Genomic DNA, 113,610 nt, shown 5'->3' on the forward strand with positions numbered 1-113,610 from the left:
GCACGTCCTGCTGCCGGCCGGCACGGTACTCACCGTCGACGCCGCCGCACGGAAGGTTTTTGTCGACCTGACCAAGGACCAGATCAAGAATTCCCCCGAATTCGACAAGGATAAGCACGTCGGCGATGCCGGGTACCACGAGCAGGTCGGCGGCTATTACCACAGTCACCGCCGCATTTGATCCCACCGCATCCCGCCACCCCGGCGCGACAGGGGGAAGGGGCCGCCCGGAGAATCCGGCCGGCCCCTTCCCATTTCTCCGTTCTCCGTTCCCCCTCTTCTCCGTCGAGTTCAGGTCGAGTCGAGTTCGGACGTTCACCCTCGGGACGCTTTCTTTCCAGGTGCGGGAGAAGACCCTTCGGACGTCCCCGTAACCGTCCAATGCGGCATCGACGTGGAATTTGGTCCCGCTGTGGAAAAGTACTTCTCACATGTCCGAGACGCTGTAGGCCAGTTCCGTCCGGCTGCCGCCCGGAGCGGCCGAGGCATGCCAAGAAGCCCCCGCCCTGCGAACAGGGCGGGGGCTTCTTGGCGTCCGCTTACTTCTTCTTGCCCTGGTTCTTCACGGCCTCGATGGCCGCCTTCGCCGCATCCGGGTCGAGGTAGGTGCCGCCCGGCTTCAACGGGCGGAAGTTCTCGTCCAGTTCGTACGCGAGCGGGATGCCGGTCGGGATGTTCAGGCCCGCGATGTCGGCGTCCGAGACACCGTCGAGGTGCTTGACCAGGGCCCGGAGGCTGTTGCCGTGCGCGGCGACCAGGACCGTCTTGCCGTCGAGCAGGTCCGGGACGATGCCGTCGTACCAGTACGGCAGCATGCGGTCGACGACGTCCTTCAGGCACTCCGTGCGCGGGCGCAGCTCCGGCGGGATCGTCGCGTAGCGCGGGTCGTCGCTCTGCGAGAACTCGGTGCCGTCCTCGAGGGCGGGCGGCGGGGTGTCGTACGAGCGGCGCCAGAGCATGAACTGCTCCTCGCCGAACTCGGCGAGCGTCTGCGCCTTGTCCTTGCCCTGCAGGGCGCCGTAGTGGCGCTCGTTCAGCCGCCAGGAGCGGTGTACGGGGATCCAGTGGCGGTCCGCGGACTCCAGCGCGAGCTGGGCCGTGCGGATGGCGCGCTTCTGGAGCGAGGTGTGCAGTACATCGGGGAGCAGGCCGGCGTCCTTGAGCAGCTCACCGCCGCGGACCGCCTCCTTCTCGCCCTTCTCGGTGAGGTTGACGTCCACCCATCCGGTGAACAGGTTCTTCGCGTTCCAGTCGCTCTCGCCGTGGCGGAGGAGGATCAGCTTGTACGGTGCTTCGGCCATGGGTCCGAGCGTAATCGAACCCGTACGGGCCGCGCGCGCCCGGCCACAGGGCGGACAGGGCAGTGGGCGCGCCAGGGGCGGGGCGGTGCCGATTGACGGCTGCCGTCAATTGAGTGGCAGGGCCGAACGCAGGATTCGTAATGTTCGGACTGTCGGCGGACCTCTTACCGCCGTATTCGAATCCGTACGTCCCGGGGGGAACCCGCATGTCTGTCGCCGGTCTCAGACGGGCCACCCGTGAAACGGTGTCCGGTCTCCCCAGGGAGTTCTGGTGGCTGTGGACCAGCACCCTGGTCAACCGCCTCGGAGCGTTCGTCGCCACTTTCATGGCCCTGTACCTGACCCTGGACCGCGGCTACTCCGCCTCGTACGCCGGTCTGGTCGCCGCGCTGCACGGGCTCGGCGGGGTCGTCTCCTCGCTCGGGGCCGGGGTGATGACGGACCGTTTCGGCCGGCGGCCCACGATGCTGATCGCGCAGCTCTCGACCGCCGTGTCGGTGGCCGTGCTCGGATTCATGGTCGATCCGGTGGCGATCGCCGCCGTCGCCTTCGTCGTCGGCATGGCCAGCAACGCCTCCCGGCCCGCGGTCCAGGCGATGATCGCCGACATCGTCCCCGCCAAGGACCGGGTGCGGGCGTTCTCGCTCAACTACTGGGCGATCAACCTCGGGTTCGCGGTCTCGTCCGCCGGGGCCGGGTTCATCGCCGAGTACAGCTATCTCGCGGGCTTCGTGGGCGAGGCGGTGATGACCCTGTTCTGTGCGGTCGTCGTCTTCATGAAGGTGCCCGAGTCGCGGCCCGGGAAGGCCGTGTCCGCGGTCCCGGATGCCGCCTCCGCCGCCGACGACGTGCGGCTCGGCACCGTGCTGCGCGACGGACGGTTCATGGGCGTCGTCGGCCTGTCGTTCGTGATCGCCCTGATCTTCCAGCAGGGGTACGTGGGGCTGCCGGTGGCCATGGGGGCGGACGGGTTCAGCAGCTCCGACTTCGGTACGGCGGTCGCCGTCAACGGCGTCCTCATCGTGGTGCTCCAGATCCCGGTCACCCGGTTCATCCAGAGCCGTGACCCGCGCCGGCTGCTCATCGTGTCGTCGCTGCTCGCCGGGTACGGCTTCGGGCTGACGGCCTTCGCCGGCTCGGTCGCGGTCTACGCGCTGACCATCTGCGTCTGGACCGTCGCCGAGATCGTCAACGCGCCCGTGCAGAACGGCCTGGTCGTCCAGCTCTCACCGGCCCACGGGCGGGGCCGCTACCAGGGCATGTACACCCTGTCCTGGTCGGCCGCGGCGCTCGTCGCCCCGCTGATGTCCGGTGTGGTGATCGACCACTTCGGGGCCGGCTGGCTGTGGGGGACGTGCGCGGTCCTGGGCACCGCGGCGGCGTTCGGGTACTGGCTGCTGATGCGGAGCCTGCCGCAGGCCGGCGTGGCGACGGCCCCCGCGGTCATGGGGAGCGGACCGGCGGGCGCCGAGGAGGGCGCCGTGGCCGGGGCCGGCCCGGAGCCCGCGGTGGAGCGGATGGGCTGACGAAGGCACGGAGCGCCCCGCGCGGACTGTTCCGCGCGGGGCGCCCTTCGTCGTCCGGCGCCCGTCAGCCGGAGCAGCCGCCGCACTGGCACGGTGCGCCGGACTGGCAGCCGCACCCGCAGCCCGATCCGCATCCGCAGGCGCCGAGGACGCCTCGGTGTGCCACATCGGCGGGTGTCTCCTGCTGGGGTTCGGTCGTGGGGGAATCGGCCATGGTTCCTCCTCAAGGTGTACGACAGGGCCGCACGCCCGCACGGGGCCCACGGCCGGGGCGTACGGACAAGTCGTGCCGCCCCACCCCATTGCATGCCCAGGCGGGCGGGCGCATCAACGGCGCACACGCGCAGGAACACGTGTGCGCATCCATGTGCCGGCCGGGCTTACGCGCCCTCCACCGGCGTCGCCTGCTGCAGCTCGTCCGCGTGCTCGCCCGTCACCAGGTAGACGACGCGCTTGGCCACCGAGACGGCGTGGTCCGCGAACCGCTCGTAGTAGCGGCCGAGCAGCGTCACGTCGACGGCCGTCTCGATGCCGTGCTTCCAGCGGTCGTCCATCAGATGCTGGAACAGCGTGCGGTGCAGCAGGTCCATCTCGTCGTCGTCCTGCTCCAGCTGGAGCGCCAGGTCGACATCCTTGGTGATGATCACCTCGGCGGCCTTGGCCATCAGGCGCTGCGCCAGCTGTCCCATCTCCAGGATGGTGGCGTGCAGGTCGTGCGGGACCGCCGACTGCGGGAAGCGCAGCCGGGTCAGCTTGGCCACGTGCTGGGCGAGGTCGCCCGAGCGCTCCAGATCGGCGCTCATCCGCAGCGAGGTGACCACGATCCGCAGATCGGTCGCCACCGGCTGCTGGCGGGCCAGGAGCGCGATGGCCCTGGCCTCCAGGTCGTGCTGGAGGTCGTCGACCTTCTGGTCCGCGGCGATCACCGTCTCCGCGAGCTTGAGATCGGCGTCCAGCATGGACGTCGTCGCCCGGCCGATCGCCGATCCGACGAGGCGGGCCATCTCGACCAGCCCCTCGCCGATCGAGTCGAGTTCCTCGTGGTACGCGTCACGCATGGGATGTCCCTCTCCAGTCCTGAACCGAGGCCGGGGCCAGCTCTGCACCCCACGCTGCCACCGTGACGGGCGTACGCGTCGGGTTCCGACCGGCCAAGTGAACCGGTGCTTGCCCCATGGTGAACTCTGGGCGACGAGTGTTCGGATAGGCACTCGGACGGCTGGGAGAGTGTCCGTCGGGCCGCATAACCTGGAGGCATGGACGTGAACGCGGCGGTCGCCGCAGCTGCAGCGATCGCCGGGGTGTGTACCGGTGTGATCGCCATGCTGGCGTTCCGCTGGAGCGAGCGCGACCAGAAGAAACCCACGCGTACGTCCCTGCGGCCCGACAGCGGTGCCCCCCTGCCCCCCGGAGTCGACACGGTCCTGTCCGTGCTCAGCTCCTCCGCGGTCGTCCTCGACGAGAGCGACAGCGTCGTCAAGGCCAGCTCCGCCGCGTATGCGCTGGGGCTGGTCAGGGGAGGGCGCCTGGCCGTCGAGCCGATGCTGAACATGGCCAGGGACACCCGCCGCGACGGGGAGATACGACAGGTCGAACTGGACCTGCCCCGGCGCGGCACGGGCCGGGGCGAGGCCCTCGCGGTCTCCGCCCGGGTCGCCCCGCTGGGCTCCCGGCTGGTGCTGCTGCTGGTCGAGGACCTCACCGAGGCCCGCCGCATCGAAGCGGTCCGGCGCGACTTCGTCGCCAACGTCAGCCATGAGCTCAAGACCCCGACCGGTGCGCTGTCCCTGCTCTCGGAGGCCGTCATGGACGCCTCCGACGACCCGGAGGCGGTGGAGCGGTTCGCCGGCCGGATGCAGATAGAAGCGACCCGGCTCACCAACCTCGTGCAGGAGCTCATCGACCTCTCCCGGGTGCAGAACGACGACCCGCTGGAGGATGCCGAACCGGTCCGGGTGGACGAGCTGGTCGCCGAGGCCATCGACCGCTGCCGGCAGCAGGCCGGCTCCAAGCAGATCACCATGGCCGCGGGCGGCACCGCCGAGCTCCGCATATGGGGCAACCGCGGCCAGCTCGCCGCCGCGCTCGGCAACCTCGTCGAGAACGCCGTCAACTACAGCCCCGCCCGCACCCGCGTCGGCATCGCCGTCCGCCGGGTGGTCGTACCTGGCGGGGACGAGATCGAGATCGCCGTGACCGACCAGGGCTTCGGTATCTCGGAGAAGGACCGGGAACGGGTCTTCGAACGCTTCTACCGCGTCGACCCGGCCCGCTCACGCGCCACCGGTGGCACCGGCCTCGGCCTCGCCATCGTCAAGCACGTGGCCGCCTCGCACGGCGGGGAGGTCACCGTCTGGAGCTCGGAGGGACAGGGCTCCACCTTCACCCTGCGGCTGCCCGAAGCGGGCTCCGTACGGGAACGGGACCGCACATCACGCGGACCGCTCATCGTCAACGGCGACGAGGCGTCCTACCAGGACGCCGCACCCGACACTTTTGATTCATTCCCTGCCCCGGAGGCTCTTCCGTGACCCGAGTGCTTGTCGTCGAGGATGAGGAATCCTTCAGCGACGTCCTGTCCTACATGCTCCGCAAGGAAGGCTTCGAGGTCGCCATCGCGGCCACCGGACCCGACGGCCTGGACGAGTTCGAGCGCAACGGCGCCGACCTCGTGCTCCTCGACCTGATGCTGCCCGGTCTGCCCGGCACGGAGGTCTGCCGCCAGCTCCGCAGCAAGTCCAATGTCCCCGTGATCATGGTCACGGCCAAGGACAGCGAGATCGACAAGGTCGTCGGCCTGGAGATAGGGGCCGACGACTATGTGACCAAGCCCTTCTCCTCGCGCGAGCTCGTCGCCCGCATCCGTGCGGTGCTGCGGCGCCGCGGGGAGCCGGAGGAGGTCACTCCGGCCGCCCTGGAGGCGGGCCCGGTGCGGATGGACGTGGACCGTCACGTCGTCACGGTCTCCGGCGGCAAGGTCGACCTGCCGCTGAAGGAGTTCGACCTGCTGGAGATGCTGCTGCGCAACGCAGGCCGGGTGCTGACCCGGATGCAGCTGATCGACCGGGTCTGGGGCGCGGACTACGTGGGCGACACCAAGACGCTCGACGTCCACGTGAAGCGTCTGCGCGCCAAGATCGAGCCCGACCCGGGCGCCCCGCGGTTCCTCGTGACGGTGCGGGGCCTCGGGTACAAGTTCGAGCCGTAAGCCGGCCCTGGGCGATACGACAGCAGGTGTGGCTGAGGCGCCTCCCGGACCGGGAGGCGCCTCAGCCACACCTGCTGTCGTCGTGCGTCGTGCGGGGTGCGGTCAGCCCGGCTGCTGCGAGTCGGATGCCGCGTCGCTCGGGGTGGTGGTGTCGCTCTCCGAGGCAGCCGGGCCGGAGGGGGTGCCGGACGGGGCACCCGGGGTCTCGGACGCGGAACCGGACGGCGACGCCTCGGGCGACTCCTCCGGCTTCCTCGGGAGCTCCGGCAGCGAGCTGGGGCCGAAGCCCTTGAAGTAGCTGTTGGAGGGCACGACGGACGCGCCGAGCGTGATGCTGCCGGTCTTGCTGAGCTTGAAGACCAGCGGCTGCACGTTGCCGTTCTGCGTGGCCTCGTGGCCGTTCTCGATCACGGCGGCGGCATTGCCCGCGCCGCCGAGGATCACCCGGCCGCCGGCCGGTACGACGACCGGTCCCGACCCCTTGGCGGCGTGCAGCTCCACGGAGCCGCTGCTGCCCGGCAGGGTGATGGCGTCGAGGGTCTCCGCCGTGGTGCCGTTGTTGAACAGCGTGGCGGTGACCACGGCCGGGCCGTTGGCGCCGCGCACCGGCTGGGTGACGACGTTCGCGTTCTGGATCTTGATGTCGCCGGACGACGTGGCGGCGTTGTCAGGCCTGACTTTGAGCGTCTGCGCGTTCTTGCCGGCTCCGCATGCGGAGAGCGCGGCGATCGAGAACACGATGGCAGTGGCGGCGAGGGCGCCGTGTCGAAGGCTGCGGCTCACGGCGGCGGCAACTCCTTGAACGAGCGGACGTACGGACGGGGTCGGGCGACGTGGTGTAAAGCCGCCCTAAGGGTGTGTCAGCGGCCAGGTTACCGAGCCGCCGTCCCGGCCCCGCACCCGACCCGCCCCTGACGGTCCCGGGGATCGCGGGCCGTCGTACGCGAGATCATTCGCACGCCGTTCACATAACACGCTTGATCAATTCCGCCATGCGTTCGCCCTGTGTTCCCCCGCGTTCCGCCCGCGCTTCGCATCGCCGTTCAAGCGGCCGCGGCACATTCATTGCACATAATCCCCACGGTGCCCGGCGTTGATCAATTTCATTGGCCACCGGCACCGAGAGGGTCCGGCAATTGGGGGCGGCGCCGCGGGGCCGGCCACGCCCATCTGCGGCGTTGTCGTCAATCAACAACACTCCGCCCGCCTCAATCCTCCGCCTTGCGGCTGCACGCACCCGGCTCCGTCCCTTCACCGCCCCCAATTGCCGGACCCTCTTACCGCCGTACGGATGATCGATCTCCGAACGGAGTACGGAATGTTCATCATCCGGAACCAGGCAAAACGGGACGTTCGGTCACTTCTGAGGGGGTTGCGGTAGGTGTAACGTCCGCGTTTCTCCTCGCCCGCGCAGCCGCTCCGACCTGCGAATACCGTCCTCCGCGAGCCTTCCGCAGCACGTCCCTGTTGCAGTTGTCAAGCCCCGAGATATGCCCTGACCTGCGAAAACGCCATTCAGGAGAAGCTGTTCTCGTGTTACTCTTGATAGCCACGGAAGGGGTACCTGTCACATGACGTTCAAGGTTGGCGACACCGTGGTCTATCCCCATCACGGGGCCGCGCTGATCGAGGCTATCGAAACTCGCCAGATCAAAGGCGTGGACAAGACCTACTTGGTGCTCAAGGTCGCTCAGGGCGACTTGACGGTGCGTGTGCCGGCGGACAATGCGGAGTTCGTGGGCGTGCGTGACGTGGTCGGGCAGGAAGGGCTGGACCGGGTCTTCGAGGTGCTGCGCGCGCCGTATGCCGAGGAGCCGACGAACTGGTCCCGACGCTACAAGGCAAATCTCGAGAAGCTCGCATCCGGTGATGTCATCAAGGTCGCGGAAGTAGTTCGTGACCTGTGGCGTCGTGAGCGCGAGCGTGGACTCTCCGCAGGTGAGAAGCGCATGCTCGCCAAGGCTCGCCAGATCCTGGTGAGCGAGCTCGCTCTCGCGGAGAACACGAACGAGGACAAGGCCGAGGCTCTCCTCGACGAGGTCCTCGCGTCCTGAACCGGATCGCACCGGTCCTAAATAATGTGCCGCGGTGCCCGCTGACCAGCCGTTTACACGGTGTGTCGTCGGGCGCTGCGGCATGTCCGGCTGCGTACGTCGAGCGTACGTCGATACGCGCCATCCGGGCCGGGTGCCCGGGGCTGGGTACGCGGATCCGGGCAGGGGGCCTCAGTGCGCGGACGCCTGCGGACGGCGTGGCCCGACGAACCCGGCTGTTCTCCCCGATGCGCCGATGCGTTGGCCTCATCGACGATCCCCCGGTACTTTGCTCGCGATCTTGTGAAGTCGACGTGTGAGGCCGATCCCGAGCGGCCGGGGCGGTACCCGTCTCGCCCGGGGTCACGGAAAGGGTCCCGGTCGAGTCATGGCGTAGCGCCCGGCTCGCTTGTGGCCATACCCACGTCGGCCCTGGAGACAAACATGCCGATGCTTCGGAGTGCAACCGATGTCTGATCAATCGCGTCCTTACCGCACCGCCGCCGTGATTCCCGCGGCCGGCCGCGGCGTACGGCTCGGCCCGGGCGCCCCCAAAGCGCTCCGCGCGCTGGGCGGGACGCCCATGCTCATCCACGCCGTACGGGCCATGGCGGCCTCCCGTCACGTGTCCGTGGTCGTGGTCGTCGCACCGCCGGACGGCGCACCCGAGGTGAGGAACCTGCTCGACGAGCACGCCCTGCCGGAGCGCACCGACTTCCTCGTCGTGCCCGGCGGCGAGACCCGGCAGGAGTCGGTGAAGCTCGGACTCGACGCGCTGCCCGCCGATGTCTGCGCCGTCCTCGTCCACGACGCGGCCCGTCCGCTCGTCCCCGTCGACACGGTGGACGCGGTGATCGAGGCCGTGCGGGACGGGGCACCCGCCGTCGTCCCCGCGCTGCCGCTCGCCGACACCGTCAAGGAGGTCGAGCCCGGTGCTCCGGGGGAGCCCGAACCGGTGCTCTCCACTCCGGTGCGGGCCAGGCTACGGGCCGTACAGACCCCGCAGGGCTTCGACCGCGACACTCTGGTGCGTGCCCATGAGCAGGTCGCCGTCAGCGGGGAGGGTGCGACCGACGATGCGGGCATGGTCGAGCAGCTCGGGGCGCCCGTCGTGGTCGTCCCCGGGCACGAGGAGGCGTTCAAGGTGACCAGGCCGCTGGATCTGGTCCTGGCCGAGGCGGTTCTCGCACGCAGGAGGGCGAACGATGGCTTCTGAGGTATCAGAGGTGTCCGAGGGTTCCGGGGCTGCTGAGGGTTCCGGGCGGCGCACCGCGCCCGTGATCCCGCTCGTCGGCATCGGCACCGACATCCACGCCTTCGAGGAGGGCCGCGAGCTGTGGTGCGCGGGTCTGCTGTGGGAGGGCGAGGGTCCCGGCCTGGCCGGCCACTCCGACGCCGACGTCGTCGCGCACGCCGCGTGCAACGCGCTCTTCTCGGCCGCCGGTCTCGGCGACCTCGGGCAGCACTTCGGCACCGGCCGCCCCGAGTGGTCCGGCGCCGCGGGCGTCACGCTGCTGACCGAGGCGGCCAGGATCGTCCGTGCCGAGGGCTTCGAGATCGGCAACGTGGCCGTCCAGGTCGTCGGCGTACGGCCGAAGATCGGCAAGCGGCGTGACGAGGCGCAGAAGGTCCTCTCCGCCGCCGTGGGCGCACCCGTCTCGCTCTCCGCCGCCACCTCCGACGGGCTCGGCTTCACCGGCCGCGGCGAAGGCATCGCGGGCATCGCGACGGCCCTGGTCTACCGCGCGGGCTGAACCGCCCGCGGGCCCGCCGCCGGTCGGTGCGGGGTGCGTCGCCGACGCGCCGGCGGGCCCGCGACCCGTCACCTTGTTGCACATGACTCGCAGGTACGCTTGTGCGGCAATGGCATGTGCGGCAAGGGACGGTGAAGCTCCGGGATGAGCACGACGACGATCGCTCCGGCAGGGGCCGACGCCGACGGATACGTCCTGCGCACCGCCGGTCCGCAGGACATCGGCGGGGCGCGGGCCGTGATGCTCGACACCGTCTACCGCGATCTGCGGTCCGGTTACGTGCCGCGCTGGCACGCCGACATCATCGATCCCGAGGCCGCCTATCTGCGCCCCGGGCGCTGCACTCTGCTGGTGGCCGAGCGGGACGGCGAGATCGTCGCGACGGGCGCCGTGCGGGACCGGGGTCCTCAGGCGCCGCCCAACCCGCAGTGGGTCGCGGACCGTTTCCCGTCCGGCACCACCGCCCAGCTCTGCCGGATCTATGTCGCACCGGAGCACCGCAGGCACGGACTCGCGCGCCGGATGGTGCGCGAGCTCTGCGACTTCGTGGCGCGGGCCGGCGGCTACGAAGCGGTCTATCTGCACACCGACCCCGCCGTGCCGGGCGCCGAGCCGTTCTGGCGGTCGCTGGCCCAGGAGGTGTGCGACGAGCGCGCGCTGCCGGGCGGAGGTCAGGGCATCGTCCACTTCGAACTGCCGCTGCCGCTTTCCCTGCCGGGGTCCGGGGCGTACGCAGGCGCCGCAGTCACCCCCACTGCTTAAATGACAATCGTTTTCATATAAGGTCGTTCCATGCCCACGCCCCGAAGCCGTCGCTCCGCGCTGCCGCTGACCCTGTCCGCGACCGCTCTCCTCGTCCCGCTCGCCACCGCCTGCTCCGGCGGCGCGTCCGACGGGGCCGCGGACGGCGGACAACGCCTCCGGGTCGTCATGGCCTTCCCGCCCGCCCAGGCGATGTCCCCCTACGGCGACGACGCCGTCACCCTCAGCCGCCTCGCGGTCATCGAGGGCCTCACCAGCCTCGGCAGCGACGGGGCGGCGAAGCCCGCACTCGCCGCCTCCTGGAAGCGCGACAGCGCCAAGGAGTGGACCTTCACCCTGCGCAAGGCCACCTTCCAGGACGGCACGAAGGTCGACCCGGCCGCCGTCGTACGGTCGCTGACCGCCGCCGAGAAGGCGTCGCCGAAGCCCCGCGTCCTGTCCGACACCGGCATCACCGCCAAGGCCCAGGGCGCCGACACCGTACGGATCGTCACCGACGAGGCAGACCCACTGCTGCCCCAGCGCCTCGCCAACCCCTCCCTCACGATCCTGTCCGCCGCCGCCTACACCGGCGGGAGGGCAGACCCGGCCGGACACGCCACCGGCCCCTTCACCCTCGCCGCCGTCAAGGGCGCCGTCAGCGCCACCCTGGAGCGCAACGACACCTACTGGGGCGACAAGGCCAAGGCCCCCGGCGCCGACGTCACCTTCGTCGCCGACGGCACCGCCCGCGCCAACGCACTGCGCACCGAGGCCGTCGACGTCGCCGAGTACGTACCGATCTCCCAGGCCTCCCTCCTCGGCGACGGGCTCGTCCACGAGTTCCCCTCCGCCCGCACCAACGGCCTCTCGCTCAACACCGAACGCGGCGTCTTCGCCGACCCGGCGATGCGCGCCGCCGCCCGTGAGGCCATCGACTCCAAGGCCCTCGTCAAGGCCGTCCACGAAGGCCGGGCCGACACCGCGCAAGGCCTCCTCGGCCCCGGCGTCCCCTGGGCCGCCGCAGCCCGCACCGCCCCCGTCGGCCGGGCGAAGGCCGCGGACAAGGCACAGGTGGCGAAGACGGAGGAGATCGTCCTCGCCACCTACACCAACCGGCCCGAACTCCCCGAGGTCGCCACCGTCGTCCAACAGCAGCTCACCGAGCGCGGTTTCACCGTCAAGCAGGTCGTCCGCGACTACGCCCAGCTGGAGGCCGACGCCCTCGCCGGGAAGTACGACGCCTTCATCCAGGCCCGCAACACCCTCCTGGACACCGCCGACCCGGTCTCCTACCTCGCCTCCGACTTCACCTGCGACGGCAGCTTCAACATCTCCCAGCTCTGCGACGAGCGCGTCGACGCCGACGTGAACAAGGCCGCAGGCACCGCCGGGACCGAGGCCCGCCACGCCGCGGCAGCGGCCGCCGAAGCCGACGTCCTCGGCACCGACGCCCTCGTACCGCTGCTCCATGAGCGCTTCGTCCAGGGGTACGACGACAGCCGCGTCCAGGGCGTCTCGCTCGACCCGATGGAACGCACCCTCATCACCGCAGACACCCACGTCGGATGACCGGGTGAAGCACCTCGCCGGCCGGCTCGCCGCGCTCCTCGCGGTCGTCGCCGTCATCGGACTGCTGCCCCGGCTGACCCGCACCGACCCCGCCCTCACGATCCTGCACGCCCGCTACGCCGACCGGCCGCCCACCGCCGAGACCCTCGACGCCATCCGCGCCGAGACCGGCCTCGACGGCGGGCCCCTCCACGTCCTCGGCGACTGGCTCGGCGGACTCCTGCGCGCCGACCTCGGCACCTCCTGGGTCTCCGGGCAGCCCGTCGCCCCCGACGCGATATCCGCCCTCGGGGTCTCCCTGACCCTCATGGGCGTCTCGCTCGTCGTCGCCCTCCTGGTCGCCGCTGCCCTCGTCGCACGCACCCTGCGACGTGGGGCGCGCAGCCGGATCGTCACCGCCGGGGCGGGCACCGGCGCCGCCGTCCTCGCCGCCCTCCCCGAGTTCCTGATCGCCGCCGTCCTCGCCGCGGTCGTCGCCGTCCGGCTGGACTGGCTGCCCGCACTCGGCTGGGGCGCCCCCGAGCAGACCGTGCTGCCCGCGCTCGCCATGGGCATCCCCGCCGGCGCGCTCCTCGGCCGTCTCCTGGACGACGCACTGCCCGCCGCGTTCGCCGAACCCTGGGCCCGCGCAGCCACCGCGGCCGGCATGCCCGGACACCGCACCGCCCGGCACGCCCTGCGCCGCACCCTGCCCGGCCTGCTGCCCCAGCTCGGCCTGATCGTCGTCGGCCTCACCGGCGGAGCCGTCGCGGTAGAGACCCTGTACGCCATCCCCGGTCTCGGGGGCACCGCCCTGTCCGCCGCGCTCGCCCAGGACCTCCCCGTCCTCCAGGCCTGCGTCCTGATCCTGCTGCTCCTCGGCACCGCCGCGGGACTGGCCGCCCGCCTCGGCTCCCGAACCCTGCTCGGCCCCGCCCTCGACGACGGCGCCCTGCCCGCACTCGTCCCGCCCACCGTCCGCGCGCGCCCCGCCCTCCTCACCGGCGCCCTCCTCCTCGCCGCCCTGTTCGCCGCCGTGACCGTCGCCGGACTCCTGCGCGACCCGCTCCACGTCGACGCGGCCGCCCGCCTCGCCGGGCCCTCCACCGCCCACCCCTTCGGCACGGACTCCCTCGGCCGCGACATCCTCGCCCGCCTCGGACACGGAGCCGCCCGCACCGTCCTGACCGCAGTCGCCGTGTCCGCCGCCACCCTGCTGCTCGGCCTCGCCCTCGGAGCCGTACGCGCCGGAGCGCTCACCGAGACCGCCAACGCCCTGCCCGCGATCCTCACCGGCCTCGTCGTCGCCGGCATCGCGGGCCCCGGCCCCTGGAACGCCGCAGCCGCCGTCACCGCCGTCGCCTGGGCGCCCCTCGCCGCCCACACCGCCGCCCTGTACGCCCAGGAACGCGCCGCCCCGCACCTCGCCGCCGCCCGCGTACTCGGCGCCGGACGACTCCACCTGATGCGCCGCCACCTCCTGCCCGGCGTCCTGCCCCCCGTCGTCCGCCACGCCGCCCTGCGCATCCCCGCCATCGCCCTGGCCCTCGCCTCCCTCGGCTTCCTCGGCCTCGGCACCGAACCCCCCTCACCCGAATGGGGGCGCATGCTCTCCGAAAACCTCCCCTACGCCGAACGCGCCCCGTGGTCCGTCCTCGCCCCCGCCACCGCCCTCGCCGTCCTCGGCGCCCTGGCCGCCCTCACCACAGCGGCCCTACGCGGCAGGCGCCCCCGGAAAACCCGCGCATGACCGCCACCACCCCCTACCTCCGCCTCCTCACCACCACCCAGTTCGCCTTCAACACCGGCTTCTACGCAGTCCTGCCCTACCTCGCCACCCACCTCGGGACCGGCCTCGGCATGACCGGCTGGCTCGTCGGACTCGTCCTCGGCCTCCGTACCTTCAGCCAACAGGGCCTCTTCGTCATCGGCGGCGCCCTCACCGACCGCTACGGACCCCGGCCCGTCGTCCTCGCCGGCTGCGCCCTGCGCATCGCGGGCTTCGGTTGGCTGGCCTTCGCCGATTCCACCGCCACCGTCATCGGCGCCGTCCTGCTCACCGGATTCGCCGCCGCGCTCTTCTCACCCGCCGTGGAGTCCGAGACCGCCCGCGAGGCCGTCCGGCACGAACAGCGCACCGGCACCCCGCGCGCCCAGGTCCTCGCCGCCTTCTCCGCCGCCGGACAGGCCGGCGCCTTCCTCGGCCCCCTCCTCGGCTCCCTGCTCCTCCTCCTCCTCGACGCCGGCTTCCGGGCCGCCTGCCTCGCCGGCGCTCTCGTCTTCGTCGGCGTCCTTGCCGGACACGCCCGGCTCATGCCGCACCGCGCCCCCGTCACCCGAACGGGCGGACGCCGACGCCCGATGCGGCGGATCCTCACCAACCGCCCGTTCCTGCTGCTCTGCCTCGCCTACAGCAGCTACCTCGTCGCCTACAACCAGCTCTACCTCTCCCTGCCCGCCGAGGTGCAGCGCGCCACCGGATCCCAGGCCGCCCTCGGCTGGCTCTTCGCCCTCTCCTCGCTGCTCGTCGTCTGCGCACAGCTGCCCCTGACCCGCTGGTCCGCCCACCGGCTCGCGCCGCGCACCGCCCTCGTCACCGGCCTCACCACCGTCGCCGCCGCGTTCGCCGCCGTACCCCTGACCCCCGCGGGCCCCGCCGGACTGCTGCCCCCGGCCGCCCTCGTGCTCCTCCTCACCCTCGGCCAGATGCTCCTGGTGCCCGCCGCCCGCGGCCTCGTACCCGACCTCGTCGACGACCGGCACCTGGGCCTCGCCACCGGGGCGCTCTCCTCCGTCTCCGGCCTCGCCGTGCTCGGTGGCAGCGCCGCCACCGGCGCCCTGCTCGACGCCCCCGCCGCCGTCCGGTGGGCCGCACTCGCCGCCGTGCCTCTCGCCGGAGCCGCCCTGGCACTGACCCTTCCGGTGAGCATGGACGGGAAGCGGGCCGCGGGAGGCGGGATTGGGGTAGGTGTAGAGGTACCACCGACCCGTTCAGGAGGACGTACGCCATGACCGCCGCACTCTCCGATGGACTCAAGGCGCTGCTCGACACCCCGGTCTTCGTCACCGTGGCCACCATCCAGCCCGACGGGAGCCCCCAGGTGTCCCCGGTCTGGGTGAAGCGGGACGGCGACGACGTACTGATCTCCACCACCACCGGCCGCCGCAAGGAGCAGAACCTCGCCCGCGACCCCCGCGTCTCCGTCGTCGTCCAGCCCTTCGACGCCCCGTACACCTACGCCGAGATCCGCGGCACCGCCACCCTCACCACCGAGGGCGGCCAGGAACTCATAGACGAACTGTCCCTGAAGTACACCGGCAAGAAGTACGCCGACTTCAACCCCGCATCCGCCGACGACGACCCGCGCGTCGTCGTCCGGATCACGCCGCGCAAGGTCGTCGGACGCCTCTGAACACCCCCGGACGATCACCGGTCACGGCTCCGGCCCGCCCGGAGCCGTAACAACTGTCCAAGCAATCCCCCAACGGGTCGCGGGGCACTGGTGCGCGCCCACTACCCTTGAGACGTGACTATTCGCCTGTACGACACCAGCGCCCGGCAGATCCGTGACTTCGTCCCGCTCACAGCGGGCTGCGTCTCGATCTACCTCTGTGGCGCTACTGTCCAGGCCGCCCCGCACATCGGGCACATCAGGTCCGGACTGAACTTCGACATCATGCGCCGCTGGTTCGCCCACCGCGGCTACGACGTGACGTTCGTCCGGAACGTCACCGACATCGACGACAAGATCATCAGGAAGTCGGCCGAACAGGGCCGTCCCTGGTGGGCCATCGGCTACGAGAACGAGCGCGTCTTCAACGACGGCTACGACGCCCTCGGCTGCCTGCCGCCCACCTACGAGCCCCGCGCCACCGGTCACATCACCGAGATGATCGAGATGATGCGCGGCCTCATCGAGCGCGGGCACGCCTACGCGGCCGACGGCAACGTCTACTTCGACGTCCGCTCGTTCCCCGGCTACCTGGAGCTGTCCAACCAGGACCTCGACGACCTGCGCCAGCCCTCCGGCGAAGGCGAGACCGGCAAGCGCGACCAGCGCGACTTCGCCATGTGGAAGGCGTCCAGGCCCGGCGAGCCCAGCTGGGAGACCCCCTGGGGCCGCGGCCGCCCCGGCTGGCACATCGAATGCTCCGCCATGGCGCACAAGTACCTCGGCACCGCCTTCGACATCCACGGCGGCGGCATCGACCTGATCTTCCCGCACCACGAGAACGAGATCGCCCAGGCCAAGGGCTACGGCGACGACTTCGCGAAGTACTGGGTGCACAACGGCTGGGTCACCATGTCCGGCGAGAAGATGTCCAAGTCGCTCGGCAACTCCGTCCTCGTCAGCGAGATGGTCAAGGCCTGGCGTCCCATCGTGCTGCGCTACTACCTCGGCGCCCCGCACTACCGGTCGATGATCGAGTACAGCGAGGAGGCCCTGCGCGAGGCCGAATCCGCGTTCGCGCGCATCGAGGGCTTCGTCCAGCGCGTCACCGAGAAGGCCGGCGAGACCGTCGCCCCCGCCGCCGAGGTGCCGCCCGCCTTCGCCGAGGCGATGGACGACGACCTGGGCGTCCCGCAGGCCCTCGCGATCGTCCACACCACGGTCCGCCAGGGCAACTCCGCCCTCGCCGCCGACGACAAGGAAGCCGCGGTCGCACGCCTCGCCGAGGTCCGTGCCATGCTCGGTGTCCTCGGCCTCGATCCGCTCGACGACCACTGGGCCGGCGGCGAGAGCGACCGCGGCGACGACCTCCACGGCGTCGTCGACACTCTCGTACGCCTCGTCCTCGACCAGCGCCAGTCCGCACGCGACCGCAAGGACTGGGCTTCGGCCGACGCCATTCGCGACCAGCTCAACCAGTCCGGGCTCGTCATCGAGGACAGCCCCACCGGACCAAGGTGGACACTCGGCCCGCGCCAGTAGTCCTCCCATGTGCCGCCCGGCCCGCCGGGCGGCACACTTTCACTTATACGTACGCACGTCTGAAGCAACGAAACAGGTAGGTCATGGCCGGGAACAGCCAGCGCAAGAACCGCCGCACGTCCAACAAGAAGGGCATGCAGGTCGGCAGCGGTGGCCAGCGTCGCCGTGGTCTCGAAGGCAAGGGACCGACGCCGCCCGCCGAAGCGCGCAAGAAGCACAAGAAGAACCGCATCGCGACCGCCAAGGCCAAGCAGGCCGCCAACCGCCGCCCCGCGCCCCGTCGCGGCGGCGTCAAGGGCACCTCCGAAATGGTCGTCGGCCGCAACCCGGTCTTCGAGGCCCTGCGCGACGGCGTGCCCGCCACCACCCTGTACGTCCAGCAGTACATCGACAACGACGAGCGCGTCCGCGAGGCCCTCCAGCTCGCCGGCGAACGCGGCAACATCAACCTGATGGAAGCTCCGCGCCCCGAGCTCGACCGCATGACGAACGGCCTCAACCACCAGGGCCTCGTCCTCCAGGTCCCGCCCTACGAGTACGCGGACCCGCAGGACCTCACCGCCGCCGCCTACGACAACGGCGAGGACCCCCTCATCGTCGCCCTCGACGGCGTCACCGACCCCCGCAACCTCGGCGCCATCGTCCGCTCCGTCTCCGCCTTCGGCGGCCACGGCGTCGTCGTGCCCGAGCGCCGCGCCGCCGGCATGACCGCCGGAGCCTGGAAGTCCTCCGCCGGCACCGCCGCCCGCACGCCCGTCTCCCGCGTCACCAACCTGACCCGTGCGCTGGAGGCGTACAAGAAGGAAGGCATCGCGATCGTCGGCCTCGCCGCCGACGGCGAGCACACCGTCGAGGACCTCGAAGCACTCGGCGGCCCCGTCGTCATCGTCATCGGCAGCGAGGGCAAGGGCCTCGGCCGCCTCGTCGGCGAGACCTGCGACTACCGCGTCCGCATCTCCATGCCGGGCGGCGCCGAGTCCCTCAACGCCGGCGTCGCCGCCGGCATCGTGATGTACGAGGTCGCGCGCCGCCGCGCCTGATCCGCACCGGCCCACGGCCCCGCGCCCGGCCCGAAGGACCACCCGCACGGGCGGCGGCCGACGGAGGACACCTCCGCCGGACGCCGCCCCGGCACGACCCCACCCGGGGGCGCATCCGGGCACACGCACGCCCCGGCGCACCCCGCCACCACCTGTTGACGGGCCTCGGACACTTCGACACCGTCAAGGCAGTGTCCTAAACACACATCACTCGGTTAGATGAGTGTGGACACCAGAACGCCTCGGTTCGACGAACAACCCGCCCTGAGCATGACCAAGGTGGACTGCGACCCTGCGCAGGTCATCGTCAACCACGCCAGCTTCCGGGTGCAGCTCGCCCCCGGCCAGCGCGCACGGCTCCGCGGCGTGGCCCCGGCCGGAGCGCCCAGGATCCCCGCCATGAGCGGCAGCGGAGCCGGACGCGGCCGACGCGCCCCCGTCGTGTGGAGCGGCAAGTCCGCCCCCGGCGACCCCGGCGCCAGCGGACTCCTCCAGGCCGTACGGAACTCCACCGCGGGCCGGCCCGGCACCGCCTACGACCCGTACGAGCCCTATGCGGCCTACGAGTTCGACGGCGGACGCGGCGGCTCCGGCACCCAGGTCGTCCCGCGCCTCGAAGAGACCCAGCCCAACCCCGTCATCACCGCACCGCACCAGCCCCGCCGCCCCGGCGGCCCGCTGCTGCCACCCATGCGCCAGGCCGTCGGCGCCTACGACCCCGTCGAGCCAGGCCCGTACGACACGGACGGACACGACCGGGACGGATACGGCCGGGACGGATACGGCCGGGACACCTACGACGCCGACGACGTCACCGACTCCCGCGACCGGCGCCAGGGCGCCGACAGCGTCCGGCACGCGTACTACCCCGGCCGCCGCATGAACCTCGGCGTCGTCCTGCTCCCCATGCGCGTCTTCCTCGGCTTCATCTCCATCTACGCCGGCATGGGCAAACTCTGCGACCCCGTCTACTTCGACGGCGGCGACCGCGGCTCCATGGTCAAGTGGCTGAACTCGCTCCACCCCTGGGCACTCGCGGAACCCCTCCGCGACTTCGCGCTCTCCCACCCCGTCGGCGCCGGACTCACCATCGCCTTCCTCCAGGTCGTCGTCGGCGTCCTCACCGTCCTCGGCCTCTGGCAGCGCGTCGCCGCCTCCTTCGGCGCCCTCCTGTCCGCCGCCCTCCTGGTCACCGTCAGCTGGCGCACCGTCGCCGCCTACGACGCACCCGACATCATCTACCTCGCCGCCTGGAGCCCCCTGGTCATCGCGGGTGCCCCCGTCTACTCCGTCGACGGACGCCTCGCCGGCGAAGCCTGGCGCAAGCTCGGACCCCGCTCCGAGATCTGGGACCTCCGCCGCCGGGTCCTGCGCCGAGGCGCCGTCGTCGCCACCGTCGTCGTCGGCCTCACCCTCCTCATCGGATCCGTGCTCGGCGGCGCCGTCCGCTCCACCGAGGTCGTCACCGTCCCCGGCCCCAACGGCGTCCCGACCAACCAGCTCCCCGGCTCCCCGCTCCCCGACAAGTCCCGCAGCGGCAAGGCCTCCCACACCCCCACCGGACAGAGCCCCACCCCCTCCCGCAGCACCGCTCCCCGCACCCCGTCCGCCCAGCCCTCCACCCCCACCGCCGACAGCGTCCGCGAGTCCGGCCAGGCGGCCGGAGCCGGACAGCCCAGCCAGACCCAGGGCACCGGCCGCAGCACCCCGCAGCAGACCGCCCCGCAACAGCCCCCGGCCGGCAGCAGCTCCGGCCCCAGCTCCTCCGGCCCCACCGGCGGCTCCGCCACCGGCGGCTCCACCACCGGCGGCACGGACCCCGGCACCGGCTCCACGGGCGGCACCACCGGCGGTGGCGGCGGCCGCAACCCCATCGGCGGCCTCCTCGGCTGACACCCACCACGCCAAGCCCTGGCACGCCGAAGGGGCGGGCACCGGAAACGAATCCGGTGCCCGCCCCTTCGGCGTGGCGCGGTGACTTCGGCCTGGCGCGGTGACGCGTACGAACGGGGGAGGGGACCTACTGCCCGTCCAGCTCCTTCGCCGCCTCCGTCAGGTCCTTCGCCGTGTCGATGGCCCGCCAGTACGCCCCGTGAGGCAACGGATAACCGGCCAGCCTGCGCTCGCGCGCCAGCCTCGGGAACGTCGTCCGCTCATGGTCGCCCCGGTCCGGCAGCATCCCCGTGAACGCCGGAGAGAACACGTACACCCCCGCGTTGATCAGATACGGGGACGGGGGAGACTCGATGAAGTCCGTGATGTGCCCGAACGCATCGGTCTCCACCGCACCCCACGGAATGCGCGGACGAGCCAGCGCCAGCGTCGCGGTCGCATCACGCTCCGCATGGAACGCGGCCATCTCACGCAACGAGAAACGGGTCCAGATATCGCCGTTGGTCGCGTACCAGGGCTGCTCCGGACCGGGCAGCCGGGCCGCCGCGTACTTCAGCCCGCCACCGCGGCCCAGCGGCTCGGACTCCACCACCGTCGTGACCCGCAACGGCAGCACCGCAGCGTCCAGCCACTCCTGCAGCACCTCGGCGAGATGCCCGCACGACACCACGGCATCGGTCACGCCCTCGGCGGCCAGCCAGGCAAGCTGATGGCCGATGATCGGCGTCCCGGTGCCCGGGATCTCGACCATCGGCTTGGGGCGGTCATCGGTGTACGGGCGCAGCCGCGACCCCTGGCCACCCGCCAGGATCACGGCCTGCGTCGGAAACGTATGCATGTCAGGCACGATATGCCGTGCCCGGACGGGAGCGGTCAGCTGAACTGCGCGACACCCGAGGCGAAGGACGTGTCGCAGACGGGCCGCGAGAAACGGTGCGCACGGGTCGGGCCGTAGTGCTCGACTGCGGCCTTGCCCAGCGCCTTCGCGATCGACATGCAGTGCCGCGCGAGCGACGGACGCCCCTCGACGGCCCGCTGGAGATCCGTCAACGCGACACCGGGGTCCTTCTCCTGGAGTTCCAGCAGGAGCTTGTCGCGCAGGATGTCCTGCGGGGCACGCGCCTTGGTGCGCTTGGAGACGGTCTGGGCCGACGCGGTGAGCATCGTCGAGTCGGAGTTGTGAGCTGCCCACGGCACGGCGGTGACCGCGAGGGTCCCGGACAGGACCATGACGACAGGCAGTACGAAAGCGAGAGTTCGGCCGATACGGCGCGCGGTGTGGGTCACGCAGCGAGCGTAGCGGCCAGTGATGATTCGGCGACATTACGTCACTCGGGCGAGGGATGGTTCGAGTGTGCTTTTCGAATCCCGTGTTGACGGCGCGGAGCGAAATGACCGTTGTGCCGGGGAATTTTCCACCGCCCGACCAAACCTCGGAACGCGTTCCCGGGTCGCGTTCCCGGAACGCGCGACGGCCCCGCACGGAGAACGTGCGGGGCCGTCGTACAGCGTGTGCGGGATCAGCCGGTGAGGCGCTCACCGGTCGACGTCGCGAAGACGTGCAGCTCGTCCGGGCGCGGCACGACGTGGAGCTTGGTGCCCTTCTCCGGGACGGCACGGCCGCCGACGCGGACGACCAGGTCCTTGTGCTCGCCACCGACCTCGGCAGCGCCGTAGACGAAGCCGTCGGCGCCGAGCTCCTCGACGACGTTGACCGAGACGGCCAGGCCGGCCGGGGCGTCGGCGGAGTCCTTGGTGAGGGACTTCGCGGCGGCGCCGCCGTGCTCGACGATGTCGAAGTGCTCGGGACGGATGCCGACCGTGACGGTGCGGTCACCGCGGTCCGCGGCGGCGGTGAGCGCCTCGCGGGAGACCGGGACGACGCTGTTGCCGAACTTCACGCCACCGTCGGTGATCGGGACCTCGACCAGGTTCATGGCCGGGGAGCCGATGAAGCCGGCCACGAAGAGGTTCGCCGGGCGGTCGTACATGTTGCGCGGCGAGTCGACCTGCTGGAGGAGACCGTCCTTGAGGACCGCGACACGGTCACCCATGGTCAGGGCCTCGACCTGGTCGTGCGTGACGTACACGGTCGTGATGCCCAGACGGCGCTGGAGCGAGGCGATCTGCGTACGGGTGGAGACGCGGAGCTTGGCGTCGAGGTTCGACAGCGGCTCGTCCATGAGGAAGACCTGCGGCTCACGCACGATCGCGCGGCCCATCGCCACACGCTGACGCTGACCACCGGAGAGCGCCTTGGGCTTGCGGTCCAGGTAGTCGGTGAGGTCCAGCATCTTGGCGGCCTCTTCGACCTTCGCGCGGATCTCGGTCTTGTTGATACCGGCGATCTTCAGCGCGAAGCCCATGTTGTCCGCGACGGACATGTGCGGGTAGAGCGCGTAGTTCTGGAACACCATCGCGATGTCCCGGTCCTTCGGCGGCAGGTGCGTGACGTCGCGGTCACCGATGCGGATGGCGCCGCCGTTGACGTCCTCGAGACCCGCGAGCATGCGCAGGGAGGTCGACTTGCCACAACCGGAGGGGCCGACGAGGACGAGGAACTCACCGTCCGCGATGTCGATCTCGAGCTGGTCGACGGCCGGCTTCGTGGAGCCGGGGTAGACGCGGGACGCCTTGTCGAACGTGACACTGGCCATGCTGAATCTTCTCCTCAACCGGCAGGAACGTGCCGGACGATCCGTTGTAAAGGGAGTGGTCTGGTCCACCTGGGTGAACCATCAGCGACGCTACCTGGCGATTTCGGATCTGTCAGTAGTTCTCTGGGGAGGAATATCTCCTGGTGGGGCCTGGCTGGGCCGGGTGCGGCCGGGAAGCGGTCCCAGGCGCAGGGCCGGTGCGGGCAGGGCGAAAAAGCTCGTGGATGGGTGAGTGGAGCGCTGTGTAGAGTGAGGACTCGCGCGCGTGGGTCGGGTTCGGCCGGCGTGCGCGCTGCCTCCTTAGCTCAGCTGGCCAGAGCAACGCACTTGTAATGCGTAGGTCATCGGTTCGAATCCGATAGGGGGCTCAACTCCCAGGTCGGCGCACTGCCGGCCTGGGGTTTTTGGTTGACGACGTGATCGCCTGTACGGGGCGCAGCAGGCTGCGCCCCGTCGGCGGGAGCGCCGCTAGCGCAGTACGGGCGTCTCGCCGGAGACGGCGACGCCTGCCTCGTGGAAGTCGAGCAGGGTCGACGCCGTGGTGTCAGGGGCGACGCCGACCGAGTAGTCCAGGAGCACCCGGGCGCGGAACCCGGCCTTGACGGCGTCCAGAGCGGTCGCGCGCACGCAGTGGTCGGTGGCGATGCCCACCACGTCGACGTCTTCCACCCCACGGGCGCGCAGCCAGTCCGCCAGGGGTGTGCCCTGTTCGTCGGCGCCTTCGAAGCCGCTCTTGGAGGCGCTGTGGGCGCCCTTGAAGAAGACGGCGTCCACCTTGCCGCCGGTGGCGGTGGGGGCGAAGTGCGGGTGGAATTCGCCGCCCTCGTTTCCTGCCACGCAGTGGACGGGGAAGCTGTTCTTGTAGTCGGGGTTCTCGGAGAAGTGGCTTCCGGGGTCGACGTGGTGGTCCCGGGTCGCGACGACGTGCTGGTAGTCGCCACCCGCGGTTCGCTCCACCAGCTCCGCGATGGCGGTGGCGATCTGTGCGCCGCCCGCGACGGGGACGCTGCCTCCCTCACAGAAGTCGTTCTGCACGTCCACGACGATCAAGCCTCGGCTCATCTCGAACACCCTTCAGCGGTACGGAACAGACAGGAACAGCGTCCGTTCCGGGGTGCCGAGCCGTCGGGCGCCGGCACTCCGGGACGGGGATCAAGTGCCGGGCGGGGTGCGGGAGGCGATGCCGTCCTCGCCGGCCCGTCGGCGTCCTGATCACCCCCGCGTTGTACCGGCCGCCTCGTCGCCGACGGGTACCCGACGGCGCTCACTCACCCGCACGGACCTCGACATTCATTCGCGCGGCGCCGGTGTCGGGCGGTCAGTGCCTCCCCGACAGCCGGTCCGCCATCTTCGCGATCGGGTCCGTGCCGGGGCGCGGAGAGGTGAGTTCGCGGCGGTCGGCGGCGCGGTAGGCGGCGTACATGCCGTGGACGCCGAGCCAGCGGAGGGGTTCCGGCTCCCAGCGGCGGACGCGGTGGTTGACCCAGGGGAGGGCGGTGAGTTCGGTGGGGCCGGACTGGCCGGAGTCCTGCTGGATGAGGTCGCGCAGGGTGCGGGCTGCGAGGTTGGTGGTGGCGACGCCTGAGCCGACGTAGCCGCCGGCCCAGCCGAGGCCGGTGGAGCGGTCGAGGGTCACGGTGGCGCACCAGTCGCGGGGGACGCCGAGGACGCCGGACCAGGCGTGGGCGATGCGGGTGCCGGCGGTGGTGGGGAAGAGGCGGATCAGGAGTTCGCGCAGGGCCTCGATGGTGGCGGGCTGGGTGCGTCCGTCATTGTCGGTGGCGGAGCCGTAGCGGTACGGGACGCCGCGGCCGCCGAGTGCGATGCGGTCGTCGGCGGTGCGCTGGGCGTACATGTAGGCGTGGGCCATGTCGCCGAGGGTTTCTCGGCCGTTCCAGCCGATGGTGTCCCAGACGGAGGCGGGCAGGGGCTCGGTGACGATCATCGAGGAGTTCATCGGGAGCCAGGTGCGCTTCTGGCCCTTGAGGCCGGCGGTGAAGCCCTCGGTGCAGCGCAGGACGTAGGGGGCGCGGACGGTGCCGTAGGGGGTGACGGCGTGCTTGGGCCTGATCTCGGTGACGGGGGTCGACTCGTGGATCGTGACACCGAGCGCCTCCACGGCGTCGGCGAGGCCGGTGACCAGTTTCGCGGGGTGCAGGCGGGCGCCGTGCGGGGTCCAGGTGGAGCCGACGGCGCCGTTGACGCGGATGCGTTCGGCGGTCTCGCGGGCGCCGTGCAGGGTGCGGTCGGTCTCGCCGAAGGCGATCTCGACGGTGTGGAAGTCCTTGAGGCGGGCGAGCTGGGCCGGGGTGTAGGCCACTTCGAGGACGCCGCCCCGGTGGATGTCGGCGTCGATCTTCTCCTCGGCGGCGACGCGGATGACCTCGTCGACGGTGTCGTTCATCGCCTGCTGGAGGCGGACGGCGGCGTCGTGGCCGTGGAGTCTCGCGTAGCGGTCGCGGCCGGCGATGCCGTTGTAGAGCCAGCCGCCGTTGCGTCCGGAGGCGCCGTATCCGCAGAACTTCGCTTCGAGGACGGTGATGTTGAGGAAGGGGACGGCCTTCTTGAGGTAGTACGCCGTCCAGAGCCCGGTGTATCCGCCGCCGACGATGCAGACGTCGGCGGTGCTGTCGCCGGGCAGGGGTTCGCGGGGGATCGGGGTGCCCTGGTTCGCGTACCAGAAGGATATGCCGCCGTTGACGGTGTTCATGTTGCCCCTGCTTGTCCGGGTGGCTGCGTGGCTGTTGTGGCGGGACGTTACTGGGAGGGGGTGGGTTTCGTCTCGTCGTGGGTGCGTGTCAGCGGGTAGCAGGCGAGGCCGATGAGTGCGGCGGTGAAGTGGCCGACGTCGGTGAAGGTGGCGCCGGTGACGAGGGGGACGCCGTAGATGACGAGGACGGCGAAGAGGTAGACGTACCGCCAGGGGCGGGCGACGTAGTAGGTGAGGACGGCGACGACGCCGGCGAGGGCGTAACTGACGCCCACGTCCAGGGTGTTGGCGGCGGTTTCGGGTGCGTGGCCGTGCTGGATGGCCCAGGCCAGGACGCCTTCGCTGACGAGGGTGGCGAGGACGTGGGCGGTGGCGGCGACGGTGAGCCAGCGCAGGGTGCCGAGGCGGCGTTCGGCGGGGGCGTGGAAGACGGTGTAGAGGACGGCGTAGGGGAGCCATTTTCCGCTGTCGATCCAGAAGGCGCTGCTGATGAGGACGCGGACGGGGTTCTGGGAGAGTTCGTGGATGTTGGTGGAGCGCTGGCGGAGGAAGTCCTCTTCGAATGCGGGTGACATCTGGTGGACGATGACCGTGGTGACGAAGAGGACGGTCAGCCAGATGTAGGTGCCGGGGGCGCTGCGGACCCATGAGCCGGCGCTGCGGATCCACGTGGCGGGCGCGGGGCGGGGCCGCGTGGGCGGGGCGGGGTGGCTCGGGGTCATAGCCGATTGACGCACGCTCCTAGGATCGACGGCGTGATTGACATTCCGGATGCGCTGATCGCCACACAGTCCAGGTACAACGGTGAGGCGGGGCGGGCGTTTGTCGCGGCGCTGCCGGGGATGGCGGCGGACTTTCTGGAGCGGTGGGGGCTGCGGCGTGACGGCGACGCCCTGTACGGGGTGTGTGCGCTGGTTCTTCCGGTGGTGCGGGAGGCGGATGGGTGCCGGGCGGTGCTGAAGTTGCAGCCGGTGGACGAGGAGACGGTGGGGGAGCCGGTCGCGCTGCGGCTGTGGGGTGGGGCGTCGGCGGGTGCGGTGGAGCTGCTGGAGCACGACGCGGCGACGGGAGCGATGCTGCTGGAGCGGCTGGACGGGCATCGTGCGTTGTCCGGGGTGGCGGATGTGTGGGAGGCGGTGCGGGTCGTCGCGGAGCTGTTGGCGGGGCTGACGGCGGTGCGGGTTCCGCAGGGGTGCGGTCTGCGGGGGCTGGGGGACGTGGCGGCGAGGATGGTGGGGGCGGCGCCCGGGGCGGCGGGGTCGTTGGCGGACGAGGGCGAGCGGCGGCTGGTGCTGGACTGTGCGGCGGCGGTGCGGGAGGTGGCGGGGGAGCCGGGGGACCGGTTGCTGCACTGGGATCTGCACTTCGGGAATGTGCTGGCCGGGCGGGGTGGGCAGTGGGTGGCGATCGATCCGAAGCCGTTGGCCGGTGATCCGGGGTTCGAGTTGTTGCCTGCGCTGGTGGACCGGTTCGATGCGGCCGGGGTGGGGCGGCGGTTCGATCTGCTGACGGACGTGCTGGGGCTGGACCGGGGGCGGGCGCGGGCGTGGACGCTGGGGCGGGTGCTGCAGAACGCGTGCTGGGGTGTCGCGAGTGGTGAGCGGCGGCTGGCGCCGGAGCAGGCCGAGGTTGCGCGGCGGTTGCTGGGACGGGGGTAGAGGGGCGCGGCGGTTGCTGGGGCGGGGGCAGGGGGGCGGGGCGGTGCTGTTTACGCTGCCCTCATGATTCGTACCGCTACCGCTGCCGACGTGCCCGCCATCCACGCGATGGTCCGTGAACTGGCCGATTACGAGAAGGCGCTGGACGAGGCGAGGGCCACTGAGGAGCAGCTGCACGAGGCGCTGTTCGGTGATCGTCCTGCCGCTTACGCACACATCGCCGAGTCGGACGAGGACGGTGGGATCGTCGGTTTCGCGCTGTGGTTCCTGAACTTCTCGACGTGGCGCGGGGTGCACGGGATCTACCTGGAGGATCTGTACGTGCGTCCTGAACGGCGCGGTGGCGGGCACGGGAAGGCGCTGCTCACGGAGCTGGCGCGGATCTGTGTGGAGCGTGGTTACGAGCGTCTGGAGTGGTCGGTGCTGGACTGGAACGCCCCGTCCATCGCCTTCTACGAGTCGCTGGGTGCGCGGCCGCAGGACGAGTGGACGGTGTACCGGCTGACGGACGGGGCGTTGGCGGAGCTGGGCCACTGACGTCCGGGGGTCAGGGGATGAGGACGACCTTGCCGGTCGTGCCTCGGGTTTCCATGGCGCGGTGGGCGGTGGCCGCTTCGGCGAGTGGGTAGCGCTGGACGGCGGGGCGCAGCCGTCCGGCCGCTGCTTCGGCGAGTGCGCGGGTTTCGAGGGTGCGCAGGCCGCCGCCCCGTTGGATCATGGCCGGGCCGAGGACGCTCTCGGACGTGATGGCGCGTGCGGCGAGTTCGTCGGCGGTGAAGGTGAGGGGGCCGCCGTCCTGGAGTCCGCTGCCGGACCAGCCGTAGACGACGTGGTGGCCGCCCTTGCCGAGGAGGTCGACGGCGGCGCGGGCGGTGGTGGAGCCGACGGAGTCGTACACGACGGTGGCGCGCCGGCCGAGGGTGTCGAGGTGCAGGCGGACGTGGCGCGGCCAGTCGGGGAGGGTGTAGTCGACGGCGAGATCGGCTCCGTTGGCGTGGACGAGGGCGACCTTGGCGGGGCCGCCGGCGAGGCCGATGACGGTGGCCCCGGCGTTCTTGGCGTACTGCACGAGCAGGGTGCCGATGCCTCCGGCGGCCGCGGTGACGAGGACGACGGAGTCCGGGCCGAGCGGGGTGAAGCCGAGGATGCCGAGGGTGGTGCGGCCGGTGCCGATCATGGCGACGGCTTCGGCGTCGTCGAGGCCTTCGGGTACGGGGTGGAGCTTGTCGGCTTCGGTGACGGTGAGTTCGGCGTAGCCGCCGGGGGCGTTGCCGATGTGGGCGACGACGTGCCGGCCGAGCCAGGCGGGGTCGGTGCCTTCGCCGAGTGACTCGACGGTGCCGGCGACTTCGCGGCCGGGGACGGTCGGCAGGGTGACGGGGGCGGGGTACGGCCCGGTCATGCCTTCGCGCAGGGCGGTGTCGAGGAGGTGGACGCCGGCGGCGCGTACGGCGATGCGGACCTGGCCGGGGCCGGGGACGGGGTCGTCGGTGCGTTCGTAGGTGAGGTTCTCTGCGGGGCCGAAGGTGTGGAGGCGGACGGCGTGCATGGCGGGCTCCCCGGGCTTGGGTCTCGGTGACCCTGCCACCCTCCTTCCTCAAGCGCCCTTGAGGTCAAGGGGAGTGGTGGACGGGGTGGGGTGGGTGGTGGTGCCGAGGGCGAGCAGGGCCGCTTCGATGCCGCTGTTGAAGGACACCTCGCTGAGGAGGCCGGGGGCGGCGACCTGGTCTCCGGCGAGGTAGATGCCGTTGCCGCGGTCGATGGCGGGGCGGTCGCGCCAGGTGGTGCCGGGGTGGTCGACGGCGCCGGTGCGGCCGGAGGCGAGGGCGTCGCGGCGCCATACGGTGCGCTCGCGCCAGCCGGGGAAGCCCAGGTCGAGGAGGTCCTCGGCGCGGGTGGTGCCGGTGGCCCGGGTCTCGTCGGGGGCGACGGGGAACTGGCCTTGGAGGAGTTGTTCGCCGGTGGGGGCGAGGGTGCGGTCCTGGGCCGTGAAGCGTTCGATCCAGCCGGGGGCGTCGAGGTCGGAGACGGCGAACGCGTCGCCGCGGCGGGTGCGCAGGGCGAGGTCGACGAGGGCCGTGCGGCCGGAGGCCCAGGTCAGTGCGGGGTCGCCGAGGAGGATGCGGGCGGCGTCGAGGGAGGTGGCGACGATGACGGGGCCGGTGCGGGCGAGGGTGTCGAGGGCGGCTGCGTCGATACGGGACGCGGTCTCGATGCGGACGCTGAGGTTCCAGGCGCGGGATGCCATCCGGTCGATGATCCGGTCCCAGCCGCCGACGGGGTAGCGGGCCTCCGGCGGCAGGGCGCCTGCGCGGCGGAGCCGTTCCTGGACGAAGGCGGCGGAGAGGCTGCCGGGGTCGTGGTGGTAGAGCGCGACGGCGGCGTAGTGCGCGGCGGCGCGGGCGCCCTCCTCGCCCACCTGCGCGGTGGCCCAGGTGCGGAAGTCGGTGTCGACCGGTGCGTGGGCGGCGTCGCGGCGGCTGAGGCGCAGGACGGCGAGCGGCGGGGTGCGGCGCAGGGTGCCGTGGTGGCGGAAGCGGAGCCGGGTGGCTTCGAGGGGTGGCAGGGTGGCGGTGGGGCCGAGGAGGTTGCGCCGGTCGAGCCATGTCCAGTGGGGGCCGTGGCGGTAGAGGGCGTGGGGGCCGTCGTTGGTGCGGTAGGGGCCATCGGCGGTCCTGGCCCGGCCGCCGAGGGTGTGGTGGGCCTCGTGGACGGTTACCAGGGCGCCGGATTCGGCTGCGGTGATGGCTGCGGTGAATCCGGCGAGGCCGCCGCCGACGACGTGGATGCGCTGCATGGTCCCGGTCTCCTTCGTCTTCGTTGGAGGTGTGTCTGCTTGTGCGACGGACGGCGGGGCCCGGGTGTGACATCGGCGGCGGGCATTGTCAGTGGTGTGCGTCACGATGGGGGCATGGTGCGCAGCGGCGGTAGTGGTGGCGGTTCGGGCAGGGGCGGCAAGGGCGGTGTCTCCGGGGCGCGGCGGCCGGAGGTGCGGCTGCCGCCGTTGGTGGCGTACGAGGGCGGCGGGCTGGAGCCGGACGGGGACTACGACAGCGTGCGGTTCGACTCCGTCGACCTGGCGGACGAGTCCGGTCCGGGTGCGCGTTTCATGGACTGCGCTCTCGACGGCTGCGCGCTGGACCGTACGGAGTTGGTCAGGGCCCGGTTCATCGACTCGGTGCTGACGGGGGTACGGGGCGTGGGCACCGATCTCGCGGGGGTGTCGTTGCGGGACGTGGAGATCGTGGACGCGCGCCTCGGCGGGGTGCAGATGCACGGTTCGGTGCTGGAGCGGGTCCTGATCAGGGGCGGGAAGATCGACTACCTGAATCTGCGGAAGGCCCGGCTGAAGGACGTGGTGTTCGAGGGGTGCGTGCTGTCGGAGCCGGATTTCGGGGATGCGCAGCTGACCCGGGTGGAGTTCCGGGACTGTGTGCTCAAGCGGGCCGATTTCAGCGCGGCGCGGATGGAGTCGGTGGATCTGCGGACGGTCGCCGAGCTGGACATCGCGCGGGGCGTGGAGCGGCTGGCCGGTGCGGTGATCAGCCCGGTGCAGCTGATGGAGCTGGCTCCGGCGTTCGCGGCGCAGATCGGGGTGCGGGTGGAGGCGTGACGGGGTGTGCCGGGGGCGGGGCGAACGGCCGGGCGCCGGGGGCGGACCCGGTCAGAGGCGGGGGAAGCGGGCCTGGAGGTCCCAGATCGCGGGGTTGTCGGCGAGCCCCTCGTGCATGTCGGCGAGGTCGGCGATCAGGTCGTGCAGGAAGTCGCGGGCCTCGCGGCGCAGCAGGGAGTGGCTGAAGGTGAGCGGCGCCTCCTCGGCGGGCATCCAGTCGGCCTCGACGTCGACCCAGCCGAAGCGGCGCTCGAAGAGCATGCGGTCGGAGGACTCGGTGAAGTCGAGTTCGGCGAACTGGCGGCGGTGCGAGCGGTTGCCGCGCGGGTCCTGGTCGATCTGTTCGACGATGTCGCACAGCGCCCAGGCGAAGTCGAGCACCGGCACCCATCCCCAGGCTGTGGATACTTCGCGGTCCTCCTTGGTGTCCGCGAGGTAGACGTCCCCGGAGAACAGATCGTGGCGCAGGGCGTGGACGTCCGCTCGGCGGTAGTCGGTCTGCGGGGGATCGGGGAAGCGTCGGGAGAGGGAGTAGCCGATGTCGAGCACGGTTCGATGGTGTCATGCCCGGCGTGCCGGTCCCGCACCAGCGGATGCGGGGGCCGGCGGGCGCAGGGTTCTCAGGGCAGGAGCCGTTGCTCCTTGGCGACGGAGACGGCGCCTGCGCGGGTGTCGACGCCGAGTTTGTCGTAGATGCGGCCCAGGTGGGTCTTGACGGTGGCCTCGCTGATGAACAGGGCGCGGGCGATGTCGCGGTTGCCGAGGCCCTGGGAGAGCTGGCCCAGGATGTCGCGTTCGCGGTCGGTGAGGGTGGGCTGCGGGGTGCGCATGCGGGCCATGACACGGCTGGCGACGGGCGGGGACAGGGTGGTGCGGCCCTCGGCGGCGGAGCGGATCGCGGCGAAGAGCTCCTCGGGGCGTTCGGCCTTCAGCAGGTAGCCGGTGGCGCCCGCCTCGATGGCACGGGTGATGTCGGCGTCGGTGTCGTACGTGGTGAGGACGAGGACGTGGGCGCCGGCGGTGCCGGCCACGATGCGGCGGGTCGCCTCGACGCCGTCGATGCCCTCGCCCAGCTGGAGGTCCATCAGGACGACGCCTGGGGTCAGCCTGGCGGCCAGGGCGACGGCTTCCTCACCGCTGCCGGCCTCGCCGACGACCTCGATGTCGGGTTCGCTGCCGAGGAGGGCGAGGAGTCCGGCGCGTACGACCGCGTGGTCGTCGCACAGCAGGATCCGGACGGGCGGGCGCGCGGCGGTCATGCGGGGTCCTGTGGGGTGAGGGGGCCGGGGGGCCCGCCGGGGAGGCCGGGTGCGTCGGTGAGGGGCACGGCGGCGGTCACCACGGTGCCCTCGCCGGGTGCGGACTCGATGGTCAGGGTGCCGCCGAGCTGCTGGAGCCGGGCGCGCATCGCGGGCAGTCCGTGGCCGCGTACGCCGCCCGGCGGTCCGGTGCCGGTGGCGGGGGTGAAGCCGTGGCCGTTGTCGGCGATGTCGAGGACGGTCCGGTCGTCGAGGTGGGTGAGGGTCAGGGCGGCCTCGGTGGCGCCGGCGTGCTCGGTGATGTTGGCCAGGGCGCCCTGGGCGATCCGCAGCAGCGCGGACTGCACGCGGTCGGGCAGGGCGGAGTGCGGTGTGCCCTCGACATGGCAGCGGACGGTGAACCGGCCCTGGGCCTGCGCGGTCTCGCGGGCGGCGAGGGCGTGCAGCGCCGCCTCCAGGCCGCCGCCCTCGGCGAGGTCGGCGGGGGCCAGGTCGTGGACGAAGCGGCGGGCCTCGGCGAGGTTGCGCTCGGCGATGCCGGTGGCGGTACGGACATGGCGGCGGGCCGTCGCCGGGTCGGCGTCCCAGGTGCGGTCGGCGGCCTGGAGCAGCATCTGCTGGCTGGACAGGCCCTGGGCCAGGGTGTCGTGGATCTCCATCGAGAGCCGTTGGCGTTCGGCGAGGGTGCCTTCGCGCCGTTCGGTGGCGGCCAGCTCGCGGCGGGTGCGGAGCAGGTCGTCGATGAGTTCGGCCTGGCGTTCCGCCTGGCGCTGCATGTGGACGAAGACGGCGGTCGCGACGGCGGCGACGGCAGGCGGGGCGAGGATCAGGTTCGGGTCGAAGCCGTCGGCCAGCCGCAGCTGCGCGGCGACGACGAACAGCGTCAGCAGCGCGACGAGCGCGAGCGCGGCACGCGGCGGCAGGATGCGCAGCCCGGTGTAGAAGAGCGGGACCGCGCACCAGGCGAAGCTCGGCGCGAGGACGACCAGCACCATCCACACGGCGACCAGCGCCCCGAGCCAGACGAGGCTCCGCGGTGTCGGCCGGGAGCCGAGGACCGGGCCGAGCACGTACAGAGCGGCCAGGGCGACGGACAGGCCGATGATCCACGGGGTGCGCGTCTCGCCCGGGTGCCGCAGCAGGAACCGGGTCAGCGAGGCGCCCAGCAGCAGGAAGAACGCCGCGTGCATGAGCAGGGCCAGAGCGCGGGTGCCGGGGGCGTCGGCCAGGCCGGCGCCCGGTACCGACGAGGTTCGCTGCTCCACCCTCGTACCCCTGCTCCTCACCGAAGGCCCCGTCCGTGGGGACCGCTGCTGACCTGCGCGGACATTTCATCGTCACCCCGAACGGCCACCCCCGCATCAACCGATCGGCCGATGGGGCCGTCAGCCGTCCCGCGCGCGGTGTCGAGCCGGTACGACGACCGTGCGGCCCCGGGACCGGTCCAAGGATGGAACACAGAACGCAGGAACCACGCACTGCCACCGCTGAGGAGCTCACCATGAAGAAGATGTCGCTGCGCACCCGTGTCCTGACCGGTGCCGTCGCCGCCGCCGCTCTCGGAGCCGGCACCTTCGGTGCCATGTCCGCGAACGCCGCCTCCCCGGCCGCCTCGCCCGCCACCACCGTCAAGGCGGACACCGCGAACCGGAACCTCCAGCAGTCCACGCACCTGACCGTGGACGCCGCCACGAAGGCCGCGCAGGCCGCCCTCGACGCCGCGGCGAAGGAGAACCAGCGCGTCGCCGTCTCCGTCGTCGACCGCAACGGCAACACCATCCTGACGCTGCGCGGCGACGGCTCCGGCCCGCAGGCGTACGAGTCGGCCGAGAAGAAGGCGTACACCGCCGTGTCGTGGAACGCCCCCACCTCCGAGCTGGCCGGGCGGCTCGCCCAGGCGCCGAACCTGAAGGACATCCCTGGCACCCTGTTCCTCGCGGGCGGCGCCCCGGTGCAGGTCAAGGGTGCTCCGGTGGCGGGCATCGGCGTGGCCGGCGCGCCCAGCGGCGACCTCGACGAGAAGTTCGCCCGGGCCGGCGTCGCCGCCCTCGCGAAGTAGCCGAGTAGTCGTAACCACCCACGGGAGACGGACATGAACGCCCTCGATCAGCAGCTGCTCGACGCCGCACGCACCGGCGACACCGATTCCGTGCGGTCCGCGGTCGTGGGCGGCGCCCGGGTGGACGTCCGCGACGAGGAGCTGCGCACCCCGCTGCTCCTGGCCGTCCACGGCGGCCATGCGGAGGCCGCGCGGCTGCTCGTCGGGGCGGGCGCGGACCCGGACGCGCAGGACAGCCGCGAGGAGAGCCCCTGGCTGGCCACGGGCGTCACCGGCAGCGTCGAGATGCTCCATGTCCTGCTGCCCGCCGGGCCGGACCTGAAGCTCCGCAACCGGTTCGGCGGCATCGCGCTGATCCCGGCGAGCGAGCGGGGGCACGTCGCCTATGTACGGGAGCTGCTCCGGGTCACCGACATCGACGTCGACCACGTCAACCGGCTGGGCTGGACGGCCCTGCTGGAAGCGGTGATCCTCGGCGACGGCGGCCGGGCACACCAGGAGATCGTCGAACTGCTGCTGGCAGCCGGGGCGACGCCCGGGCTGCCGGACGGTGACGGAGTCACGGCCCTGGCGCACGCGGAACGCCGCGGGTTCGCCGAGATCGCGGCACTGCTGCGGGCCGCCCCGGAAACCCGGGACACCCGGTGACCGCCCGCCGCACGGTGGCGGCGCTCGCCGCCGCGGTGGCGAGAGGTACGGGGGCGGACGTGTTCGCCCCCCGCGCCCCGACATTCCGCACATAGGATCACCCGTGTGGATCAGCGACCTCCGGCACGTACACCCCGCAGGGCGGCCGGGGCCGCCGCCCTGCTGCTCGCCCTCGCCCTCCTCGCCCCCGCCTGCACCGCCGGGACCGGCGGGGTGGAGGGCAGGCCGGGGGCCTCCGGTGTGCGTGACCCGTACTTCCCGAAGCTCGGCAACGGCGGCTACGACGTCACGCACTACGACCTCACGCTCGACGTCGATCCGGACGAGCAGACGCTGCGCGGGACCGCCGAGATCACCGCGCGGGCCACTCAGGACCTGAGCTCGTTCAACCTCGACCTCGCCGGTCTGACCGTGGACTCGGCGACGGTGGAGGGGCGTCCGGCCGCCGTCAACCGGGCGGGCAACGAGCTGACGCTGCGTACGGACGCGGAGGTCGAGGACCGGCTCCACAAGGGCGAGACGTTCCGGGTCGTCGTCCGCTACTCCGGCTCCCCGCGGACCATCACGGATGCGGACGACTCAGAGGAGGGCTGGCTGCCGACCGACGACGGCGCGGTCGCCCTCGGTGAGCCGACGGGCTCGATGGCCTGGTTCCCGGGCAGTCACCACCCGAGCGACAAGGCTTCGTACGACCTGAAGGTGACCGTCCCCAAGGGGCTGACGGCGGTCTCCAACGGGGTGCCTGCCGGACCGCCGACGACGGCGGGGGACCGCACCACCTACCGCTGGCACACCGCCGAACCGATGGCGAGCTACCTCGCGACCCTGGCCGTCGGCCGCTTCACGACCAGGACGTCCACGATGGCGGGCGGCATCACGGTGTTCACCGCCGTGGACCCGGAGTCGGCGAAGGCGAGTGCGCGGACGCTGGCCCGGGTCCCCGAGGTGGTGAAGTGGGAGGCCGCGCACTTCGGTCCGTATCCGTTCTCCGCCACCGGCGCGATCGTCGACCGCGACGGGGACTCGGGCTACGCGCTGGAGACGCAGAACCGGCCGTTCTTCCCCGGCCCGCCGAGTATCGGGCTGCTCGTCCACGAGATGGCGCACCAGTGGTTCGGCGACTCGGTCACGCCCGCGACCTGGCGTGACATGTGGCTCAACGAGGGCATGGCGACGTACGCGGAGTGGCTGTGGGAGGAGGAGAAGGAGGACACCCCGGCCCAGGACTCCTTCGACGAGGCCTACGAGGACGAGGACAACTGGGCGTTCCCGCCCGCCGATCCGCCGAGCGCCGCGGACATCTCGGAGCAGCCGGTGTACGGGCGCGGGGCCATGGTGATCCACAAGATCCGCGAGGTGGTCGACGACGACGAGGAGTTCTTCGCGCTGCTCGCCGGCTGGGCGAAGGCCCATCGGCACGGCAACGCCTCGACGGCGGACTTCACCGCCTACGTGGAGGAGGCGACCGGGGAGGATCTGTCGGAGCTGTGGAAGGACTGGCTGTACGGCAGGAGCCGGCCCGCCGCGGACGGCTGACCGGCTCCTGGGGCAACGCGGTGGGTGTGAACCCGACCGGCTCTACTTCACGTTGACGCCGGTCCAGGCGGCGCTGACCGAGGCCAGCTCGGCGCTGTCCGCCCCGTACAGGTCGGTCGCCGCCTTCTCGGTCGCGACGCGGGCGGCCGCGTAGTCGGTGGTCGACGTCATGTACTCGGAGAGGGCCTTGTACCAGATCTGGACGGCCTTGTCCCGGCCGATGCCGGTGACGGTGGAGCCGTCGGAGGTCGGGGAGTCGTAGTCGACGCCGTTGATGGTCTTCGCGCCGCTGCCCTCGGCCAGCAGGTAGAAGAAGTGGTTGGCGACACCGGACGAGTAGTGCACGTCCTGGTCGCCGACGCTGCTGTCCCAGTAGTCGGCCGAGCCGCCGTCCTTGCTGGGCTTGTCCATGTAACGCAGCGGGGTGCCGTCACCGTTGATGTCGATCTTCTCGCCGATGAGGTAGTCGCCGACGTCGGTGGCGTTGTCGGCGAAGAACTCCACGGAGGTGCCGAAGATGTCGCTGGTCGCCTCGTTGAGGCCGCCGGACTCTCCGGCGTAGTCGAGGTTGGCGGTGGCGGCGGTCAGGCCGTGGCTCATCTCGTGGCCGGCGACGTCGAGGCCGGTGAGGGCGCTCTTGTTGTCGGCGCCGTCGCCGTAGGTCATGCAGAAGCAGCTGTCGTCCCAGAAGGCGTTGACGTAGGCGTCGCCGTAGTGGACCCGGGAGTAGGCGGCCTTGCCGTCACCGGCGATGCCGTCGCGGCCGAGGGCCGACTTGTAGAAGTCCCAGGTCATCGCGGCGCCGTAGTGGGCGTCGACCGCGGCGGTCTGGCGGTCGTCGCCGGTGCCGTCGCCCCAGGTGTCGTCGTCGTCGGTGACGAGGTCGCCGGTGCCGCTCTCGCCCTGGTTGAGGTCGTACGTCTTGTGGCCGCCGCGGTCGCCGTCGGTCAGCTCGAAGCCCGAACCGGAGGCGGTGGTGGAGAGGTCGACCTTGCCGCTGTACTGGCTGTTGCCGACGCCGGCCGTCTCGATGGCCTCGTAGCTGTGCAGCTGCTTGCCGGTGGTGGCGTCCGTGATGATGTGCAGCCGGCTCGGGGTGCCGTCCTTCTGCACGCCGGTCTTCACGGTCTCGAAGGCGAGGACGGGCTTGGAGCCGCGCGCCCAGATCACCTTGCGGGCGCTCGCCACCGTCTTGATCTTCGGCGTCGTGGACGGCACGGATATCTTCGCCGTGGTCGCCTTGGTGACGCTCTTGAGCTTGCCGTTGCTCGCGGTGTGGGTGACGAGGTCGCCGCCGAGGACGGGCAGTCCGGCGTAGGTGCGCTCGTAGCGGGTGTGGACCGTGCCGTTGGCGTCCTTGATCACGTCACGGGCGATCAGTTTCTCCTGGGCGCCGAGTCCCAGCGAGCCGGCGGCCGAAGAGGCTTCGGTCTGGGCCGACTTGATGGCGCTCGTGCGTGCGGAGGCGCTGTTGAAGGCGGGTGCGGTGGTGCGGGGAGAAGCGGAGGGACCGTCACCGGAGGTGTTCGGGTCGGCGTTCGCCGCACCGGTCTGCACTCCGACGACGACCATCGCGGCCACGGCGGCCAGGGCTGCGGCGCGACGGGTGTTCATGTGGGGGGTCATGCGTTCTCCGTTGCTCGTTCCGTGGGGGGTTACGAGCGGAGAGCGTGCCACCGAATGACCAGCTTTGACGGTGTACCAACAATTACCTCACAATTCTTTGACCAGTTCTTGTCCGACTGGGATGCGTTCGTGTTCGTTATCCGGCGGACTTCCATCAGTTGGACAACGCCGCGTGTCGGTCCCGCTGTTGAGTGCGTTCAGTGGTATGCGGACATGCGGGAGCCCCCGGCCGCAGGACGTTCGGCCGGGGGCTCCCGTGAAGCGGGTGGAGCGGAGCGTCAGAGGTTGACGCCGAAGTCCTGCGCGATGCCGCGCAGACCCGAGGCGTAACCCTGGCCCACGGCGCGGAACTTCCACTCCGCGCCGTTGCGGTACAGCTCGCCGAAGACCATGGCGGTCTCGGTGGCGGCGTCCTCGCTCAGGTCGTAACGCGCGATCTCGGCGCCGCCGGCCTGGTTGAGGATGCGGATGTAGGCGTTGCGCACCTGGCCGAAGTTCTGGCTGCGGGTCTCGGCGTCGTAGATCGACACCGGGAAGACGATCTTGTCGATGTCGGCCGGCAGGCCCGCCAGGTTGACGTTGATCTGCTCGTCGTCGCCCTCGCCCTCACCCGTGACGTTGTCACCGGTGTGCACGATGGTCTGGTCCGGCGTCGCCTTGTTGTTGAAGAAGACGAAGTGCCCGTCGGAGAAGACCTTCCCCGCGGCGTTGACCGCGATCGCGGAGGCGTCGAGGTCGAAGTCGGTACCGGTGGTGGTACGGACGTCCCAGCCGAGGCCGACCGTGACGGCGGTGAGGCCGGGGGCCTCCTTGGTGAGGGAGACGTTGCCGCCCTTGGACAGGCTTACTGCCATGGGAAGTCCCTTTCATCTGTCGTGTGCGGGCTTCGTGCCATCACGAAGCTACCGTCACAGTCCATAACGCAGGCAGGGCACCGCGAGGTTCCTTCCGCCTTTACTTTCTTTACCGAACTGATGACGCGGCGCGGCAGACGGATGAAGGCGTGCGCCAAAAGGAGGTGACGAACCCCCCGCGGGACGGGGAACATGGGTGTCATGTCCGGGCCCTATTTCATCCGCGGTGCGGTCTCCCTGCCGGAGGCCGAGCTCATGTGGCGTTTCTCGCGGTCCTCCGGGCCCGGCGGGCAGCACGTCAACACCAGCGACTCCCAGGTGGAGCTGCGCTTCGACCTCGCGGCGACCGAGTCGCTGCCCGAGGTGTGGAAGGAGCGCGCGCTGGAACGGCTGGCGAACCGGCTGGTCAACGGCGTCGTATCGGTCCGCTCCTCGGAGCACCGCTCGCAGTGGCGCAACCGTGAGACGGCAGTCGTGCGGCTCACCGCCCTGCTGGCCGAGGCCACGGCGCCGCCCCCCAAGCCGCGCGTGAAGCGCAAGATCCCGCGCGGGATCAACGAACGCCGGCTGCGCGAGAAGAAGCAGCGCGGCGACACCAAGCGAGGCCGCTCGGGCCGCGACTGGTAGCCACGGCCCGGACGAGTCGTCTCCCTTGCCCGCCGTCAGCCCAGCTGCCGGTAACGGCCGCGGAAGTACGTCAGCGGGCTGCCGTCCCCGCTCGGCAGCTGCGCCCCGAGCACCCGGCCGATCACCAGCGTGTGGTCACCGGCCGTGATCCGCTGCTCCGTGCGGCACTCCAGCGTCGCGAGTGCGCCCCCGACCAGGGGCGCGCCGGTGACCTCCCCCCGTACATAGGGGATGTCCTCGAAGAGCAGCCGGTCGCTGATCCGGCCCTTCATGGCGAACCGCCCGGCGATGTGCCGCTGGCTCTCCGCCAGCACGGAGACGGCCCACAGCGGCTGTTCCGCCAGCAGGTCGTCCATCCGGGAGTCGTTGCGCAGGCTCACCATGACCAGTGGCGGGTCGAGCGACACCGACATGAAGGCGGTCGCGGTCATGCCCACGTCCTCGCCGCGGCCGTGCTCGTCGAGCGGGGGCTCCTGTGCGGTGATCAGGACCACTCCGGCTGCCAGTCGGGTGAGGGCGCCGCGGAACTCGTCGTTGCTCACCCCCTCAGCATGGGGGACGGCTTCGGTACGCGGGGCGGGAGGCTTCGTCTGCAACACACCGGGAACGCTAGCCGCGTACGGTGGTCCCCCGCATCGGGCCAGGGGACCAGTCAGGTCCTAGGACCTGCCCGTCCAGGGCCCGCGGTGGCGGGGGTTTGCGTTTTGCGTTCAAGAAGAGGACGGACCACTGAGAGGTGGCATTCGGGACCCTTCACCATCTGTTGTGACTTGAGTCACAGAGAGCAATATTTGTTGACCCTGTGTACCGGGTGCACAGCTCACTGTGATTCAGTGGCCGTGACACTGCAGTAAGTGCGTCTAGTGCGTCGATATGAAATCTGGAGTGCTGTCGAGGTCTCGGGGAGTGCGAGCGATGGAGGCCGAGTCGGAGCCGTACGTCCGTCTTGCGACGATGCGGCAGCTGCACCAGGCCGTGGCCGATCTCAACACGGCGCGGAGCCTGGCCGACACGCTGCAGACCGTCGCCGATGGAATCGTCGCCGGTCTCGGCTACGAGCTTGCCTGCGTCAACCTCGTCCGTCCCGACGGTGATCTCGTCGTCGCGGCCTTCGCGGGCAACAACGCCGCCGAGGCCCTGATCACCGGCCGCGTCGGCTCCCGCATCTCCTGGGAGCGCCGGCTGGCCATGGGTGAGGCGTGGGACGAACTCCGCTTCATACCCCATACCGACGGCTGGGTCCTCCTCGACGACGACGTCCCCCAGTGGCACACCGAGGGCCCCGAGCCCCGCTTCGAGGACGAGTGGCACCCGCAGGACCGGCTCTACGCCCCGATGTACGCCTCGGGCGGAGGTCTGGACCTCCTCGGCGTGATATCCGTCGACCGCCCCCGCAACGGCCGCCGGCCCGGCGCCTGGGGCCGCGAGGCGCTCCAGATGTACGCATCCCAGTCGGCCATTGCGATCAGCAACGCCAGGCTCCGAGCAAACATGCAGCGCGCCCTGGTCCGCCTGGAGCGTGAGCAGCAGGCGCTGCGGGCCAGTGAGGAATCCTTCCGCCAGGCCTTCGAGTACGCGCCCAGCGGCATGGCCATCGCGGAGATGGGCGGCGACCAGCACGGCAGGCTGCTGCGCACCAACGACGCCCTGTGCCGGCTCCTGGGCCGTCCCGCCTCGGTGCTGCGCCGCTACTCCTTCGCCGATCTGGTCCACCCCGAGGACATCGGCACCCTGCTTCGCACCTCGGCCGAGGGTGGCCGTGCCGAGCTGCGGCTGGGCCGCCGGGACGGCACCTATCTGTGGGTCTCGCTGCGCAACTCCGTCGTCGCGGACACGGCGGACGGTCCGCGCTTCCTCCTCACGCACGTCGAGGACATAGAGGAGCGCAAGCGGCACGAGCTGAATCTCGCGCACCGCGCCTCGCACGACGCCCTGACCGGGCTGCCCAACAGTGCGGAGCTGCGGGCCCGGCTCAGTGCCCGGCTGTGCGAGCGCCCGCACTCGGTGGTGTCCACCGACGTGGAGGCGCTGGACGCGGCGTACGGGGACGTCGACGAGGCGCGGGCGCACGGCTTCCCCACCGACGGGTTCGACACCGGCCGGGGGGCCGGCCCGTACGACCACCATGTGCATTCCGTCGCACCGGACACGGTGAAGGACGACGGGTCGAAGGGGCTCGCGGTCCTCTTCTGCGACCTGGACGGCTTCAAGTCGATCAACGACCGTTTCGGCCACCACACGGGTGACGCGGTTCTCATCGAGGTCGCCCGGCGGCTCACCACGTGTGTCCGCGACGGGGACACGGTCGCCCGGCTCGGGGGTGACGAATTCGTCGTTCTCGCCGACGGTCTGGGGGCCGCAGACGCCGCGGACCTGGCCGTACGTCTGCGGAACGCCATTATTCCGCCCATTCGGGTCGACGGCCGGGCGGTGCGGGTCGGGGCGAGTTTCGGCATCGGCTGGGCCGCGTGCGGCATGACGGCCGAAGAGGTGCTGCGCTCCGCCGACCAGCGGATGTACGTCGAGAAGCGGTCACGTTCGAAGGTCCACCGCCGAGCCGGCTGACGTTCGCCGACGTGTGGTCCCGGGGGTACGTCGCTTACCCCACCCCGGTTCCTGCCGCACCTCCGGCAATTCTTGGCGCGGTCGCGTTCGGGGTAGGCTCGGCCGGTCGGCGACGGCTGGCGAGATTCGGCGACGGCTGGCGACATGGTGAGGAGTGACCCAGGGATGGCCGGGAACAACGGCGCGAGCACACCCGAGGACGACGATCCGTTCGGCTACCTCTACGAGGACGGGCGGGCAGCCGGCGCGCAGCCGCCGGGACAGGGCGGCTACGGCTACCCGGGTCCCGCCGCGCAGCCGGGCGTGCCCCGGACCTCGTACAACCAGGTGCGGACCGTCGGTGAGCGCCAGTACGGGCAGGTGCCGCCGCAGCAGGCGTACGGGCAGCCCCAGGCGCCCTACGGCCAGCAGAACGCGCAGTACGGCCAGCCGAACGCGCAGTATGCGGCCCCGGAGACGTACCCCGGTGGTGCCGCCACCGCGCAGGTGCCGCACCAGGGTGGCCGCGGCAGTGGCGGCGGCTCCGGCAGGGGCGGTCCGAACACCAAGGGCCTGCTGATCGGGGCGCTCGCGGTGGTCGCGGTCGTGCTCATCGGCATCGGGGTCGCGCTGATGACGGACGACAACGACAAGGACAAGAAGAAGGACGAGGCCACGTCCTCCTCCGGTCCGGCCGGCGAGGTCGAGCAGTCGCCGACGCCGGAGCAGTCCAAGAGTTCCGAGGCCCCGGTAGAGCTGCCGAAGCAGGACGCGGCGTCGCTGAAGCTCGGCGGCGACGCGGGGCTCGACAACACCGTCAAGGGTGCCAAGAGCGGCAACGGGCAGTACATCAACCTCAACGCGGTCGGCAGGTCCGCGACCTGGTCCGTCGAGGTGCCGGAGGCCGGCGAGTACACGCTGTTCGTGACGTACGGCGTGCCGGGCAAGGACGCCAAGACGTCTCTCACGGTCAACGCCGAGGCCCCGCGGTCCATCAACATGACGAACTTCGCCAAGGCCCCCGAGGGTGATCTGGAGAAGGGGTGGACGACGACGTACGCCTACGTCAACCTCACCAAGGGCCCGAACACCCTGATGATCTCCTGCAACGAAGGCGACCAGTGCGATGCCAACCTGGACCAGCTGTCGCTGAAGGCCGGTCACCAGACGCGCTGATCCGCCCGGCTCACGGCTGAGCGTCGCGGCCCCCCTCGCCTTCGGGCGAGGGGGGCCGGTCGCGTTCTCCGGGGGTGCTCCGGACTCAGCCCATCAGGGCCAGGAAGCCGGCCACCGTCGCGGCCATCGCGTCGCGGCCCGGGGCGATGTACTTGCGCGGGTCCACGCCCGTGGCGTTCGCGGCCAGGTGGGCGCGTACGGCCCCGGTGAACGCCGTGTTCAGCGCCGTACCCACGTTGATCTTGACCATGCCGGAGGCCGCGACGGCCTGGCGGATCTCGTCGTCGGGGACGCCGCTGGAGCCGTGCAGCACCAGCGGGACGGGGACGGCGTCGCGCAGCCGGCCGATCAGCTCGTGGTCCAGGGCGGCGGTGCGCTCGGTCATGGCGTGCGAGGAGCCGACGGCCACGGCCAGGGCGTCGACGCCGGTGGCGCGGACGTACGCGGCCGCCTCGGCGGGGTCGGTGCGGACGCCGGGTGCGTGGGCGTCGAGCGGTGCCTCGCCCTCCTTGCCGCCGACCTTGCCGAGCTCGGCCTCGATCCAGATGCCGCGCTCGTGGCCCCAGCCGACCGCTTCGGCGGTGGCCCGCACGTTCTCCTCGTAACTCAGCTTGGAGGCGTCGAACATCACCGAGCCGAAGCCCGCGTCGTGCGCCTGGTGCAGCAGCTCCACGGACTCGACGTGGTCGAGGTGGAGGGCGAGGGGGGCGCCGGAGGTGCGGGCGACGGCCGCGGCGGCGGCGGCGATCGGGGCGAGCCGGCCGCCGTGGAACTTCACGGCGTTCTCGGAGATCTGGAGGATGGCGGGGGCACCGGCCTGCTCCGCACCGGCGGCGATCGCCTCGGCGTGCTCCAGGGTGATGACGTTGAAGGCGGCGATCCCGCGTCCCCGGGCCTGGGCGGCGGAGACGAGTTCACCGGTGCTGACGAGCGGCATGCTGACCTCTGTTGTTTTTCCCCGGGCCCGTCACAGGGCCCGGTGGGGACGCGGCGCTCAGGCCGCCGGTGCGTGTTCCTCGATACCGACGCGCGGCAGCAGTTCCTCGTACGCCGCGCGGTCGAAGTCGCCGGCCGTGGGGGAGAGCACGGTCGCCGTCGACAGTGCCACCGCCCGGCGCAGCCGGTCCGGCCAGTCCAGGCCCTCCACGAGTCCGGACAGGAGTCCGGCCACCGCGGAGTCGCCGGCCCCGGTCGGATTGCCCTTCACGGGTGCGGGCGGGGACGCCTGCCAGTTGCCGTCGGGCGTGACCGCCAGCATGCCGTCGGGCCCCAGTGAGGCGATCACCCCGTGCGCGCCCCGGCGGCGGGCGTCGCGGGCGCCGCGCAGGGGTTCGCGGGCGCCGGTGAGCTGGGCGAGCTCGTCGGCGTTCGGCTTGATCAGGTCGGGGCGGGCGGCGATACCGCGGCGCAGCGGTTCGCCGCTGGTGTCCAGGAGGACGGGGACGCCGGCGGTGCGGGCGAGGCGGACCAGTTCGGCGTAGGCGCCGACGTGGATGCCGGGCGGCAGGCTGCCGCACAGGGCGACGGCGTCGGCCGCGCCGAGCAGTTCCGCGTACGAGCCGAGGAAGGCGGTCCACTCGTCGGCGGTGACGTGCGGGCCGGGCTCGTTGAACTGGGTGGTGTCCCCGGTGGCGCGGTCGACGACGGCCAGCGTGCGGCGGGTGTTGCCGGCCACGGGCACCAGCGCGTCGGTGACGGTCGCGGGGCCGGAGGGGAGGGCGGCGAGCAGCTCGCGCAGCACGGCTCCGGTGGTGCCCCCGGCGAAGCCGGTGACGACGCTGTCGTGGCCGAGGTCGGCGAGGACCCGGGCGACGTTGAGTCCCTTGCCGCCCGGGCGCTCGGAGAGGTCGGTGACGCGGTGGCTGGAGTGCGGTACGAGTGCCGGCACGCCGTACGTCAGGTCGAGTGCCGTGTTCAGCGTGACCGTGAGGATCACTTCGGCCGCCCCCGATCTGTGTGTAGCGCGGATCCTTTGCCAGAACGCGCTTTCCCTGCTGGTTTCCCAGGCGATCATGCCAAAGAGACGGAGGTCGGCCCAGACGTCGGGACCAACCGCCGTCTCTTCGTTACGTAGCCGGCTTCCGGCCGGCCTGTGCGGCTGTCAGCCGGCCTGCGGCTGAATGATCCACTCGCCCTTGCGCATGACGCCCTTGAGCCGGAAGTCCTCGTCCAGGACGACGAGGTCGGCGTCCTTGCCGGGCTCCAGCGAGCCGACCCGGTCGTAGACCCCGAGGAGCCGGGCCGGCGTGGCGGAGATGGACTGCACCACGTCGCCGACCGGGATCCGGTCGATGGTGACGGCCCGGTGGAAAGCGGTGTCCAGGGTGAGGGTGGAGCCTGCGATGGAGCCGCCCTCGACGAGCCGGGCGACGCCGTCCTTGACCTCGACGGCGAGCGGGCCGAGCTGGTACTGGCCGTCGCCGAAACCGGCCGCGTCCATCGCGTCGGTGATCAGCGCGACGCGGTGGGCGCCCGCGTGGTGGTAGGCGAGCTCCAGGGCGGCCGGGTGCAGATGCGTACCGTCGTTGATGAGCTCGACGGTGATCCGCTCGTCCTCCAGGAGGGCGGCGATGGGGCCGGGTGCGCGGTGGCCGATGCCCGGCATCGCGTTGTAGAGGTGCGTGGCGACGGTGGCACCGGCGTCGATCGCCTCGACGGTCTGCTCGTACGTCGCGTCGGTGTGGCCGATCGCGGCGATGACGCCGTGCTCGGCGAGCAGCCGTACGGAGTCGATGCCGCCGGGCAGTTCGGTGGCGAGCGTGAACATCTTCGCGGTGCCGCGTGCCGCGTCCATCAGCTTGCGGACCTCGGCCGGGTCCGGGTGGCGCAGCAGGCCCTCGCTGTGGGCGCCCTTGCGGCACGGGGAGATGAAGGGGCCCTCGAAGTGGATTCCGGCCAGGTCGCCCTGTTCGACGAGCTCGGAGAGGATGCCGGCCCGTTCGGCGAGGAAGTCCATCTCGCCGGTGACGGTGGAGGCGACCAGGGTGGTGGTGCCGTGCTCGCGGTGGGTGCGGACGCCGGTGAGGACCTCGTCCACGGTGCCGGAGGTGAAGGAAGCGCCGCCGCCGCCGTGGTTGTGCATGTCCACGAAGCCGGGAACGATCCAGTGGCCGGACAGGTCGACGGTCCGGGCGCCCTCCGCCGAGCTGCCGGCGATGCGGGTGCCCTCGACGATCACCCGGCCGTTCTCGACGGTGCCGGTGGGGAGTACCACCCGGGCACCTGCGAGAACGGTGCTGTCTGCGCGTCCGGCCATCAGGCGGATACCTCCGTGGAGAGAAGATCCCAGGCGAGCAGCCCTGCGCCCAGGCATCCGGCGGTGTCCCCGAGGGCCGCCGGAACGATGTGGGGCAGCTTCTGGAACGTGACGCGTTCCTCGACGGCCGCACGGAGTGGTGTGAACAAGGTTTCCCCGGCCTCGGCGAGACCGCCACCGATGATGAGCGTGCGGGGGTCGAGCAGGGTGAGCGCGGTGACGAGTCCGGCGGCGAGGGCGTCGACGGCGTCGCGCCATACCTCGATGGCCCGGGGGTCGCCGGATTCGACGGCCTTGGCGCAGTCGGCCGCATCGGCCTTCGGGTCGCCGGAGGCGGCGGCCCAGGCCCGGCTGACGGCGGCCGCGGAGGCCAGCGTCTCCAGGCAGCCGCGCTGGCCGCAGGCGCAGTCCGGGCCGTCCGGCCGGATCACGATGTGGCCGATCTCGCCCGCGCAGCCGTGGGCGCCCGCCTCGATGCCGCCCGCGATCCCGATGGCCCCGGCGATCCCGGTGCCCAGCGGGATGAACATGAAGCGGTCCGCGCCCCGGCCCGCGCCGATCCGGCCCTCGGCGAGTCCGCCGGTCCTGACGTCGTGGCCGAGGGCCACGGGTACGCCACCGAGCCGTTCGCCGAGCAGTTGCCGCATCGGTACGTCGCGCCAGCCCAGGTTCGCCGCGTAGACGGCGATCCCGTTCTCGGCGTCGACGATGCCGGGCACGGCGACACCCGCCGCGACGGCGCTCTCGCCGAAGTGCTCCTCGCCGTACGTGCGCAGATCCGCGGCGAAGGCGAGGATCGACTCCACTACGGCGTCGGGGCCGCGCTCTCTGCCGGTCGCGCGCCGTGCCTCGTGCAGCAGGGTGCCGTCGGACCCGACCAGTGCGGCCTTCATTCCGGTGCCGCCCACATCGAGGGCGATGACGTGTTTCACGGGAAACAGTTTCGCCCGGCGAACCCAAAAGGTCTAGTCCACTATCGCTGTTTGTTGCGCATCCATACAAAATCGGGGTCACAACCCGGCGGCAACCCGCCGACATGGGGCGCAACGCTCCGGCAGACCGTCGCGCCCGACGCTGTCTACTCCGGCAGGATCACGCTGCGTGACAGGTTGCGCGGATGGTCCGGGTCGTAGCCCTTCGACTCCGCGAGGACCACGGCGAGCCGCTGCGCCCGGATCAGGTCGGCCATCGGGTCGGCGGACCGGTGGGCGACGAGGGTCCCGCCGACCGCCGCGACCTCGCCGGCGAGCCCCTCGGGCAGTGCGCCGAACACCCACGCCACGCGGTTCGGGCCGGTGATCGCGATCGGGCCGTGCCGGTACTCCATCGCGGGGTACGACTCGGTCCAGGCGCCCGCCGCCTCGCGCATCTTCAGTCCGGCCTCCTGTGCGAGGCCGTAGGTCCAGCCGCGCCCCAGGAACGTCCACTGCTCGGCCGCGACCACCGTCTCGTCCAGCGGCTCGGTCACTGCCAGTTCCGCGTCGACAGCGGCCTCGGCGACCGTCTTCACGCCGGCCGGGAGCGGGCCCGCCGCCTCCAGGCCGGCCCGCAGGAAGGCGAGCGCGGTGGTGGCGAAGCGGGTCTGGACGACCGACTCCTCGTCCGCCCAGTCCAGTACGGCCACGGTGTCGGCGGCCTCCATGACCGGCGTCCTCGGGTCGGCGGTCAGTGCGACCGTGGCGACCTTGCCCCGCAGCTCGCCCAGCAGTGCCAGCACCTCGCTCGTCGTGCCGGAGCGGGTGATCGCCACGACCCGGTCGTACGCCCGCCCGGCCGGGAACTCCGAGGAGGCGTACGCGTCCGTCTCGCCCTGCCCGGCCGCCTCCCGCAGCGCCGCGTAGGCGATGGCCATGAACCAGGAGGTGCCGCACCCGGTCACGGCGACCCGCTCGCCCGGACGCGGCAGCCCGTCGAAGGCCGCACCCGCCTCTGCGGCACGACGCCAGCAGCTGGGCTGGGTGGCGATTTCTGATGCGGTACGGGACATGCTGGACGGCTCCTTGCGGCTGGGCGGTGGCCGGTGCGGCTCGGTGGCACCGTATGCGTGCGGAGTGTCCGACAGGGCGGACGCTACGGAACTGGCGGTCTGGACCAATAAGGGCGGGGCCGGGTGAGGACGGGGCCGTGACAGCCCGGCCGAGACCTCCTTAGCAGTCGCTCCGCGTCCCGTGCAATGCTGCTGTGCTGCGGAAGCGGCACCCCGATGGTCTAGACCTCCTGTCCGGGGTGGTGCAGAATCGCAGCTCATCCGGAGGGCCCATGCCGACGTGGGATCCGCGGGTGGCGCAATCTACGAGGACGGACTGGGCTGTGCAGCGGCGCTATTTGGGACTGACGGCGGCTGTCGCCGCACTGGGGATGACGGCCACACTGGCGGGCTGCGGCGGCAACGGCTCGGACGACGTCACGCTGAAACTGGTCGCGGCCGACTACGGCACCGGTGACGCCAACAAGTCCGACACGTACTGGAACGGGGTGGCCCGGAGCTTCGAGGCGTCCCACCCCGGCATCAAGGTCGACGTGAGCGTCTATCCGTGGACGGAAGTCGACCGCAAGGTCGCCGAGATGGTCAAGGCCAAAGAGGCCCCCGACATCGCGCAGATCGGCGCATACGCGGACTACGCCAAGGCCGGCAAGCTCTACTCCGCCGACCAGATGCTCAGCATCCCCACCCAGGCCAACTTCCTGCCGAAGCTCGCGGAGGCCGGCCGGTACAGCCGCATCCAGTACGGGCTGCCGTTCGTGGCCAGCACCCGGCTGCTCTTCTACAACAAGGACCTCTTCTCCCAGGCGGGCCTCAAGGCCCCGCAGACCTGGGACGACATAGCCGCCGACGCGGCGGTGCTCAAGCAGCGCGGGGTGAAGTACCCGTTCGCGCTGCCGCTGGGCCAGGAGGAGTCCCAGGCCGAGACCATGATGTGGCTGCTCAGTGGTGGCGGCGGCTACACGGACGACGTCGGCTCGTACGCCATCGACTCGGCGGAGAACGTCAAGACCTTCGACTGGCTGAAGTCGAACCTCGTCGACAAGGGTCTCGTCGGCCCCGTCGCCCCCGGCAAGTTCGACCGGGCCAAGGCCTTCGCGGCGTTCAGCAAGGGCGACGTCGGCATGCTCAACGGCCACCCGACCCTGATGGAGGAGGCCCAGAAGCAGGGCGTGGACGTCGGCATGGTGCAGCTGCCCGGCCCCGACGGGCCCATCACGGGGTCGATGGGCGTCGCCGACTGGATCATGGGGTTCAAGCAGGGCGGCCACCGGGTCGAGATGGGCAAGTTCTTCGACTTCATGTTCAGCGACAAGAACGTGATCGAGTTCGCCGATGCGTACGACCTGCTGCCGGTCACCGACAGCGCGTCCGCGGCGATGGAGGACGACGCCAGGTTCAAGCCGCTGCACAAGTTCCTGGCCACACTGCCGGACGCGGAGTTCTACCCCTTCGGCAAGACGTCCTGGGCCCGGGCCAGTGAGTCGATCAAGGAGAACATCGGCGAGGCGGTCGAGCCGGGCGCGAACCCGGAGAGCGTGCTCGAGCGCATCGCGCAGGAGTCGACGGCCGCGGAGTAGCGCCGCCTCGGCGCCCGCGCAATATATTGGCTGATATGACCGCGCTCCCCCCGACCGGCCCCGAGGGCCCCGATGCCGACCCCGCCCCTTCGCCCGATCCGCTGTCCGCTCCTCTGTCCGACCGGGACCGTGCGGTCCTGGCGGTCGAGCGGCAGTCCTGGGCGGGGCCGGGCGCGAAGGAGCGCGCGATCAGGGAGCGGCTCGGCATCTCCCCGACCCGCTACTACCAGCTGCTGAACGCCCTGCTGGACGACCGGCGGGCGCTGGAGGCGGAACCGGTGACGGTGAACCGCCTGCGACGCGTGCGGGAGGCCCGCCGGGGGCGGCGGTGACACCCGGGGTCCGGGAGCAGCGCCCCCGAGAAGGCCGCCGCGGATAGGCTCGTCACATGGGCAGCACTCCGCACACCCGACCCCTTCCGACCCCGACCACTCACGCCGGCCAGGAGGGCCTCGCCGCGCTCCTCGCCCGGCCCGACCGCGCCGTCATCGCACTCGATTTCGACGGAACGCTCGCCGACATCGTCCCGGACCCCGAACAGGCCCGTGCCCACCCCGGCGCCGTCGAGGCGCTGGCCGCACTCGCCCCCAAGGTCGCGTCGATCGCCGTGATCACCGGCCGCCCGGCCGGTGTCGCGGTCCGCCACGGCGGCTTCGCCGGGGTCGCGGGACTGGACCATCTCGTCGTCCTCGGCCACTACGGCGCCGAACGCTGGGACGCCGTCTCCGGCACCGTCAACGCCCCCGCCCCGCACCCCGGTGTCGCCGCCGTCCGGGCCGAACTCCCCGGCGTACTCGACAGGTTCGACTCCTGGCACGGCACCTGGATAGAGGAGAAGGGGCAGGCGCTCGCCGTCCACACCCGCCGCGCCGCCGACCCGCAAGCGGCCTTCGAGGCCCTGCGCGGCCCCCTGGGCGAGCTCGCCGCCCGCCACGGCCTGATCGTCGAACCGGGCCGCCTGGTCCTGGAGCTGCGCCCCTCCGGCATGGACAAGGGCGTGGCGCTCACCCAGTACGTGCACGAGACCGGCGCCGGATCCGTGCTCTACGCGGGCGACGACCTGGGCGACCTCGCCGCGTACGCCGCCGTGGAGAAACTCCGCACCGAGGGCCCCGACGGCACCCCCGGCCTGCTGGTCTGCAGCGGCGCGGAAGTGCCCGAACTGGCGGAGCGCGCCGACCTGTCGCTGCCGGGGCCGGGAGCCGTGGTGGAGTTCCTTCAGTCACTGGCGCGCCAACTGGCAGCGAATTCAGGCTGATTGGAGCCGATCTCCTTCGAATGCTCCCCTGCCTATGGCACTCTGTGGCAACTCGGCCTAGGTCAGGGGGGGTTGGTGGGCGACAGTGAAGGCGCAGCCGCGCGCGACGGGCTCGATCTGACGGATGCCGTCCGGCTGTTGCGCGCGCAACTGGCTGCCGCCCAGCGCGAGGCCGACCACTCGGACGTCCGCTTCAGGGTCGGTGAGGTCACCGTCGAGTTCGCGATGCAGCTGACCCGTACAGGTTCCGGTGGTGGCTCCCTGCGCTTCGGTGTGGTCGGTGTGGACGGCAAGCGGGAGCGGGCAGAGAGCACCACCCACCGCATCCAGCTCACCCTGCATCCCCGGTCCGGATCCGGCGGGGACGTGGAGATCGGCGACATAGACGACTGAGCGAGGCGGCCGGGGGACGGAGACCCGGACCACCTGGGGGTGGCGGTGAAGTTCGAGCGTGTGGTGCAGGTACGCGGGAGCGACGGCACGGGCCCCGGCTCGTTCGGGACCGGCTGCCTGATCGGTCCCGGGCTCGTCCTCACCGCCGCGCACATCCTGTGCACCCCCGAGGGCCGGCTCCTCACCCCCGAGGTCTCCTTTCCGGCGGACGGGGAGCCGGGCCCCTGGGCCGCGCGGGTGCTCTGGCTCCGGTACGACGACAGCGTGGACGCCGCACTGCTCGCGGTGAGCGGTCCTGCGGCGGTCCGGGCCGCGGACCCCGAACCGCAGCGGTGGGGTGACCTCGTCACCCGTGTTCCCGCCCACGCGGTTCTCTCCTACGGCTTTCCGCGCAGCCAGCGGATGCCCCGCGGCGGCACCGGCCGGACCCGCGTCGAGGAGCAGTTCTCCGGCCGCATCAGCCCAGGCACCGGTGCGGCGGCGCGCCGCTGGGAGCTGCTGAGCAACGACCCGATGCCCGCCGGGGACCCGGAGAACCAGGGCTGGGCCGGCATGTCCGGTGCGCCGGTGTTCAGCGGGGACCTGCTCCTGGGCGTGGTCCGCAAGGACCGGCGTGCGGCAGCCGGCAGCCGGCTCACCGCCACCCGCAGCAGCGAGATCCTCGGCGACGAGGGTTTCCGCGCCGCCCTGCGCGCCGCTGCGGCGAACGGGCGGCACGAACCGTTCGCCGAGCCCGCCGAACTGACCCCGCTGCTCGACGTGGCCACCCCCGAACGCGATCTGCGCTCCCCGGCGATGCTGCTGCGCGCCGATGTGGAGGCCACCCCGTTCCGGGGCCGTCTGAGTGAGTGGGAGAGCCTGCGGGACTGGTGCCTCGGCCCGTCCGCCGCCCGACCGCGCCCGGGCGGGCCTGCCGGAAGCCTCGTGGTCCGTGTGCTCACGGGGCCCGGCGGCCAGGGCAAGAGCCGACTGGTGCGCCGGCTGGTCGGGGCCGTCCAGAAGGAGCCCGGCTGGATCGCCGGCCTGTTCCGCAGCGAGCTCTCCGACGAGGACCTGCCCGGCGAAGCGCCGAGCACCGCGTTGCGGGCCCTCGGCGACTGCGCCCGCAGCCTGCTGCTGGTGGTCGACTACGCCGAGTCCCGGCCTCGCTGGATACGGCGGCTGATCGACCGGGCCCGCGCGTCGGCCGCCGCCGGGCACACCGTCCGGGTGCTGCTCGTCGCCCGCTCGTCCGGCGGCTGGCAGCTCGACCCGTACGACACGGGAGTGGCCACCCACGAGATCCTCGCCGCCGCCCTGACCATCGAACTCGGGCCGCTGGACGTGACGTCGGACGACCGCCGGGAGGCGTTCGCAGCGGCTCTGTACGGACTCGCGGAGCACCTGGAGCGGACCGACGGACACGAGGACTACGACTGGACCGCCCTGGCCGCCCGGACGGCCGTACCCGCGGAGATGTCCGGACGGCGCTACGCCACCGCTCTCAACGTTCAGATGGAAGCGCTGGCCGCACTCCTCCAGGCGGGTCCCGCCCCTCTCGACGTCGTCCCGGGCGAGGCGGTCGAGGCAACGCTTCTGCGTCACGAGGAGCGCTACTGGGCACGCCTGCTCGCCAATGGCGGCGAGCGGCCGCTGCCGATGTCCCTGATGCGTCGGGTCGTCGCCGCCGCGAACCTGTGCGGCGCCGCCGACGAGGACGAGGCGATGGCAGTCGTGGCCCGGGTGCCGGCTCTCGGGCAGGGCCGGGAATGGGAGCTGGCCGCGGCGATCGGCCGGCTGTATCCGAGCGCCGGGGACACCTTCTGGGGGACGCTGCAGCCCGACCGGGTGGCCGAGTTCCAGGCCTCGCTCATGGTGGCGGAGGTGCCGGGGCTGCTGCCCGCTCTGATGGAGGGGGCCACACCTGCCCAGCAGGTCCAGGCGCTGACGGTGCTGACCCGGTCCGTGGTGGCCCATGCCAATGCCGGCCGGACCCGGCAGCGCGACCTCGTCCTGGAACGGCTCGACGCGCTGTTGGAGCGCCAGGACCTCGCCGCGGAGGTGCTGCGCGCCGCCGCGGCCGCGCTGCCGGAGGAGTCCGACGCCCTCACGCGGTTCGCCGTGCGGCTCACGCAACGCCTGGTCGAGCGGTACCGCGAGCCGGCGCACGGAACCGTCGACCTGGACGGTCTCGCCTGGGCCCTGGGGGAATGGGCGAAGCGCAAGGCGCGGATGAGCGACTGGCGTACGGCCGTGGAGGCGGGGGAGGAGTCGGTGGCGATCCAGCGCGCGCGGGCCGAAGGGTCTCCCGCTCAGGAGCGCGTGCTTGCCGGCGCGCTGATCCAGCATGCGGCGGCTCAGTGGAACGCGGGTTCACGGCAGATGTCGCTCACGCTCGCCGAAGAGGCCGTGGAACTGTGCCGCGGGCTGGCGCGGAGCGTGCCCGATGCGGAGGTACCGGAGCTGCTGGCCAAGGCCATGAACTCGCTGGCGACGTGCTACGAGGACGCCGGTCGCGAACAGGAGGCGGTGGCCGCGGCCGAGGAGTCGGTGGCCATCCGACGGGAGCTCGCCGAGCGTGACCCGTCCAGAGCGGCCGCCCATGCCGCGTCGTTGCGCAACCTCGGCGCCATCCGGGCAAGTTCGGGGCAGACGGAGAAGGGCAGGATCATCGCGGAGCAGGCGCTGGCCATCGAACGCCGGCTGGCCACGGAGAATCCGGATGCCTACGCAGCCACGCTGGCCCACACGCTGCACAATCTCTCCTGGCACTACTGGCGAGAGGGAGCCAGATCGGTGAGGTCGCGCGCCGCCTCCCAGGAGGCGGTCGACCTGCGCAGGCGGATGGCCGCGGACAACCCGGACACCTACAACATCGGTCTGGCGATCTCCTTGGTGAACCTGGCCACCGAGCAGCCGTTCGAACAGTCCCTCGAGACGATGGCCGAGGCACGGGATCTCTATGAGCGGCTGACCGAGAGCGCCCCTCTGGAGTATGCCGAGCGGATGCGGCTGTTGCTCAGCAACCGGTCCTGGACGCTGAACGAACTCGGGCGCGTGGACGAGGCACTGGAGACGATCGACGAGGCACTCCACCACTCGCGCCTGCTGTACCGGGAGAACCCGGTGGCCCACGGCACCGAGCTGGCCAACAACCTGTCCAAGGCGGCCAGGTTCCACAAGGACGCCGGACATCTGGACGAGGCGCTCGCCACTCTCGTGGAGGAGATCGTGGTCTGGCGCGAACTTGTCCGCCTGCACCCTGCTCCGAACGAGGTGCGCCTCGCCGAGGCACTCCATGAGCAGGCCCTGGTCCTGTCGGACCACGGTGAGCCCGAGGAGGCACTGGCGGTCGGAGATCAGGCACTGGAACTGTACGAGCGGCGCTGGCGCGAGGCCCCCGAGCAGGAAGCGGTGAACTACGCGGCCGGGCTCACGCTGGTGGCGTGGCTGAGAGGAACCAGTGGCATGGGAGGCGATCCGGTGCCGCTCAGGGAGCGGGCCGTTGCTCTGCTGCGTCCGGTGGCCGGGTACTCCGACTTCGAGCGGGGACGGTTCGCCGAGAATCTGCTGCACCTGGCCGACCACGCTGCGTCGGCAGGCGGAATGCACGCCCTGCTGCGCGCGCTTCCCCTCGCCCGCGAGGCCACCGAGAACTACGCCCGGGTGTCGGCGCGCAAGCCGTCGCCGAGTGAAGACCTGACGAGATCCGCGAACCGCTGGGCCCAGTTGCTGGAGGGCTGCGGCCGCAGAGCCGAGGCGAGCGATGTGCGCCGTCGCTACGGGGTGCCGCAGGGCTGACCGGCGGCCACTGTACGACCGACGTGACAGAAGCGATGTGTGCGTTCCGGAAGGAGAGAACGATGCCGCAACAGGATGGGGAGAAGGATGTTCCCGCAGAGGGAGGTCCTGCATCGGCCGCGGGGGCACCGCCGCCGATGGAGGCCGACGACAGCACCGAACTAATCTTCCGGTCGCTGGATCTCTTCGTCGAGGAGTATCTCGCCCAGGTGGTGCGGCGGCGTGTGGACGGCGTCCACCTGGCCTGGTGTCCGGACTGGTGGACGCATCCCGAAGCGGTCGCCAGGCTCGCCTCGCTGTGGCGGGCCTTCGAGTACCTGCGGGTCGATTCGTCTCTCGGTATGTCCAACTGGTGGCTGCACCACGCCGATCCCCATCTGGCCGTGCTGATGGATCCGCGCACCGGGCCGTTCGCCTCCTGCTGGGGACCCGACGGCCACAAAGCGGATATCGGCCCGTTGCCGGGCAATCCGTCACCGCCGGAGATGTGGGACGACCCGGCCTTCTCGGCCGATGCGGCGGAGGCGGAGGAGGCGCGCAAGGCGGCCGAGGCGGCGGCGGACTCGGCGAACTGACCGGGCCGCCGCCGGACGGGCGCTACTCCTGCCGGAGCGCCTCCAGCTGGTCCAGGAACCACTGCTGCGGCGGCAGCGCGGTGGCCGCCGCGGCCAGTCGCTTCGTGCGGGCCGCCCGCTCGTCGTCCGCCATCGTCAGCGCCTCGTGCAGCGCGTCGGCGGTGGCGGACACGTCGTACGGATTCACCGTGATCGCGTCGGCGCCCAGCTCCTCGTGCGCCCCCGCCTCGCGCGACAGCACCAGCGCGCAGCCGTGGTCGGAGACGACCGGGACCTCCTTGGCGACCAGGTTCATCCCGTCCCGGATCGGGTTGACGAGCGCCACGTCCGCCAGCCGGTACGCCGCCAGCGAGCGCGCGAAGTCGTCCTTGACGTGGAGGACGACCGGGGTCCAGTCCGCCGTCCCGTACGCGGCGTTGATCCCGTCGGCGACGCGCTGCACCTCGGCCGTGTACTCCCGGTAGACCGCGAGGTCCTGCCGCGAGGGGTAGGCGAACGCGATGTGGACGACGCGCCCGCGCCACTCGGGCCGCTCGTCGAGCAGGGCGCGGTAGGCGAGCATCCCGCGGACGATGTTCTTGGACAGTTCCGTACGGTCCACCCGCACGATCGTCTTCCGGCCGGGGCCCACCTGCTCCCGCAGCGCCGCCATCCGCTCGTCCACGTCCGCCTCGTGCGCGCGGCGGCGCAGGAAGTCCGCGTCGGCGCCGAGGCCGTGCACCCCGATCCGGGTGCCGCCGGTGCCGCCGAGGATCTCCGTGCAGCAGCCGATGAACGCGTCCGCCCAGCGGCGGGTCAGGAAGGCCGCCCGGTCGGCGCCGAGGATGCCGTGCAGCAGCTGTTCGGCGATGTCGTCGGGCAGCAGCCGGAAGTAGTCGACGGGCGCCCACGGGGTGTGCGAGAAGTGGCCGATCCGCAGGTCGGGGCGGAGCTCGCGGAGCATGCCGGGCACCAGCGCCAGGTGGTAGTCCTGCACGAGGACCGCCGCACCCTCGCCCGCCTCCTCGGCGAGCGCCTCGGCGAAGGCCCGGTTGTACGTCTCGAAGGAGGCCCACTGCCGGCGGAACTCCGCGTCGAAGACGGGCTCGACGGGGGTCTGGTAGAGCAGGTGGTGGACGAACCAGAGCACCGAGTTGGCGATGCCGTTGTACGCGTCGGCGTGCACTCCTGCGTCGATGTCGAGCATCCGCACACCTGGCTCACCGACGCCGCGCCGCACCGCCTCCCGGTCGCCGTCCCCGAGGGCGGCGCAGACCCACATCTTGTCGTCGACGGCGCTCAGGCCGGAGACGAGTCCGCCGCCGCCGCGCCGGGAGTCGAGGGTGCCGTCCTCGCGCAGCGCGTACGAGACCGGGCCGCGGTTGGACGCGACGAGTACCTGGGCAGCGGGCTGAGGGGCGTGCTCGGAGACCATGGGCGGAATCTAGCCCGATCGCGAACCGCCCAAACGTGCGAAGTAGGCCCACGTCACGCCGCGCGGCGTGAAACGTACTCCTCGATCTCGCGCATGGGCGGCCGTTCCTCCGTGTCCACCGGGTAGGTGCGCGGGACGAACCCGTGCTCGCCGCGCTCGAACTGGGTCAGCGACGGGCGGACCAGATGCCCCCGGGAGAGGCGGAGTTGGGCGGTGCGGTAGATGGCGGCCGCCATCCGGCCGAGCGCCTGGCCGTCCTGGTGACGGTGCTTCCTGACGCCTACGTCGACCTGGGCGAGGGCGTCCAGGCCGACCGTGTGCAGGGCGTCGACGAGCAGGCCCAGTTCCACTCCGTAACCGACCGGGAACGGCAGCCGCTCCAGCAGCGAGCGGCGCACCGCGTACTCGCCGCCCAGGGGCTGGACGAAGCCGGCCAGCTGCGGCCAGTGCAGATTGAGCAGCGGGCGTGCCACCATTTCGGTGACCCGGCCGCCCTGGCCCGTGGTGTCGCCGAACGGGCGGTCGTACATCGCCTTGACGAACTGCACCGAGGGGTCGGTCAGCAGCGGGCCGACGATGCCGGAGACGAAGTCCGCGGAGAAGTCCTTCAGGTCCGCGTCGATGAAGCAGACGATGTCGCCGCCGGTCACCAGGAGTGACCGCCACAGCACCTCGCCCTTGCCGGGGACGGCCGGGATGCGGGGCAGGATCGCGTCCCGGTGGACGACGCGGGCGCCCGCCCGGCGGGCGACCTCGGTGGTGGCGTCCGTCGAACCGGAATCGATCACCACGAGCTCGTCGACCAGCTGGACCTTCTCCATCAGCTCGCGCCGGATCGTCGTGACGATGTCCCCGACGGTCTCCGCCTCGTCGAGCGCGGGCAGCACCACACTCACGCTCGCGCCGTTCGCGCCGTTCCTGGCATCGAGCAGACGGTCCAGCGGACGGTCGGCGGCTGACCAGGAACGCCTGGTCAGCCAGCGTTCGACCTCTTCCAGCACGGTCGATACTCCCTGTATGTGATCCATCTCGCGGTTCGGACGGCTATCTCAACAGTCCGGTGCTTCGGTTACAGTCTTGAACAACGCAGATGGCCGTCGCATGCCGGGGTCCGTCCGCCGATAAACGCCTGGATCCATGGTCCAGTGCCACAGCGCTCATCCAGAGGGACAGAGGGAACGGCCCGTTGAAGTCCCGGCAACCCTCCCGCCGACCGCGAGGTCAGGTGGGGAAGGTGCCAATTCCGTCTCGTGACGAAACGCGTCGCGAGGAAGATGAGGAGAAAGGGCCTCGCCATCATGGCTGTTGAGACTGTTGCAGCAAACACTGAATCTTCCGTGGACCTGGGTCCCGCCGCAGCGCTTTCCTGCCGCGAATGCGGAGAACGATTCGCACTCGGTCCCATTTTCGCCTGCGCGTCCTGTTTCGGGCCGCTCGAAGTGGCGTACGACCTGCCGAGCGGCTCCCCGGACGAGCTGAAGAAGCGCATCGAGGCCGGCCCGAACAACATCTGGCGTTACGCGCCGCTGCTGCCGGTCCCCTCCGATGTCGCGGACAAGCCCAACATCAACCCCGGCTTCACCAAGCTGGTCAAGGCCGACAACCTCGCCCGCGAGCTGGGCGTCACCGGCGGTCTGTACGTCAAGGACGACTCCGGCAACCCGACGCACTCCTTCAAGGACCGCGTCGTCGCGATCGCCGTCGAGGCCGCCCGCGCCTTCGGATTCACCACCCTCTCCTGCTCCTCCACCGGCAACCTCGCCGGCGCCGTGGGCGCCGCCGCCGCCCGTGCGGGCCTGCGTTCGTGCGTGTTCATCCCGCACGACCTGGAGCAGGGCAAGGTCGTCATGGCCGCGGTGTACGGCGGTGAGCTGGTCGGCATCGAGGGCAACTACGACGACGTCAACCGCTTCTGCTCCGAGCTCATCGGCGACCCGCTCGGCGAGGGCTGGGGCTTCGTCAACGTCAACCTGCGCCCGTACTACGGCGAAGGCTCCAAGACCCTCGCGTACGAGATCTGCGAGCAGCTCGGCTGGCAGCTGCCCGACCAGATCGTCATCCCGATCGCGTCCGGCTCGCAGCTCACGAAGATCGACAAGGGCCTCCAGGAGCTGATCAAGCTCGGCCTGGTCGAGGACAAGCCGTACAAGATCTTCGGCGCCCAGGCCGAGGGCTGCTCCCCGGTCTCCGCCGCATTCAAGGGCGGTCACGACGTGGTGCGGCCGCAGAAGCCGAACACGATCGCCAAGTCCCTGGCGATCGGCAACCCGGCCGACGGCCCGTACGTCCTGGACATCGCCCGCCGCACCGGTGGCGCGGTCGAGGACGTCAACGACGAGCAGGTCGTCGACGCGATCAAGCTGCTGGCCCGCACCGAGGGCATCTTCGCCGAGACGGCCGGCGGGGTGACGGTCGGCGTGACGCAGAAGCTGATCGAGGCCGGTCTGCTGGACCCGGCGCTCACCACTGTCATCCTGAACACCGGTGACGGCCTCAAGACGCTGGACGCGGTGGCCGCCACCTCGCAGGCGAGCGCCACGATCCGCCCGAGTCTGGAAGCCTTCCGCGCCGCCGGCCTCGCCACCAGCTTCTGACCACTCGAGACTCAGGAAGGGCACCCACCATGAGCGTCAAGGTCCGTATCCCCACCATCCTCCGCACCTACACGGGCGGCCAGGCCGAGGTCCCGGCCGAGGGCGCGACCCTTTCCCAGGTCATCGAGTCCCTGGAGAAGGACCACCCGGGCATCGCCGCCCGCGTCCTGGACGACCAGGGCAAGCTGCGCCGCTTCGTGAACGTGTACGTCAACGACGACGACGTGCGCTTCGAGGGTGGCCTGGACGCGGTCACCCCGGACGGCGCCGGCATCTCGATCATCCCGGCCGTCGCCGGCGGCTGCTGAGCCCCGGGCCTCCCCGGCCCGACTTCACCGCGTCACCGGAATTGCCCCCTCTGCGAGAGAAGCGGAGGGGGCAATTCTGCATGGTTGAGCGCGGTACAGTGAGGGAAGTCCCCTCCGCTGCCCGTGCCACCCGCATATGAGAATGCGCCTGGCCACGACAAGATGCAGCCAAAGTACGAGAGCCCCTTGCGCCATAAGTCGCCTTTGCCTGGCCTGACTTGCCCTGGAATCTCATGAATCCCCCGCATTCGGGCGATCGGTGCTGCTCAGAATTCTCGTCCGATTGACCTGTTGCAGAGGGCAGTTGGGCAGATACATTCGGCCGCGGTCGACGCGTTCCGGCGCACGCACCCTCTCCTGTCGGAGGGTGAGTTCTGACCCGGGCCCGCGAAGTGCGGTCCCGTGCAAGGGCCAGTAATAGGGGAGTTAGGCATGGCTCAGGGCACCGTCAAGTGGTTCAACGCGGAGAAGGGGTACGGCTTCATCGCGGTCGACGGTGGTGCGGATGTTTTCGTCCACTACAGCGCGATCCAGATGGACGGGTACCGCACCCTCGAAGAGGGTCAGCGAGTTGAATTCGAGATCTCGCAGGGCCAGAAGGGGCCGCAGGCGGACATGGTCAAGCTCGCCGTCGGCTGAGCCCGGCCTGTCAGTACGCAGTCGGCCAACGACACTACTCACGCACGGAGGGCCCGTACCCCTGGGGTACGGGCCCTTCGTGCGTCCCGGGGCGCTCGCGCGACGTGCCGGACCGCCTCCGCGGGCCCCTTCGCGGCTGTCCACACTCCGGAGGGGGACGCTTGCACTCTCGGGGGTCGAGTGCTAATTATTGGCTTAGCACTCTCTGGGTGAGAGTGACAGAAACTTGGACCGGGCCGGTGAGGCCCGCAGGTCTGTCGGGGCAAGGAACCGGCAGACACGCAGGCCGTCCGTCGCGGGCGCCTCTCGGTCCGGAGAAATCCACCCCTGTCCGGGAGGACCACTTCATATGGCCAAGATCATCGCCTTCGACGAGGAGGCCCGGCGCGGTCTTGAGCGCGGCATGAACCAGCTCGCCGACGCCGTCAAGGTCACCCTCGGCCCCAAGGGCCGCAACGTCGTCCTTGAGAAGAAGTGGGGCGCCCCCACGATCACCAACGATGGTGTTTCCATCGCCAAGGAGATCGAGCTGGAGGACCCGTACGAGAAGATCGGTGCGGAGCTGGTCAAGGAGGTCGCCAAGAAGACGGACGACGTCGCCGGCGACGGTACGACCACCGCCACCGTTCTCGCTCAGGCGCTCGTCCGCGAGGGCCTTCGCAACGTGGCCGCAGGTGCCAACCCGATGGCCCTCAAGCGGGGCATCGAGAAGGCCGTCGAGGCCGTCTCCGCCGCCCTCCTGGAGCAGGCCAAGGACGTGGAGACCAAGGAGCAGATCGCTTCGACCGCCTCCATCTCCGCCGCTGACACCCAGATCGGCGAGCTCATCGCCGAGGCCATGGACAAGGTCGGCAAGGAAGGCGTCATCACCGTCGAGGAGTCCCAGACCTTCGGTCTGGAGCTGGAGCTCACCGAGGGTATGCGCTTCGACAAGGGCTACATCTCGGCGTACTTCGCCACGGACATGGAGCGCATGGAGTCGTCCCTGGACGACCCGTACATCCTGATCGTGAACTCGAAGATCAGCAACGTGAAGGACCTCCTTCCGCTGCTGGAGAAGGTCATGCAGTCCGGCAAGCCGCTGCTGATCATCGCCGAGGACGTCGAGGGCGAGGCCCTGTCGACCCTGGTCGTCAACAAGATCCGTGGCACCTTCAAGTCCGTCGCCGTCAAGGCCCCGGGCTTCGGTGACCGCCGCAAGGCCATGCTCGGCGACATCGCCATCCTCACCGGTGGCACCGTCATCTCCGAGGAGGTCGGCCTCAAGCTGGAGAACGCCGGTCTCGACCTGCTCGGCCGCGCCCGCAAGGTCGTCATCACCAAGGACGAGACGACGATCGTCGACGGCGCCGGTGACAGCGACCAGGTCCAGGGCCGCGTCAACCAGATCCGTGCCGAGATCGAGAACTCCGACTCGGACTACGACCGCGAGAAGCTCCAGGAGCGCCTCGCGAAGCTGGCCGGCGGCGTGGCCGTCATCAAGGCCGGTGCCGCGACCGAGGTCGAGCTCAAGGAGCGCAAGCACCGCATCGAGGACGCGGTGCGCAACGCCAAGGCCGCCGTCGAGGAGGGCATCGTCGCCGGTGGTGGCGTGGCTCTGCTCCAGGCCTCGGCCGTCTTCGAGAAGCTCGATCTCTCGGGTGACGAGGCGACCGGCGCCAACGCCGTCAAGCTGGCGCTGGAGGCCCCGCTCAAGCAGATCGCCGTCAACGGTGGTCTCGAGGGTGGCGTCGTCGTCGAGAAGGTGCGCAACCTGCCGATCGGTCACGGCCTCAACGCCGCGACCGGCGAGTACGTCGACATGATCGCCGAGGGCATTCTCGACCCGGCGAAGGTCACGCGCTCCGCCCTGCAGAACGCCGCGTCCATCGCCGCGCTCTTCCTCACCACCGAGGCCGTCATCGCCGACAAGCCGGAGAAGGCCGCTGCCGGCGGCGCGCCGGGCGGCATGCCGGGCGGTGACATGGACTTCTGATCCTGACGGATCGGTAGCTCCTGCACAGCTGTACAACGACACCGGCCCCCGGGGATTCGTCCCCGGGGGCCGGTGTCGTTGTGCGTGTGGACGGGCCGGCCCGTCCACTCCGTGCGCGGCCCTTACGGTCAACCCGCGTCGAGGCCGTCGACCAGCCGGTTCAGGAAGCGGGCGAACGTGGCGTCGGGGGTGACCGGGCGGCCGGACGAGGAGAGTGCCTCGGCCAGTTCCGGGTGGTGGCCGTCCGCGGCGACGGCGGTGAGGTAGAGCGCCTCGGCCGCGGCCCGGTCCGGTGACAGGGCGGCCTCGGCCTGCGCCACCTCGTGGGCCACGTGCCCGGCCACGAACGCGGTGAGCTGGGCGAAGACCTCCAGCCGGGCGCCGCCGTCGAGACCGCTGGGCCGCAGGGCGGCCAGGGCGTGCTCCAGGAAGGCGAGGGTGCGGGGGCCGAGCGTTCGGCGGGCGGGCACGGCGGTGGCCAGCCAGGGGTGGCGGAGCATGTGGTCGCGCTGGAGGTGCCCGATGGCCTTGAGGTCGGCCCGCCAGTCGCCGGTGAGGGGTGCGGACGCCGGAAGTTCGCCGTTGACGTGGTCGATCATCAGGTCCAGCAGCGTCTCCTTGTCGGGGGCGTAGCTGTAGAGCGACATGACGCCGGCGCCCACCTCCGCGGCGACCCGCCGCATCGTGACCGCGTCGATTCCTTCGGTGTCGGCCAGGGTGACGGCCGCCACCGTGATCGCCTCGCGGCTGAAGGCGGGCCTGCGCCCCCGGCGGGGCCGGTCCGGGGTCAGCCAGAGTTCTCGGGGGTCGACGCCGGTGGCGCCGGACCCCTCGGCACGGGTCACGATCCTGCTGTTCCCTTCCTCACTGCTGCGGCTCTTGCGTGTGACTCATCCAAGCATCCACTATTCTCGTACAGAGTACGAGAATGCATGGAGCGATGGAGGCGAACGATGACAACACGCACGCACGACGCCCTGCCGAGGCCTGCCTGGACGCCGTCGGCCGCGAAGCCCCCGCTCTCCGCCCGGATGATGCGGGCCACCTGGCGCGGGCTTCCGGCTAGGCGCCACCGGGTCGGCTGGGAACCGGGGCTGACCGTTCCCGCCGCCGACGGCAGCCCCCTGGTCACGGACCACTACTTCCCCCGCGACGAGGGCGACTTCCCCACCCTCCTCGTGCGCTCGCCCTACGGCCGGGGCGTGCCCTGGTCCCCCCAGTACGGCATCCTCTTCGCCGAACAGGGCTTCCACGTGATCCTGCAGAGCTGCCGCGGCACCGGCGGTTCGGGCGGCACCTTCGACCTCTGGCGCAACGAGGCCGCCGACGGCCTCGCCACGGTGAACTGGCTGCGCGAACAGCCCTGGTTCAACGGCACACTCGGCACGGTCGGACCCAGCTACCTCGGCTACGTCCAGTGGGCGCTCGCCCTGGACCCGCCACCGGAACTGAAGGCCATGGTGGTCCAGGTCGGCCTGCACGACCCGTACGCCCTCTTCCACACCGACGGCGTGCTCCATCTGGAGAACGCGCTCGCGGTCGGCGCCGGCATGACGTACCAGCACCGCGGCATGGGGCCGTTCATCAAGGCGACGCTGCGCCTGAAGCGCCACCTGAGTGACATCGTCACCGCCCGCCCGCTGCGCGGTGCGTACGCGGCCGGACTCGGGCAGGAGGTGCCCTGGCTCGACGACGTGATGACGCACCCGGACGCGGACGACCCGTACTGGCACGGGGCGTCCGCGGGCGAGGCGGCCGAACGGCCGGGCATCCCCACCGCCCTGGTCACCGGCTGGCACGACGCCCTCGTCGACCAGACCTTCCAGCAGTACGCCCGGCTGCGCGCGGCAGGACGCGAGGCCGCCCTGCTCGTCGGCCCCTGGACCCACACCTCCGCCCTGCAGCAGGGCTGGCCCGAGGTGTTCGCCGAGAGCCTGGCCTGGCTCCGCGCCCACCTGTGCGACGACCCCTCGGAGCTGCGCCCCACCCCCGTACGCGTTCACACGGGCGGCGCGGACGCGACGTGGCAGGACCTCGACGCGTGGCCGCTCGACCCCGCCACCACCTCCTGGTTCCCGACCGCCGACGGCCACCTCACCCGGCAGCCGCCCACGGACACCGCCCCTCTGGCCGCCTTCCGCCACGACCCCGCCGACCCGACGCCCTCCCTCGGCGGCCCGCTGCTCTCCCTCCCGGCCGGCGCCCGTGACAACGGCACGCTGGAGTCCCGCGACGACGTCCTCACCTTCACCGGCCCGCTCCTGACCGAACCCGTCACGGTGCTGGGCGCGGTCTCCGCGAGGATCAGCGCGTCCACGGACACCGGGCACGGGGACGTCTTCACCCGGCTGTGCGACGTGGACGCGGCGGGCCGCTCCACCAACGTCTGTGACGGGCTCGCCCGGTTGCGTACGTCAGGTGAGGACCCGGCCCACGTCACCGTCCCGATGAGCGTCACCGCGTACCGCTTCGCCGCAGGACACCGCATCCGCTGGCAGATCAGCGCGGGCGCGCACCCGCGCTATGCGCCGAACCCCGGCACGGGCGAATCCCGGGTGGACGCGGGGGAGTTCGTGCCGGTGCGGGTCACCGTTCACGCGGATTCCGCGCTCATGCTGCCGTACGGTGCGGACGAGAGGCCCCACTAGGTGGTCGCACAGGGTGGGTCGTAGGGCAGTTCGGGAACGTATCGGGCCCACTGCTGACGGCTCAGGGCGCCGGAGCTCGCGGCGCAGATGCGGTTGATGGCGGACTCGACCTTCAGGTCCCAGAGCGTGGCCACGCCGTCGTCGGTGGTGGCGGCCAGGGTTTGACCGTCCGGGCTGAACGCCAGAACGGCGACGAATCCCGAATCCACGGTCAGCGGCCGGCCGATGGCGGTGGGGTGGTCGGGATCGGTGACGTTCCACAGGTGGATGGTGCCGTCGTCGGTGTGGCCGGCCGCCGCGAGGGTGTGCCCGTCCGGGCTGAACGCCACGGACCACAGGCTGCCGCCGGGCACATTCAGCGGACTGCCCCTGCGTGTGAGGTGGTTGGGGTCGGTGGCGTTCCACAAGGTGACGATGCCGCGGCTGTTCCCGGTGGCGAGCGTGCGGCCGTCCGGGCTGAACGCCACCCAGGTGGTGGTGGTGATCGGCTGGTCGATCGGCTGGCCGATGCGGACCCCCTGGTCCGTCGTACTCCACAGTCCGATCTGGTGGTCGCTGCCGTCGCCGCCGGCCGCCAGCATCGTGCCGTCGGGGCTGTAGCCCAGGGAGAAGACGGACTTCGTGTCTGAATTGGAGATGCCGGGCTGAGTGACGGGCTTCGCGGGATCGCTGACGTCCCACAGGGCGATGCTGCCGAGCTCGTTGTCGTCGCCGGCCGCGGCCAGGGTGGTGCCGTCGGGGCTGAACGCCAGGGAGAAGATGAGCCCGTTCGCTCCGGTGAGGGTCTCAGGGAGGGGAACGGGATGGCTGGGGTCGGCGGTGTTCCACAGGTGGACCTTGCCGGCGCTGTCGCCTGCGGCCAGGGTGTGCCCGTCCGGGCTGAACGCCACGGCGTCGACCGCGTCCTTGGGACCGGTGAGCGGATCACCACGGGGAGCGGGGTTGTTGGGGTCGGCGGTGTTCCACAGCGAGACGGTCTTGTTCTGGTTTCCTGCGGCCAGGGTGCGCCCGTCGGGGCTGAAAGCCACGGACGCCACATTGCCGCCGGCGCCGATGATCCGGGTCGGCGGCAGACTCCACAGATCGACCTTGCCGTCGCTGTTCCCGGCGGCGAGGGTACGGCTGTCGGGGCTGAACACCACGTCGGTGACCGCGTTGCCGGGACCGGTCAGCGGCCGGCCCAGAGGGCCGATGGTCTTGGGATGGGTGACGTTCCACAGACGGATGGTGTGGTCGGCGCTGCCGGCCGCCAGGGTGTGGCCATCCGGGCTGAACGCCACCGACATGACGGGCTGGGCGGGTCCCGTCAGCGGCTTGCCCAGGGGGGCAGGGTGGCCGGGGTCGGCAACCTTCCACAGGTGGACCGCGCCGGGGCTGGATCCGGCGGCCAGGGTGCGGCCGTCGGGACTGAACGCAAGGGAGTTGACGGGATGCCCGGCCTTCAGGGAACGGCCGCGGACGGGGTGGGCCGGGTCGGTGGTATCCCACAGGCTGATGGTGCCGGCGTCGTCGTCGCATGCGGCGGCCAGGGTGTGCCCGGTGGGGCTGAACGCGACGCGATGGGAGAAGACGTCGGGGCAGTCGAGGCTCAGGGGCGCTCCCGCGGGCTTGACGTCGTCGGGGCGGGTGACGTTCCAGAGGCTGATGAGTCCGGCGTGCCATCCGGCGGCCAGGGTGCGGCCGTCGGGACTGAACGCCAGCGATTCGACGGAGCTCAAGGCGTCCCAGTCCTGAATGCCGGGACTTTCCGGCCGGCCGAGCAGGACGGGGTGGCTGGGGCTGGTCAGGCTCCACAGGTCGACGAATCCGCCGGAACCGGCGTCGCCGTTGTGACTCGTGTGGCCGCCTACGGCCAGCATCTGGCCGTCCGGGCTGAACTCGAGCGACCGGATCGAATTGACGGAACGGTCCACGGGCACGGGCCGGCCCAGCGCCACCGGCCGGCCGGGATCGGAGACGTCCCACAGCCGGACGAGGTTCTGGTCGACGTTCCCGGCCGCCAGCATGTGCCCGTCGGGGCTGTAGGCCACCGTGTACACCGCGCCCCGCGGGCCGGGAAGCCGGGTGTCCAGCGGGGTGTTCTGGGTCGTGATGAGCCGGGACGCCGCATCCGGGGTCGGGTCCATGCGATAGGCGGTCAGCGCGAGTTGGGCGGACAGTGAGGAATCGGTCGGGCCCAGTTGTGCGGACGCGGAGGTGACGGCGGCGTTGATGGCCTGGTTGCGGGAGTGCAGGGCTCTAGTGGCGGCGTGCCGGGCATGGGCCTCCTGCCGGAAGGCGAACACCGCGGCCAGCGAGGCGGCCACGGCCAGGGCGGTGATGGTGGCCACCGCGCCGCGCCGGAGTCGTTGCCCGCGCCGCTGGTGGTGGCGGGCGGCCGACAGAAAGGCCCGGGCGACGCCGCTGAGTTCCGGCCCGCGCGTCTCGGCCCAGGCCAAGGCGGTCTCCAGGCGGTTGCCGCGGTACAGCGCGGCTGCCTCCCGGCCGGCCCGTTCCCAGAGCGTGGCTGCGTCTTCCAGATCCTGTCGTACGAGGTTTCCGGTGCGGTCGTGCCCGATCCAGTCCCGCAGCCGTGGCCAGGCGCGGATGAGCACCTCATGGGTCATCACCACCGTGTCCTGGTCCAGGGTCAGCAGCCGGCCTTTGGTGAAGTCGTCCAGGACTCTGGCGGCCGCATCCCGGTCGGGCGCGTCACGCAGCAGTTCCTCGGACCGGACGCGCCGGCGGGTGTCGTCGGCGTCGCGTCCCACGATGACGAGCCGCAGGAACACCCAACGTGCGGCCTCCTGGCAGGGCGGCGGCAGGGTGTCGTAGAGTCTGTTCGCCGTCATGGCGATGGCGCCCTGGATGCCGCCGGTGACGCGGTACCCGTCCACGGTGAGTGTGTGACCGTGGCGCTGCTGCCAGGTGGCCCGCAGCGCGTGTGCGAGCAGCGGCAGCCGGCCCGTGGTGCTCGCCCCGAGGGGTCCGCCGACTGTGCCCAGCTCCGTCAGCAGCACCTCGACCAGGCCTTCTTCGACGTCGAGTCCCACGCTGCCCGCCGGGCGTCTGATCGCGTCCTTGAGTTCGCTCTCCGTCATCGGGTCCAGCAGGACCGGTCCGGCCCGGAGCGCCGCCCGGAGCTGCGGATGGGCCGTGCACTCGGCATAGAAGTCCGCGCGTACTCCCAGCACCACGACCGCACCGCCCGTGGGCCGGGCCAGGCGGTCGAGTACGTCGATGAGCCACTCCCGTTCGGTCTCGCCGCAGGCCGTGAAGATCTCCTCGAACTGGTCGACCACGACGACCAGGCCCGTGGAGGGGGACTCCCCGGCGGGCGCCGGATCGCCGACCCCGGTGATCCGGCGCAGCTCGGCCAGGCACTGTGCGGGATCGGCCTGCCACGCCGGTGCCGTGCGCCCGGCGGTCTCGGCGTCGAGCCCGGCGGCGGCCGCCAGTGCCAGGGCCGGGGATGCCGTCGGGGTCAGCAGCATCCGCGGCCAGGTGCTCGACCCCGCCACCGGAAGCCGCCCGTCGCCCACGGCCGGCAGAACCCCGGCCGCGAGCAGGGACGACTTCCCGGCCCCCGAGGGGCCGATCAGCATCAGCGGGCCGCCCTCACGCATCCGGGCGTCCATCCGCTCGCACACGAGGTGAATCATGCGCTCACGGCCGTGGAACCACTGCTTGTGCGTGGCGTCAAACGGGACCAAGCCCGGGTAAGGACAAGGCACTTGGCTGGCGCCGGGGCCGGGCACGGTTGTGCGGCCTTCGTCGCCGATGCGGACGTGGATGTCACGGCCGGCCATGAAGGCGCTACCGCCGCCGGTCACGTGCGCCTCCTGCCGCTTCGGCTGCCAGAGGGGCGGCTCGTCGGGGGCCGAGGCATCGGTGCTGCGTTCGGTCACGCCTGGCCGCCCCTGGTGACGTTCATGTCGCGGCCGGCCAGGAACGCGTCGCCGCCGGAGACATGTGCCTCCAGCGTCATCGAGCCCGTGATCTGCTGTTCCGGCGTTCCGCCGGCGTGCGGTTCCCCGCCGAACAGCGCGCGCAGTTCGTCGATGGCGTCCGGGCGTGTGGCCATGAGCCGGATGATCCGGGCCTGCCACTCGGCGACCAGCAGCCCCTGGAGCTCCTCGCCGTCGCCCGCCTGCCGTGCCTGAAGCAACTCACCTCGCGCATCGCTGAGTTCCTCCTCGACGCGCTCCGGGTGCGCGGACCGCCACAGCGACAGGACCGAGGACTTGACCGCTCCCCAGCTGTCCGTCGCCAGCAGATCGATCAGGCGCGCCGCAGCTGCCGATGCCAGGCCGGCGAGTTCCACACTCGTCTCCATGTCTTCTCCTTGTCCCTTACCGCCCGTGGGCCGCGATGGCGGTCATGGTCAGGTGGGAGGCGATGAACACGTGGTCGCCGCCCACCGTCCACATGAACCCCACGTCCGGCTGCCCGGGGTCTCTGTATTTCCACCGGGCCCTGCCGGTGGCCGCGTCGATGGCCCACAGCGTTTTGGCGCTGTCGGTGGCGAAGACGGTGTCGGCCGAACACTGCGCGTTCTTGCCGCCCAGATTGAGGGAGGCGTTGAACAGGTTGGAAGTGCCCATGTCGCTGGCCCCGTCGAGCACCGCGACCCACTGGATCGTGCCGTCGGCCGTGGCCAGGGCGGCCAGGTCGCTGCCGACCGGTACGTAAACGGTCGCGCCGTCCTGGCTGGAGAACGGGGTGCCGATCCGGACATGGTCCCCGTTCTTCGCGTCGAAGCGCTGATGCCACTTCTCGCTGCCCGTGGCCGCATCGACGGCGAACAGTGTGTTGCCGTTGCCTCCGGCGAACAGGAACAGCCCGGCGGCGTAGCACGTCAGCGGCCAGCCGGTGGTGAAGTAGGGCGAGGCGTATGGGACGGATACCTTCCAGCCGCGGGCACCTTTCCTGCCGGCGTCGATCATCTGGACTCGGCCGGGTTTCTTGGCCGGAATGGCCGAGGCGGCCAGCAGACGAGAACCCGTGGGCGGCACGAGCACGTTGTTGATGTCCGTGCCCTCGACCTGCCACAACCCCTTGCCGGTCGCGGCGTTGAACGCACGGATGTAGCCGGTGGTCGGGTCCTCGACCGAGAACTTCCCGTCCAACTTGTTCACTTCCCCGCATACATAGACCGTGTTCCCCGCGACTGCCACATAGGTGCTCGGGTACATCACCGCATGTGTGCCGCTGGAATCGATGTCGGGAAGGTTGGTCGCCCACTTCGCTTTCCCGTCGGCGGCGTCGAACGCCGCCAGCACGCCTGACTGACTCGGTGTGTCGCAGAGCAGGTAGAACACTCCGTCCGCGTACGTAGTCAGGGAATTGGAGCTGCCCGCGCGAAAATCGTTGGTCGTGTTCAGTGGGTGGAACACAGATTTTCCGGTTGCGGTGTCCAGGAAGGACGTGGCCTTGTCCGTGACCACCATGACCACCTTGTCGGACGCTTCCAGGGCGGTGGGGGCGTTCTTTCCGGCTTCGGACCATGCCTTGACGGCGTCGGGTCCGGCGAGAACGATCTGTTTCTGTCCGCCCGTCGGGGACGGAGACGCAGAGGAGGCCGACGGGGACCGCGTGGCCGGCGGAGAGGCCGGCCGCGCAGTGGATCCGGGCCCGCCGGCCCGGCCTTCGGGCGTCGGTGACGAGTCGCCGGAGAAGGCGAGTGCCGCCGCGGCTCCGCCGAGTACGGCCACACCCCCGGCCAGACCGATGATCAGCTTGCGGCGGCTGACACTCGGGCCGGCAGCGCTCTCCGGTGGCGAAGGAAGCGGGCCCCGGCCGCTGTCCCCGGCGGGCTCCGATCCCACGGCCGCGGCCGCGGCGGCCATGTCGGCCGTCACCGCTGAAGGAAGCCAACGTCCCTTCAAGGAAGGCAGGTTCTGATGCTTCAGGTAGGCGACGAGTTGCTCCGCAGTGGGACGGTCCGGCGGTTCCGGGTACAGACAGCCGCCGATCACGTCGCGCAGTGACATGGGGAGTGCGTCCGTGTCAGGTTCGCCTCCGGAAGCGGCGAACAGCACGGTCGACCCGAGGTCGAACATGTCATCCGTCGGCGAGGGTGCCGGGCTCCCGGTGGCTCCCCCCATCCCCAGGGCGGTGATGCGGGGCCCGTCCATGGTCAGCAGCACCGAGTCCGGGCTCACCTCGCCGTGGACCGTCCCGGCCGCGTGGAGTGCGGTCAGCGCCCGGGCAAGGCCGTCGGCGAGCACTCGCAGCGCCGGTTCGGACAGCGGGCCGTGCCGGTCCACCGCCTGCCGGAGCGGCAGTCCGGCGGTGAACCGGGTCGCCAGCCAGGGAGCCGGCGCGTCAGCGTCGGCATCGACCACCGGTATGAGGAAGCCATCGGACAGCGTCCGTGCCGCTTCGACGGCGGCTCGGAACCGGTCCCGGAACCCCGGGGCCGCGGCGAGTTCCGGCCCCACGACCGTGACCGTGACGAGGCTCCCCTCGTCCGTGCGGGCGGCGAAGACTTCGCTCCCGCCGACTGTGCGCTCTCTTCCGAGCAGCGCATACGGCCCGATCCGATGGGCACCGTCTGCTCCGGGATGATCCATCGTCCGCCCCTCACGCCAGCCTGATCGTCTGATCACGGGCCGCCTGGTAGGCGCTGCCGCCGCCGGACACATGGGCCGTCATGGTCATGGACGGCTCCGGATCGGCGGCCGGCGCAGTGCCGTGCCCGGGTTCGTCAGCGGGGTCGGTATCGGTACCGGACAGGAGAGCGGTCAGCTCGTCGCTCAAGTGCGCCAGCCCGTCCGCCAGATGGGTCTCCGGGACGCGCAGGAACTGCAGGCGCGCCAGCTCCGCGATCTCGTGCGGCAGAGCCGAGGCGTCGGGCAGCGATGTCGCGTCCCCCAGAAGGACCGGGACGACGCGGTTTCCCGCCCGCAGAGCTGTCGCGATCTCCACGCGGACCCAGTCGTGATCCCGGTCCAGGAGTCGCACACCGTCCTCGCCCCGAGCGTTGAGCCACCCCGGCCCGATCAGTACGCACATGACCTCGCATTCGGCGGCCTGTCGCCGCAGGATTTCGGCGAAATCGGCCCCGGGCGGAATGGACTGGCCCGACTTGAAGATCTCGTCGGTACCCAAGCGGTCGGACAGCGCACGGTAGACGCGGTCTCGCATCCACCGGGAGTCCGGTTTGCGAAAGCTGAGGAAGATGCGCGGCACAATTGCCCCCTCTCTGGCAAGCCTTGATGTCAGGATCGTGCTCACCCTAGGGGCGGCGTAAGCGCTCGGTGGCTATTCGCCGGGGATTGAATAGCGGCCGCAAGGCTCCGTACGCTGACGGGTATGAATCCGGCGGACAACGCGGCAGGGAGATCGGCCGGCACGCGGCTGCCGCCGGGCGACTTCGGGGTCGTGCTGGCCACACTCCGGGCACGTCGGGGGTGGAGCGTGCGCGAGTTCGCCCGGCGTGCGAACGTGTCCGAGGGGCAGATCTGCAATCTGGAGAGCGGATTGCGCAATCCGACGCCCGCTGTGGCGGCAGCGTGCGACGCGGCCTTCGGCACCGGCGGGGAACTCGTCGAGCTGGCCGGCACCGGCCGCCGCGGTGCCCGCTCCGAGGACGTCGTCGAGGCCGGCCCCGTGGTCGCCGGGTACGAGCGGGTCCTGTGGGAGCTGAAGGACATCGGCAGATCCACCGGACCGAGGTTCGTCACTGCTTCGATGAAGTCGATCACGCGGATCCTGACGGACGCCGGTCCGCACGCCGTCGGCGAGCAGCGTGCCGAGATCTGGCTACTGGCATCGAGGTTCGCCGAATACGCCGGGTGGATGGCACAAGAGGCGGGAAATCCGGCGGAGGCGTTGCGCTGGACGAATCTTGCGGTCCGCTGGGGCGCACAGGGCGGGGACGAAACGGTGGCCGCGTACGCCCTGGTCCGCAAGGCGTTCATCGCCCAGCACCGTGGTGACACCGGTGCGGCGATCAGATTCGCCGACCAGGCGGCCGGGCACCCGGCGGCCAACCCGGTGATCCGCGCGCACGCCGCGCGACGCGCCGCCCAGGGGTATGCGCGCCGGGGCGATGCGGGGGCTTGCCGGGAGGCGCTGGAGCGGTTCACAAGCCACGCCGCCGAGGTGACCGGCGACCGGACCCCTCACTGGGGCCCGCGCATCGAGAACGGCAACCCTCGGCTCATCGAGGCGTCCTGCATGCTCAGCCTCCGTCGCTTCGAGGCGGCCGCCGACCTTTTCGCCGCCGAGCGTCTGCGCAGTTCGGCCGTCCCGGCGGACAGCAACTCTCAAGCCCGCTTCGCGGTTCGGCAAGCGACTGCCCTGGCTGGTGTCGGCCACCTCGACGACGCCTGTCAGATCGTCGAGGCCACGCTGCCCGTGATCAAGCGCATCGACTCGGCCACTGTCCGCGCGGAGCTGGGCCGTTTCGTGGAGCAGGCCCGGCCTCACCGAGTCAGCCTGGGCCAACTCGCCCTCATCGACGCATCGGTCGCCCTCACGATCGGATGACAGTCGCGATCGATCGGCCGGACGGACCTCCGCAGCGGAAGCACTACTGGGCCAGCGCCTCCACCAGAACGCGGGGCAGGAAGGTGGAGGTCGGGACGCCGACCTCCACGCAGAAGTCGGACAGCTTCATTCCGGCGGCGTCGGTGTCGAGCTTCCGGTTCCGGTAGATGTTCTGGCTCACCCGGAACCGGGTGGGCGAGATCTGCTCGACGGGGACCGATCCGGCGTATCCGGCCAGGCTGAGGGCCCCGTTGTTGACGTGACCACCGGCCGGCAGATCGAATTCCATGTTCCCGGCGAGGAGCTGGGCGCCGGGCAGGAGTTCGGCGAGCGACACCTTCTCCTTCGTGACGACCGTCTCCTGCGCGGTGTTCAGCTTGACGTAGAGGAACGAGCCCTTGATCTCCATGGGATGGATCGGCTGGCCGTAGTAGAAGAACTTCGTCTTCTCCTCGTTCTGGGAGATCCCGGTGTACCTCCCCCTCCCGATGTCGTCCATCCGCATCATGAAGTAGGTGTAGTCCCGCATGTGGTCCCGGCCCAGGGCGCCGGCCAGCCGGTCCACCTCCGCCACCGAGGTCACCTCGGTCCAGGCCGTGGCATCGAACGGACGCGGGGCGGCGTTCACGGTGATGCTCAGGATCTCGCGCAGCAGACGGGCCTGCTTCTTCTTGTCGTTGGCCGCGTTCGCGGCCTTCAGTTCGTCTCCCAACGCGGTGAGATTGGTGAACCGCGCGTCTCCGAGCGGCGAGAACGACAGGCCGTCGTAGTCCGTGTCCTCCCCGCTGGCGGTCGGTTCCGCGCGGATGCTGGTGTTGGGGCCGAGGAACTGATTGCCGCCCTGCCACTCGTAGAAGGCGTAGCGGATCTCGTTCAGGTTGTTTCCCAGGAATTCGGCCGTGTCGCCCCCGCCCTTCTTGACCAGCGCGGCGCGGAACCGGGCCCGGAAGTCGTCCCGGTTCATGTGCGGCGGAATCTCGACCTTCAGATTCGCCAGCATCGAGTCGGTGATCACGTCGGGAACCGCTTGACGCAGCAGCGTCGCCCGCTTCTCGCCGTCCATGGACTCCAGGGCGCCGGTCAGCTGGGAGTGGGCGACGACGTGGTGCGCGGTCAGTTCCCACCCGTTGTGCGTGCCGCCGGCGGCGTGGGGGTTGTCGCTGCGCATCCGCTGCACGGACGGTTCGCCGGAGCCGTGCGCGTGGGCCGTTGCCTTGGCCGCTTCACGGGCCGGGGCGTTGCCGGACAGGATGCGCGTCGCCTGCGCCTCCGCTTCCCGTTCGAACCGGTCGGAGGGGTCCGAGACCCGGAGGCCGCCGCCGTTGTCGCTGCCGCTCACCGGTCCCTGGCGTTGCTGGATGACGTGGGTCAGCTCATGGGCCAGGGTATGCCGGTCGCCCCCGCCGTCGCCCAGCACGATGTGGCTTCCCGAGGTGTACGCGCGAGCGCCGATCTCGGCGGCGGAGGTGCGGGCGGCGCCGTCGTCGTGGACGCGTACGTCGGTGAAGTCGGCGCCGAACCGGGCCTCCATGTCCGTACGGGTTCCGCTGTCCAGGGGCCGTCCGGCGGAGCGCAGTACGTCATGCACGGCGGAGCGCTGCACCGAGGCCTGTCCGTCCTGCTCGTGCCCGCAGTCCGCGCCGTGCTGGTGCGTCTCCTCGGCCCCGGGGTGGCCCGCCTGCCGCAGCATCTGGACCACGGCCGCGTTCCCCGCCGCACGCGGAAGCGGGAGCAGTCCCTGCGGGAGCAATCCCTGCGGGGCGGCGCTCCCGGTGGCTCTCTCCGGCGTACGAGAAGGCTTGCGCGCCGTCGCACGATCGGTTCCGGCTTCGTCGTGGGCGGGCTTGGAGGCGTGCGGGCGCATCCGGGTGACCTTCCGGGCCGGGAGGGGTGAACCTTTCCTGTATACCCGGGACATACGGGGCGGGGCCAGGTACCCCGAGGGCAGAGAGCATTGCCCGGCGGGGCGGTGGGGCGCCCCGCCGGGCGGACGCGCACGAGCCGTCGTACGGAGCGGTCAGAGCTGGTTGATCGGCCGCATGGCCAGGCCCTCGGTGCCGGCCCAGCCGTTCACCCGCGCCGCGTCGTCGTAGGAGACGGAGCGGAGACCGCCGGGCAGGCCGAAGACGAGCGTGCCGCTGAGTTCGGTGCCCTCACCGGCGACCAGGGTGGCGGTGAACCGGGTGGACTGGTCGTACTCCGCCTCGCCTCCCTCGTCGTTGCCGAAGACGTACAGGCCGGCGTACGCCTTGCCGCCTGCCTCGACGACGACGGGCTCGGTGTCCGGCTCTTCGAGCGGCTCGACGGTCGGTTCGCTGTTACCGGCTCCGAGTCGCACGAGCGGTGCGTCGTTGAGGACGCACGGCGAGGTGCTGCCGTTGGTGACCGTCAGCAGGAAGTGACGGGGGGTGTCTCCGGACGGGTCCTGGAGCTCGACCGCGGTTCTGAGGTCGGTGGCCTTGCAGTCCTGGTGGCTGGTGCCGTTGCCGCCGCCCGTTTCGCCACTGTCCCCGGTCGCTTCGTCCGTCGCGCCGCTGGTGCCGGTCCCGGAGTCACCCGAGGGCTCGGTGCTCTTCGACGGATTCTTTCTGGCCGATGCGGAGTCCGACGGGGCGGCGGACTCGTCGTCACCCCCGGAGGGCTGGCAGGCGGTAGCCGCCAGCAGGGCCGCGACCACGCCCGCCCCCAAGAGGGTGCTGCGCAGCGTCTGACGTACGGAACCGGATCTGAACGTCCCTGAATTCATGGTGCATTCCTCTTCCCCCGTGACCGGCCCCCCGGGCCGGCCTGTGTACTGGCGATACAGGCGAGTGTGACCGTGGCCGAACACCGAGGTCACGCGGAATCCGGATCTGTTACCGCCCCCGGATGAACCGCCGACCGTGGCGTGACGATTTCCGGAACGAGCAAGACCGCCAGCTGAGACGGGAGTTGAGGGTGGCTGCGGTGTCACTACTGCGCGGCGACCGGGCTTTCGATCTCCTTGGGCGCGAAGTCGGGGCGGACGCCGCCCGGGCGCCCCAGGCGGGTCAGCGGCGCCGCAGTGCCGGGTCGAGCAGTGCGGGCGGGGTGTCGTGCTTCTCGTGCGGGGCCAGGTCGGTGCCGGGAGCGACGATCGCGTCGATCGCGTCCAGCACGTCGGCGGAGAGCACGGTGTCGGCGGCGGCGAGCTGTGAGTGGAGGTGGTCCAGTGTGCGGGGGCCGATGAGCGCGCTGGTCACGGCGGGGTGCGCGGTCACGAATCCGAGCGCGAGCTGGATCATGGTCAGGCCGGCCCCGTCGGCGACCTCTGCCAGCTGCTCGACGGCATCGAGCCTGGCCCGGTTGGCGGGGACGGCGGTGTCGAAGCGTTGCGGCATGAACGTGGAGCGGTTGGTGGTGACGGCCTGTCCCTCACGGATCGCGCCCGACAGCCAGCCCGAAGCCAGCGGGCTCCACGCCAGCACACCGAGCCGGTACTGGTCGGCCACGGGCAGCACGTGGCTCTCGATGCCGCGCTGGAGGATCGAGTAACTCGGCTGCTCGGTGACGTACCGGCCCAGGCGGTACTCGCGAGCGGCCGACTGGGCCTGCGCGATGCGGTACGCGGGGAACGTCGAGGAGCCGAAGTACCGGATCTTTCCCGCCCGTTGGAGGTCGGTCAACGCAGACAGCGTCTCCTCGTCGCTGGTGCGCGGGTCCCACCGGTGGATCTGGTAGAGATCGACGTGGTCGACACCGAGGCGGCGCAGGCTGTTGTCCAGCTCGGTGATCAGCCAGCGGCGCGAACTGCCCTGGTGGTTGGGCTCGTCGCCCATCGGCAGGCCAGCCTTCGTGGCCAGGACGATGTCGTCGCGGCGGCCGGCGATGGCCTTGCCGACCAGCTCTTCCGACGTGCCGCCGCTGTACGCGTCGGCGGTGTCGATGAGGTTGATGCCGTTCTCGAGAGCGGCGTCGACGAGGGCGGTGACCTCGTCCTGGGTGGTGCCCCCCGTCATGCCGAAGTTCATCGCGCCGAGCGCGAGGGAGCTGACCTGTACACCGGTGCTGCCCAGGGTGCGGTAGTGCATGGCTGTGTTCCTCCATAGCGGGTGAGATGTGGTCGCAACCCGGCCGTGGCTTGGCTGCCGGCCCCGTGCTCTGGCATCATGAGCAAACGGAACCTTGTCCCGTTTAACGATACGGAACACTGTCCCGTTTAACAAGGCCGGCAATGGAGGGAATGGCGCGGTGACTGAAGGCGACCGGGGCGCAGGGCGCGCGACCCCGCCCAAACGGGCGGACGCCCGGCGTAACAAGGAGGCGCTGCTCGACGCGGCCGCCGCCGTCTTCGTCACGTCGGGCGTGGAGGCGCCGGTACGTGACATCGCGGCCGAGGCCGGTGTCGGGACGGCCACGATCTACCGCCACTTCCCGACGCGGGCGGATCTCGTCATCGCCGTCTACCGGCACCAGGTGGAGGCCTGCGCCGAGGCCGGTCCGGCCCTGCTGGCGTCCGCCCCCACTCCTCACGCGGCACTGGAACGCTGGCTCGACCTCTTCGTCGACTTCCTGGTCACCAAGCACGGCCTCGCCGCCGCACTGCAGAACGGCAACGCCGACTTCGGGGCACTCCACGCCTACTTCGTCGATCGCCTCCTGCCGGTGTGCGACCAGCTCCTCGACGCTGCCACCGCCTCCGGCGAGATCGGCTCCGACCTCGACGCCTACCAACTCATGCGCGGCATCGGAAACCTCTGCATCGGCGCCGAGAGTGACCCCCGCTACGACGCGCGCCGACTGGTCGCCCTCCTCGTCGCAGGGCTGCGTCAACCGCGCTGACCTGTCACTGGTGGGTGCGTTCCGGCCGGGGCGCCAGCCCCGCCCGCACGGCGCTCATCCGGGCCCGCACGCCCTGCACGGGCACGGCGCCCGCCGGGCCCCTGGGTGCGTCGCCGGGCTTGCCGCGGCACGCTCCGCAGACGCCGCCCCGCATCGCCTCGGGGCTGCCGGGGGCGCGGCACTCGCTGCATTCCAGGGTCCGCAGGACGACCTGGCGGACGGGGGCGATGCGGGCGGGCGGCAACTTGTCGAGCAGCCTCCGGCCGACGAACGCGACCGGGCTGTAGACCTCCACCGGTAGCCCCTGGGTCAGTGCGCACATGATCTCGGCCTCGGTGGCGCCACGCTCGAACCACTCGCTGACCCGCGGTTCCAGTCGCACGCAGTGCGCTTCGGGCAGCGACAGCGTGGGCGCGGCCTTCCCGAGTGCGGCCAGCAGGATGAACGACCGGGAGCGGGTGGGTCGTTGGGGCTCCTGCGGTACGTCGCCCCGGGTGTACGCCGCCCACCACTCGTCCTCGCGCGCGGTGCGGGAGAAGAACGTACGCGTCACCCAGAGCAGGGCCTCCTCGGTGGCCACGCACTCACTGCCCCGGCGTAGATGCCCGGCCTCCTGGAGCCGGTTCAGGCTGGTGCGTAGCGCGCACTGCCCGTACGGCAGCACCTTGGCGAGCATCTTCACGGAGATGTCGGCGCCGTCGCACAGCCCGTCGATGTACGCGGCGATGGCGGCGTCGCGGGGGAGGAGGTGGGTGAAATCGTGGCCGGTGTGCGGACGTTGGTCCGGCGTCGAACGCTTGCCGTATCCGGGGTTCGCCATCGGGTGGTCGTGCGTGGGCACGGGGCCGGGCGCGGGGAAAGGGGCAGCACTAAGCTGGCTGGCAGCCATGAGATCGCCTTCTTCGATCGAACTGGTCAGGCCCCTGCTCGGTGTTTGCGCACCGGCGGGGGCCGTCGTGTCCCGGCTGACGCTAGAGCGTGACTACCCTCCGTCGCAAGTCGATCGCGAAAAGTCAACCCGCCAGGCAGGGAGGGTGGGTGGGAATCAATCCCGCCACCCATTCCGCTGAAAGAGCGCTCGGATCTCGACGCTTGAGCCCCGGGGTGCGACCCAATGCGCGCCCTAGGGACTGTGTGAGGTCGTGATCGGTATCGGGGTTCCGCTGCCGCCTCGGGGCGGTTCGCGGTAGAACGTCGGCGTGACGCGGCGACAGCTCAGCGCTGACCAGTGGAAGTTCATCGAGCCGTACCGGTGGGCGAGTACGGCCCCTACCCGGTGCGGTTGCGGGACCAGTTCGAGGGTGTGATCTGGCGTTTTCGGTCCCGTGCCCAATAGCGGGAGATGCCCCAGGGGGTTCGGGCCCTGGCCCACCGGCTACGGCCGGTTCCGGGTCTGGCGGGACGCCGGGGTCTTCACCGCGCTGCTGGAGGGCCTGATAGCCGAGGCCGCCCGGCAGGGGAAAACGGACCTGTCGCTGGTTAGCGTGGACTCCACGACCGCCCGCGCCCACCACGACGCCGCCGGAATGCATGTCGAACCCAAGATCCTGGGGGCCCTGGAGAAGGCCGTCAGGGAACAGGAACGGGCCCGGCAAAAGGGGGCACCGGGCGAGGGACAGAACGGGCAGAGCGCCGGAGGCGACCCTGCCCGACAAGAGCGGCGACACCTCCGGCGCAGACACAAAGCCCGCGTGAAGCAGGCCCTGCTCGGCCGGTCCAGAGGCGGACTGACCTGCAAGGTCCACCTCGCCTCCGACCGCAAGTGCCGTCCGCTGTCGATCATCCTGACCGCCGGGCAGGCTGCCGACAGCCCGCAGTTCGTCCCCGTCCTGAGCAAGGTCCGCATCCGGCTGCCCGTCGGCCGGCCCCGTACCCGGCCCGACGCGGTGGCCGGCGACAAGGCGTACTCCTCTCGCGCCAACCGCGCCTACCTGCGCAGGCGCGGCATCAAGGCCGTCATCCCGGAGAAGAAGGACAAGGTCGCGAACAGCAAGAGGCGCGGCAGCCGAGGCGGCCGACCCGTGACCTACGAGGCCGAGCTCTACAAGGACCGCAACACCGTCGAGCGCGTGATCAACTAACTCAAAGCCGGGCGCGGCATCGCCACCCGCTACGACAAGACCCCCGAAAGCTACGACGCCGGCCTCCACCTCCGGGCCTCGATGATCTGGCTCAACGCCCTCACCTGGACAGCAGAGTGATCACGACCTCACATAGTCCCTAGGACGACTCCCCCTCGCTGATGTCGATGTCGCCATTACGCGTCTGCACGTTCACGCTGTGGCTGCTCGTGCTGTCGTCCGCGACATCCACGGTGACGTCCCCTTTCTTCGCCGCCGTACGGACCGCGTATGCCGATGCAGGCAGGCCGAGTTGAACGTTGCCGTCCTGGCTCTGCACATCGACACGATCGGGTACGGAGGTGAGGTCGAGGTCGGTGTCGCCGTTTCGCGAGACGACGCTCACAGACGTCGCGGAGATCCCGTCGCCCTGCACGGTTCCGTCGCGCCCTTCCAGGTGGAGGGCGGCGCCGCCGAGGTTCGACAACTGCACGTCGCTGTTGCCGTACTCGGCCGTGACCGCGACATCGCGCGGCACCTTCACGGTGTACTTCGCATGGCAGTTGACGGAAACACCATCACAATCCACCGAGAGTGTGAGAATCCCGCCCTCGAACTGCCATCCGGCAGCTATCTCACCGCCGATTTTCGTGCCGCTGACCCGGCGTTCCACTTCGACGTCGTCGACGTCGGAGGCGATGAGGTGGAGGTCGGCGGAGTTCGACTTCACGGTCAGGCTGTCGCCGCTGAAGCCGAAGGACTTCGATTCGGAAGTGGCATTCGCCTGGTCGACATCCGGGTCGCAGCCGGTTGCTGCGAGAGCGAGGAAGGCGGCTGCGCCGAGGGCAAGGATCGTGCGTGTCCGGCTGTCGTTCATTGTTTCCGTTCCCAAGTGATTCAGTTGCATGTTCGGTCGTCGTCCCGGTTCAGTTCAGGAGCGCAGAGCCCGGGCCGGGACGGTGCGGGAGACGCGGGCGGCCTGGAGTGCCAGGGCGAGGCAGGTCGTCACGAGCGTCACGGCAGCAAGTGCGCCGAGCGTCGCCCACGGGAGGCCGTCGAGCACCTGGCCCACGCCGACCTTGGCTCCCACGGCGATGGTGGTACTCGCCACCGCGAGGAAGACCGCGCTGAAGACGATCGCCGTGCCTGCGTAGATCACGCCCTCGTAGACCGTGGAGCGCGTGGTGACGCCCGGCCGCGCGCCGGCGACGGCAACGACCGCGGAATCGCGTGTGCGCTCCCGCCCGACCAGGGCAATCACCGCCAGGCCACCGGACCAGGACACGACGAAGACCCAGCCCAGAACGGTCATGACATCGCCCAGCCCTGCGGTACTTCCGGGCATGACGTTGCCCATCGTCATGAACAGCGCGATGAACGACAGGGAGAGCGCGAAGGGCAGCACCGTGGTGACGCTTCGGGTCGCGCGCGTTCGGCACGACTGCACGGCGAGGTGCCAGGCGACGCCACGCGACGGGACGAGGGCGGTCCAAAGTCTCATCAGAGGTGTGAGCACCCACGGCCCCATCAGCAGCAACAGGCAGATGAGGAAAAGGTTTCCGGAGAAGGCGAAGGCGGTCCGCTGTTCGATGCCCCCTTCAAGTTCGAGGCCGAGGCCGGGAATCCACATCCCGAGCACACCGGCGAGAAGGCAGAGGGCGAGAATGCTCCGCGCGACACCGGGCCGCGCCGGCGGATCGGAGTGGTCCCGGAAGGCGCGCATCTCCGGCGTCCTGGCGGCTCGGCGTGTGACGCCCCAGCCGCCGAGCAGGCACGGGACCACTCCGGCCAGCAGACTCGCGCCGATGTGCCAGAGCTGGAGTCCGGCGGTGGCTCCGTGCAGGTTGAGTCCCGTCGCCGTCCACTGCGAGAGGGCGATGTTCGCGACGAAGGGGGCCAACGGTACGGCCAGCGCGCCGGCCACCGTGCCGAGGACCACCAGCTCGGCGCGGAGAACGGACCTGACGCGGCGGCGCGGGATCCCGAGGATCACCCACAGGGCGTGTTCGCGTCGCTGAGTCGTCAAGGTCAGACCGACGGTCGAGGCGACGACACCCACGGCGGCCAGCACGGTGAAGAAGACGATGTTGCCGCCGAGCGCGATCGACGCGGAGACCATCCGTGCGTCGCCCGCCGTCCGCGCCGCCGAGACGGCGGTGAACATGGCGATGACCGAGCCCGCCGAGCAGGCCGCGCCGACGACCGCGCACGCGAGCGTCCACACCCACATCGACGCCTGCATGCGGACGTCCGACAGGACGAGCCGCAACATGCCGCTCGTACCGCTCACGCCGCCGCCTCGTTCGCGTCGTCCTTCGACTGCGCCGCGAGGACGGCATCGCTCACCGTGTGCGGGTCGCCGCCGGAGATGACGGCGTGCACCCGCCCGGACCCCATCACCACGACCTGGTCGGCACGCGCAGCCGCATGCGGATCGTGCGTGACCATGACCACCGTCGATCCTTGTGCGGGCAGTGCCTGTAGCCAATCGAGTACGACGTGACCGGACTTGAGGTCGAGCGCCCCGGTCGGCTCGTCGGCGAAGACGATCCGTGGCTGATTCGCGAGGACCCTGGCCACGGCCACGCGCTGGCGTTCGCCTCCGGAGAGCCGGTCGGGTCGCCGCCTGGCGTGCTGGGCGATGCCGAGCCGCGACATGGCCTCGCGGACCCGTGACTTGGGCACCCGGTGGCCGGCGAGTCTCGACGGCAGACAGATGTTGTCCTCGACCGTGAGCGAGCTGACGAGGTTGTACTCCTGGAAGACGAAACCGATGTTCTCGCTGCGGAACGCGGCTTGCTTGCGTGGGCCGAGCGACAGGACATCCGTTCCGAGAATCTCGATGGAACCTGCGGTCACTCGCTCCAGGCCGGCCATGCAGAGCAGGAGCGTCGACTTTCCCGATCCGGAGGGTCCGACGATCGCGGTCAGCCGGCCCCCAGGAATGTCCAGATCGATATCGTGCAGTACACGTGTCATTTCTCTTTTACGGCCGGGAATGGGGAAGTCCATACGGAGGCCGCGCATACGGATACACGGTGCGGAAATGGGGGCTGCGATAGGCATATGGCGATATTAGGCAGAACTGAACACGCTCCGCACGGGAGTCAGCACTACTTGTAGGTAGACCTAGGTCTACCTTCTTGAGATCCGCCGTATGCCATAATACTGGCCATGTCGCAGATTCGTGTCGCCCGAAGGGTGCTGACGGAAATCATCGCAGCAATGGCCTTCCCGATTCTGCTGCTCTCCCTTCTTGTCGCACCGGCCTCGGCGGCCGTGCTGACGGAGTTGGACCGGTCGAGAGCACGGTGGTGCGGCGTCGGCACGATGCCGCTGCGGCCCGCGGACCAGAGTTGGGCGCAGTGGGTGGCACGCCAGCTGCGATCGCGGTCGATGTGGCGTACCGGCCTCCCGGTCCTCGTCGCCGCCACGCTCCTTTCCGCGTTTTCACTGGTGGTGGCATTCTTCGGGTTCATCGGTGCCGCCGCGCTGGTTTTCTCTCCCGTTTTCTGGTCGTTCGGTATCGCCGCACAGGTCGGCCCTTTCACTCCGGAATCGCTTACGGAATCTTTTCTGGCGATGCCCGCAGGGGTACTTCTGGGTGCGGTCACCACAGTTCTCCTGACCGCAATTTCTCTTCTCCGGGACCTCGTCCTGCGCGCTTTCTCGAGAAGCCGGGACCCGGATCTGCTCGCGAAACTGGAGGAACTCCGCACCAGTCGGGCCTCGTTGACAACGGCCTTCGAATTCGAGCGCCGACGCATCGAACGTGATCTGCACGACGGCGCTCAACAGGAGCTGGTCGCCGTCGTGATGCGCCTCGGGATGCTGGAGGCCGCAGCCTCGGCGAGCGGCGAGGAACGCGTCGTGGAACTGGCACGTCAGGCACAGGACCAGGCCGAGCATGCGCTGGAACGGCTCCGGGAAACAGTGCGCGAGATCCACCCTCGCGAATTGAGCGACCTCGGCCTCGTCGCCGCCGTCCGCGAGCTGGCCGCGCGATCACCGCTGCGGGTCGAGCTGAACAGCACCGGAGATGATGCCCAGTTGTCGTCGCCGACTGCAACAGCGGCCTATTTCACGGTCTCCGAGGCGCTCACGAATATTGCGAAGCACGCGGGCGTGGGCAGCGCCCGGATCGACCTTCAGTGCGATTCAAGTGGCGTACGTGTCTGCGTGCGTGACGACGGTGCGGGCGGCGCGGAAATCGACGCGGGTTCAGGCCTTGCCGGACTGCGCGAGCGGATGCGAAGCATCGGTGGGGAGCTCGAGATCCGAAGCCCTGCGGATGGTTGCGGAACCGAAGTTGTAGCATCCGCTCCCGGCCAACCCACATGGGAATGAAGTGAATCAAGGCGAGCAGGTGAGGCAGAGGCCATGAGAATTGTCCTGGCAGATGACAGCATGCTGATTCGTGCCGGAATCCGGGAAATCCTGACCTCCCACTCTCACGAAGTGATCCGTGAATGTGAGGACGCTACCGAACTGGTCGCCGCCGTCGACGAGTTCGCGAGCTCCGGGGCCGCACCGGACCTGGTGATCACCGATGTCCGCATGCCCCCGGGAAACACCGACGACGGACTCCGCGCCGCCATCGACCTGCGATCACGCCATCGGGATCTGCCGGTCCTCGTCCTTTCCGCCTACGTCACCGGACCGTACGTCCAAGAGCTGTTGAACGGTCCGGGCGCTGACGGGGCCGTCGGGTACCTGCTCAAGGAAAAGGTCGGCAGAGTCGTCGACTTCCTGCGTGTACTCGATACGGTTTCCGGTGGCGGCGTCGTGATCGACCCGGAAGTCGTCCGCTACGTCACACACGCGGACACCCCCCAGGGCCCGCTCGCCCGGCTCACCGACCGCGAACGCGAGGTGCTCGCCCTTATGGCGGAAGGGCGCTCCAACGCGGAAATCGCATCAACGATGTTTATTTCCGGAGCGTCCGTGAGTAAGCACGTGGCCAATGTGTTCGTGAAACTCGGAATGCCCCCGAACGAAGACAACCGCCGCGTCAAGGCCATTCTGACCTGGTTCGAGTACAACTACTGAGTTCAAGCCTGAGGCCACCGAGGTGTGAGCGGCCTCCTGGGGGTCACGGAGCCGTTTCTCGCGGCCGGGTCGCGGAGGGGCTGGCCTCCTTCGGCGTTGGTCGTACAACCGTCCGATGCCATGGCGTGTCTGATGTGTCGGAACTGTCGTTCCCCTGTTGTTCGTCCGTACGCATCCATCGCTTCACTGCAAGGGATCGCCCATGCTCGGAACTGCCGCCGACCGCTTCCGCCCGCTGCGCAGGACCGCCGCCGCGGTCGGAGCCATCGCCCTGATCGCCATGGGCGCGGCTGCGGCACCCGCTTCCGCAGGAGACGGCCGCCTGGCCGGAGATTTGTATATACAGCCCCTGAAGCCCCTCGCCGGGGTGAAGACCGGCAGCAGCGTCGAGCTGCCCGTCACCTTCGCGAACAAGGGAGCCAAGGCACGCGACAAGATCTTCCTGAGCTACACCTTCAGCGGAGGGCTGGACCTCCGGGACGGACTGCCCTCCAACTGCTATCGCCGAGGGCTCGCCGTCGAATCCGAATCCGATGCCCACATCGTGATCTGCGAGTTCGATCAGACGGTGAAGGCCGGCGGCATCTACGCTCCAGAGAAGACTCTGGCGCTGAACGTCCTCGATCACGCGCTGAACGAGCGGGCCCACGCGATGGTCTCCAGCTATGAGCCCTTGGACGACAGTGACGCCCAGAACTGGCCCGGTAGCGGACCTGCGATGAAGTTGATCGAGCTGCCCTCGACCACTCCGGTGGCCGGCGTTCACCCGCACCGGGCCGGTGACTCGGAGTGGGACTCTTCCGATCTGTTGGTGGATGCGGTGAACACGGCCGACTTCCAGATGTCGGTGCGGGAGACGGAGCGCGTCGGTAAGACGCTCACGATGGAGGCGACGTTCACCAACGCGGGACCGGCCTGGGTGAACCACTACGACAGCGAAACCTCGCTGACCCAGTTTCTGCTCAAGGTGCCCGCCGGAACGACCGTGACGAAGAAGGATGTCCGCTGCCGCAAGGTCAGCGCCCGTAGCTACAACTGCGTTCCCTACACCCATGGCTCCCTGAGGGCGGGCGCCACTGATCCCTTCCTCCTCACACTGCGCATCGACAAGGCGGTTCCCGGGGCCAAGGTTTCGGTGTCCCTCGAAGCGAAGGCGCGCCCGTTCGACAAGAACAAGAAGAACGACAGCGCCACGCTTCTGCTCGACACCGGCAGTGGCTCGACAGGCGGTTCCGGTTCCACGGGCGGCAGTTCGACGGGCGGCAACGGCTCGACGTCGTCCACCGGCGGTTCCGGTACCGCGTCCTCGGGCGGCTCCGGTTCCACCGGTGGTTCCGGCACCGCGTCCTCCGGTGGCTCCGCTTCCACGGGCGGTTCCGGTTCTGCCGGCGGCTCTGCGACGACCGGCTCCGCGACGACCGGCACGTCGGGCTCCTCGACCACTGGTGGCGGCCTGGCGAACACCGGCTCCGGTTCGACTCTGCCCCTGGCGGGCGCGGCTGCCGCGATCCTTGCCGCCGGTGCGGGCACGGTCCTGCTGGTCCGCCGCCGCGCGGCCCGGAGCTGACGCCGAACCATCCAGACACGACACGGCCCGCCGAGCATCCGCCCGGCGGGCCGTACGTGTTCCGCTGGGCAAGGCGCTCTGCTCAGGACCTCTTCAGGTCGGCCACGAAGGTCGACCAGGCCGTTGCGCGGAACATCAGCGCCGGGCTGTCGGTCACCTTGGAGTCGCGGACGGGGACGATCTCGGGGACACCGTCGAGGACTTCAAGGCAGTCGCCGCCATCGCCTCCGCTGTACGTGGACTTGCGCCAGGTGCCCATCTCCAGGCAATTGCCGCCGCTGGCGTCGCTGTAGGAGGACTTGTGCCAGATGGTCGTGGACAGGTCGTAGTCAGAACCGCTGAGCTTCATGGTCGTAATCCTCCGCCACCGATTCGATCAAGGCCAGGGATGCTGTCGGGGAGCATGCGCTGGCTACCAGGAGATCGTAGGTCAGTTCGTATTTTCTGACCGTTGAAGGCTCGTCGAGGAGCTGGCCCGAGCCGAGACTCTCCAGGTAGGCGAGCGGCGGCGCGTCAGAGAACGCCATCAGTTTGAGGCCGCCGCCCATCGCGGCGTGCCCGCCTTCGGAGAAGGGCAACACTTGGATGATGGCGCGGTGTTGCCCGGCCAACGTGGCGAGATGGCGAAGCTCCTGCGCCATGGCCTTGGGCCCACCGACCCTTCGCCGTAACACCGCCTCGTCCAGGACCACCCACAACATCGGCACTGTTGGATCGGTGAGAAGCTGCGCGCGCTCCAGCCTCGCAGCCACCAGCTCGTCGATCGCGCTCTCGGTGGCAGTGGGAAGTCCCTCCCGGAACACCGCCCGCGCATACGTCTGCGTCTGTAACAGCCCCGGGACGAGCTGAGGCGCGTACTCCCGGATGGCCTCCGCGCGGGCCTCCGCTTCGGCCGCCTCCGCGAAGTGTTCCGGGTACTTCGACGTCTTCAGCGCCGCGCAGTTCCGTACGAAGAAGCCGTCCGCGCCCAACACCTCGTCGAACTTCTCCGCCTGGTCCATCTGCATCCGCCGCACCCCGGACTCCAGCTGTCCGATGAACGAGCCGCTGACGAAGAGCGGGGCGCCGAGCTCGGCCTGGGAGAGGCCCGCTTCCTCTCTGCGGTGACGGAGCTCGGCGCCGAGAAGGGCGCGCGGAGAGGAGGAGGGGTCGAGCTTTCTGGGACCTGGCATGACAACTCCCTGTGGCACACGTGCGGTTGTTGGAACTGTGCCTCTTCCAGGCTAACGAGAGAGTGGCCACGCTGGGTATGCATCGGGACTACTCAGAGTGGAAGGAATGGATCATGACGACTACGGAGCGGCGCAAGGCGGCAGCGGGCAGGGTGCGGGAGGCGGAGGAGCTGGTGGCGCGGTTGCGGGGAGGGTTCGCGGGGGTCGGGGTCGTGCTGCCCTCGCTGCGGATCGATCCGCTCTCGTTCGCCGGCGACGAGCCGGTTGCCCTCCTCGACCTGGGGCGCTGCAACCTCGACACGGCGTTGCTGCTGACGCAGGTGCTGGAAGGGAAGGCGGCGGGTCATGACGACTGACGCGGGTGGGCTGGAGGCGTGTACGCCGGAGCCCGGGTCGTTCGCCGTCGATGCGCGGGACGGGCGTGTGGGCCGGGTGATGGGGCGGGTCGGCCCGTATGTGCAGCTGCGTCCGCCCGGTGGGGGAGCGGAGTGGGACTGCCCGCCCGGCTGCGTCAGGCCGGCGCCGCCGGGGCTCGTACTCCGGGCGCGGGTGACGGAGGTCAACCGGGAGGGGCAGCTGCCCCGGTGAGGGAAGGTGCGGGCTTCCGGCCCCCGGGACTGGTGAGCCCGCATGTCGCGATGTTGCGATGTCGCGTATTCGGCGGATGGGGTGGACGCGGATCAACGCGGCCCAGCCATGCCTCTTGGGCGTCCGTCAGTGGTTGCTTCAGGGCGTGGGTGCGGTGAGATACCGCTGGATCGTGGGTCCGAGCCAGTCCACGATCTCCTCGCGGCCGAGCTCCATGCTTGCCGGGAACCGCAGCACGTAGCGCGTCAGCGCGAGTCCCAGCACGGTCGAGACGCACAGTGCCGCCCGCGCCTGTGCCTGCTCCGGCTCGTGGCCCAGCCGGCGGGCCAGCGGGATCAACTGCTCGCGCAGCACGCTCTGCATGCGATCGGCGGCGGTCTGGTCGGTGGCGCCGACCCGCATCAGCGCGGTGAGCTCCCCGTTCTCCTCCCACAGGGTGAGGAAGTGGCGCACCAGCGTACGGCCGATCTCTTCGCGCGGTTCGAGGGACAGGCCCGGCAACCCGGGGTCGATCGCGACGGCCGCCGCGAACAGCCCCGCCTTGTTGCCGTAGTAGCGCATCACCATCGACGGGTCGATCTTCGCGTCGCGCGCGATGGACCGGATGGTCGCCTTCTCGTAGCCGTCCGCCGCGAACCGCTCGCGGGCCGCGTCGAGGATCGTGGCGCGGGTGGCATCGGAACGCCGTGCGGCCTGCTGGTTCTCCGTGCTGCCGGTCATGCCAACAAACATAGGCCAACGCGTGTTGACAGTCCAGGGTCGTGGCCCTACGTTTGCCAACAGCGGTTGGCCAACAGGTGTTGGCAAGATCGCGGTCGTTGGCGGCCGGGCGTCGACGACGCCCCTTGAGCGTCCGTCCGGTCTCTTCGTGCCACGGGTGCCGAGCGTCGTGAGCGTCGCCTGATCCAGTACGGCGACGGCCGGTCGCGGTGCCGTGGGACAACCGATAGCGAGAGGGAGTACCGAAGATGGCCAAGCTGCAGAGCCTGGAGCCGAATACGCCGATGTTCGCGCAGTTCAAGGAGGAGACCGGGCCCATCGTCCTGGCCAACACCTTCTTCGTTCCGAAGGAGAGCGCTGAATCGTTCCTGGCTCTCTTTCGGAGGCAGGTGGAGTTCATGAAGGCTCAGCCGGGATTCGTCTCCCTGCGGATGCACAAGGGGACGGCGGGCAGTCAGCTTCTGATGAACATCGCGGTCTGGGAGTCGACCGAGGCGCTCGCCACGGCGTTCGGCAGCCCGGAGTTCCAGCGCATGGCTGCCGAGTTCCCCGAAGGCATCGTGTCGTACCCGCACATCTTCGAGCAGATCGACGCATGACGCGTCAGCTGTAGCCGGGGGAGGGCAGCCGGAGAAGCCCTGCCCTCCCCCGTCCCCCGTCCCCCGTCCCCCGTCCCCCGGGCAGTCACGCATCCATGCACCATGCCGGTTCGCCAGGGCCGCCGAGCCCCCAGACCGAACGTCGAAGGAGAAGCACCATGTCGCTGAAGAACGTCAACACCGTCCTGGTCACCGTCTGCGCCCTGTTCGTCCTCTACCTCGGACTGTCCTTCATCCTGACCCCCGAGACGTCCACTCCAGGCGTTGGCCTGCCGAACTGGCCCGCCGGCGACGGTGACGGCTTCCTCGTCATGAAGGGCATCCGCGAATTCGCGATGGGCCTGGTCATCGGCGTCCTGCTGGTGACGGGCCACCGCCGCGCTCTGGGCTGGGTCCTGCTGATGGAGGCCGTCGCCCCGTTCGGCGACATGATCAACGTCCTGGCCCACCACGGCTCCATCGCCGCCGCGTTCGGCATCCACGGCCTGACCTCGGCAGCGATCGCGATCACCGGCCTGCTGATCCTTCGTGAGACCAGCAAGGCACACAAGGCCTCCGCCCCGGCGCCCGCCGCTCAGCCCGCCTGACAGCTGCATGCTCGAAGGGGGTGGCCAGGCCGCAGGGCCGGGCCACCCCATGGCGCCAACGGCTGTCCCGTCGCCCCGGGGCCGGCTTCCGTAATGAGGCGGCTGGGAAACGCAAAAAGATGATGAGAGTGCGCAGTTAATCGGCAAGAACTCGAAAATCTCCTCGCGCGAGCCTTGTGGGGCGAGACGTACGGGTCCTACTGTCGCCTCACCTTCTCGGCGGCCTCCCCGCCTCATCCCTCCTCAGAGAATCGGGCCTGCGATGTCACGGAAGATCAGCGGTGTCGGCGCGAGGGCGCGAAGACCGCGCCGAACAGGGCTGTACGCGAACGCGGTTGCCTCGATGACCGCGGCCGCCGTCGGCTTCGGGGTGCTGGCCGGTACGCCCGCGGGCGCCCGCCCCGTCGCAGCCCCGGCCCCCGCTGCCGCCCCGGCCCCCGTCGTCACCCGGGCCGCCCTGGATCCGGCGCTCGTCGCGGGCCGGGGAGCGAAGGTGGCGTTCGCCGAGCAGGAGGCCGAGAACGCGGCCACGAACGGGACGGTCATCGGCCCGGACCGCACCGCGTACACGCTCCCCGCCGAGGCGTCCGGCCGTAAGGCGGTCAAGCTCACCCCGGGCGAGCACGTCGAGTTCACGCTGCCCTCGGCGGCCAACGCGATCACGGTCCGCTACAGCATCCCGGACGCGCCGGGCGGAGGCGGCATCACGGCACCCCTCGATGTCGCGGTGAACGGCAAGAACCGCTCCACCATGACGCTGACCTCGCAGTACTCCTGGCTGTACAACCAGTACCCGTTCTCGAACGACCCCGGCGCCGGGCTGCTCCACCCCGACTGGTGGATCACCGAGTGCTCCTGCGTGCCCGCCGCCACGACCCCCGCCCCTGCCATCGCGACGCCCTTCCGGCCCAGCCACTTCTACGACGAGCAGCGCCTCCTGCTCGGCCGGATATACCGCGCGGGCGACACCGTAAGGCTCACCGTCCCGGCCGGGAGCCGGGCCGCGTGGACGGTCGTCGATCTGCTGGACTCGGAGCTCGTGGGCCGGCCGCACGTCGAACTGCTCGCCGCCAACGTCCTTGCCTTCGGGGCGGATCCGACCGGCCGGAGCGATGCGGCGGACGCGATCGACAAGGCCATCGCCTTCGCCCGGCGCACCCACCTCACGGTGTACATCCCGCCGGGTACGTACCGGGTCGACCGGCACATCGTCGTCGACGACGTCACGATCACCGGTGCCGGTAACTGGTACACGAAGATCAAGGGCCGGGAGGTCGCGCTCGGCAGCCCGGCACCGGACGGCTCGACCCACACCGGCGTCGGTTTCTACGGCAAGGACGCGGCCGACGGCGGCAGCCGCAACGTCCACCTGTCCGGCTTCGCCATCGAGGGCGACGTACGCGAACGCGTCGACACCGACCAGGTCAACGGGATCGGCGGCGCGATGAGCGACTCGACGGTCGAGGGCCTGCACATCAGCCACACCAAGGTCGGCATGTGGTTCGACGGCCCGATGAAGAACCTGCGGATCAGTGACAACATCATCGTCGACCAGATCGCCGACGCCATCAACTTCCACACCGGCGTGACCGATTCACGGGTGACGAACACCTTCGTACGCAACTCCGGCGACGACGGCCTCGCCATGTGGTCCGAGAAGACCGCGAACGCCCGGAACGCCTTCGACCACAACACCGTCCAGACCCCGGTCCTCGCCAACGGCATCGCGATCTACGGCGGCACCGACAACACCGTCTCGGACAACCTGGTCGCCGACCCGGTCCGCGAGGGCAGCGCCCTCCACGTCGGCTCCCGCTTCGGCGCCGAACCGTTCGCCGGGAAGCTGAACCTCGACGACAACACGACGGTGCGCGCCGGTACGTACGAGCTGAACTGGAACATCGGCCTCGGCGCCCTGTGGATCTTCGCCCTGGATAGGAGCATCGACGCCGCCGATATCCGGGTCACCGGTGACCACTACCTCGACAGCACCTACAACGCGGTCATGCTCGTCTCCGACTGGGCCGTGAAGGACCGGTACGACATCGAGGGCGTCCATTTCAAGGACATCAGGGTCGACGGCACGGGCACCTCGGTGCTGAGCGCCCGCGCGGCGGGCGGGGCGAGCTTCGAGAACGTGGACGCGCGCAACGTCGGCGCGGTCGGCGTCAACAACTGCGGTTCGTTCCACTTCCCCGCGACCGGTTCGGAGTTCTCCCTCACGGACCTGGGAGGCAACGGCGGCGGCTGGCTCGCCCCCTGGCTGCTGCCGAACACGATCACCTGCGACGACCGGCCCGACGTCGTCCCGCCGCCCGCGCCGGGTGACTGGTGACGCGGTGACGTAGGACCGAGTGCGTCGGACCGGCCGCCTGCGGTGCCCCTCCAGGGTGGAGCGGGCGGCCAGTAATTCCTCAGTAACGGGCTCCTCGTAGGTTCTCGCTCCAACCTGGCCGTGCTTGCGGTGCCTCCCCCGGTCTCCGGAGGTCCGGCCGGGTTGCAGCGCACCTCTCCCGGTAGGAGCTCCCCTTCATGTACCCACCCAGAAGTCCCCGGCGCCGCGGCGTCGCATGGGCGGCGACCGCGTTCACGGCCCTGGCCGTGCTCGGTGCGGCGCCGTCCGCGATCGCCGCCACCGGCTCCGGATCCGCCGCGACCCCCGCCCCGGCCGCCAAGGTCGACTCCGCCCTCCGCGCCGCTGTCGGCAAGGGGAAGGAGTCGACCTTCTTCGTCGTCATGAAGCAGCGGGCCGACCTGACCGCCGCCAAGGGCAAGCGCGCACACAAGGACAAGGCGAAGTCGGCCTTCTCCGCGCTGCGGGCCGAGGCCGGTACCTCGCAGAAGTCGCTGGCGGCCTTCCTTGACGGGAAGAAGATCGGCCACGAGTCGTTCTGGATCGCCAACGCCGTCAAGGTGACCGGCGACCAGAAGCTCGTCGACGAGCTCGCCAAGCGGTCCGATGTCGCGAGCATCGTCAAGGAGCAGCACTACGCGCTCGATGAGATCGAGTCCTCCACGACGCCGGGCACGACGACCGACGCCGACTCCGGTGCCACCGACGTCACCCCCGAGTGGGGCGTCAAGGACATCAAGGCCGATCAGGTCTGGGACCAGTACAACGACCGCGGTGACGGGATCGTCATCGCCAACGTCGACTCGGGTGTGCAGTACGACCACCCGGATCTGGTGGGGAACTACCGGGGCAACCTGGGCAACGGCACCTTCAGCCACGACTACAACTGGTACGACCCGACCGGCCAGTGCACCACCGAGGCCCCCTGCGACAACAACGGCCACGGCACCCACACCATGGGCACCATGGTCGGCCAGGACGGCGTGGGCGTCGCCCCCGGCGCCACGTGGATAGCGGCCAAGGGCTGCGAGTCCAAGGAGTGCTCGGACTCCTCCCTCCTGGCCGCCGGTCAGTGGATTCTCGCCCCGACCGACCACAACGGGCAGAACCCGAAGCCCGAGCTGGCGCCCGACATCGTCAACAACTCCTGGGGCGGCGGGGACACGAACTTCTACCAGGACATCGTGAAGGCGTGGAACGCGGCCGGGATCTTCGAGGCCTTCGCCTCGGGCAACGACGGCGACGGCGCGACCTGCTCGACCGGCCATGCGCCGGGTTCGCAGGCCGACTCCTACGGCGTGGGCGCCTATGACGTGAACGGGAAGATCGCCGAATTCTCCGGCTTCGGCCCCTCCGTCTTCGACGGCTCGATGAAGCCGAACATCTCCGCACCGGGCGTCAACGTCCGTTCCACCTGGCCGGGCAACGACTACAACTCCATCTCCGGTACGTCGATGGCGACCCCGCACGTCGCGGGCGCCGTGGCTCTGCTGTGGTCCGCCGCCCCCTCGCTCATCGGCAAGATCGACGAGACCCGCGCCCTGCTCGACCAGGGTTCCACCGATGTCGACGACACCCACTGCGGCGGCACCGCGGCGATGAACAACGTCTGGGGCAGCGGAAAGCTGGACATCCTGGCCTCCGTCGACGCCGCCCCGCACACCGCGGGCACCGTCACGGGCACCGTGACCGACCGGGCCACCGGCAAGGCCGCGACCGCCACCGTGACCGCACGGAACGCCGACGCCGAGCGTTCGGTCACCACCGGCTCGGACGGCACCTTCCAGCTGCACCTGCCGGCCGGTACGTACACGCTCACCACCACCGGTTACGGCTTCGCTTCCCGCACCGACTCGGTGACGATCACCGTCGGTGAGACCGAGACCCTCGACCTCGCGCTCGACGCGGTCGCCCACCACGCCGTCTCCGGCACGGTCCTGGACGTCACCGGCAAGCCGCTCAAGGGCGCCACGGTGAGGGTCGCCGACGCTCCGCTCGACGCGGTCACCACCGGCGCCGACGGCTCGTACGCCTTCCCGTCCGTCGCGGAGGGCTCCTTCCACCTCTCGGTGACGCCCGCCGCCCCGGTGCTGTGCAACGGCAACTGGACCGGCGCGCTCACCGTCGACGGGGACGAGAAGGTGACGGCCTCGCTGCCGCCGCGCACCGACGCCGCCGGTACGTACTCCTGCGCGCCCGCCGCGTACAGCTGGATCACCGGGAAGACGAAGGTCGCCCTGAGCGGTGACGAGAACGCCAAGGCCGTCGCCCTGCCGTTCCCCGTGACGTACTACGGAGTCCCGTACACCAGCGCCAACATCACCACCAACGGCCTGGTGAACTTCCTGTCGCCGCGCCTCGGCGACTACGCGAACACCGCGCTGCCCGCCGCCGCCCAGCCCAACGGCGTCGTCGCCGCGTTCTGGGACGACCTGACGCTCGACAAGAAGTCCAGCGTCCAGACCACCACCACGGGCACCACCGGTCACCGCACCTTCGCCATCGTGTGGAACAACGCCGCCCTGGTCTCCGACACCTCGGTGCGTCTGAGCTTCGAGGCCGTCTTCGACGAGGCGACCGGCGCGATCACCCTGCAGTACAAGGGGATCGGGTCCGGCGCGGCGCAGCGGGGCTCCTCGGCCACCATCGGCATCGAGAACCAGGCCGGTACGGACGCCCTCCAGTACTCCTTCAACGAGTCCGTCCTCAAGGACGCCTCCGCGATCCGCTTCTCCCCGAAGGCCGCGTGATGAGGAACATCAACCGAAGAGGCGTACGCCTCGCCTCCATGCTGGTGGCCGCCGGACTGGTGCTGAGTGCCGCCCCGGCAGCGCTCGCCGCCGACGCCGACGACAGCAACGGTCTGCTGACGCTCACGGACAGCCAGGCCGCCGATCTCTCCGCGCGTGCACAGCTCGACCCGTACGGCGACGCGGAGGGCCAGGGTCACGACCCGCAGCACATCGGCAACCGTGAGGACGCGGCCACGGCACCGTCCACGGACACGACGGGCGGCAGCGGCAGCGGATCGTCGCTCGACGGCGCCACCACCGATGAGGGGGGCGCCTGGAAGGTCACCAAGAAGTCGGCCGTGGAGGGCGACTTCGGGATGGTCGCGACCGCCCCGGTGTCGGGTGCGAACGGTGACTATTTCGCACTCGACGCGCTCGGCCCCGTCCAGCGGCGGTCCGCCGACGGCAAGGAGGTGTGGCGCCGCGACAACGCCTCGCTGTACGCGGACTGGAAGATCACGAACGCCCGTCCGTGGCAGACCGAGCCGTACCCGGCGCGCATTGTTATGGGCTCCAACGCGGTCAGCCCCTTCACCGTGGCCTCCGACAACGGTTACACCACCGGTGACCTGACCGGTGACGGTGTGGACGACGTGGTCTTCACCGCGAGCGTCGGCGCCAGCCCCTACCGCCCGTTCGTGGCTCCCGGCTCGACGCTGCCGACCGGCACCTTCGTGACGGTGCTGGACGGGAAGACCGGCAAGACGCTGTGGACCAAGCTCTACACGGGCGTCTACAACATCAAGCTGGTCGGCAAGACCCTGGTGCTGGCGGACTCGCCGTACCTGAACCGGAACTCGCCCCAGGACGCGAAGACCACCCTGACGGGTATCCGCTTCTCGTACGCCGACGGAGCGCTCATCCCCGCCGACACCTGGTCGTACGACACGGGCGCCTTCCTAGGTGCGAGCTGGGCGAGCCTGGAGCCGCTGGGCAACGGGCTGGTCGCCGCCTCCTGGGACCAGCGCAAGCTGAGTGCCACCGCCGCCCCGTCCGGTCACACCCTGGTGCTCGACACCAAGGACGGCAGCGTCAAGTGGCAGGCCACCAACCGCCTCTACTCACGGCAGCTGCACTACGACGCCGCCCGCAAGAGCATCGTCGCGCTGGAGCAGTCGGACCCGAACGAGGGCGTCGCCTACGAGCTCGCCTCGTACGCGCTGTCCGACGGCACCCGCACCACCGTCGACCGCCGCATCAACGCACTGCCGATCGATCTGGTGATCGGAGACATCCAGGGCGGGTCCCGGCCGGAGTACACGGTCAGCGAGTCCACGCTGGACGCCGGGCTGTTCATCAACGCCAACACCGTGCGCGCCGTGAACGGTGACGACGGCAGTGAGCTCTGGTCGCGCACGGTCAAGCGCGACGAGGCCAACTCCCATGACGGCGGCGGCGCCTGGGGCCTCGAAGTGGTCGACGGCAAGGTCGTCGCCTCGTACAAGGACGACGCCGGTTACGAGACCGCCGTCAACCGCGGCGCAGGCCGCTTCGGCCGCCTGGCCGTGCTGTCCGGCAGCGACGGCTCGGTGCGCTGGGAGAAGCGCGGCCTGGTCACCTCGCAGATGTGGGCGCAGCCGTTCCGGAAGAACGGCAGCTGGCGGCTGCGGACGGTCGACACGAACGAGAACATCCGCACGTACAACCTGGGCAGCGGCAAGCAGGAGAGCCTTCTCCCGCTGCGTTCCGCCGTCTACTCGGGTGTCGCCACGGACATCACCGGCGACAAGAAGCAGGACCTGATCGTCGGCGGCACGTCCAACGGCGTCTTCGCCTACGACGGCCCGTCGATGGTTTCGGGTCAGCCCAAGCAGCTGTGGATGGCCACGGTCCCGGGCCAGGTCCACGCGATCGTGAAGGCCGACGTCAACGGCGACAAGCGGGACGAGACGATCGTCGCCGCCGACTCCGCCACCGCGGTGCTCGACTCCCGTACGGGCAAGGTCCTCACCACGATCGACGGCAACGGCCAATTCGTCCGCTCCGCGCAGGCGGCCGACGTCAACGGTGACGGCAGGTCCGAGATCATCGTCGCCACCGACAAGGTGCGCGTCTACACCGGCAGCGGCAAGAAGCTGTGGGAGTACGGCGCCCCGGCGTCCGTCGGTGACGTCGTCTTCGCGGACGTCTCGGTCGCCGACGGCCACCTCTACGCCCAGTACGGCCCGCACATCGGCGACACGGGCTCCATGCAGCCCGGCGTGGCCGGCGGGGTCGCGCTGAACGCCAGGACCGGCACCGTCGACTGGTCGTTCACCCCGGAGCCGGGGGCCGGGACGGACGGCAGTGTCTGGGGCGTCCCGCTGCGGGCCGGCACCTTCGCCTCGTCCGGCATTCCGTACGCCGACGGGCACGCGGCCGTCTTCACCGCGTTCACCCGGGATTCCACCGGCAACATGGTGACCATGATGCAGATCCGGGACGGCCGCACGGGTGAGCTGCTCCACGAATCCACCGACGGCGGCCCGTGGGGCCTCACCGGCTGGCTGACCGGTCCTGACGGTCTGACCATGGTGAGCAGGGTGTCCCTGCGCACCTTCGGGCCGAACGGCCAGGACTCGCGGGTGTTCACGATCGCGGACTCGCACACGGCCGCCTTCGCGAACGGTCCCGGCGGCAAGCGCATCATCGTCTCGGGCGAGATCGGCGGCGCCAGCACGTACGATCCTTCGATCCTCACCGCAGGAAATGACTACCCGTACAGTGTGGCCGACGTCCAGGCGATGGGCGGCGACGAGATCCTCGTCGCCGACCTGAACGGTGACGGCGTCGACGAGATCGTGTCGCTCAACTTCGACGAGTACGGCATGGACCGTATGACGGCGCTCGAAGGCGGCGGCTACTCCTCACCGTTCACCGCGATGCGCCAGACGATCGTCGCGACGATCGACCCCGCCTGATCCCTCTCCTGCACAACAACGAAGCCTGACCGGGGCGCGGGATGTCTTGCGGTAACGCGAGGCATTCCGCGCCCCGTCGTGGCACGCTTTCACAGGTGACCAGCAGAACCGACCCCGCGCAACACCTGAGCGATCTCGCGCGGCTCCGCCGCGTCCGGGACCGCATAGACAGGGAGTACGCGCAACCGCTGGACGTCGAGGCGCTCGCCCGCGGGGTGCACATGTCGGCCGGGCATCTCAGCCGGGAGTTCCGGCGCGCCTACGGCGAGCCCCCGTACGGCTATCTCATGACGCGGCGCATCGAGCGGGCGATGGCCCTGCTGCGCCGCGGCGATCTCAGTGTCACCGAGATCTGCTTCGAGGTCGGCTGCTCGTCGCTCGGCACCTTCAGCACCCGCTTCACCGAACTGGTCGGAGTGTCGCCCAGCGTCTACCGGCGTCAGGCGGAGCAGGCCGCGCAGGCTTCGGCGGGGGTGCCGTCGTGTCTGGAGAAGCAGGTGACGCGACCGGTCAGGAATCGAGAAGCGCCGGTCAGGAAGCCGGATTAGCGTGAAGGACATGGACATCAAAATTCACTCCAGTTTCCTTCCGCACAACGACCCCGACGCCTCGCTGGCCTTCTACCGCGACGTGCTCGGCTTCGAGGTACGGGGCGACGTCGGCCAGGGCGCGATGCGCTGGATCACGGTCGGCCCCGCAGACCAGCCCGGCACGTCCCTCGTCCTGGAGCCTCCGTACGCCGATCCGTCCGTCACCGACGAGGAGCGGGCCACCGTCGTCGCGATGATGGCCAAGGGCACCTTCGCCCGCGTCCTCCTGGACACGGCCGACCTCGACGCCACCTTCGAGAAGGTGCAGGCCGGCACCGCCGAGATCGTCCAGGAGCCGACCACGCAGCCCTACGGCGTACGCGACTTCGCCGTCCGCGACCCCGCCGGCAACCTGATCCGCATCCAGGAACGGCGCTGAGCCGTCCCCCGGCCACACAGCTGTGACCCGCACGAGGCCGACGGGACCGCGAGAGCGGTCCCGCCAACAGATGGAGACACGATGACCAGGGCCAAGAGGGCGGACACGGCGTCGGCCGCTCCGCACGCGGGCGACAGCCACGATCTGATCCGTGTGCACGGCGCGCGCGTGAACAACCTCAAGGACGTCAGCGTCGAGATCCCCAAGCGCCGGCTGACGGTGTTCACCGGTGTCTCCGGCTCGGGCAAGAGCTCACTCGTGTTCGGCACGATCGCCGCGGAGTCGCAGCGGCTGATCAACGAGACGTACAGCGCCTTCGTGCAGGGCTTCATGCCCACGATGGCGCGGCCCGAGGTCGACGTGCTCGAAGGGCTGACCACCGCGATCAGCGTCGACCAGCAGCGGATGGGTGCCGACCCCCGGTCCACGGTCGGCACCGCCACCGACGCCAACGCGATGCTGCGCATCCTGTTCAGCCGGCTCGGCAAGCCGCACATCGGCCCGCCCAGCGCGTACTCCTTCAACACCGCGTCGGTCCGGGCGAGCGGCGCCATCACCGTCGAGCGCGGCAACAGGACCAAGGCGGAGAAGGCGACCTTCCACCGCACCGGCGGCATGTGTACGCGCTGCGAGGGCCGGGGATCGGTCTCGGACATCGACCTCACCCAGCTCTACGACGACACCAAATCGCTCTCCGAGGGCGCGTTCACCATCCCCGGCTGGAAGTCGGACAGTCAGTGGACGGTGCAGGTCTACGCCCAGTCCGGCTTCGTCGACCCGGACAAGCCGATCCGCAAGTACACCAAGAAGGAACTGCAGGACTTCCTCTACGGGGAGCCGGTCAAGGTCAAGGTCAACGGCGTCAACCTCACCTACGAGGGGCTGATCCCCAAGATCCAGAAGTCGTTCCTGTCCAAGGACAAGGAGGCGATGCAGCCGCACATCCGGGCGTTCGTGGAGCGGGCGGTCACCTTCACCACCTGCCCCGAGTGCGACGGTACGCGGCTCAGCGAGGGCGCCCGTTCCTCGAAGATCAAGCGGATCAGCATCGCCGACGCGTGCGCGATGGAGATCAGGGACCTCGCCGAATGGGTGCGCGGCATCAAGGAGCCGTCGGTGGCGCCGCTGCTCGACGCACTGCAGCAGACCCTCGACTCGTTCGTGGAGATCGGCCTCGGCTACCTCTCGCTCGACCGGCCCGCGGGCACGCTTTCGGGCGGCGAGGCGCAGCGCGTCAAGATGATCCGCCACCTCGGCTCCTCGCTCACCGATGTCACCTACGTCTTCGACGAGCCCACGATCGGTCTGCACCCGCACGACATCCAGCGGATGAACAAGCTGCTGCTGCGGCTGCGCGACAAGGGCAACACGGTGCTCGTCGTCGAGCACAAGCCGGAGACGATCGTGATCGCCGACCATGTCGTCGACCTCGGCCCGGGCGCCGGCACGGGCGGCGGCACCATCTGCTTCGAGGGCACCGTCGAGGGGCTGCGGGCCGGCGACACGATCACCGGGCGTCACTTCGACGACCGGGCCACCGTGAAGGACACGGTGCGCAAGCCCACCGGCGCGATGGAGATCCGTGGCGCGACGGCGAACAACCTGCGGAAGGTCGACGTCGACGTACCGCTCGGGGTTCTCGTCGTCGTCACCGGCGTCGCCGGTTCCGGCAAGAGCTCGCTCGTGCACGGCTCGATTCCGGCGGGGGAGGGCGTGGTGTCGATCGACCAGAGCCCGATCCGCGGTTCGCGGCGCAGCAACCCGGCGACGTACACCGGACTGCTGGAGCCGATCCGCAAGGCGTTCGCCAAGGAGAACGGCGTGAAGCCGGCGCTGTTCAGCGCCAACTCCGAGGGCGCCTGCCCCACCTGCAACGGCGCCGGCGTCATCTACATGGACCTGGCGATGATGGCCGGGGTCGCCACGCCCTGCGAGGACTGCGAGGGCAAGCGGTTCCAGCCCGCGGTGCTGGAGTACAAGCTCGGCGGCCGTGACATCAGCGAGGTGCTCGCGATGTCGGTGGCCGAGGCGGAGGAGTTCTTCGGCGCGGGCGAGGCGCACCTGCCGGCCGCGCACCGCATCCTGGACCGGCTCGCCGACGTCGGCCTCGGCTACCTCAGCCTCGGCCAGCCGCTCACCACGCTGTCCGGCGGCGAGCGCCAACGCCTCAAGCTGGCGACCCACATGGGCGACAAGGGCGGGGTCTACGTCCTCGACGAGCCGACCACCGGACTCCACCTCGCCGATGTCGAGCAGCTGCTCGGCCTGCTCGACCGGCTCGTCGACTCCGGCAAGTCCGTCATCGTCGTCGAGCACCACCAGGCCGTGATGGCGCACGCCGACTGGATCATCGACCTCGGCCCGGGGGCCGGCCACGACGGCGGAAAGGTCGTCTTCGAGGGCACACCGGCGGACCTCGTCGACGCCCGCTCCACCCTCACGGGCGAGCACCTGGCGGCGTACGTAGGCGGCTGACGCGACCGGTGGTGGTGAGCGGAGGGGTCCGGGGCTCAGGCTCCGGACCCCTCCGCCCGTGGGCGCGGGGCGTGCGGGGCGTGCGGGGCCGGCCGCAGTACGCCTGTGTGCTGCGAGTGCCGTGAGTGCGCCCCGGCTGTTGGCGTGGTGTCGGCGGGGCGGGACTCCGATTGTTTGTGATCTTGGGGAGGTGGGCCCTCCGGCCCGAACTCCCCTCCCTCACCACCTGTACGAGGAGTCCCGTGCGTATCCGCCCGATTCTTGCCCTCGCCGCGTCCGCCGCGGCGGTCATGGCGCTCGCCACCCCGTCCCAGGCCGCCGACGACGGCTCCTACTTCATCCAGGACGCGCGCACCGGTGCGTGTCTGCTGTCCAACGAGGGTCTCGTGGGCGGTCAGCTCGGGGCCTGCGGCAACGACGCCGTCTGGCAGGTCCGCAACCTGCCGAACGGATCGGTGCAACTGGCCAGCGGCCGGGACGAGTCCCGCTGCCTGGGCCTGTCGCCGTTGAAGATCTTCCCGCCGCCGGTGTTCGTGAGCTCGTGCGGCTCCTCGCCGGACCAGTGGACGATCGCCGGCCCGGACGAGGACGGCGCACCGGTCGCCCTCCGGCTCACCGAGGTTCCGTTCACGGGCACGCTCACTCCGCGCGAGGGTGACCGGGCGACGCTCGCAGGTCAGGGTGCGCCCGAGTGGACGTTCACCCGGGTCGGCTAGCGGCTTCTGTTCGGATCAGGCCGGGTCCGGGGCGCAGGCCCCCGGGCCCGGCCTGGTCCGGGTGCCCGTCAGAAGGAAATGACCGTGGCGCCTTCCAGGGTGAAGCGCAGGAACTCGTCCCGCGCCACCCGCAGGCGCAGCCCGCGCCCGGCGAGCCCGGCCTCGGTCCCGTCGGCCCGGGCCGCGTTGACGCAGGCGCCCACGGTCACGCCGTCGGCTATCAGCTCGTCGACCTGCCGGTTGAAGTCCGCGCTCGCCCCGGAAGGAGCCGCGTCGCCGAGGAGGCGCTGGGCCGGGCCGAAGCACAGGACCTCGACGGTGGTGTCGTGCTCGGCGGCGACCTCCTGGATGCGCTGAGCCACGCGGGTCCCTGTGGTGATCGAGGCGTCGTCGTCGTGGAACACGTGGATCACGGTCTTCGGCATGTGCCGCACCTTCCTCTCGGTGGCCCGGCCAGGCCCGGCCCGGCGTATGGGGGACCGTATCAACTGTCTTGAGGAGTGGGACGATTCGTCTCGTACTTCGATACGGAAGGGGCAGGGCGACCCCGCTGCGGCCCCGGGCGCGGCCTGTGCCTCTTCCTGGCCGTCGGGAGAACGGGCACGCTCGGTACGAATAGATGCGCTTGGTACGCATTTCGATTACTCGGCGTGGAATGAATGGATCATGGAGATGAAGGAGCGGGACAGGGCGCAGTGCGGGAAGGCGGCCGGACATGGCAGGTGAGGGCGGCTGTGGTCCGGAGGGCTCCGTGCCGGAGCGGGGGGCGTTCGTCGTCGATGTGCGGGACGGGCGGGTGGGCCGGGTCATGGGACGGGTCGGCCCGTATGTGCAACTGCGGCCACCCGGAGGCGGCGCGGAGTGGGACTGTCCGCCTGACGCCGTCCGGCCGGCTCCGCCGGGGCTCGCTCTGCGGGCGCGGGTCACGGAGATCAACCGGCAGGGGCAGCTGCCGCGGTGATATCAGTGAAACCCGCTCGACCTGGCCACGTACGGAAGGGATTCTTCGAGCATGGAGTTTCTCTGCTATCACCGCGACCGGCCAGGTTCCATGGCGCTGCGTGACGAACTGCTGGAAGAGCACTGGTCCTACATGGACGGGTACGCAAAGGAGATGATCGCCCGGGGGCCGACCCTCGTCGGCGACACCCCCACCGGCAGCATGCACATCGTCGACGTGCCCGATCCGGTCGCCGCCCGCGCGTTCGCCTTCGACGAACCCGGTTACCAGGCCGGTGTCTACCGGGACGTGCTGCTCCGGCGCTGGCGCAACGCGCTGGGCCGCACCATGTGGGACTTCCCCGGCGGCCCGACCGGCGGCAACCGCTATCTGGTGCTCGGCATCGGCACCGGGGACGGGCAGGCCGTCGACCTCGAGGTGCCGCCGGGCAGGGACGAACTGATCGCGTACGGGCCGCTGCTGTCCGACGACGGCGCCACCTGGCTCGGCACGGCGGCGTTGGTCCGGGCTCCGGACCCGGACGCGGCACGCGGCATCCTGACCCAGGGCCGCTACGCCGACATCGAGGTGCACAACTGGCAGTTCGGCGGCCGCTCGTCCTGACCCGGGGAGGGCCGGCCCCGGGCACCGCCCGGGAGAGCCGCCGATAGCCTGCGGGCATGGTGAGCATGAGGACGGAAACCGATGCGCAACTGGCCGTCAGGGCAGCACAAGCGGGCGCGGCGGTGGTCCGCGACATGTACGGGACCTCGCTGCGTCGCGTGGACAAGTCCGGCGGTGACTTCGCGACGGCCGCGGACCTCGCGGCGGAGAAGGCCGTCCTCGACGTGCTGCGGACCGCCCGCCCCGATGACGCCGTGACCGGTGAGGAGAGCGGACACACCGGCGCGGACGGTGCGGAGCGCAGATGGCTGGTCGATCCGCTGTGCGGCACGCTGAACTACGCCGTGCAGAACATGCTGGTCGCGGTGAACGTCGCCCTGCGAGTGGGGTCCGGCATCACGGCTGCCGCATCCGCCGACCCGTTCAGCGGCGAGGTGTTCTGGACCGACGGTGCACACGCCCGCGTCCGTAAGGACGGCCTGGACGAGGAGTTGTCGCCCTCGCCCGGCTCCCGGCTGGTCGACATCAACCTCGACCCACCGTTCCCCAACGCGCCGGACTTCAGGGCAGTACACCTCCTCGCCGCCCCGGAGTTCACCGAGCGGTTCCGGCCGCGCGTCGTCTCCACCACGCTGGCCGTGGCCTGGGTCGCCGCCGGCCGCAGGGCCGCGTACGTCACTGACGGGGACCTGCGCGACAGCGTGCACTTCGCCGCCGGGATCGCGCTCTGCGAGGCAGCCGGCTGCGTGGTGACGGGCATCCACGGCCAGCCGCTGCACACCGGAGCGGGCGGTCTGATCGCGGCGGCGGACCGGGAGACGCACGAGGCGTTGGTGGGGATGGTCAGGGACCGGGCTCCGGCCGGCCGCTGATCTCCTCCCCCTTCCCCGCAAGGAAAGGCCACCGATGCCGGGTGTGCTCGTACTGCTGCTCGCCGGGACCTGGCTGCTCTCTGGCGCCCTGGTCACCGGCACGGAACCGCTGACCGTGGCGGTGGGCCGTACCGCCGTGTGCTGCCTGGTCCTGACCGCCGTCGCCGTGTCGTCCGCGAGCGGCAGGGCCGATCTGCGGCGGGCCGCCGCGCGGCCGGGGACCGTGTGGCTGCTGGGCCTCCTCGGCTTCGCCGGGTACGCGGCCGGCACGCTCCTCGCCATCCCGCGCATCGGGACCTCGCTCACCAACCTCGTCGTCGCGCTGATGCCGTGCGCCTCGGTGGCGGTCGGTGCGCTGTTCTTCGGCGAACGGTCCGGGCCGCGCAAGGCGGCGGGCGCGCTCCTGGCCTGCGCGGCGGCCGCCGGATACGCGGCGCTGGGGGCCGACGCGGGGGATCTGGACGCGGTGGGGCTGCTGCTGGTGGCGGCCGCGACGGTGGCCTTCGCGGTGTACGGATTCCTCTACCGGGACCGGCTGTCCGGGCTGCCGCCGCTCGCAGTGCTGCCGGTGCTCCTCGCCGCCGCCACCTGTCTGCTGCTGCCCATGTCCCTGCCCGCACTCATCGCACACCCGCCCACCCTCGCCGCGACGGGCGGCATCGTGCTGCTGGGCGCTGCCGTCTACGCACCCGCCTACCTCGTACAGCACCGGCTCATCCTGCTCCGCGGCCCGGTCTTCACGGCCGCCGTGCAACTGGCCGTCCCCTTCACCGTCCGCCTCGGCGACTGGGCCCTGGGCAGCGCCTCCGCTCCGTCGGCAGCGGAACTGCTGCTGCTTGCGGTGTGCTGCGGGGGGATCGGGCTAGTCACCGTCCGGGTGGGGAGCCGGTCCGTCGAGCCTGCCCCCTCCGGCCGGTGAACGCGGAAAGGGCGGCACCCCTCGGCAGGGGAGCCGCCCTTACGCCACGCGATCCGCCTTACGGGGCGGGAACTTCGCGGACGAGCGTCGAGGTCCAGGGGCAGAAGACGTTTCCGGGCAGGAAGGCGCCGCCGGCCTCGTCGAGGTGGTCCTCGACGTACGGCACCGTCGCGTCGCAGACCTCGATGGTGTAGTTGAAGAACTGGACCGTCTGCGGGTCATAGTGGAAGCTCCACTGCGGGTTGTAGCCGGCCGAGCGCTTCACGATGCGGCCGATGACGTGCGGCTCGTCGTCCGTGGCGCCGCTCACCAGGTCCCGCGCATGGTTGATCTCGCGCTCATTGACCAGTTTCACGATGAACGTGCTCCGCGTGATGTCCGTCATCTCGAAGTACGCGGGCGCGACGGCGGCATTGCGCGCCCCCTCGCGGGTCTGGGTGGCCTGGGCGGGCTGGGCCACGGTGAACGCGAGCATCGCCACGGCCGCGAGGCTCGCGGCCTTGGTGAAGAGGTGTCGCATGAAAGTCTCCAGGGGTGTCGGACGGGCATGATGATCATGACCGCTCGTCACGAACCGTAAGGCATTGATTACGTTGAGTGGTGACGCGACTCCGGGGCGGAAGGGTGTCCGCCCGCCCCTGCCGGGCAGCGGGAAGGGCGACACCCGTTTCGGTGCCGCCCTTCCCGTTATGTTGATGTGCGGTCCGTCAGACCCCCGCAGGTTCCTTCGCGGGAGTCTCCGGGCCGGCGCCGACCGTGGCCGGGCCGGTGGCCGCGACCGTGGAGGCGGCCGGTTCCTGGGAGACGTTGAACTCCGCCAGCAGGTCCTTGCTGAAGCCGAAGAAGTACGTGGCGACGAAGCCCGCCAGGTAACCGACCAGCAGGCCGCCCGCGTAGATCGCGATCGTCGAGCCCAGGCCGTGGTTGCCGTCCAGCAGCGGGAACAGGGCCCAGCCCGACGGGCCGATCGCGGTGGAGCCCACCGCGTCGCCGAGCTGGTTGAAGAAGCCGACGAACGCGCCGCCGAACGCACCGCCCACGCACGCCGTGATGAACGGGCGGCCCAGCGGCAGCGAGACACCGTAGATCAGCGGTTCGCCGACGCCCAGGAAGCCTGCGGGCAGGGCGGACTTGATCGTCCGGCGGATCGACTCGTTGCGCGGGAGGCGGAAGAAGACCGCGATGGCCGCACCGACCTGGCCGGCACCGGCCATGGCGAGGATCGGGAGCAGGACCGTGTAGCCCTGCTGCTCGATCAGCGTGGTGTGGATCGGGATCAGCGCCTGGTGCAGGCCCAGCATGACCAGCGGGAGGAAGAAGCCGCCGAGGACGAGACCCGCGCCCGCGCCGCCGTTGGACAGCAGCCAGTCGGCGAACGTACCGATCGCGGTGGAGACCTCACCCGCCACGTACATCAGGCCGAAGATCGTCACCAGACCGGAGATCAGGACCGTCAGCGTCGGGGTGACCAGGACGTCCAGCGCCTCCGGGACCCAGCGACGGCACCACTTCTCCACGTACACCGCGAGCACCGCGGCGCCCAGGGCGCCGAGGACGCCGCCCTGGCCGGGGGAGAGCTTCTGGCCGAACGCCTCGATGTTCGCGACGCCCGGGAAGACGATGATGGCCGCGACCGCACCGCCGAGGATCGGTGTGCCGCCGAACTCCTTCGCCGTGTTGTAGCCGACGAAGACCGCGATCAGCGCCATGAAGCCGGACGCCATCGCCGCCAGGGCCGGGGTGACCGACGTCAGCCAGCCGAGGTTGACCAGCAGGCCGTTGAGGCCCGCGATGATGCCGCAGCCGATCAGGGCCGGGATCAGGGGCACGAAGATGTTGGCGATGCGGCGCAGGAACAGCTTGAACGGCGTGGCGTTCTTCGCCTTCCGGGCCGCCCTCATCTCGGCACCCTGCGCGGCCAGTTCCTCCGCCGAGAGCGGGGCGGAGGGCGCGGCCGGGGCGGGGGCCGAGGCCTTGCCCTCCTCGACGAGCTTCTCGAACTCAGGGGTGACGCGGGCGACCGTACCGGGACCGAGAACGATCTGGTACGTGTCGTCCTCGACCACACCCATGACGGCGGGCACGGCCTTCAGTGCCTCGTCCTGGACGAGTGAACGGTCATGCAGGCCCAGCCGGAGCCGGGTCATGCAGTGGGCGATGGAGCTGACGTTCGCGGCGCCACCGACGAGCGGAAGGATCGCGGCGGCAGTGGCGCGGTTCTTGTCTTCTGTAGCCATGGTGCGTGGTGCCTTGCTGTGCGGGGGAGCGGAGGTGGAGCGGGAGGTCAGGTGGTGCGGGGGGCGGCGGCGAGCGCGGCGCGGAGGTGACCGTCCGACGCGGACAGCAGCGTGGCGGCGGTGGGGCCGTCGACCTGGCCGAGGATGGTGAGGATGGCGTTCTTCACCTCGCCGTCGGTGGCGGCCAGCGCGGCCTCGATCTCGGGGTCGGAGGCGCCGGTGGCCAGTGAGACGATCCGCCGGGAACGGGCGCGCAGCTTCTCGTTGGAGGCGCGGACGTCGACCATGAGGTTTCCGTACGTCTTGCCGAGCCGGATCATCGTGATCGTCGAGAGCATGTTGAGGACGAGCTTCTGGGCCGTGCCCGCCTTGAGCCGGGTGGAGCCGGTGAGCAGCTCGGGGCCGACGACGACTTCCAGGGGGTGCTCGGCGGCGGCGCCCAGCGCGGAGTCCGCGTTGCAGGACAGGCCGATGGTCAGGGCGCCCTTGGCGCGGGCGTGCTCGACGGCCCCGATCGCGTACGGCGTGCGGCCGGAGGCGGAGATGCCGACCACGGTGTCGTCGGCGGTGAGGCCCAGCGCGTCGAGGTCGGCGGCGGCCAGCTCCTTGCTGTCCTCGGCGCCCTCGACGGCGGTGACCATGGCGGACGGGCCGCCCGCGATCAGACCGATCACGTCGGCCGGGTCGGTGTTGAAGGTGGGCGGGCACTCGCTGGCGTCCAGCACGCCGAGCCGGCCCGCGGTGCCCGCGCCCGCGTAGATCAGCCGGCCGCCGCGGGCCATGCGGGCCGCGGTGGCGTCGATCGCGGCGGAGATCTCGGGCAGCCGCTCGGCGACGGCGGCCGGGACGGTCCGGTCCTCGCCGTTCATGATCCGGGCGATCTCGGAGGTGGCCAGCTGATCGATCTCGGCGAGCTCGGGACGGAAGGCCTCGGTGGTGAGGGTGGCGAGCTGGGCGCGCAGTTCGCCGTAACCGTCGGGGGTGGTGGCGTCGGCGTCGGTGAGGGAGGTCATGGAGAGCGGCTCTGCTTTCTTGAACTCGTACGGTTCTGCGGGTGCGGGTGCGGGTGCGGGTGCGGGTGCGTGCCGCTGGTCAGCGGGTGCGGGGGTTGTGGCGGTGGGCCAGCGCCTCGTAGGAGGCGGCGAGGGCCGGGGCCGCCGTCTCGTACGTACGCTGTGCGACTCCTATGAACAGGCAGTCGACGACCAGGAGCTGGCTCGTACGGCTCGACATGGCGGCCGGGCGCAGCTCGCTCTCGCGGGCCGTGGACGTGGTCAGTACGTGGTCGGCGTACTGCGTGACCGGGCCGTCGGGGCGGCCCGTGATCGCGACCGTCGTCGCGCCGCGGTCGAAGGCGACGCGCAGCGGCTCGATGACGTCGCCCGTCGATCCGGAGTGGGTGATCGCGATGGCCAGGTCGCCGGAGCGCAGCTGCACGGCGTTGGTCACCGCGAGGTGCGGGTCCATGTTGGCGTGGGCGATCAGACCGATACGGGCCAGCTTCTGCGCCAGGTCCTGACCGACGAGCGAGGAGGCGCCCACGCCGTAGATGTCGATCCGGCGGGCGGTGGCCGCCGCGGACACGACGGCACCGAGCTGAACGGTGTCGAGCCCGGCGGCGGTGTCGGCGAGGGTCTGCTGCTCGTCGTAGGCCAGCTTGGCGACCACGTCGGCGATCGGGTCGTCGACCGCTATGTCCGCAGTGACGGCGGGCGCCCGGCCGGACTGCTGGTGAGCGGCGAGACCGGCCAGCGCGAGGCGCAGGTCGCGGTAGCCGGGATAGCCGAGGAGGCGGGCGGTGCGGACCACGGTCGCCTCGCTGGTGCCGGTGAGCTCGGCGAGACCGGTGACCGTCAGGGCAGCGCAGCCGGCCGGGTCGCCGGCGACGGCCTCGGCGACCCGCTGCATGGAGCGGGTCATGGACGGCGCGAGCGTCCGCACCTTGGCCGCGAGGGCTGCCGGGGCGGGCGGCGAATCAGCGCTGAAACTTTCCTTCAGGTCATTGGTCACCTTTGAAAGATATTTTCAACCCCCGTGTCCGTCAACCCCCCTTTGGTCCCGACCTCTGGCAGGACGAGGGCACGACAGCGGCGCGACGGACGTGCGGCGCGCAGGTGGACAATGGCTGCATGGAGCTGAACCCCCTGGAGCAGGCACTGCACACCGCCCGCGCACTGGTCATGGCCGATCTCGCCGCCGGAGACGTCGCCGAGGCGCAGATCGTCTCGCTGGTCGAGGACGCGGTGACGCACCGGCGCTGGTGGGTCGAGCAGTGGCCGGAGGGCGTGGAGTTCGTCGTCGGTCTCGTCGCCCAGGACGTCCAGGACGCGTTGCTGGAGCAGTACGGCCGCTGGCCGCTGTGCCCGGTCTGCGACGCGGGCGACCCGCACGCCCTCGACGTCGAGCCGGAGCTCGGCCCGGACCCGCACTGGGTCTGCACGAAGGCGACGGTCGCCGTGGCCCCGGTCGGTGCGCTCAGCGGGATACTGCGGCCGTGACCGTCTACATCGATCCGCCGGACTGGCCGGGGCACGGGCGGTTCTGGTCGCACCTGGTCAGCGATGTGTCCTTCGACGAACTGCACGCCTTCGCGGCGTCCATCGGCTGCCCGCCCCGCGCCTTCGAGCGCGACCACTACGACGTACCCGAAGCGCGTTACGAGGACGCGGTACGGGCCGGAGCCCGGCAGATCGGCTCCAAGGAACTGGTCCGCCGGATCACCGACGCGGGCCTGCGCCGCCCCAAGGGCCGGCCCGCGCCGGGCTGAGTCCGCTCAGCCGGCGGACGAGGGCGCGCACACCACCGCCGCGTCCTGCGCCGCCGTGGCCGGGGCACCCGCCACCAGCCGGGACGACGAAGCGCGGCTGCGCTGCAACCGCAGCGAGAAGACCACCGTCACCAGCGCCAGCACGGTCATCGCCGCCCCCGCCCACGCGGTGGCCTCGAAACCGAAGTCCAGGTCGATCACCGTGCCGCCCAGCCAGGGGCCGCCGGTGTTGCCCAGGTTGAACGCGGCGGTGGTCGTCGCGCCCGCCAGGGTCGGGGCGGCGCCCGCGACGTTGAACATCCGGGCGTTCAGCGCCGGAGCCGTGTAGAACGCCGACAGGCCCAGCAGGAACGAGAGCACGATCACGGCGGCCTGGTTCGACGCGAACAGCGCCAGCGCGGCCAGGAACACCGTCGACGCCGCGATACCGCTCAGCAGCACCCCGAAGAGGTGCGCGTCCGCGACCCGGCCGCCGATCGTCGTACCGACCAGCGCACCGATCCCGAACAGGGCGAGCACGGTCGGCACCCAGCCCGAGTCCAGACCGGCGACGTCCGTCAGCAGCGGCGCCAGATAGCTGAACGCGCAGAACACCCCGCCCGCCGCGAGCGCGGTCAGCACGATGGAGAGCCACACCTGCCGGTCGCGGTAGATCCCCAGCTCCCGCTTGAGCTGCGGCTTCTCGTCCGGCAGCGGGATACGGGGGATCATCGTCGCCACCCCGGCCAGCGCCACGGCGGAGGCCGCCCCGACCGCCCAGAACGCCGACCGCCAGCCCAGGTTCTCGCCGAGGAAGGCACCCAGCGGCACCCCCAGCACGTTCGCGATGGACAGCCCGCCGATCATCACGGCCATCGCGCGGGCCCGGGAGTTCACCGGCACCATCGCGATGGCGACGGCAGCGCCGACCGCCCAGAACCCGGCGCACGCGAACGCGCTGACCACCCGGGACGCGAAGAGCACCTCGTACGTCGGCGCGAGCGCCCCCGCGACCTGGCCCAGGCCGAAGACGGAGATCAGCGCGATGAGCGTGGTGCGCCGCGGCAGCCGGAGCGTGGCCACGGCGAGGAGCGGGGCGCCGACCACCATGCCGATCGCGAACGCGGATATGAGGAGCCCGGCGCGCGGGATCGACACGTTCATGTCATCGGCGATGGGTGGCAGCAGCCCGGAGAGCATGAACTCGCTCGTGCCGAGGGCGAAGACCGAGAGGCCGAGGATGTACACGGCCAGGGGCATACGGGAGCGGCGAGTGGCAGAGTCGGGCATGACAGGTGCCAACAGCGAAATGACCCGTGGCATTCCCCGCCCGCCCCGGCGCGAGTGCGCGCTCAGTGCGTGAGCAGCTCCAGCTCCGTGCTCAGGTTGTGCCGGGCCCGCGCTTCCCACTCGGCCGCCCCGTGCGGGGTACGGAACAGCCGCGGCAGCTCCAGAAGCTGCCGCAGCACCGCCGCCCGGCCCTCCCGGAACGCCTCCGCGGGGACGAAGCCGTACTCCTCGCGCACCCGGGCCGCGTACTGCGCGTACTCCTTGGGCGGTGCCGCGAGGATCGCGAGGTCCGCGTCGCACAGGGCCTCGCCGTTGCCGTCGCCGTCGGCCGGGTCGTGCGAGACGGTGAGCCGGACCAGTCGGGCGACCTCGGCGGTGGTCGCGGCGGGCACCCCCGCCTCGGGCAGGGCGCGCTCGGCGAGGACGGCGCTGCGCTCCTCGTTCTCGGAGCGGTCGGGCCGGTAGACCGCGTCGTGGAACCAGGCGGCCAGCCGGACCGCGTCCGCGTCGGCGGCATGACCGGCGAGCGTGTCGACGTGGTCGAGGACCGCCGTCAGGTGGGCGGTGGTGTGGTAGCGCCGCTGGGGCTCGGCCCACCGCGCCAGGAGGTTGTCGGCGTACGGCAGCGGGTCGGGCCCCTCGTCGCCGCCCCGGGCGGCGACGAGGGCTTCCTGCCAGCGGATGCGGAGACTCTGGGCGCTGTCGGTCATGGGGCGACTGTAAGGGGGCCGGGAGGACCGGTGCCGGTCAGTCGTCAGTACTGGCGCCCGGTTCGTCCACGCAGGACAGGGCCGAGATCTCGGCCTCG

The 113,610-nt window shown here is 70.7% G+C and carries 104 protein-coding genes, 1 tRNA gene, 1 pseudogene and 1 riboswitch (2 of these 107 cut by a window edge); of the genes and pseudogenes, 59 read left to right on the forward strand and 47 right to left on the reverse strand.

Annotation, left to right across the window (positions count from 1 at the left end; all coding sequences use genetic code 11):
• Nucleotides 1-181: the 3' portion of a PRC-barrel domain-containing protein gene (locus SH922_RS21725; RefSeq protein ID WP_393059557.1), read on the forward strand. Its footprint begins 173 nt before the window's first position; 181 of the gene's 354 nt are visible here — the last part of the coding sequence; its start codon lies off the left edge, out of view; its stop codon occupies nt 179-181.
• Nucleotides 182-539: 358 nt separating this feature from the next.
• Here the strand turns inward: SH922_RS21725 and SH922_RS21730 are convergent, their stop codons facing one another.
• A complete protein-coding gene (locus tag SH922_RS21730) occupies nt 540-1,301 on the reverse strand; it encodes a phosphoglyceromutase (RefSeq protein ID WP_393059558.1) in 762 nt (253 codons plus the stop codon).
• A gap of 206 nt (nt 1,302-1,507) precedes the next feature.
• Here SH922_RS21730 and SH922_RS21735 point away from each other — a divergent pair, with 206 nt between their 5' ends.
• Nucleotides 1,508-2,827, forward strand: coding sequence for an MDR family MFS transporter (locus SH922_RS21735; RefSeq protein WP_393059559.1), 1,320 nt, complete (start codon nt 1,508-1,510; stop codon nt 2,825-2,827).
• A gap of 380 nt (nt 2,828-3,207) precedes the next feature.
• Here the strand turns inward: SH922_RS21735 and phoU are convergent, their stop codons facing one another.
• On the reverse strand, nt 3,208-3,885 hold the full coding sequence (gene phoU, locus SH922_RS21740) for a phosphate signaling complex protein PhoU (RefSeq protein WP_393059560.1): 678 nt from the start codon (nt 3,883-3,885) through the stop codon (nt 3,208-3,210).
• A 198-nt stretch (nt 3,886-4,083) separates the two neighbouring features.
• Between phoU and SH922_RS21745 the strand changes: the two genes are divergently transcribed.
• Both SH922_RS21745 and SH922_RS21750 read left to right on the forward strand, forming a co-directional pair.
• The gene (locus SH922_RS21745; protein WP_393059561.1) at nt 4,084-5,358 is read left to right on the forward strand and encodes a sensor histidine kinase; all 1,275 of its coding nucleotides are present in this window, start codon (nt 4,084-4,086) and stop codon (nt 5,356-5,358) included.
• Complete coding sequence (locus SH922_RS21750; protein WP_073733027.1) at nt 5,355-6,035, forward strand: response regulator transcription factor; 681 nt, start codon at nt 5,355-5,357, stop codon at nt 6,033-6,035. The genes SH922_RS21745 and SH922_RS21750 overlap by 4 nt, the downstream gene beginning before the upstream one ends.
• Nucleotides 6,036-6,137: 102 nt before the next feature.
• Here the strand turns inward: SH922_RS21750 and SH922_RS21755 are convergent, their stop codons facing one another.
• Nucleotides 6,138-6,818 carry a DUF461 domain-containing protein gene (locus SH922_RS21755; protein WP_393059562.1) on the reverse strand — a complete coding sequence of 227 codons (681 nt, stop codon included), beginning with the start codon at nt 6,816-6,818 and terminating at the stop codon, nt 6,138-6,140.
• A gap of 788 nt (nt 6,819-7,606) precedes the next feature.
• Between SH922_RS21755 and SH922_RS21760 the strand changes: the two genes are divergently transcribed.
• The 11 genes from SH922_RS21760 to SH922_RS21810 all read left to right on the forward strand — a co-directional run bounded on the left by SH922_RS21760 (nt 7,607) and on the right by SH922_RS21810 (nt 19,981).
• Nucleotides 7,607-8,089: a CarD family transcriptional regulator gene (locus SH922_RS21760; RefSeq protein WP_006380568.1), complete on the forward strand. Its 483-nt coding sequence runs from the start codon at nt 7,607-7,609 to the stop codon at nt 8,087-8,089.
• A 448-nt stretch (nt 8,090-8,537) separates the two neighbouring features.
• Nucleotides 8,538-9,284, forward strand: coding sequence for a 2-C-methyl-D-erythritol 4-phosphate cytidylyltransferase (gene ispD / locus SH922_RS21765; RefSeq protein ID WP_393059563.1), 747 nt, complete (start codon nt 8,538-8,540; stop codon nt 9,282-9,284).
• The gene (gene ispF / locus SH922_RS21770; protein WP_393059564.1) at nt 9,274-9,822 is read left to right on the forward strand and encodes a 2-C-methyl-D-erythritol 2,4-cyclodiphosphate synthase; all 549 of its coding nucleotides are present in this window, start codon (nt 9,274-9,276) and stop codon (nt 9,820-9,822) included. Before ispD ends, ispF begins: the two co-directional genes overlap by 11 nt.
• Nucleotides 9,823-9,966: 144 nt before the next feature.
• On the forward strand, nt 9,967-10,584 hold the full coding sequence (locus tag SH922_RS21775) for a GNAT family N-acetyltransferase (RefSeq protein ID WP_393059565.1): 618 nt from the start codon (nt 9,967-9,969) through the stop codon (nt 10,582-10,584).
• Nucleotides 10,585-10,614: 30 nt separating this feature from the next.
• Complete coding sequence (locus SH922_RS21780; protein ID WP_393059566.1) at nt 10,615-12,135, forward strand: ABC transporter substrate-binding protein; 1,521 nt, start codon at nt 10,615-10,617, stop codon at nt 12,133-12,135.
• A 4-nt stretch (nt 12,136-12,139) separates the two neighbouring features.
• A complete protein-coding gene (locus SH922_RS21785; RefSeq protein ID WP_393059567.1) occupies nt 12,140-13,864 on the forward strand; it encodes an ABC transporter permease subunit in 1,725 nt (574 codons plus the stop codon).
• Nucleotides 13,861-15,126, forward strand: coding sequence for an MFS transporter (locus tag SH922_RS21790; RefSeq protein WP_393059568.1), 1,266 nt, complete (start codon nt 13,861-13,863; stop codon nt 15,124-15,126). The genes SH922_RS21785 and SH922_RS21790 overlap by 4 nt, the downstream gene beginning before the upstream one ends.
• On the forward strand, nt 15,123-15,527 hold the full coding sequence (locus SH922_RS21795) for a PPOX class F420-dependent oxidoreductase (RefSeq protein ID WP_393059569.1): 405 nt from the start codon (nt 15,123-15,125) through the stop codon (nt 15,525-15,527). The genes SH922_RS21790 and SH922_RS21795 overlap by 4 nt, the downstream gene beginning before the upstream one ends.
• A 114-nt stretch (nt 15,528-15,641) precedes the next feature.
• Nucleotides 15,642-17,048: a cysteine--tRNA ligase gene (cysS, locus tag SH922_RS21800; protein WP_393059570.1), complete on the forward strand. Its 1,407-nt coding sequence runs from the start codon at nt 15,642-15,644 to the stop codon at nt 17,046-17,048.
• Between the two features lie 83 nt (nt 17,049-17,131).
• Nucleotides 17,132-18,088, forward strand: a complete 957-nt coding sequence (gene rlmB, locus SH922_RS21805; RefSeq protein ID WP_393059571.1) for a 23S rRNA (guanosine(2251)-2'-O)-methyltransferase RlmB — start codon at nt 17,132-17,134, stop codon at nt 18,086-18,088.
• Nucleotides 18,089-18,307: 219 nt separating this feature from the next.
• Nucleotides 18,308-19,981: a DoxX family membrane protein gene (locus SH922_RS21810; RefSeq protein WP_393059572.1), complete on the forward strand. Its 1,674-nt coding sequence runs from the start codon at nt 18,308-18,310 to the stop codon at nt 19,979-19,981.
• Nucleotides 19,982-20,108: 127 nt separating this feature from the next.
• Here SH922_RS21810 and SH922_RS21815 read toward each other — a convergent pair whose 3' ends face one another.
• From SH922_RS21815 to SH922_RS21825, 3 genes are all read right to left on the reverse strand, one after another.
• Nucleotides 20,109-20,819 (reverse strand): NDP-sugar synthase, encoded by a 711-nt coding sequence (locus SH922_RS21815; RefSeq protein WP_393059573.1) that lies wholly within the window; start codon nt 20,817-20,819, stop codon nt 20,109-20,111.
• Between the two features lie 35 nt (nt 20,820-20,854).
• The gene (locus SH922_RS21820; RefSeq protein ID WP_393059574.1) at nt 20,855-21,268 is read right to left on the reverse strand and encodes a hypothetical protein; all 414 of its coding nucleotides are present in this window, start codon (nt 21,266-21,268) and stop codon (nt 20,855-20,857) included.
• Between the two features lie 233 nt (nt 21,269-21,501).
• Entirely contained in the window at nt 21,502-22,638 is a 1,137-nt protein-coding gene (locus tag SH922_RS21825) for an ABC transporter ATP-binding protein (protein WP_393059575.1), read from the reverse strand.
• Nucleotides 22,639-22,932: 294 nt separating this feature from the next.
• On the opposite strand from SH922_RS21825, the gene SH922_RS21830 reads away from it, so the two are divergent.
• Nucleotides 22,933-23,006: transfer RNA gene (locus SH922_RS21830), tRNA-Thr, on the forward strand.
• A gap of 100 nt (nt 23,007-23,106) precedes the next feature.
• Here SH922_RS21830 and SH922_RS21835 read toward each other — a convergent pair.
• From SH922_RS21835 to SH922_RS21845, 3 genes are all read right to left on the reverse strand, one after another.
• Nucleotides 23,107-23,700 carry an isochorismatase family protein gene (locus tag SH922_RS21835; protein WP_393059576.1) on the reverse strand — a complete coding sequence of 198 codons (594 nt, stop codon included), beginning with the start codon at nt 23,698-23,700 and terminating at the stop codon, nt 23,107-23,109.
• A 256-nt stretch (nt 23,701-23,956) separates the two neighbouring features.
• Nucleotides 23,957-25,348, reverse strand: coding sequence for an NAD(P)/FAD-dependent oxidoreductase (locus SH922_RS21840; protein ID WP_393059577.1), 1,392 nt, complete (start codon nt 25,346-25,348; stop codon nt 23,957-23,959).
• A gap of 47 nt (nt 25,349-25,395) precedes the next feature.
• The gene (locus tag SH922_RS21845) at nt 25,396-26,070 is read right to left on the reverse strand and encodes a rhomboid-like protein (protein ID WP_393063649.1); all 675 of its coding nucleotides are present in this window, start codon (nt 26,068-26,070) and stop codon (nt 25,396-25,398) included.
• 33 nt (nt 26,071-26,103) lie between these two features.
• Here SH922_RS21845 and SH922_RS21850 point away from each other — a divergent pair, with 33 nt between their 5' ends.
• The gene (locus SH922_RS21850) at nt 26,104-27,006 is read left to right on the forward strand and encodes an aminoglycoside phosphotransferase family protein (protein WP_393059578.1); all 903 of its coding nucleotides are present in this window, start codon (nt 26,104-26,106) and stop codon (nt 27,004-27,006) included.
• Nucleotides 27,007-27,069: 63 nt separating this feature from the next.
• Complete coding sequence (locus SH922_RS21855) at nt 27,070-27,543, forward strand: GNAT family N-acetyltransferase (RefSeq protein WP_393059579.1); 474 nt, start codon at nt 27,070-27,072, stop codon at nt 27,541-27,543.
• Between the two features lie 10 nt (nt 27,544-27,553).
• Here SH922_RS21855 and SH922_RS21860 read toward each other — a convergent pair whose 3' ends face one another.
• Both SH922_RS21860 and SH922_RS21865 read right to left on the reverse strand, forming a co-directional pair.
• The gene (locus SH922_RS21860; RefSeq protein ID WP_393059580.1) at nt 27,554-28,555 is read right to left on the reverse strand and encodes a zinc-binding dehydrogenase; all 1,002 of its coding nucleotides are present in this window, start codon (nt 28,553-28,555) and stop codon (nt 27,554-27,556) included.
• Between the two features lie 48 nt (nt 28,556-28,603).
• Nucleotides 28,604-29,803: an NAD(P)-binding protein gene (locus SH922_RS21865; RefSeq protein WP_393059581.1), complete on the reverse strand. Its 1,200-nt coding sequence runs from the start codon at nt 29,801-29,803 to the stop codon at nt 28,604-28,606.
• A 114-nt stretch (nt 29,804-29,917) separates the two neighbouring features.
• Here SH922_RS21865 and SH922_RS21870 point away from each other — a divergent pair, with 114 nt between their 5' ends.
• Complete coding sequence (locus tag SH922_RS21870) at nt 29,918-30,619, forward strand: pentapeptide repeat-containing protein (RefSeq protein WP_393059582.1); 702 nt, start codon at nt 29,918-29,920, stop codon at nt 30,617-30,619.
• A gap of 51 nt (nt 30,620-30,670) precedes the next feature.
• On the opposite strand, the gene SH922_RS21875 is transcribed toward SH922_RS21870, so the two are convergent.
• The 3 genes from SH922_RS21875 to SH922_RS21885 form a co-directional block, all read right to left on the reverse strand.
• Nucleotides 30,671-31,168 (reverse strand): hypothetical protein, encoded by a 498-nt coding sequence (locus tag SH922_RS21875; protein ID WP_393059583.1) that lies wholly within the window; start codon nt 31,166-31,168, stop codon nt 30,671-30,673.
• Between the two features lie 71 nt (nt 31,169-31,239).
• A complete protein-coding gene (locus SH922_RS21880) occupies nt 31,240-31,878 on the reverse strand; it encodes a response regulator (protein WP_393059584.1) in 639 nt (212 codons plus the stop codon).
• Nucleotides 31,875-33,143, reverse strand: a complete 1,269-nt coding sequence (locus tag SH922_RS21885; protein WP_393059585.1) for a sensor histidine kinase — start codon at nt 33,141-33,143, stop codon at nt 31,875-31,877. The genes SH922_RS21880 and SH922_RS21885 overlap by 4 nt, the downstream gene beginning before the upstream one ends.
• Nucleotides 33,144-33,379: 236 nt before the next feature.
• On the opposite strand from SH922_RS21885, the gene SH922_RS21890 reads away from it, so the two are divergent.
• From SH922_RS21890 to SH922_RS21900, 3 genes are all read left to right on the forward strand, one after another.
• The gene (locus SH922_RS21890) at nt 33,380-33,937 is read left to right on the forward strand and encodes a heme-binding protein (RefSeq protein WP_393059586.1); all 558 of its coding nucleotides are present in this window, start codon (nt 33,380-33,382) and stop codon (nt 33,935-33,937) included.
• Between the two features lie 33 nt (nt 33,938-33,970).
• Complete coding sequence (locus SH922_RS21895) at nt 33,971-34,585, forward strand: ankyrin repeat domain-containing protein (RefSeq protein WP_393059587.1); 615 nt, start codon at nt 33,971-33,973, stop codon at nt 34,583-34,585.
• Between the two features lie 105 nt (nt 34,586-34,690).
• Complete coding sequence (locus SH922_RS21900; RefSeq protein WP_393059588.1) at nt 34,691-36,121, forward strand: M1 family metallopeptidase; 1,431 nt, start codon at nt 34,691-34,693, stop codon at nt 36,119-36,121.
• Between the two features lie 42 nt (nt 36,122-36,163).
• On the opposite strand, the gene SH922_RS21905 is transcribed toward SH922_RS21900, so the two are convergent.
• On the reverse strand, nt 36,164-37,747 hold the full coding sequence (locus tag SH922_RS21905) for a M4 family metallopeptidase (RefSeq protein ID WP_393059589.1): 1,584 nt from the start codon (nt 37,745-37,747) through the stop codon (nt 36,164-36,166).
• Between the two features lie 278 nt (nt 37,748-38,025).
• Nucleotides 38,026-38,601: a TerD family protein gene (locus SH922_RS21910; protein WP_328895462.1), complete on the reverse strand. Its 576-nt coding sequence runs from the start codon at nt 38,599-38,601 to the stop codon at nt 38,026-38,028.
• 192 nt (nt 38,602-38,793) lie between these two features.
• Between SH922_RS21910 and arfB the strand changes: the two genes are divergently transcribed.
• A complete protein-coding gene (arfB, locus tag SH922_RS21915) occupies nt 38,794-39,228 on the forward strand; it encodes an alternative ribosome rescue aminoacyl-tRNA hydrolase ArfB (protein WP_393059590.1) in 435 nt (144 codons plus the stop codon).
• Between the two features lie 35 nt (nt 39,229-39,263).
• Here the strand turns inward: arfB and SH922_RS21920 are convergent, their stop codons facing one another.
• Nucleotides 39,264-39,770: a flavin reductase family protein gene (locus tag SH922_RS21920; protein ID WP_362556000.1), complete on the reverse strand. Its 507-nt coding sequence runs from the start codon at nt 39,768-39,770 to the stop codon at nt 39,264-39,266.
• Between the two features lie 373 nt (nt 39,771-40,143).
• Between SH922_RS21920 and cdgB the strand changes: the two genes are divergently transcribed.
• A complete protein-coding gene (gene cdgB, locus SH922_RS21925; protein ID WP_393059591.1) occupies nt 40,144-41,793 on the forward strand; it encodes a diguanylate cyclase CdgB in 1,650 nt (549 codons plus the stop codon).
• A gap of 165 nt (nt 41,794-41,958) precedes the next feature.
• Complete coding sequence (locus SH922_RS21930; RefSeq protein WP_393059592.1) at nt 41,959-42,948, forward strand: carbohydrate-binding protein; 990 nt, start codon at nt 41,959-41,961, stop codon at nt 42,946-42,948.
• 85 nt (nt 42,949-43,033) lie between these two features.
• Here SH922_RS21930 and SH922_RS21935 read toward each other — a convergent pair whose 3' ends face one another.
• From SH922_RS21935 to SH922_RS21955, 5 genes are all read right to left on the reverse strand, one after another.
• Nucleotides 43,034-43,885 (reverse strand): ketose-bisphosphate aldolase, encoded by an 852-nt coding sequence (locus SH922_RS21935; RefSeq protein ID WP_393059593.1) that lies wholly within the window; start codon nt 43,883-43,885, stop codon nt 43,034-43,036.
• 57 nt (nt 43,886-43,942) lie between these two features.
• On the reverse strand, nt 43,943-44,884 hold the full coding sequence (locus tag SH922_RS21940; RefSeq protein WP_393059594.1) for a 1-phosphofructokinase family hexose kinase: 942 nt from the start codon (nt 44,882-44,884) through the stop codon (nt 43,943-43,945).
• Nucleotides 44,885-45,049: 165 nt separating this feature from the next.
• Entirely contained in the window at nt 45,050-46,204 is a 1,155-nt protein-coding gene (gene nagA / locus SH922_RS21945) for an N-acetylglucosamine-6-phosphate deacetylase (RefSeq protein WP_393059595.1), read from the reverse strand.
• A complete protein-coding gene (locus SH922_RS21950; protein ID WP_393059596.1) occupies nt 46,204-47,136 on the reverse strand; it encodes an ROK family protein in 933 nt (310 codons plus the stop codon). Before SH922_RS21950 ends, nagA begins: the two co-directional genes overlap by 1 nt.
• 146 nt (nt 47,137-47,282) lie before the next feature.
• Nucleotides 47,283-48,191, reverse strand: a complete 909-nt coding sequence (locus SH922_RS21955; RefSeq protein WP_393059597.1) for an SIS domain-containing protein — start codon at nt 48,189-48,191, stop codon at nt 47,283-47,285.
• A gap of 371 nt (nt 48,192-48,562) precedes the next feature.
• Between SH922_RS21955 and SH922_RS21960 the strand changes: the two genes are divergently transcribed.
• The 6 genes from SH922_RS21960 (at nt 48,563) to SH922_RS21985 (ending at nt 55,774) form a co-directional block, all read left to right on the forward strand.
• Complete coding sequence (locus SH922_RS21960) at nt 48,563-49,768, forward strand: extracellular solute-binding protein (RefSeq protein WP_393063650.1); 1,206 nt, start codon at nt 48,563-48,565, stop codon at nt 49,766-49,768.
• Between the two features lie 35 nt (nt 49,769-49,803).
• Complete coding sequence (locus SH922_RS21965) at nt 49,804-50,100, forward strand: DUF3263 domain-containing protein (protein WP_393059598.1); 297 nt, start codon at nt 49,804-49,806, stop codon at nt 50,098-50,100.
• Nucleotides 50,101-50,156: 56 nt separating this feature from the next.
• Nucleotides 50,157-51,026: a trehalose-phosphatase gene (otsB, locus tag SH922_RS21970; RefSeq protein WP_393059599.1), complete on the forward strand. Its 870-nt coding sequence runs from the start codon at nt 50,157-50,159 to the stop codon at nt 51,024-51,026.
• Between the two features lie 75 nt (nt 51,027-51,101).
• A complete protein-coding gene (locus SH922_RS21975; RefSeq protein ID WP_393059600.1) occupies nt 51,102-51,419 on the forward strand; it encodes a trypco2 family protein in 318 nt (105 codons plus the stop codon).
• 45 nt (nt 51,420-51,464) lie between these two features.
• Complete coding sequence (locus tag SH922_RS21980) at nt 51,465-55,199, forward strand: trypsin-like peptidase domain-containing protein (RefSeq protein ID WP_393059601.1); 3,735 nt, start codon at nt 51,465-51,467, stop codon at nt 55,197-55,199.
• 62 nt (nt 55,200-55,261) lie between these two features.
• Nucleotides 55,262-55,774 (forward strand): DUF4913 domain-containing protein, encoded by a 513-nt coding sequence (locus SH922_RS21985; protein WP_393059602.1) that lies wholly within the window; start codon nt 55,262-55,264, stop codon nt 55,772-55,774.
• Nucleotides 55,775-55,796: 22 nt separating this feature from the next.
• Here the strand turns inward: SH922_RS21985 and SH922_RS21990 are convergent, their stop codons facing one another.
• The gene (locus tag SH922_RS21990; RefSeq protein ID WP_393059603.1) at nt 55,797-57,188 is read right to left on the reverse strand and encodes a trehalose-6-phosphate synthase; all 1,392 of its coding nucleotides are present in this window, start codon (nt 57,186-57,188) and stop codon (nt 55,797-55,799) included.
• 53 nt (nt 57,189-57,241) lie between these two features.
• The gene (locus SH922_RS21995) at nt 57,242-58,189 is read right to left on the reverse strand and encodes a glucosyl-3-phosphoglycerate synthase (RefSeq protein ID WP_393059604.1); all 948 of its coding nucleotides are present in this window, start codon (nt 58,187-58,189) and stop codon (nt 57,242-57,244) included.
• A 153-nt stretch (nt 58,190-58,342) separates the two neighbouring features.
• A riboswitch (SAM riboswitch) is annotated at nt 58,343-58,469 on the forward strand.
• Between the two features lie 17 nt (nt 58,470-58,486).
• Here SH922_RS21995 and thrC point away from each other — a divergent pair.
• The 4 genes from thrC to groL all read left to right on the forward strand — a co-directional run bounded on the left by thrC (nt 58,487) and on the right by groL (nt 62,704).
• Nucleotides 58,487-59,782: a threonine synthase gene (gene thrC, locus SH922_RS22000; protein ID WP_393059605.1), complete on the forward strand. Its 1,296-nt coding sequence runs from the start codon at nt 58,487-58,489 to the stop codon at nt 59,780-59,782.
• Nucleotides 59,783-59,811: 29 nt separating this feature from the next.
• Complete coding sequence (locus SH922_RS22005) at nt 59,812-60,090, forward strand: MoaD/ThiS family protein (protein WP_148019364.1); 279 nt, start codon at nt 59,812-59,814, stop codon at nt 60,088-60,090.
• Between the two features lie 432 nt (nt 60,091-60,522).
• Nucleotides 60,523-60,729, forward strand: coding sequence for a cold-shock protein (locus tag SH922_RS22010; RefSeq protein WP_003967346.1), 207 nt, complete (start codon nt 60,523-60,525; stop codon nt 60,727-60,729).
• A 349-nt stretch (nt 60,730-61,078) separates the two neighbouring features.
• Complete coding sequence (gene groL, locus SH922_RS22015; protein ID WP_145764836.1) at nt 61,079-62,704, forward strand: chaperonin GroEL; 1,626 nt, start codon at nt 61,079-61,081, stop codon at nt 62,702-62,704.
• A 128-nt stretch (nt 62,705-62,832) separates the two neighbouring features.
• On the opposite strand, the gene SH922_RS22020 is transcribed toward groL, so the two are convergent.
• Nucleotides 62,833-63,549 carry a TetR/AcrR family transcriptional regulator gene (locus SH922_RS22020; protein WP_393059606.1) on the reverse strand — a complete coding sequence of 239 codons (717 nt, stop codon included), beginning with the start codon at nt 63,547-63,549 and terminating at the stop codon, nt 62,833-62,835.
• Between the two features lie 108 nt (nt 63,550-63,657).
• Between SH922_RS22020 and SH922_RS22025 the strand changes: the two genes are divergently transcribed.
• Nucleotides 63,658-65,352 (forward strand): CocE/NonD family hydrolase, encoded by a 1,695-nt coding sequence (locus SH922_RS22025; protein WP_393059607.1) that lies wholly within the window; start codon nt 63,658-63,660, stop codon nt 65,350-65,352.
• On the opposite strand, the gene SH922_RS22030 is transcribed toward SH922_RS22025, so the two are convergent.
• From SH922_RS22030 to SH922_RS22045, 4 genes are read right to left on the reverse strand one after another with little or no spacing between them, the layout of a single operon-like run.
• Nucleotides 65,349-69,239 carry a hypothetical protein gene (locus SH922_RS22030; RefSeq protein ID WP_393059608.1) on the reverse strand — a complete coding sequence of 1,297 codons (3,891 nt, stop codon included), beginning with the start codon at nt 69,237-69,239 and terminating at the stop codon, nt 65,349-65,351. The genes SH922_RS22025 and SH922_RS22030 overlap by 4 nt on opposite strands.
• Nucleotides 69,236-69,667, reverse strand: coding sequence for a hypothetical protein (locus SH922_RS22035; protein ID WP_393059609.1), 432 nt, complete (start codon nt 69,665-69,667; stop codon nt 69,236-69,238). Before SH922_RS22035 ends, SH922_RS22030 begins: the two co-directional genes overlap by 4 nt.
• A 16-nt stretch (nt 69,668-69,683) precedes the next feature.
• Complete coding sequence (locus SH922_RS22040; RefSeq protein WP_393059610.1) at nt 69,684-71,906, reverse strand: PQQ-binding-like beta-propeller repeat protein; 2,223 nt, start codon at nt 71,904-71,906, stop codon at nt 69,684-69,686.
• Nucleotides 71,907-71,916: 10 nt separating this feature from the next.
• Nucleotides 71,917-72,570: a toll/interleukin-1 receptor domain-containing protein gene (locus SH922_RS22045; RefSeq protein WP_393059611.1), complete on the reverse strand. Its 654-nt coding sequence runs from the start codon at nt 72,568-72,570 to the stop codon at nt 71,917-71,919.
• Nucleotides 72,571-72,648: 78 nt separating this feature from the next.
• Here SH922_RS22045 and SH922_RS22050 point away from each other — a divergent pair, with 78 nt between their 5' ends.
• A complete protein-coding gene (locus SH922_RS22050; protein ID WP_393059612.1) occupies nt 72,649-73,827 on the forward strand; it encodes a helix-turn-helix domain-containing protein in 1,179 nt (392 codons plus the stop codon).
• Between the two features lie 43 nt (nt 73,828-73,870).
• Here SH922_RS22050 and SH922_RS22055 read toward each other — a convergent pair whose 3' ends face one another.
• The 3 genes from SH922_RS22055 to SH922_RS22065 form a co-directional block, all read right to left on the reverse strand.
• On the reverse strand, nt 73,871-75,691 hold the full coding sequence (locus SH922_RS22055; protein WP_393059613.1) for a DUF4157 domain-containing protein: 1,821 nt from the start codon (nt 75,689-75,691) through the stop codon (nt 73,871-73,873).
• A 153-nt stretch (nt 75,692-75,844) separates the two neighbouring features.
• Nucleotides 75,845-76,573, reverse strand: a complete 729-nt coding sequence (locus SH922_RS22060) for a DUF4232 domain-containing protein (RefSeq protein ID WP_393059614.1) — start codon at nt 76,571-76,573, stop codon at nt 75,845-75,847.
• A 283-nt stretch (nt 76,574-76,856) separates the two neighbouring features.
• Nucleotides 76,857-77,876, reverse strand: coding sequence for an aldo/keto reductase (locus SH922_RS22065; RefSeq protein WP_393059615.1), 1,020 nt, complete (start codon nt 77,874-77,876; stop codon nt 76,857-76,859).
• Nucleotides 77,877-78,036: 160 nt separating this feature from the next.
• Between SH922_RS22065 and SH922_RS22070 the strand changes: the two genes are divergently transcribed.
• Nucleotides 78,037-78,627 carry a TetR/AcrR family transcriptional regulator gene (locus SH922_RS22070; protein ID WP_393059616.1) on the forward strand — a complete coding sequence of 197 codons (591 nt, stop codon included), beginning with the start codon at nt 78,037-78,039 and terminating at the stop codon, nt 78,625-78,627.
• A gap of 4 nt (nt 78,628-78,631) precedes the next feature.
• Here SH922_RS22070 and SH922_RS22075 read toward each other — a convergent pair whose 3' ends face one another.
• Nucleotides 78,632-79,516 (reverse strand): hypothetical protein, encoded by an 885-nt coding sequence (locus SH922_RS22075; RefSeq protein WP_393059617.1) that lies wholly within the window; start codon nt 79,514-79,516, stop codon nt 78,632-78,634.
• A 310-nt stretch (nt 79,517-79,826) separates the two neighbouring features.
• On the opposite strand from SH922_RS22075, the pseudogene SH922_RS22080 reads away from it, so the two are divergent.
• Nucleotides 79,827-80,828 (forward strand): annotated as a pseudogene (locus SH922_RS22080) (IS5 family transposase).
• A 19-nt stretch (nt 80,829-80,847) separates the two neighbouring features.
• On the opposite strand, the gene SH922_RS22085 reads toward SH922_RS22080, so the two are convergent.
• From SH922_RS22085 to SH922_RS22095, 3 genes are read right to left on the reverse strand one after another with little or no spacing between them, the layout of a single operon-like run.
• Nucleotides 80,848-81,564, reverse strand: coding sequence for a DUF4097 family beta strand repeat-containing protein (locus SH922_RS22085; protein ID WP_393059618.1), 717 nt, complete (start codon nt 81,562-81,564; stop codon nt 80,848-80,850).
• 54 nt (nt 81,565-81,618) lie between these two features.
• The gene (locus SH922_RS22090) at nt 81,619-82,977 is read right to left on the reverse strand and encodes an FtsX-like permease family protein (protein WP_393059619.1); all 1,359 of its coding nucleotides are present in this window, start codon (nt 82,975-82,977) and stop codon (nt 81,619-81,621) included.
• On the reverse strand, nt 82,974-83,666 hold the full coding sequence (locus SH922_RS22095; protein ID WP_393059620.1) for an ABC transporter ATP-binding protein: 693 nt from the start codon (nt 83,664-83,666) through the stop codon (nt 82,974-82,976). The genes SH922_RS22090 and SH922_RS22095 overlap by 4 nt, the downstream gene beginning before the upstream one ends.
• Before the next feature lie 195 nt (nt 83,667-83,861).
• Between SH922_RS22095 and SH922_RS22100 the strand changes: the two genes are divergently transcribed.
• The 3 genes from SH922_RS22100 (at nt 83,862) to SH922_RS22110 (ending at nt 87,303) form a co-directional block, all read left to right on the forward strand.
• Nucleotides 83,862-85,034: a histidine kinase gene (locus tag SH922_RS22100; protein WP_393059621.1), complete on the forward strand. Its 1,173-nt coding sequence runs from the start codon at nt 83,862-83,864 to the stop codon at nt 85,032-85,034.
• A 33-nt stretch (nt 85,035-85,067) separates the two neighbouring features.
• Entirely contained in the window at nt 85,068-85,736 is a 669-nt protein-coding gene (locus SH922_RS22105) for a response regulator (protein ID WP_393059622.1), read from the forward strand.
• Nucleotides 85,737-85,938: 202 nt separating this feature from the next.
• The gene (locus SH922_RS22110; RefSeq protein WP_393059623.1) at nt 85,939-87,303 is read left to right on the forward strand and encodes a hypothetical protein; all 1,365 of its coding nucleotides are present in this window, start codon (nt 85,939-85,941) and stop codon (nt 87,301-87,303) included.
• Between the two features lie 82 nt (nt 87,304-87,385).
• Here the strand turns inward: SH922_RS22110 and SH922_RS22115 are convergent, their stop codons facing one another.
• Both SH922_RS22115 and SH922_RS22120 read right to left on the reverse strand, forming a co-directional pair.
• Nucleotides 87,386-87,652, reverse strand: a complete 267-nt coding sequence (locus tag SH922_RS22115) for a DUF397 domain-containing protein (RefSeq protein WP_393059624.1) — start codon at nt 87,650-87,652, stop codon at nt 87,386-87,388.
• Nucleotides 87,633-88,475 (reverse strand): helix-turn-helix domain-containing protein, encoded by an 843-nt coding sequence (locus SH922_RS22120; RefSeq protein WP_393059625.1) that lies wholly within the window; start codon nt 88,473-88,475, stop codon nt 87,633-87,635. The genes SH922_RS22115 and SH922_RS22120 overlap by 20 nt, the downstream gene beginning before the upstream one ends.
• Before the next feature lie 113 nt (nt 88,476-88,588).
• Between SH922_RS22120 and SH922_RS22125 the strand changes: the two genes are divergently transcribed.
• Nucleotides 88,589-88,831: a hypothetical protein gene (locus SH922_RS22125; protein ID WP_393059626.1), complete on the forward strand. Its 243-nt coding sequence runs from the start codon at nt 88,589-88,591 to the stop codon at nt 88,829-88,831.
• Complete coding sequence (locus SH922_RS22130) at nt 88,821-89,063, forward strand: hypothetical protein (protein ID WP_393059627.1); 243 nt, start codon at nt 88,821-88,823, stop codon at nt 89,061-89,063. The genes SH922_RS22125 and SH922_RS22130 overlap by 11 nt, the downstream gene beginning before the upstream one ends.
• Before the next feature lie 138 nt (nt 89,064-89,201).
• On the opposite strand, the gene SH922_RS22135 is transcribed toward SH922_RS22130, so the two are convergent.
• Entirely contained in the window at nt 89,202-89,783 is a 582-nt protein-coding gene (locus SH922_RS22135; protein ID WP_393059628.1) for a TetR family transcriptional regulator, read from the reverse strand.
• A 248-nt stretch (nt 89,784-90,031) separates the two neighbouring features.
• Between SH922_RS22135 and SH922_RS22140 the strand changes: the two genes are divergently transcribed.
• The 9 genes from SH922_RS22140 to SH922_RS22180 all read left to right on the forward strand — a co-directional run bounded on the left by SH922_RS22140 (nt 90,032) and on the right by SH922_RS22180 (nt 103,174).
• Nucleotides 90,032-90,382 carry an antibiotic biosynthesis monooxygenase family protein gene (locus SH922_RS22140; RefSeq protein WP_393059629.1) on the forward strand — a complete coding sequence of 117 codons (351 nt, stop codon included), beginning with the start codon at nt 90,032-90,034 and terminating at the stop codon, nt 90,380-90,382.
• A 158-nt stretch (nt 90,383-90,540) separates the two neighbouring features.
• Entirely contained in the window at nt 90,541-90,969 is a 429-nt protein-coding gene (locus SH922_RS22145; protein WP_393059630.1) for a DUF4267 domain-containing protein, read from the forward strand.
• Between the two features lie 262 nt (nt 90,970-91,231).
• On the forward strand, nt 91,232-93,304 hold the full coding sequence (locus tag SH922_RS22150; protein ID WP_393059631.1) for a glycosyl hydrolase family 28-related protein: 2,073 nt from the start codon (nt 91,232-91,234) through the stop codon (nt 93,302-93,304).
• Nucleotides 93,305-93,501: 197 nt separating this feature from the next.
• Nucleotides 93,502-96,072: a S8 family serine peptidase gene (locus tag SH922_RS22155; RefSeq protein WP_393059632.1), complete on the forward strand. Its 2,571-nt coding sequence runs from the start codon at nt 93,502-93,504 to the stop codon at nt 96,070-96,072.
• Entirely contained in the window at nt 96,072-99,014 is a 2,943-nt protein-coding gene (locus tag SH922_RS22160; protein ID WP_393059633.1) for a hypothetical protein, read from the forward strand. Before SH922_RS22155 ends, SH922_RS22160 begins: the two co-directional genes overlap by 1 nt.
• Nucleotides 99,015-99,109: 95 nt before the next feature.
• Complete coding sequence (locus SH922_RS22165) at nt 99,110-99,562, forward strand: helix-turn-helix transcriptional regulator (RefSeq protein ID WP_330828902.1); 453 nt, start codon at nt 99,110-99,112, stop codon at nt 99,560-99,562.
• Nucleotides 99,563-99,572: 10 nt separating this feature from the next.
• Nucleotides 99,573-99,983, forward strand: coding sequence for a VOC family protein (locus SH922_RS22170; RefSeq protein WP_393059634.1), 411 nt, complete (start codon nt 99,573-99,575; stop codon nt 99,981-99,983).
• A gap of 81 nt (nt 99,984-100,064) precedes the next feature.
• Nucleotides 100,065-102,458, forward strand: a complete 2,394-nt coding sequence (locus tag SH922_RS22175) for an ATP-binding cassette domain-containing protein (RefSeq protein WP_393059635.1) — start codon at nt 100,065-100,067, stop codon at nt 102,456-102,458.
• A gap of 242 nt (nt 102,459-102,700) precedes the next feature.
• The gene (locus SH922_RS22180) at nt 102,701-103,174 is read left to right on the forward strand and encodes an RICIN domain-containing protein (protein WP_393059636.1); all 474 of its coding nucleotides are present in this window, start codon (nt 102,701-102,703) and stop codon (nt 103,172-103,174) included.
• Nucleotides 103,175-103,242: 68 nt separating this feature from the next.
• Here SH922_RS22180 and SH922_RS22185 read toward each other — a convergent pair whose 3' ends face one another.
• A complete protein-coding gene (locus tag SH922_RS22185) occupies nt 103,243-103,599 on the reverse strand; it encodes a hypothetical protein (RefSeq protein ID WP_393059637.1) in 357 nt (118 codons plus the stop codon).
• 290 nt (nt 103,600-103,889) lie between these two features.
• Between SH922_RS22185 and SH922_RS22190 the strand changes: the two genes are divergently transcribed.
• Genes SH922_RS22190 through SH922_RS22205 form a run of 4 tightly spaced genes read left to right on the forward strand, consistent with a single transcriptional unit; the run spans nt 103,890 to nt 106,529 of the window.
• Entirely contained in the window at nt 103,890-104,135 is a 246-nt protein-coding gene (locus SH922_RS22190) for a hypothetical protein (RefSeq protein ID WP_393059638.1), read from the forward strand.
• A 51-nt stretch (nt 104,136-104,186) separates the two neighbouring features.
• Complete coding sequence (locus tag SH922_RS22195; RefSeq protein ID WP_393059639.1) at nt 104,187-104,738, forward strand: YciI family protein; 552 nt, start codon at nt 104,187-104,189, stop codon at nt 104,736-104,738.
• 56 nt (nt 104,739-104,794) lie between these two features.
• Nucleotides 104,795-105,610 (forward strand): inositol monophosphatase family protein, encoded by an 816-nt coding sequence (locus SH922_RS22200; RefSeq protein WP_393059640.1) that lies wholly within the window; start codon nt 104,795-104,797, stop codon nt 105,608-105,610.
• 34 nt (nt 105,611-105,644) lie between these two features.
• On the forward strand, nt 105,645-106,529 hold the full coding sequence (locus SH922_RS22205) for an EamA family transporter (RefSeq protein WP_393059641.1): 885 nt from the start codon (nt 105,645-105,647) through the stop codon (nt 106,527-106,529).
• A gap of 58 nt (nt 106,530-106,587) precedes the next feature.
• Here SH922_RS22205 and SH922_RS22210 read toward each other — a convergent pair whose 3' ends face one another.
• The 4 genes from SH922_RS22210 to SH922_RS22225 form a co-directional block, all read right to left on the reverse strand.
• Nucleotides 106,588-107,049, reverse strand: coding sequence for a calmodulin-binding protein (locus SH922_RS22210; RefSeq protein ID WP_393059642.1), 462 nt, complete (start codon nt 107,047-107,049; stop codon nt 106,588-106,590).
• A 187-nt stretch (nt 107,050-107,236) separates the two neighbouring features.
• The gene (locus tag SH922_RS22215) at nt 107,237-108,766 is read right to left on the reverse strand and encodes a PTS transporter subunit EIIC (protein WP_393059643.1); all 1,530 of its coding nucleotides are present in this window, start codon (nt 108,764-108,766) and stop codon (nt 107,237-107,239) included.
• A gap of 47 nt (nt 108,767-108,813) precedes the next feature.
• Nucleotides 108,814-109,779, reverse strand: coding sequence for an N-acetylmuramic acid 6-phosphate etherase (gene murQ, locus SH922_RS22220; RefSeq protein ID WP_393059644.1), 966 nt, complete (start codon nt 109,777-109,779; stop codon nt 108,814-108,816).
• A 79-nt stretch (nt 109,780-109,858) separates the two neighbouring features.
• Nucleotides 109,859-110,776: a MurR/RpiR family transcriptional regulator gene (locus tag SH922_RS22225; RefSeq protein WP_393059645.1), complete on the reverse strand. Its 918-nt coding sequence runs from the start codon at nt 110,774-110,776 to the stop codon at nt 109,859-109,861.
• Nucleotides 110,777-110,895: 119 nt separating this feature from the next.
• Between SH922_RS22225 and SH922_RS22230 the strand changes: the two genes are divergently transcribed.
• Together SH922_RS22230 and SH922_RS22235 are read left to right on the forward strand one after the other, a co-directional pair.
• Nucleotides 110,896-111,264: a hypothetical protein gene (locus SH922_RS22230; protein ID WP_393059646.1), complete on the forward strand. Its 369-nt coding sequence runs from the start codon at nt 110,896-110,898 to the stop codon at nt 111,262-111,264.
• On the forward strand, nt 111,261-111,533 hold the full coding sequence (locus SH922_RS22235; RefSeq protein WP_393059647.1) for a DUF4031 domain-containing protein: 273 nt from the start codon (nt 111,261-111,263) through the stop codon (nt 111,531-111,533). Before SH922_RS22230 ends, SH922_RS22235 begins: the two co-directional genes overlap by 4 nt.
• Before the next feature lie 6 nt (nt 111,534-111,539).
• On the opposite strand, the gene SH922_RS22240 is transcribed toward SH922_RS22235, so the two are convergent.
• The 3 genes from SH922_RS22240 to SH922_RS22250 all read right to left on the reverse strand — a co-directional run.
• Nucleotides 111,540-112,772: a Cmx/CmrA family chloramphenicol efflux MFS transporter gene (locus SH922_RS22240; RefSeq protein ID WP_393063651.1), complete on the reverse strand. Its 1,233-nt coding sequence runs from the start codon at nt 112,770-112,772 to the stop codon at nt 111,540-111,542.
• 92 nt (nt 112,773-112,864) lie between these two features.
• On the reverse strand, nt 112,865-113,512 hold the full coding sequence (locus tag SH922_RS22245; protein ID WP_393059648.1) for a hypothetical protein: 648 nt from the start codon (nt 113,510-113,512) through the stop codon (nt 112,865-112,867).
• A 37-nt stretch (nt 113,513-113,549) separates the two neighbouring features.
• Nucleotides 113,550-113,610: the 3' end of a transporter substrate-binding domain-containing protein gene (locus tag SH922_RS22250; protein ID WP_393059649.1), read on the reverse strand. It continues 833 nt past the right edge of the window; only the last 61 of its 894 coding nucleotides appear in the window; the start codon falls outside the window, past its right edge; it ends in the stop codon at nt 113,550-113,552.

It is taken from the genome of Streptomyces sp. LN549 (assembly GCF_043203805.1).
In the GTDB taxonomy this organism is placed as follows: domain Bacteria; phylum Actinomycetota; class Actinomycetes; order Streptomycetales; family Streptomycetaceae; genus Streptomyces.

Bases quoted from the DNA above. Each gene is read 5' to 3' on its own strand.
- SH922_RS21730 (WP_393059558.1), bottom strand. From the start codon at position 1,301: ATGGCCGAAGCACCGTACAAGCTGATCCTCCTCCGCCACGGCGAGAGC.
- SH922_RS21735 (WP_393059559.1), top strand. From the start codon at position 1,508: ATGTCTGTCGCCGGTCTCAGACGGGCCACCCGTGAAACGGTGTCCGGT.
- phoU (WP_393059560.1), bottom strand. From the start codon at position 3,885: ATGCGTGACGCGTACCACGAGGAACTCGACTCGATCGGCGAGGGGCTG.
- SH922_RS21745 (WP_393059561.1), top strand. From the start codon at position 4,084: ATGGACGTGAACGCGGCGGTCGCCGCAGCTGCAGCGATCGCCGGGGTG.
- SH922_RS21760 (WP_006380568.1), top strand. From the start codon at position 7,607: ATGACGTTCAAGGTTGGCGACACCGTGGTCTATCCCCATCACGGGGCC.
- ispD (WP_393059563.1), top strand. From the start codon at position 8,538: ATGTCTGATCAATCGCGTCCTTACCGCACCGCCGCCGTGATTCCCGCG.
- ispF (WP_393059564.1), top strand. From the start codon at position 9,274: ATGGCTTCTGAGGTATCAGAGGTGTCCGAGGGTTCCGGGGCTGCTGAG.
- SH922_RS21775 (WP_393059565.1), top strand. From the start codon at position 9,967: ATGAGCACGACGACGATCGCTCCGGCAGGGGCCGACGCCGACGGATAC.
- SH922_RS21780 (WP_393059566.1), top strand. From the start codon at position 10,615: ATGCCCACGCCCCGAAGCCGTCGCTCCGCGCTGCCGCTGACCCTGTCC.
- SH922_RS21790 (WP_393059568.1), top strand. From the start codon at position 13,861: ATGACCGCCACCACCCCCTACCTCCGCCTCCTCACCACCACCCAGTTC.
- SH922_RS21795 (WP_393059569.1), top strand. From the start codon at position 15,123: ATGACCGCCGCACTCTCCGATGGACTCAAGGCGCTGCTCGACACCCCG.
- rlmB (WP_393059571.1), top strand. From the start codon at position 17,132: ATGGCCGGGAACAGCCAGCGCAAGAACCGCCGCACGTCCAACAAGAAG.
- SH922_RS21810 (WP_393059572.1), top strand. From the start codon at position 18,308: ATGAGTGTGGACACCAGAACGCCTCGGTTCGACGAACAACCCGCCCTG.
- SH922_RS21815 (WP_393059573.1), bottom strand. From the start codon at position 20,819: ATGCATACGTTTCCGACGCAGGCCGTGATCCTGGCGGGTGGCCAGGGG.
- SH922_RS21825 (WP_393059575.1), bottom strand. From the start codon at position 22,638: ATGGCCAGTGTCACGTTCGACAAGGCGTCCCGCGTCTACCCCGGCTCC.
- SH922_RS21835 (WP_393059576.1), bottom strand. From the start codon at position 23,700: ATGAGCCGAGGCTTGATCGTCGTGGACGTGCAGAACGACTTCTGTGAG.
- SH922_RS21840 (WP_393059577.1), bottom strand. From the start codon at position 25,348: ATGAACACCGTCAACGGCGGCATATCCTTCTGGTACGCGAACCAGGGC.
- SH922_RS21845 (WP_393063649.1), bottom strand. From the start codon at position 26,070: ATGACCCCGAGCCACCCCGCCCCGCCCACGCGGCCCCGCCCCGCGCCC.
- SH922_RS21855 (WP_393059579.1), top strand. From the start codon at position 27,070: ATGATTCGTACCGCTACCGCTGCCGACGTGCCCGCCATCCACGCGATG.
- SH922_RS21860 (WP_393059580.1), bottom strand. From the start codon at position 28,555: ATGCACGCCGTCCGCCTCCACACCTTCGGCCCCGCAGAGAACCTCACC.
- SH922_RS21865 (WP_393059581.1), bottom strand. From the start codon at position 29,803: ATGCAGCGCATCCACGTCGTCGGCGGCGGCCTCGCCGGATTCACCGCA.
- SH922_RS21870 (WP_393059582.1), top strand. From the start codon at position 29,918: ATGGTGCGCAGCGGCGGTAGTGGTGGCGGTTCGGGCAGGGGCGGCAAG.
- SH922_RS21880 (WP_393059584.1), bottom strand. From the start codon at position 31,878: ATGACCGCCGCGCGCCCGCCCGTCCGGATCCTGCTGTGCGACGACCAC.
- SH922_RS21890 (WP_393059586.1), top strand. From the start codon at position 33,380: ATGAAGAAGATGTCGCTGCGCACCCGTGTCCTGACCGGTGCCGTCGCC.
- SH922_RS21895 (WP_393059587.1), top strand. From the start codon at position 33,971: ATGAACGCCCTCGATCAGCAGCTGCTCGACGCCGCACGCACCGGCGAC.
- SH922_RS21905 (WP_393059589.1), bottom strand. From the start codon at position 37,747: ATGACCCCCCACATGAACACCCGTCGCGCCGCAGCCCTGGCCGCCGTG.
- SH922_RS21910 (WP_328895462.1), bottom strand. From the start codon at position 38,601: ATGGCAGTAAGCCTGTCCAAGGGCGGCAACGTCTCCCTCACCAAGGAG.
- arfB (WP_393059590.1), top strand. From the start codon at position 38,794: ATGGGTGTCATGTCCGGGCCCTATTTCATCCGCGGTGCGGTCTCCCTG.
- cdgB (WP_393059591.1), top strand. From the start codon at position 40,144: ATGGAGGCCGAGTCGGAGCCGTACGTCCGTCTTGCGACGATGCGGCAG.
- SH922_RS21930 (WP_393059592.1), top strand. From the start codon at position 41,959: ATGGCCGGGAACAACGGCGCGAGCACACCCGAGGACGACGATCCGTTC.
- SH922_RS21935 (WP_393059593.1), bottom strand. From the start codon at position 43,885: ATGCCGCTCGTCAGCACCGGTGAACTCGTCTCCGCCGCCCAGGCCCGG.
- nagA (WP_393059595.1), bottom strand. From the start codon at position 46,204: ATGGCCGGACGCGCAGACAGCACCGTTCTCGCAGGTGCCCGGGTGGTA.
- SH922_RS21955 (WP_393059597.1), bottom strand. From the start codon at position 48,191: ATGTCCCGTACCGCATCAGAAATCGCCACCCAGCCCAGCTGCTGGCGT.
- SH922_RS21960 (WP_393063650.1), top strand. From the start codon at position 48,563: ATGACGGCCACACTGGCGGGCTGCGGCGGCAACGGCTCGGACGACGTC.
- SH922_RS21965 (WP_393059598.1), top strand. From the start codon at position 49,804: ATGACCGCGCTCCCCCCGACCGGCCCCGAGGGCCCCGATGCCGACCCC.
- otsB (WP_393059599.1), top strand. From the start codon at position 50,157: ATGGGCAGCACTCCGCACACCCGACCCCTTCCGACCCCGACCACTCAC.
- SH922_RS21985 (WP_393059602.1), top strand. From the start codon at position 55,262: ATGCCGCAACAGGATGGGGAGAAGGATGTTCCCGCAGAGGGAGGTCCT.
- SH922_RS21990 (WP_393059603.1), bottom strand. From the start codon at position 57,188: ATGGTCTCCGAGCACGCCCCTCAGCCCGCTGCCCAGGTACTCGTCGCG.
- thrC (WP_393059605.1), top strand. From the start codon at position 58,487: ATGGCTGTTGAGACTGTTGCAGCAAACACTGAATCTTCCGTGGACCTG.
- SH922_RS22005 (WP_148019364.1), top strand. From the start codon at position 59,812: ATGAGCGTCAAGGTCCGTATCCCCACCATCCTCCGCACCTACACGGGC.
- SH922_RS22010 (WP_003967346.1), top strand. From the start codon at position 60,523: ATGGCTCAGGGCACCGTCAAGTGGTTCAACGCGGAGAAGGGGTACGGC.
- groL (WP_145764836.1), top strand. From the start codon at position 61,079: ATGGCCAAGATCATCGCCTTCGACGAGGAGGCCCGGCGCGGTCTTGAG.
- SH922_RS22025 (WP_393059607.1), top strand. From the start codon at position 63,658: ATGACAACACGCACGCACGACGCCCTGCCGAGGCCTGCCTGGACGCCG.
- SH922_RS22035 (WP_393059609.1), bottom strand. From the start codon at position 69,667: ATGGAGACGAGTGTGGAACTCGCCGGCCTGGCATCGGCAGCTGCGGCG.
- SH922_RS22040 (WP_393059610.1), bottom strand. From the start codon at position 71,906: ATGGATCATCCCGGAGCAGACGGTGCCCATCGGATCGGGCCGTATGCG.
- SH922_RS22050 (WP_393059612.1), top strand. From the start codon at position 72,649: ATGAATCCGGCGGACAACGCGGCAGGGAGATCGGCCGGCACGCGGCTG.
- SH922_RS22055 (WP_393059613.1), bottom strand. From the start codon at position 75,691: ATGCGCCCGCACGCCTCCAAGCCCGCCCACGACGAAGCCGGAACCGAT.
- SH922_RS22060 (WP_393059614.1), bottom strand. From the start codon at position 76,573: ATGAATTCAGGGACGTTCAGATCCGGTTCCGTACGTCAGACGCTGCGC.
- SH922_RS22065 (WP_393059615.1), bottom strand. From the start codon at position 77,876: ATGCACTACCGCACCCTGGGCAGCACCGGTGTACAGGTCAGCTCCCTC.
- SH922_RS22075 (WP_393059617.1), bottom strand. From the start codon at position 79,516: ATGGCTGCCAGCCAGCTTAGTGCTGCCCCTTTCCCCGCGCCCGGCCCC.
- SH922_RS22085 (WP_393059618.1), bottom strand. From the start codon at position 81,564: ATGAACGACAGCCGGACACGCACGATCCTTGCCCTCGGCGCAGCCGCC.
- SH922_RS22095 (WP_393059620.1), bottom strand. From the start codon at position 83,666: ATGACACGTGTACTGCACGATATCGATCTGGACATTCCTGGGGGCCGG.
- SH922_RS22100 (WP_393059621.1), top strand. From the start codon at position 83,862: ATGTCGCAGATTCGTGTCGCCCGAAGGGTGCTGACGGAAATCATCGCA.
- SH922_RS22105 (WP_393059622.1), top strand. From the start codon at position 85,068: ATGAGAATTGTCCTGGCAGATGACAGCATGCTGATTCGTGCCGGAATC.
- SH922_RS22110 (WP_393059623.1), top strand. From the start codon at position 85,939: ATGCTCGGAACTGCCGCCGACCGCTTCCGCCCGCTGCGCAGGACCGCC.
- SH922_RS22115 (WP_393059624.1), bottom strand. From the start codon at position 87,652: ATGAAGCTCAGCGGTTCTGACTACGACCTGTCCACGACCATCTGGCAC.
- SH922_RS22120 (WP_393059625.1), bottom strand. From the start codon at position 88,475: ATGCCAGGTCCCAGAAAGCTCGACCCCTCCTCCTCTCCGCGCGCCCTT.
- SH922_RS22125 (WP_393059626.1), top strand. From the start codon at position 88,589: ATGACGACTACGGAGCGGCGCAAGGCGGCAGCGGGCAGGGTGCGGGAG.
- SH922_RS22130 (WP_393059627.1), top strand. From the start codon at position 88,821: ATGACGACTGACGCGGGTGGGCTGGAGGCGTGTACGCCGGAGCCCGGG.
- SH922_RS22135 (WP_393059628.1), bottom strand. From the start codon at position 89,783: ATGACCGGCAGCACGGAGAACCAGCAGGCCGCACGGCGTTCCGATGCC.
- SH922_RS22140 (WP_393059629.1), top strand. From the start codon at position 90,032: ATGGCCAAGCTGCAGAGCCTGGAGCCGAATACGCCGATGTTCGCGCAG.
- SH922_RS22145 (WP_393059630.1), top strand. From the start codon at position 90,541: ATGTCGCTGAAGAACGTCAACACCGTCCTGGTCACCGTCTGCGCCCTG.
- SH922_RS22150 (WP_393059631.1), top strand. From the start codon at position 91,232: ATGTCACGGAAGATCAGCGGTGTCGGCGCGAGGGCGCGAAGACCGCGC.
- SH922_RS22155 (WP_393059632.1), top strand. From the start codon at position 93,502: ATGTACCCACCCAGAAGTCCCCGGCGCCGCGGCGTCGCATGGGCGGCG.
- SH922_RS22160 (WP_393059633.1), top strand. From the start codon at position 96,072: ATGAGGAACATCAACCGAAGAGGCGTACGCCTCGCCTCCATGCTGGTG.
- SH922_RS22170 (WP_393059634.1), top strand. From the start codon at position 99,573: ATGGACATCAAAATTCACTCCAGTTTCCTTCCGCACAACGACCCCGAC.
- SH922_RS22175 (WP_393059635.1), top strand. From the start codon at position 100,065: ATGACCAGGGCCAAGAGGGCGGACACGGCGTCGGCCGCTCCGCACGCG.
- SH922_RS22185 (WP_393059637.1), bottom strand. From the start codon at position 103,599: ATGCCGAAGACCGTGATCCACGTGTTCCACGACGACGACGCCTCGATC.
- SH922_RS22190 (WP_393059638.1), top strand. From the start codon at position 103,890: ATGGCAGGTGAGGGCGGCTGTGGTCCGGAGGGCTCCGTGCCGGAGCGG.
- SH922_RS22195 (WP_393059639.1), top strand. From the start codon at position 104,187: ATGGAGTTTCTCTGCTATCACCGCGACCGGCCAGGTTCCATGGCGCTG.
- SH922_RS22200 (WP_393059640.1), top strand. From the start codon at position 104,795: ATGGTGAGCATGAGGACGGAAACCGATGCGCAACTGGCCGTCAGGGCA.
- SH922_RS22205 (WP_393059641.1), top strand. From the start codon at position 105,645: ATGCCGGGTGTGCTCGTACTGCTGCTCGCCGGGACCTGGCTGCTCTCT.
- SH922_RS22210 (WP_393059642.1), bottom strand. From the start codon at position 107,049: ATGCGACACCTCTTCACCAAGGCCGCGAGCCTCGCGGCCGTGGCGATG.
- SH922_RS22215 (WP_393059643.1), bottom strand. From the start codon at position 108,766: ATGGCTACAGAAGACAAGAACCGCGCCACTGCCGCCGCGATCCTTCCG.
- murQ (WP_393059644.1), bottom strand. From the start codon at position 109,779: ATGACCTCCCTCACCGACGCCGACGCCACCACCCCCGACGGTTACGGC.
- SH922_RS22230 (WP_393059646.1), top strand. From the start codon at position 110,896: ATGGAGCTGAACCCCCTGGAGCAGGCACTGCACACCGCCCGCGCACTG.
- SH922_RS22240 (WP_393063651.1), bottom strand. From the start codon at position 112,772: ATGCCCCTGGCCGTGTACATCCTCGGCCTCTCGGTCTTCGCCCTCGGC.
- SH922_RS22245 (WP_393059648.1), bottom strand. From the start codon at position 113,512: ATGACCGACAGCGCCCAGAGTCTCCGCATCCGCTGGCAGGAAGCCCTC.